This window comes from Kineococcus sp. NPDC059986 (assembly GCF_040702905.1).
GTDB lineage: Bacteria > Actinomycetota > Actinomycetes > Actinomycetales > Kineococcaceae > Kineococcus.
Window position 1 is genome coordinate 1 of the sequence record NZ_JBFBND010000023.1, and the last position, 85,440, is coordinate 85,440.

Sequence of the window (85,440 nt, forward strand, 5' to 3'; positions counted from 1 at the left end):
ACGTCCCCGGCGGACAGGTAGGCCTGGGAGTAGGAGACGGCCATGCGCCCCTGGTGGACCAACTGCACGGAGAACCCCTCACGATGACGCTCGGTGACGACAGCCCGCGCCGCCTGTGGAGTCGACGTCGAACCGGACCGTGCGGATGCTCCACGACGGCGTGGGTGACGCGGTAGCGGACCGCCGGGCATCCCCCCGAAGGGAGCAGCGAGCTGGTGCCGTGTGTGCCGAGCGGTGGTCGCAGCGTGATCGGCGCAGGCACTTGTTGCCCGCTCTTCGTCAGGAGCGCGACGTCGCCGGTAGCCCGCGACAGCGCGCACAACGCGGGATGACCGTGCGTTCCTCGCTGGCCTGCGTGAGCTGGCGCCGCGTACGACCCGCGGTCACGCCTCCTGGCAGGCCCCCACGTCGGGCACGGCGCGGGCCTGGGGACAGTCGAGGTGCGTCCACCCCTTCTTGCCGTAGCCGTCGCGGCTGTCGACGAAGACCTCCATGCCGCTGTGGTCAGGCACTACGCGGTAGTAGGTGAAGATCGGGTCGCCCTCGTCGGTGTAGTCGGTCACTTTTAATTCGGCGCCGGTGCCGTTGGTCTGCGCCGCCAGGAGGCAGGCGGTGCCGTCGCGGGGTACTTCTCCCGACATGTCGCGGCTGACCTCGCCGCAAGAGGTCAGGTCCTCGCGGGTGAGGAAGGACCAGGGCGGCATCTTGATGACGGCCACGACCGCGGCTATGGCGAGAACGACGAGGATCAGCACCCATCGGGGCGCGCGTTGAGGCGTCGGCCCCATCAGAGGTTCTCGACCTGCGCGGCGGTGGCTGACACGGCGATGTGACGGCTCTCGGCTGAGTGCGGTTCCTGGGACGTCCAGAGATCGCCAAGACCGCGACGTCGCCGGCGCCCGGTACCGCGCACACCGCGGGATGACCGTGCGCTGCGCGCGCACCGCGGGATGACCGAGCGATACGCCGCGTAGCTTCATCAGGCCGTTGCGCTCACGGGTGGGTCACGAAGGAGACAGGGTCATCATCTCCGGGCGTGATCCACTGCGGTTCGTCGCCGTCGTCAATCCGCCAACGCGACACCTGTCCCAGGTCGCCAGACCAGTCGAGGACTTCGACCGCCACGGTTGGTCCGGAGCCCGGCTCAGCTGAGTCGAAGGGAGGCATGGCTGCGAGCAGGCGGCGACCAACGGCAGCCGGACAGATGGTGGACCCGGCCGCTACGAGGGTCACTTCCCACCACTGGGCGTTCTCGAGGCTGGGCTGCACGTTGGAGACGGCGTACGTGTAGATCACCGGTTCATCATGGGTGTGCCGCTCGGTTGCCGAGACGGCTTTCACCCGGAGCGCGGGATGACCCCGCCGTGGCAACGACGCCCAGGGCGAGGAAGAGACAGAGGAGGGCCCGAAGGCCGACCAGTAGGGACCGCAAAGACATGCTCCCTTGTCGTTGGTTGTCCCAGGCCACCTTGCCCCAAGAGAAGGCACGGTGGCATCACTTCTCCGCAAGATCACCCGGTGCGCGAGGAGAAGGTGAGACGGAAACGACGACCGTGCGCTGCGCGCGCACCGCGGGATGACCGTGAAGTCACCGAAACCCGTGGACCTCTCTGAGACGCTGCCCGGATGGAGAGCTCTGGGTGGGTTGCGGTCCGCTGCATCTTCCGTAGCCAGGCCGAGCACCACAGTGCTGAGGTCGTCTACGAGGAGCGTGTGACGTTGTGGCGGGAGGCCGACATGGACCGCGCCATCGAGAGGGCTGAGGCGGAGGCGCAGACCTATGCGAGCGAGACGACCTGGCCGCCGGATCGGGTGACGGAGTACCTGGGGCTCGTCCAGGCCTACGCGCTGTTCGAGGAGCCGGTGGACGGGGCTGAGGTGTTCAGCTTGATGCGGACGAGCGACCTGCCTCCGACGGCTTACCTGGACCGGTTCTTCGACACCGGACAGGAGCGTCAACGAGATGTTGATGAGTCCGCCGAGCCGAACTGAGACCGTCCTGCGCCGTAGGGCAACGTCACGCGCACCGCGGGATGACCGTAACGTCCCTCGTAGGGTGTGGAGCAACAGCCCACGGCGAGCGTGGGCGTCCTGCACCGGGGCACCGCGCCCCGGTTCGAGTCCAACACCGGCGGACTCGAAGCACCGGGTGGGGCACGCCACAGCCAAGGCCAGCGGAAGCACAGCGCCTATGGCGCTGCACTGGCCTACCCGAAGGACACCCCGATGCCCTGGACCCGCCGTCCACGACGTCCCCTCCGAACCCGTACCGACAGCACGCGCAACGACAACAGGCGCAACGACAACAGGCGCAACGACCGCACGCGCACCGCCCGGTCACCGCGCCGCAGCACCCTGAGCGATGGCCTGCCGCGGGCGGTGTGGCTGCTACTGGCTGGGCGCTGCATCAACCAGCTCGGCGCCTTCACTCTGCCGTTCCTGGCGCTGACCCTGACCGCCCGCTTCGGCGCGTCCCTGGCCCTGGTGGCTGCGGTGATGGCCGCCTTCGGCGCGGCGACGCTGATCTCGAGGCTGCTGGGTGCCCGGCTCAGTCGCTGGCTCGGACACCGCACCACGATCACCGTCGGCTTGCTGGCCACCGCGACCGCGCAACTGGCGCTGGCTCTGGCTCCGTCGCTGCCGGTGGCCCTGGTCGCGGTCGTCGCGTTCGGCGTCGCCTTCGAGCTGTACGAGCCGTCCTCCCAGGCCCTCATTGCTGAGGTCACCCCCGCCGCACAGCGCCCGCGGGCGTACGCGCTGCTGTCGGCCGCGCTGGGCGTCGCCGGCGTCGGCGCCGGGCTGCTGGCCACAGCGGCTGCCGCCGTGGACCTTCGGTGGGTCTTCGTCGTTGACGCGGCCACGTGTTTGCTGGCCGCTGCGGTCCTGCACCGCGCGCTGCGCTCGACAAGTGGCGCGGGCGCTGTCACCTCCAGCGACGAGGAGGCGGCCCTCGCGGGCCCAGCGTGGCGGGATCAGCGACTGCTGGCCCTATCGGCGTGCGGGGTGGTGTTTGCTGCGGTCTACCTGCAATTGAGCACGACGCTGTCGCTGACGTTGCAGGCCCGGGGTCTGCCCGCTGAGCGGGTGGGACTCCTGTTCGCGGTCTCGGCCGCGGTGGTCCTGGCCGGGCAGCCCTTGATGAAGCATCGACGTCTGGCGCAGTTGTCGTGGGCGACGGCGATGACGGCCGGCTACCTACTGCTGGGAGTCGGCTTGGGTGCCTTGGGGGTGGCCTCGACGATGGGCCAGTTCGCCGCCGCGATCGTCGTTGCCGCGTTCGCTGACCTCATCCTGCTCGGTCGTGCCTTCACCCTGGTCGCGCAGCTCGCGCCGGCGGGGAGGGAGGCGGACTACTTCGCCGTGTACGGGCTGACGTGGGGTGCTGCTGCCGTCGTGGGTCCTGCTGCTGGAACCGGACTGCTCAGCGCGGGTGGGCCGGTGCTGTTGTGGTCCTGCTGTGCAGCGGCCTGCTTGGTCCTCGCTGTGGTTCAGCAGCCGCTGCAGCGCCTGCTGGCTGCGGGATGACCGCGAAGTCGGTCGACAGAGGAGCTAGGCGATGCCCTGAGCGCCGTAGGCGAAGTCCCCACGACCGTAGCGAGCCAAAATGCACGCAGCCACCTCCTCCGGGGTCCCCTCCGGCTCAATGACCAGGTGCCGGACATCGATGTCCGCTCGCTCGAACTGCTCGTGCATGTACCGCGTACCGGGCTCGTCGTCGCGGTTGCCTTCCCGGGTCGTGACGTTGTGCACGCACCTTTCCACCGGGGGCAGCAGGACGGCGTAGTGCACCACGTCCAGCTCGGTGGCTTCGAGGAAGGTCGGCAAGAACCACGGCCCCATGACCCCGTCGAAGACGGCGTCGAAGCCGCCCCGCGTGTACCGCCCAGCCGCTGCACCGGAGGCTCGGATGACCGTCCGGTTCTGCTCCTCCGCCTCAGGTAGCCACGGCTTCTGTGCCCCCTGATCCAGGAAGCGGAAGAAGGCATCCCCCCGGAGCAGGACGCTTGGCGAGAGACGTGCGGACACCAGGGAGCTGACGGTCGTCTTCCCGGCTCCGGGTGGCCCGGCGATGACGAGCAGCGTGGACATGCGGCCCTGTGTACCTACCTCGGCGGGCGCGATCAAGGAGATTTGAAGGGCATCGACGTCACCGACGGAGGTTCGGACGCCTACCCACCCTGCATCGCACAGACCGCCCGCAGATCGACATGAGCGCGAGGTCGTGGAGAGTGCGACTCGCTGTGACCGCTTCGCGGTGCGCCTCGTGACCAGCGACGCCTCGCGGCCAGCCACGCACGGTCGACGTCCAGGTTCAGCGAGTCGGTCGCGGCGTGCCCGGTCGCTGACGATGATCGGTGCGTGCGGACGCTGCGACCGGGACGCTTGTTCACCACGACGGCCGGGGTCTGGGTGCTGGACGAGACCCAGCCCGTGGCCGCTGTCCTGGACCCGGTCGAGGGGAGGGTGCGCCGGCTGGTGTCCTGGACCGAGCTGCCACCCCCACCGCCCGGTGAGCCGATGACCGCACGGGTCGACGCTGAGGCCCTGTGGGTCCAGAACAGCCCCGGAGGACCGCTCCTGCGGCTGCAGGTCGGCGTCGACGCGGTGGCGGTGTGGACCGACGGGCTGACCCTGGCCGCGGCCGGTCGTTCCAGCGCCTGGTGCACCTCGGCTCCTCCCGTGCAGGAGATCGTCCACGGAGCCGACGCCGCTCCGGTGGGGTGGGGAGGATCGGGCACGGTGCTGCGCGCCGACGCCGACGGGCGGGTTCAGCGGGTGCACACCAACCGCCCGGTCCGGGGGGTGCGCACCACCGCGCAGGCGCTGTGGGTGCAGCTTGACGTCGAACCGTGGTCGTTGCGCAGCCTGGGTGCCGGCACCTACGAGGTCTGCTGGTCCAGCCGCTGGGTGCCGCTGCCCTGGGACGGGGACCTGCCCGAGCAGCTGACTGCGGCCGAGGGGCAGGAGCAGGTCCCGGCCGGTTCCACGCGCGCATCCGCCGGCGACGGCTTGTGGCCCGGCTACGCCTACGACCCGGACAGCAGCGTGGAGTCGGGCCTTGCGGTCCGCTCCGGGGAGTGGACCTGGCGGCTGGGCTGGGACGGGAACGACGGTGGCCGCCGGCTGAGAGCGGTCGCGGCGGCGTTCCCGAGCGCGGCCCCCGCCGGTGCGGGACCTTCCGTCGCGGCGCCGAACCTGATCGACCTGGGCGGTCACGCCGTCGTGGCGGCGACCCCGGCCGCGGCCGCAGGGCGTCTGGCAGTCGTGGTCTCCGCCGATCCGGCACCACCTCGTGTGCTGGTGGTGGACGCGGTCGAGCGGACCGTGCGGTCGTGGCCGTCGGAGGGTGCAGTGGACATCAGCTCCGCGTGCTGGCCCGTGCGTCCTCGCCCGCTGGACGCCGACTCGTACATGCGGCAGGTCCTGGACGACTGGAGCCGACTGGAGAGCTACTGGCAGGGGGCCGGCGGCGACGAGCCGCTGGCTCGGGGGATGAGCGCGGTCGCTGTGCGGTTGGTGGGCCAGTGGCCCGGCACGCAGCTGGAGTGCACGTTCGCCTTCGCCCCCTGCCCGGGGGTGCGGTTGCGGCGCCGTCTGGACCTCTTCGACGAGCTCGGTGCGGTGGCCAAGCCCCAGTACGCCGAGATCCACCTCATGGAGGACCTCGACACCCGTGCCCTGCCGCCCGTGGAGGACGCCGTCGACGGGGTGCTCGACATCTGAGGTCTGCGTCTGGGATGAACCACTACTTCTAGCCATCGGCACGACCGCGACGTCGGCGGCCCGTCGACACCGCGGGATGACCGTGAGGTCGGTGAGCTGGACCGATCGACTGGGTGGAGCTGCCGTCGCTGTGCGGGCTACGGCTTGGGGTGTCGCGCTGCTGCTGCCGCGCTGCTTCGGCGTAGAACGGCATCGGGGGCTGGGCTGGCAGGCCACAGCTGCAGCAGGTACCTGTCCAGCGCCGGCTCGCCGTGCTGACGGGTCCCGTCGTAGGCCGCGTCCATGCCTGAGGCGCACCAGCGTGCCCTGTACCCACCCGGGGTCGGACGCTCCACGTCCTGCCAGCTCTCGAAGGCAGCCAAGCCGAACTCATACAGCGGCTCGCCCGGTGCTGGCTCCTCGGGCTCCAGCCCGGCCCACCGCTCATCTTGCGGTTCGTCGCTGTCCATCACCTCGAAGGGGACCTCGACGACGTCCTCCCAGTCCGCGCCCACGGGTGGGGCGTCGGTGTGCAGTTCGACCCGCACGGGCACGGCTCCGGTGTGCAGGCCGGGGTACATCATGAGCACACCGGGGACGGCGGCACCGCAGATGCCGTTGGACTGCCCCTCGACGCTCTCCGGCCCGGGTAGGTCGTCCTCGTATGGCTTCAAGGCGATGAAGCCGTAGTGCACGTCGATCTCACCGTCGAACAGCACCTGCACCGGTCGTACCCCTCATCTCGAAGCAGGGGCGGATCCCCTGTGCCTACTGTGCCCGGTCGATGACCGCGGCGCGGGGTGCGCGGAGAGCATCGCCTGGTTGGCGGAGTGGAGCGACAGCCTGCTCCCGGCTGTGCACGCTCTTCGACAGGTGCGGACGGTCGACGACATCCTGGCTCGCGGGATGACCGTGAGGTCGGTGGCGCGTCACTCTGAGCTGGCTGGTGCCTCCGGCCTCGACAGGGGGTCCTTGGTCGGTTTCTGGCGACGGGCGTTCCAGGCGTGCACCAGCAGCCAACTGCCGCCAGCGATCGCGGCCCACGCCGCGGCGTGCACGAGTGCCGCGTCGAACACGGGCGGTAGGGCGTCGTCCAGCGCGTCCCGGCCGATGACCAGGACGGCGATGGCGGCCAGCAGCAGCACAGCTCCGCCAGCGCCCGTGATGATGCTGCGCGCGATCGGCACGTGGGTTCCTCCGAGGGGCGACGTGATCAGGCGGTCCGGGCGGCGGCCCGGGCGATGCTCTGGGCGTGCCAGCGCAACTGGCTGCCCGTGGCCCGCACCACCAGCGGCCGCAGCAAGGGACGCGCCAGGGGTTGCAGTAGGCGGTACCCCAGGGGGCGTCCGGTGGCAGGCCCGCGGCGGGCTTCCAGGTGCACCCGGCAGGTGGTGCCCAGCGGCTCCACCCGCAGGCTGAGGTCGACCGAGGCGAAGCGGCCGCCGACGCGGAAGCGGTGCCAACCGATCTCGCGCCCGGGAACGAAGTGGTTGACGACCTGCTCGGCCACGAACTCCCGGCCCCGGGCGCGGTAGGTAAGGCGCTCCACGCCGTCGGGACCGGTCTCGACCCGCACACAGGCGCTGTCCCACTCGGGGCGACGGGTAACGTCGGAGACCAGGTCCCACACCCGCCCGGCGTCGACCGGGACGTCGTGCACGAGGGTGGCGAGGACCGAGGAGTCCTGCGCCACTGCTGGCGCACCGGGGTGGTCGGTGCGGGGGGCTGCATGCTCCGGTGCGGTGGCGGAGCGCAGTGCGTCCACGTCGACGTCGAGGTGGTGCAGGACCCGCTCGACGCGCCGGCCCTCGTCCTGGAGTAGAGCGAGCAGCAGTTCGCGGTCGTCGCCCTCGTAGGAGATGCGCTTCATCACCGCCATCGCGCGGTCGTTGAAGGGGATTGCCTGCGCGGCGCCGAAGGAGGGTTCGGGGCCTTCGGGCACCGCCGGGACCGGCACCTGGAGACCGAGGTGGGCCAGCTCCTGCTGCTTCACCTCGACCACGGCCTGCCGTAGCCGGGGCAGGTTCACCCCGGCGGCGGTCAGCAGGGCGGCGCTGGGACCACCGGTGACCAGCAGCCCCAACAGCAGGTGCTCCAGGTCGAGCTCGGGGTCGCCCGCGCGGGCGGCCTCCTCCAGGGCGGCGGAGGTGATGTAGCGGGACTGGCGCAGCATCGAGCGCCCCTTCCCGCGTCCGTTGCCACGACCAGCTGTTCTCACGAGCGCTCCTCCCGTCCGTCGGCCACGTCGCGCAGCCGCTTGGCGTACTTCTTGTGCACGGCCTGGCGCGTCACACCCAGGTCCGCGGCGATGTCCGACCACGACGCTCCCTGGCGCAAGGCGTGTTCGACCTGGCGCAGTTCCAGCGTCTCCAGCAGTCGGCGCAGCGCGGCCACGGCGCGCAGGCCGCGGGAGGTGTCGCTGGTGTCGACGGCAGTGCCGGCCAGCTGGGTCGCGTCCACGTCGTCAACCTAGGTTGCGCCTGCACGGTGCGTCAACCTCGGTTGCGCGGCTGGATCCGCGGCACGCGCTTCGCTTGCTCATCGACATGAGCGGACGTCTCTGACGATCGTCGAGCGCGCACAACGCGCGATGACCATGTGATGAGGGTGAGTCGTCATCCGGTCTGCTGCACAAAACTGATCGGGCTGTGACCATGTCGGTGTGCCTGTGGATCACGATCACGTCGCGGGCGAACCGTGTTCGTTGTGCGGACACCCGACCTCAGCGACCGACCGCCACGTCCGCTTCTCCTGGCCCGACGCCCTGTTCGACGCCGCCCAGCAGGAGCACGGCATCGATGGTCTGTGGCTGAGCCATGACACCGCGGAGGCCTCGGTGATGATGCAGACCCCCGAAGCGGCCTTCGTACGAGTGCTGCTGCCCATCCGCCTCGATGACCTGAGCACGATCACCTACGGCGTGTGGCTGCAGGTCGACCCTGAGGACATGCACCGCGCCTCCTGTGTGTGGACCGCGCCGGAGTACACCGACCTGCGGTTGCAAGGGCGGCTGGCCAACGACGTCCCTCCCGGCAAGGCGCTCGATGCCGTCGGTGTCGCGGTCGTCCGTGATCCCGACCAGACCCCTTACCTCGACGACAGCAACCACCCGATGCTGAACCGGCTGCTCGCAGAGGTCTGGCCTGCGGCGCTGCACGTGTGAGGCCAAGGGGTCTGAGTCACTGTGAGTTCATCTCGCGCAGATCACTTGCGTCACAGCGTCTGCGCCGACCAGTGAGGAGGTCTGCCCTACGCGTGGGCCGGCCGAGGGCAGCAGAGGCTCGGAGGACCGAGAAGTGTGACGACCGCGCGCTGTCAGTGTCACCAATGTCCTGAGACACGACAGTGCGTTCAGCGATCGACACCACTGCCGTCCAGGAGCGTGGCCCCGGCTCCGCCCTTCTCGGCCAGCTGCCGCTCCAGGGCCTGCGCGATGCGCTCCTGCGCCTCGGCCGAGCGGGTCAACGTCGCCCGCAGCCGCGTCAGGTAGCCGACCACGCACACGAAGAGGACCAGGTTGACGATGCTGGTGATGTCGGTCACCGCGTGATCGTCGCAGCCGGGCAGCGCAACGCGCGACGTCACGCTCACGCCGCCGGCCGAGACGTCCGCACGTGCCGAACAGGGCCGACCAGACCCGGAAGGCCCGGGCATCCCCAGCTGAGCGACCCGACGGCGAGGAGGAAGGTCCGGTGCAGCAGCACCACGACGGGTCCCGGACCACCGGAGTCCAGGTAGGACAAGGTCACGTCTGCGCGGCGGACCTGCACGCGCTGCACGGGGACTCCGACCGGTGGACACCCCAGCGTGGCTGACCGTGGACCAGCACGAGTCGACCCGTGCGTCGACGCCACGGTCACCCGCACTCCGGGCGCGCACGTCGCCACCTCGCGACCAGGACGACAGATCGGTCGACGGGGCCACACTGGAGCGGTGGACACCCTGCTGCTGAGCGGCACCACCGACGAGGGCGAGACGTGGACCCTGCACGCTGAGCACACGCCGAGGGGACCCGGTGTGCAGCTCCAGCTGCACGGCCCCGAGGGTCGCCCTCGCTGGGGCACCGGTGAGCGCAGCACCCCCCTGCCTGCCGGCCGGGTCATCGGCGGCGCCTGGGGCACCGGTGATGCCGACGAACCGGCCACCTGGCTGGTGAAGCTGCACGCCGACGTGCGCGCCGTCGTGGTGCACCTGTCCGACGGCACGCGCGAAGACCTGACCGTGGTCGACGACCCCCACCGGTCCGGGGTGCGCTGGGCGGTGCTCGTGCACCCACGTCGTCTCGACGTGCACCGCGTGGACCTCCACGACGCCCGCGGGAACGAACTGGCGGACACCGTCCTGCCCTGACCGACCAGCGGCCGCCCAGGTCCCCTCACCCGGGAGGGACCAGCCATCCGCAGTCGGACAGGACCGTCTGGAGCGTGCTCTCCAGCGTCGAGTCCGGTCCGATGACCCGTTCTGCCACACCGTGCAGGGGATCTGGACCCCGCCACCACGAGCGCATCTCCCGTTCCCCGAACTCCTGGGCGGTCGCCCCCTTGGTGGCGTGCCGGCGCACGGTCTCCTCGAAGGGCAGTTCGTAGCGGTAGCACCGGCTCACGCCCACGTGGTCGTCGACGAGCCCGCGCAGGACGTCGCCGTAGACCTCCGCGTGGAGGATGCCCTCGACGACCACGTGCAGGCCGTGGTCGAGGGCGAAACGCGCCGACAGGTCGAGGTAGGGCACCGACAGGGCCCCCGGCCCGTCGGGCACGTGGAGGATCTGGCGGCGCAGGACGTCCTGCCCGAGGACGGCCACCCCACGGGGCCGGGCGGCGCGAACGGCAGCGGCCAGAGCGGACTTGCCGCTGCCGGAGTTGCCGCGGACGACCACCAGGCGCGTCTGGGCGTCACCGGTCCGAGTCACGTCCGCACTGTGGTGCACGGCCATCCCCCAGGACCAGCTCGTCGTGGAGGTGGCGGGCGGACGCGTCGCCCCCGGACAGGTCGGGTACTCCGACGCGCTGGTCCCCCTCGTCCCCCGGGACGTGACGGCGACGTCCGAGGCGGCGAGGCGAGGACTGCGCGTGGAGTTCACCGACGGGACGATCGTCCTGTCGCCGGACGCCGACGACCTCGTGGGGCTGGAGATCGCCCTCCTCTCCGGCTTCGAGCACCTCACCTGACTGGCCCCCTGGAGGAGGTCCAGGTCGCCTCCTGGTCCGGGATGCCCAGCCGGGCAGGGCAGACTCCTCCGGGCTGGCCGCTGATGCCTCGTGATCACCGGCCGCTACCCTCCGGGCCGTCGGGCGCGGGCCCGAGAGCACCAGCGCGCGAACGTGAGGACTGAACTTCGTGGGACCCGTCCTGCCGGACACCGACGCCGGTGTCCGAACCCCTCGCCACCCCGTGCTCCGACGGGGGCCCCTGCGCGCCCGGCGAGTTCTGGAGCGCGGGGTGGGAGCGCTCCTCGCGCTGGTGCTGGTCCTGCTCGTCACGGCCCCCGCGGCGGGGGCAGCGGGCCCGGCTGCGACCACCCGGACACCGCTGGTCCTCGTGGGGTTCTCCGGGGTCCGCTGGTCCGACGTGTCCGCGCAGGCGACCCCGGCGCTGGCGTCGATGAGCTCGGGAGCCCTCGGCACGCTCGCCGTCCGCAGCGTCTTCGACGCGGCCTGTCCCGTCGACGGGTGGCTCGGGCTGTCCGCCGGCCGGCGCGCGACCGGCTTCGACGGAACGCCCGGCCAGCACGCGGAGGCGGCGTGCGCCCCCATCGCCGACCCCGTCAACGGGATGCAGCCCGACTTCGCCCGCTACCAGCGGATCGCCCGGGCCGGAACCTTCAGCGCCGCACCGGGAACGCTGGGACAGGCCCTGGCCGACGGCGGGGCGAGCACGCTGTCGATCGGCCCCGGCGCCGGGATCGCCCTGGCCCGCAGGGACGGCACCCTGGGCGACCACATCTCGCTGAGCAGTGGGGAGTACACCGCGCCGACAGTCATCGGTGAGGACGTGCAGCACGCGCTGGAGTCCGGCACCGACGTGGTCGTCGTCGACGCCGGCACCGTCCGCGACCCCGCCGACCTGCCCGCCCGGGAGCCCGCCCCGTCGTCCTCGCGGGCCCAGCAGGTCGCCGCCGTCGACGCGGTGGTGGCCGCGGTCCGACGGGCGGTCGACGCCTCTCCCGCCGCCCGGGACACCACCGTGCTCGCTGTCTCCCTCGCCGACGCCGGCGGGACCGCTCACCTGCAGTTCGCGGCGGCCACCGGCCCACGACCCGCCACCGGTGACGGCGAGGCCGCCGGGGAGTACCGCGGGCTGCTCGGTTCGCGCTCCACCCGGCAGCAGGCCATCGTCCAGACCACCGACCTGACGCCCACCGTCCTGGCCCTGGCCCTGGGCTCCGACCACGGCACCCCCGGTCTGGTGGGGGCACCGGTCACCAGCACGGACGCCGGTCTGTCCACGGCGGACCGGCTGGTGAAGGTCCGGGACCTCGACGAGGCGACGCAGGCCGTCCAGCCGCTCGTGGTGCCGTTCTTCACCCTGTGGGGTGTCTCCCAGGTCGTCCTGTACGCGGTCGCGGCGCTCGCCCTGCGCCGACACCGCGGCGACGCCGCCGGACGGCGGCGGGTCCTCACCGGACTGCGCACCGTGGCCGTCCTCTACGGTGCAGTCTGCGCCTCCACGTTCCTGGCCAACACGATCCCCTGGTGGCGGGCGGGGGACTCCACCGGCGCGCACCTGCTCGCGGTGAGCGGGGCCGTCGCGCTGTACGCCACCTTCATCACCGCGCTGGCGCTGCGGGGACCGTGGCGACGGCAGGCCCTCGGCCCGGTCGGGTTCGTCGGGTTCACCACCGCCGCCGTCCTGGCCGTGGACTGCGCGACCGGGTCCCGGCTCATCACCTCCAGCCTCAACGGCGAGCAACCGGTCGTGGCCGGGCGGTTCTACGGCCTGGGCAACCAGGAGTTCGCCCTCTTCGCCACCGGCACGCTGCTGCTGGCCGTGGCCGTCTCCGACTGGCTGGTCCGGACCGGACGGAGGCGGGCGGCCGTCGTCGCCGTCGTGGTCCTGGGTGTGGCCGCGACCCTCGTCGACGGGATCCTGGGCAGCGACTTCGGCGGTCCCCTGGCGCTGCTGCCGGCCTTCGGCCTCCTCGCCCTGGTCGTCGCCCGGGCGCGGATCACGGTGCGCCGCGTCGCGCTCATCCTCGGCGCGACCGTCCTGGTCCTGACGGCGATCTCGGTGGCGGACTGGTTGCGCCCCGCCGACGAGCACACCCACCTCGGCCGCTTCGTGCAGAGCGTCCTGGACGGCGGGGCGTGGCAGATCGTCGACCGCAAGGCCGCGCAGAACGTCCAGATCCTCGCCGACAGCTGGCTGCTCGCCGTGGTCCTGGGTCCGGTCGTCGTGGCCGTCGCCGTCGCCCTGGCCCGCCCCGCCGTCCTGGGCGTCAGGGGTGCCTCGGTGCTGCAGCGCGCCTACGACCGTCATCCCGTCCTGAAGCCGGGGCTGGCGTGCCTGCTGGTCCTGCTCCTCATCGGCTTCGCGGCCAACGACTCCGGCGCGGCCGTCCCCGCCGTCGGCGCGATGCTCGCCGTCCCCCTGCTCGTCGCGTGCCTGGCGCGGGTCGCGAGCGCCCCGGTGGCCGAGCCCGTCGCTCCCCCGGGTGCCGAGCTGCTGCCGCCTCCCGAACCGCGGCGGGCTCCGCGGTGATGGACGCCGCGCCGTACGCCGTGGAGCACGACGACCTGCCGCGGGACGACGTCGAGGCCCTCGTCCGTTCGGTCCTGGGCTACCTGGCGCCGCGCGCAGCGGTCGTGGAGACCGACCTGCCCGCGCACGAACCCGGCACCTGGGCCCCCGACGTGGAGGCCACCGCCGGCCTGCTGCGCCGGCACAGCCACGTCGACCCCGATCCGCGCCGGTACGAGTACGCGACCGCCGTCGTCGCCGCAGATCCGCGGCTGTGGAACGCCTTCGTCCTCGTGGCCCCGCACGCCTACGACGCCGAGGTGCGCGACGTCGACGGCGGTGAGGTCGCCTCGCTGTCCGACGAGGGCAGCCTCGTGGTGCACCTGAACGCCGAGCAGCACGAGCACCTGGCCGCCGTCACGGGAGCGCACCGCCTGCGTCTGCTGGGGTCGCCCACCCCGCGCCGGCAGCGGAGGTGGTGGCGGCGCCTCGACACGTGAGCTGCCCCGGGCTGCCGACTCGTCGAGGGGAACCCGGCACGACAGGATGCCCGTCGTGGACGATCAAGCGCCCGGTCCGCAGGCCAGGGTGAGTTCGGTACAGGTGCGCATCACGTTCCTCACAGCTCTCGTGGCGGCCATCGCGCTGGGGATCGTCTGCGGGGCGGCGGGACTCAGCACGGCATGGGCACTGCTGGTCATGGCTCTGGCCCTCGTCATGGCCCTTCCGGCACTCGTGACCCTGGCGTTGCTGCTGAGGCGGCGCCAGCCCTCACCTCCGAGGACCTGACGCAGCGGCCGCGCAACAGCGCTGGCCAAGGCGGCGTGACCGGCGTCGTTCGGGTGCAGCGAGTCCTCGCACAGCAAGCTCGGCTCGCCTCCGATGGTGTCGGCCAGTCCCGGCACCAGGGGCAGTCTTCGGACTTCGAGGGCGTCCTGCAGCACGCCCCGGACGGCGCACCAGCCGGGAGGGCGCTCCCCCCGCCCGAGGGGAGTACAGGTCCGTCACCACCAGTCGCTGGTGGCCGAAGCGGTCCAGCAGCAGGTCCAGGTCCCGCCCCACCGCAGCCCGGACGTCGTCGGCGTGCTCGGCGGCGAGGACCGAGTCGTTCACCCCCAGGGCCACCACGCACGCCCGTGCGGGGCTGGACAGCACCTCGGTCAACGCGCCCAGGTGCTGGGCGCTGTGGGTTCGCCGTGGACCGCGCCGGTGCACGAAGCCGACACCGTCGACGGCGAAGTTCAGCTCCTGCCCGCCCACCTCGGCGCACACCAGGGACGACCAGCGCCGCCCCGGAGAGCTGGTGCCGCGCAAGCCGGTGACGATCGAATCGCCGTGGAAGGCCACCTCCAGCACCGCCGCAGGCCAACGGTGCTCTCCGACGCTCCGCCGATCCGCGGACAGGCCCGCGCGACTGCGCGGCGGCGGGCACTCGGGCACGCTGAGGGCGTGGACGACCCACGGGAGACGAGCCGAACCCGTTCGCCAGGCGAGGCGGACGACACCGCACGAGCAGTCGTCGTCGACCACGACCCCCGGTGGGCCCGGGACTTCGACCTGCTGCGGGCACACCTGGAACCGGCGGTCGCCGACCTCGCGACGAGCATCGAGCACGTCGGCTCCACCTCCGTCACCGGCATGGCGGCCAAACCCACGATCGACGTGGACGTCGTCGTCGCCGACGAGCGGGCTTCCCGCGCGGCGGTCCACGCCCTGGCGGGAGCCGGCTGGGTCCTCGAGGGGGACCTCGGTGTCACGGGACGCCTGGCGTTCCGAGCTCGACCGGACCTGCCCCACCACCACCTCTACGTCGTCGTCGCCGGGAGCCGGCCGCACCTCGACCACGTGCTGCTGCGCGAGCACCTGCGCCGCAACCCGGCAGCGGTGGAGCGGTACTCGGCGTTGAAGCGGGAGATCGCACCCCTGCTGCACGACGACCGCGAGGCGTACCTCGACGCCAAGGCGACCCTGGTGCAGTGCCTCATCGCTGCCGAGGGGGGTGCCGGCCCGGCGGACCGGCTCGTCAGCGACGTCATCAGCAGCGCGCTCCTCCCCTACGGCCCCCACGCCGCAGAGGTCGACTGCCGGCGGGTCCCGGACGCCGAGGTGTGGATCACCGACGTGGAGCCACGGAGGGACGGAGCGGCCCGGCTGTCGGTCGGGGTGGTCAGCCCGCCGGAGGCCACGGGGACCGACGTCGCCTTCACGATCACCGTGGCGCACACGTGGCTCGAGGTCGACGGGCTCGTCGAGCCGATGGCCTGGCTGCGGGCGCTGGCAGATGCGGTCTTCGCCGGCGAGGTCCGCGAACGCGGCTTCCCCTCCGCCAGCGCCGTCCACGTCGCGACGGGCGCCTGGGTGGTCACGGGCGGTGCCTGGCAGCCACTGCTGCTGCGTGGGCTCCTGCCGCGACGGCGGTTCCTGCCCTACGGCGAGCTGCCCCCGACGAGGGGGTGCCCGGTGCGCTGACTCCGGGGCGGGGCAGGGAGCAACCCGTCGAGTGGTGCGGTGCGCGTCTCAGCGCCGAGGACGCGTCAGGTCAGAAGGGCCAGGAGATCCGCAGGAACGGGTCGACGGCCACGGCGACGGACAGCAGCGTCAGGTAGGTGATCGACCCGTGGAAGACGCCCATGGGCGAGATCCGGCGCAGCTGCTCGAGCGTGCCCGCGTCGCGACCGCCGGTCTCGCGCTCGAAGCGGGTGGCGCGGCGGTGCAGACCGACCGTCTGCCCGAGGAAGCCCAAGCCGAGGACGAGGGCGGCGACGCCGTAGACGACGCCGGCACCGCCGAGCGGCACGAGCAGCAGCGAGCACAGGACCATCGCCACGGTGTAGATCACGATCTGGCGCGAGACCGTCGTCGGCTTGGCGACGACGGGCAGCATCGGCACGCCCGCGTTCGCGTAGTCCTCGCGGTACCGCACCGACAGGGGCCAGTAGTGCGGCGGCGTCCACAGGAAGATCACGCCGAACAGCACGAACGGGGCCCAGCTCAGCGAACCCGTCACGGCCGTCCAGCCGATGAGCACCTGCATGCAGCCGGCGACCCCGCCCCAGACGATGTTCTGGGAGGTCCGCCGCTTGAGCAGCAGCGTGTAGCCGACGACGTAGAGCAGGATCGCGCCGAGCGCGAGGGCCGCGGACAGGACGTTGACGAACGCGACGAAGAGCGCCGTCGAGGCCAGACCGAGCACGGTCGCGAAGACGAGGGCCTGGTTCGGGCTCACCGCACCCGTGACCAGGGGGCGGTTCTCGGTGCGCTTCATGAGCGCGTCGATGTCCCGGTCGAAGTAGCAGTTGAGCGTGTTCGCGCAGCCGGCGGCCAGTGCGCCGCCGACGAACGTCGTCAGCACCAGCCAGCCCGAGGGCAGCCCGTCCGCTGCGAAGAGCATCACGGGGATCGTCGTGATGAGCAGCAGCTCGACGATGCGCGGCTTGGTCAGCGCGACGTACGCGGCGGCCCGGGGGAAGCGTGGAGGACGCCCACCGCGGCGCCGGCCCAGCAGGCTGGTCCGGGAGTGCGCGGGGGCGTCGGTCAGACGCGGGTCGGCGACGGTCACAGTGTCCTCAGGGCGAGGCGACAACGGGCTCCCCGAGCTTACGCCTCTGCTACGCGCTGTCGTACCCGGGAGGGTCGCGGTGGGCGCGTCGCGGGGCCTCCCGCGGGCAGCGGCGGGCCCCCGACGGCCCCGCGACCCCTGCCCGGCTGCGTCGGAGCCCCCTGCGAGTAGGCTCTCCTCAGGTGACGCGCCCCACACCGTCGCGAGCGACGGCCACGGAGCGTCACCACACCGAACGCCTCGGACGCCGGACCAGAACACCACGGTCCCGGCCGCGACGGAAGACGACAGAGCGGACCAACGGCCGGTCCCCCACCGCCATCCGGGCGCTGGGCGGTCAGCTGGTTCGCACGGGAGGAGACACGTGAGCCAGCCCCTCGAGTGGAGCGAACTCGACACGAAGGCGGTCGACACCGTCCGCGTCCTGGCCATGGACGCCGTGCAGCGCGCCGGCAACGGCCACCCGGGAACCGCGATGAGCCTCGCGCCCGTGGCCTACCTGCTGTTCCAGAAGATGCTGCGGCAGGACCCGGCGGACCCGGACTGGGTCGGTCGCGACCGGTTCGTGCTCTCCTGCGGGCACTCCAGCCTCACGCTCTACATCCAGCTGTACCTCGCCGGCTACGGCCTGGAGCTGGACGACCTCAAGGCGCTGCGCAAGTGGGGTTCGAAGACCCCGGGCCACCCCGAGCACGGTCACACCGCCGGTGTGGAGATGACCACCGGACCGCTCGGCCAGGGCCTGTCCTCGGCCGTCGGGATGGCCATGGCCGCCCGCCGCGAGCGCGGCCTGTTCGACCCGGAGGCCGCCCCCGGCACCAGCCCGTTCGACCACCACGTCTACGTGCTGGCCTCCGACGGCGACATCGAGGAGGGCGTGACCTCCGAGGCCTCGGCCATCGCCGGGGTCCAGGAGCTGGGCAACCTGGTCGTCATCTACGACCAGAACCACATCTCCATCGAGGACGACACCGCGATCGCCCTCGGCGAGGACACCGCGAAGCGCTACGAGTCCTACGGCTGGCACGTCCAGACGATCGACTGGACCAACGGCGGCGAGGGTGAGTACACCGAGGACGTCGCCGGTCTGCACGCCGCCCTCGAGGCCGCGAAGGCCGAGACGTCCAAGCCGTCGATCATCGTGCTGCGCACGATCATCGCCTACCCCGCGCCGAACCTGCAGAACACCGGCAAGTCGCACGGGTCGGCGCTCGGCGACGCCGAGGTCAAGGCCACCAAGGAGCTGCTCGGCTTCGACCCCGAGGCCGACTTCGCGGTCTCCGACGACGTGATCGCGCACACCCGCGGACTGCGCGAGCGCGCCAAGGCCGACCACGCCGCCTGGCAGCAGGAGTTCGACGCCTGGCGCGCCGGTGCCGGTGAGCGCGCCGAGCTGTTCGACCGCATGCGGACCCGCACCCTGCCCGCGGGGTGGGAGCAGGCGCTGCCGGTCTTCGAGGCCGGGACGTCCATCGCCTCCCGCAAGGCGTCCGGTGAGGTCCTCAACGCCCTCGCCTCGACCCTTCCGGAGCTGTGGGGCGGGTCGGCCGACCTGGCCGAGTCGAACCTCACGTCGATGAAGGGCGAGCCGAGCTTCCTGCCGGAGAGCCGCACGACGAAGACGTGGCAGGGCAACCTCTACGGCCGCACGCTGCACTTCGGGATCCGCGAGCACGCCATGGGCTCGATCCTCAACGGGATCGCGCTGCACGGCGGTACCCGCCCCTACGGCGGCACGTTCCTCGTCTTCAGCGACTACATGCGCCCCGCGGTCCGCCTCGCGGCGATCATGAAGCTGCCGGTGACGTACGTGTGGACGCACGACTCCATCGGCCTGGGCGAGGACGGCCCGACGCACCAGCCGGTCGAGCACCTCGCCGCGCTGCGCGCCATCCCGGGCCTGGACGTCGTCCGCCCCGGCGACGCCAACGAGACGGCGTGGGCGTGGCGCACGATCCTCGGGAACACCGACCGCCCGGCGGGCCTGGCGCTGTCGCGTCAGAACCTGCCGACGTTCGACCGCTCGCAGGACGGCTGGGGCGACGCCTCGGGCGTGGCCAAGGGTGCGTACACCCTCGTCGAGAGCTCGGCCGCCACCCCGCAGGTCATCCTCATCGGGACCGGCTCCGAGGTCCAGATCGCCGTCGCGGCGCGCGAGAAGCTCGAGGCGGAGGGCATCCCCACCCGCGTCGTGTCGATGCCGTGCCGCGAGTGGTTCTTCGAGCAGGACCAGGCCTACCGCGACACCGTCCTGATGCCGCAGGTCAAGGCGCGCGTCTCGGTCGAGGCCGCCCTGAGCTTCGGCTGGGAGGGCATCGTCGGCGACGCCGGTCGTTCCGTCGCGATCGACCACTACGGCGCCTCGGCGGACTACCAGGACCTGTACCGCGAGTTCGGCCTGACCGACACCGCGGTCGTGACCGCCGCGAAGGAATCCCTCGCCGGTCTGCAGTGAGCACCACCCGGGGGCCCGCACCGCGGGCCCCCGGGACCTCGTGCGGGCGCCGTCCCGGCGCCCACCACCCCGTGGACGAAGGAACGGAGCACTACCCGTGAGCAATCCCACCAGCACCAGCAGCAACCTCTCGGCCCTGCGCGAGCACGGCGTCTCGGTCTGGCTCGACGACCTGTCGCGCGAGCTGACCGACGGCGGTGAACTCCAGCGCCTCGTCGACCTCGGCGTGCTCGGCGTGACGTCGAACCCGACGATCTTCGCGACCGCGCTGTCCAAGGGCGACCGCTACACCGAGCAGGTCTCCGAGCTCGTCGCCGGCGGCGCCGACACCGAGAAGGCCGTCTTCGAGATCACCACCGAGGACGTCCGCCGCGCCTGCGACGTGCTCAAGCCGGTCTTCGACCGCACCGACGGCCTCGACGGCCGCGTCTCCCTCGAGGTCGACCCGCGCCAGGCGCGCGACACCGCCGCCACCGAGGTGTCCGCACGCGCGCTGTGGAAAGCCGTCGGCCGCGAGAACCTCTACATCAAGATCCCCGCGACGGTCGAGGGTCTGGGCGCCATCACCACCGCGCTGTCCGAGGGCATCAGCGTCAACGTCACGCTGATCTTCTCCCTCGACCGCTACCGCGCCGTCATGCAGGCCTTCCTGACCGGTCTCGAGCAGGCCAAGGTCAACGGCCACGACCTCTCCACGATCGAGTCCGTCGCCTCCTTCTTCGTCTCCCGCGTCGACACCGAGATCGACCGCCGGCTCGAGGAGATCGGGACCGACGAGGCGAAGGCGCTGCGCTCCAAGGCGGGTCTGGCCAACGCGCGCCTGGCCTACCAGGCCTACGAGGAGGTCTTCTCGACCCCGCGCTGGCAGGTGCTCAAGGAGGCCGGTGCCCGTCCGCAGCGTCCGCTCTGGGCCTCCACCGGGGTCAAGAACCCCGACCTGCCCGACACGCTCTACGTCACCGGCCTCGTCGCGCCGAACACGGTCAACACCATGCCGGGCAAGACGCTGGACGCCACGGTCGACCACGCCGAGGTCACCGGTGACACCGTCCGCGGTTCCTACGGCGAGTCCCAGCAGGTCCTCGACGACCTCGAGCGCCTCGGCGTCTCGTACACCGACGTCGTGGAGTTCCTCGAGACCGACGGCCTCGACAAGTTCGAGAAGAGCTGGACCGAGCTGCTGCAGACCGTCACGGACGAGCTGGAGCGCGTGAAGACGCAGGCAGACGCCCAGTGAGTCCCGCGCGGGTGACGCCGGCGGAGAACCCGCTGCGTGATCCGCGGGACCGCAGGCTCCCGCGGATCGCCGGTCCGTGCGGCATGGTGATGTTCGGCGTGACCGGGGACCTGGCGCGCAAGAAGCTCATGCCGGCGATCTACGACCTGTCGAACCGTGGGCTGCTGCCCCCGGGGTTCGCCCTCACCGGGTTCGCCCGGCGCGACTGGGTGGACCAGGACTTCGGCAAGATCGTGTACGACTCGGTGCGCCAGCACGCCCGGACCCCGTTCCGGGAGTCCGTGTGGGCCCAGCTCGCCGAGGGTTTCCGCTTCGTGCCCGGGGAGTTCGACGACGACGAGGCGTTCGACCAGCTCGCCTCGACCGTCGCCGACCTCGACCGGGTGCGGGGCACCGGCGGGAACCACGCGTTCTACATGTCGATCCCCCCGCGCTTCTTCCCCGTCGTCGCCAAGCAGTTGGCGCGCAGCGGGTTGAGCGCCCAGCACGGTGACCAGTGGCGCCGCGTCGTCATCGAGAAGCCGTTCGGGCACGACCTGAAGTCGGCGCGCGAGCTGAACGCCGTCGTCGAGGACGTCTTCCCGCCGGACTCGGTGTTCCGCATCGACCACTATCTCGGCAAGGAGACGGTCCAGAACATCCTGGCGCTGCGCTTCGCGAACCAGATGTTCGAGCCGCTGTGGAACGCCAACCACGTGGACCACGTGCAGATCACCATGGCCGAGGACATCGGCATCGGCGGTCGCGCGGGGTACTACGACGGGATCGGCGCGGCACGCGACGTCATCCAGAACCACCTCCTGCAGCTGCTGGCCCTCACGGCCATGGAGGAGCCGGTGTCCTTCGAGGCCGCCGACCTGCGCGCCGAGAAGGCCAAGGTCCTCTCGGCCGTGCGGCCGCTGAAGGACCTGGGCCGTTCCACCGCACGCGGCCAGTACGCGTCGGGCTGGCAGGGGTCGGAGTTCGTCAAGGGCTACCTCGACGAGGACGGCATCGACCCGAACTCCCGGACCGAGACGTTCGCCGCCATCGAGCTGGAGATCGACACCCGCCGCTGGGCGGGCGTGCCGTTCTACCTGCGGGCCGGCAAGCGCCTGGGCCGGCGGGTGACGGAGATCGCCGTCGTCTTCAAGCGGGCCCCGCACCTGCCCTTCGAGCGCACCGCGACCGAGGAGCTCGGGCAGAACGCGCTCGTCGTGCGCGTGCAGCCGGACGAGGGCATCACCATGCGGTTCGGGTCGAAGGTCCCGGGCACCGCCATGGAGGTGCGCGACGTCACGATGGACTTCGGGTACGGCCACGCCTTCACCGAGTCCAGCCCCGAGGCGTACGAGCGGCTCATCCTCGACGTCCTGCTCGGCGACCCGCCGCTGTTCCCCCGGCACGAGGAGGTCGAGCTGTCGTGGAAGATCCTCGACCCGATCACCTCGTACTGGGCCAAGAACGGCCAGCCGGAGCCGTACCCGTCGGGCACGTGGGGGCCGTCGTCGGCGGACGCCATGCTCGAGCGGACCGGCCGGCAGTGGCGACGACCGTGACGCGCACCAGAGAGGTCTCGCGATGATCATCGACCTGCCCAGCACGTCGACGAGCGCCATCAACAAGGCGCTCATCGACCTGCGCGACTCCGGCGGGGCCGTGGCCCTGGGCCGGGTCCTCACGCTCGTCGTCATCACCGACGACGCGCACGCCGAGGACGCCATCTCGGCGGCCAACGAGGCGAGCCGCGAGCACCCGTGCCGGGTGCTCGTCCTGGCCCGCGGCATCAAGCGCGGCGCGGCACGCCTCGACGCGCAGATCCGTGTCGGCGGTGACGCCGGCGCCAGCGAGGTCATCGTGCTGCGCGCCTACGGCCCGCTCGTCGAGCACGGGGAGACGACCATCGTCTCCCTGCTGCTGCCCGACGCGCCGATCGTGGCCTACTGGCCCGGCCCGGCCCCGGACGACCTGCGCACCGACCCGATCGGTCGCATCGCGCAGCGCCGGATCACCGACTCCGCGGAGTCGCGCGACCCGGCCAAGGCCCTCGAGGCCCGCCGCGCGACGTACCGGGAGGGCGACACCGACCTCGCCTGGACGCGCCTGACGAACTGGCGCGCCCTGCTCGCGGCCGCGCTCGACCAGCCGCCCTACGAGCCGGTCACGTCGATCACGGTCGCGGGGGCACCGGACAGCCCGAGCACCGAGCTGCTCGCAGCCTGGCTCGCGGCCAAGCTCAAGGCTCCCGTGGTGCGCGCCCGCACGCGCCGCGGCACCGGCGTCCAGAGCGTCCGCCTCGAGCGCCCCTCCGGCGCCGTCGAGCTCATCCGGCCCGACGCCACGGTCGCGACGCTGACCCAGCCGGGCCAGCCCGACCGCCGGCTCTCCCTGGCCCGCCGCCAGGTCAAGGACTGCCTGACGGAGGAACTGCGACGCCTGGACCCCGACGAGGTCTACGGCGAGGTGCTGCGCGAGGGGCTGCCCCAGGTCGGCAAGAAGGTCATGTCGGCCCGGGACGCCGAGCACGCGGGCAAGCTGTCGGGCAGCCGGGGCGCGGCCGCACGGCAGGCGGCCGCCGAGGCCGCGTCCGCGGTCGTGTCGGAGCAGATGAAGGGCACCCCGCCCGAGCGGGAACGGTCCGACGGCAGCTCCCCCGTCGCCGGCGAGGCCCCGGAGGACGCAGCTCCAGCACGTCCGGCCCGCAAGCGCGCGCCCGCGAAGAAGGCGACCGCGACCAAGGCCGCTGCGACGAAGACTGCTGCGACGAAGGCCACCGCCAAGAAGACGGCTCCCGCACGGGCGCCGCGCAAGGCGGTGCAGCGGTGACCCGCGAGGGTGCTCTCGTCCTGCGCCACCCCACACCCGACGCGCTCGCCGCGGCGACGGCGGACCGGCTCCTGGCCGCGCTCGTCGACGCCCAGGCCGCGCGGGGGGTCGCCCACCTGTCCCTGACGGGAGGCACGATCGGCGGCAAGACCCTCGCCGCCGTCGCCGCCGCCCCGGGGCGGGACACCGTGGACTGGCACCGCGTGCACTTCTGGTGGTCCGACGAGCGGTTCCTGCCGACGGGTGACCCGGAGCGGAACGCGACGCAGGCCCAGGACGCGCTGCTCGGCGCCTTGGACCTCGACGTGTCGACCGTCCACTACCCGCCGGCCACGGACGGCCCCGACGGGGACGACCTCGACGCCGCCGCGGCGCGGTACGCCGCCGAGCTGCTGCAGCACGGTGACGGTGCGGAGGTCCCGGCCTTCGACGTGCTGCTGCTGGGGATGGGGCCGGACGGCCACGTCGCCTCGCTCTTCCCGCACCACCCCGGCCTCGCGCGCGACGACTCCAGCGTCGTCGGGGTGCGGGAGTCGCCGAAGCCCCCGCCGCTGCGGGTGTCCTTCACGTTCGGCGCCATCGCCCGGGCGCGGCAGGTGTGGCTCGTCGCCGCGGGGGCGGAGAAGGCCGCCGCGGTCGCGCGCGGTGTCGCCGCGGGCGACGTGTCCGAGACGCCCGCGGCCGGCGTGTTCGGCACCGAGCGGACCCTGTGGCTCGTGGACGAGGCGGCCGCGGCCGACCTCTGACCCGGCCCCTCGCACGACGAAGGCCCCCGCACCTCACGGTGCGGGGGCCTTCCTCGTGCGTCGCTGTGCAGGTCAGCGGATGAGACCGCGGGCCCGCAGCGAGTCGAGCGCCTCGTTGAGGATCGCCTCGCCGTCGGCGTCGGAGCGACGCTCCTTCACGTACGCGAGGTGCGTCTTGTAGGGCTCGTTCTTCGGCGGGGCCGGCGGGTTGCTCCGGTCCGTGCCGGCGGGGAAGCCGCAGCGCGGGCAGTCCCACGTCTCGGGCGGTTCGACCCCGGACTCCTCGGCGAAGCTGGGCTTCGTCTCGTGTCCGTTCGCGCACCAGTAGGAGATGCGGATGCGGGGAGCGGTGTCGCCGCGTTCCGCCTCGCCCATGGGACCGGCGCCGACCCTGCTGCCCCGGATGGCGTTGCCACCTGCCACGTCGGTCGTCTCCTCAGAACTCGTTGGTGAAGCGCTCGACCAGGCCGAGCAGCACGACGGTCGCGAACCAGACGCACCCGATCGTGATCGTGAAGCGGTTGAGGTTCCGTTCGGCCATGCTGGAGCCGGACAGGCTCGTGGTGACGCCGCCGCCGAACATGTCCGACAGGCCACCCCCCTTGCCCTTGTGCAACAGGATGAGCAGGGTCAGGAAGAGGCTGGAGATCGCGAGGATCACCTGCAGCACGATGCGGAGGACGCTCACGCCGTCAGCCTAGGCCATCACGGGCCGTCCTCAGGCCGGATGATCGCGGAAGCGCACGATCGCGGCGAAGTCGCCGGCGTCCGTGCTGGCCCCGCCGACGAGCGCACCGTCGACGTCGGGCTGCTTCATGATCGAGGCGATGTTGGCGGGCTTCACGCTGCCGCCGTAGAGGATCCGCGTCGCGTCGGCCGTCGCCTGGTCGAACTGCCCGGCGACGGCGGAGCGCAGCGCCGAGCAGACCTCCTGGGCGTCCTCGGGCGTGGCGACCTCACCGGTGCCGATGGCCCAGACCGGTTCGTAGGCCAGCACGAGGCCCGCGACCTGCTCGGCCGTGAGGCCGGTGAGGGCCTTCGTGACCTGCCCGACGGTGTGCTCGACGTGCTGCGCGGCCTTGCGGACCTCCAGCGGTTCGCCCACGCAGACGATGGGGACCAGACCGCCGGCCAGGGCCTTGGCGGTCTTGGCGCGCACGACCTCGTCGGTCTCCCCGTGGTACTGACGGCGCTCGGAGTGCCCGACGGCGACGTAGACGACCCCGAGCTTGGCCAGCTGGGCCGCCGACACCTCGCCGGTGTAGGCGCCGGAGTCGTGCTCGGAGACGTCCTGCGCCCCCAACCGGACGGAGAGCTTGTCGCCCTCGATGAGCGTCTGCACGGTGCGCAGGCTCGTGTGCGAGGGCAGGACGGCGACCTCGACGGCCGAGTAGTCGTGCTTGGCGTCCTTGAGGGTCCAGTCCAGCTTCTGCACGAGCAGGGTGCCCTGCTGGTGGTCCAGGACCATCTTCCAGTTGCCGGCGATGAGCGGGGTGCGGGGCATCGGTGCGCCTTCCTGCGGGTCGTCGAGGTCGGTGGGGTGTCGGAGGGGGGTCAGTCGAGGACGTCGAGGCCGGGCAGCCGCTTGCCCTCGAGGTACTCCAGGCTCGCGCCACCACCGGTGGAGATGTGCCCGAACTGCTCGTCGGCGAAGCCGAGGGTGCGCACGGCCGCGGCGGAGTCGCCGCCGCCGACGACGCTGAACGCCCCGGAGGCGACCTTCGCGTCGACGAGGGCCTGCGCGACGGCGCGGGTCCCGCCCGCGTAGGGCTCCATCTCGAAGACGCCCATGGGCCCGTTCCAGAAGACGGTGCGGGCGTCGGCCAGGGCGGCGGCGAAGGCCGTGGCGGAGTCGGGGCCGATGTCCAGGCCGAGGCGGTCGGCCGGGATGGCGTCGACGGAGACGACCTGCGGGTCGGCGTCGGCCGCGAAGGCCGTGGCGGCGACGACGTCGGTGGGCAGGACGAGCTCGACGCCCTTGTCCTGCGCGGACTGGACGTAGCCGCGGACGCGGTCCAGCTGGTCGGCCTCGAGCAGGCTCTTGCCGACCTCGCGGCCCGTGGCGGCGAGGAAGGTGAAGACCATGCCGCCGCCGACGAGCAGGCGGTCGCCCGACGTCAGCAGCGAGCCCAGGAGGTTGTCGATGACGCCGAGCTTGTCGGAGACCTTCGACCCGCCGAGGACCACCGCGTAGGGACGCTCCGGGTCGGTCGTGAGCCGGCGCAGGACCTCGACCTCGGTGGCCACGAGACCGCCCGCGGCGTGCGGCAGCCGCCGGGCGACGTCGTAGACGCTGGCGTGCTTGCGGTGCACGGCACCGAAGCCGTCCGAGACGTAGGCGTCGGCGAGGGCCGCGAGCTCGTCGGCGAAGGCCCCGCGCTCCCCCTCGTCCTTGCTCGTCTCCCCCGCGTTGAAGCGGATGTTCTCCAGCAGCAGCAGCTGGCCGTCGTGCAGGGCCTGCACGGCCGCGGTGGCCTCCGGGCCGACGGTGACGGGGCAGAAGCCGACGTCGACACCGTCCAGCAGCTCGGCGAGGCGGGCGTGCACGGGGGCCAGGGAGTACTTGGCCTCCGGCGCGCCCTTCGGCCGGCCGAGGTGCGCCGTCACGACGACGCGGGCCCCGGCGTCCAGGAGGCGGCGCAGCGTCGGCACCGAGGCGCGGATGCGGCCGTCGTCGGTGATGACGGGCTGCTCACCGGCGTGGTCCAGCGGGACGTTGAGGTCGCTGCGGACGAGGACACGCTTGCCGGCGAGGCCGCCGAGCTGGGCCTCGAGGTCGTCGATGGTCTTCACGGACGTTCCCTTCTGCTGCTGTCCCGGCTGGCGCTGTCCGGGATCCGGACGGACGACGGCCCGGGCACTCGGCGTGCGCGCGAGTGTCCGGGCCGGAGTGTGTCAGAGGCTCAGAGGGAGGAACCCACGAGCGTGACGAGGTCCACGAGGCGGTTGGAGTAACCCCACTCGTTGTCGTACCAGCCGACGACCTTGACCTGGTTGCCGTTGACCTTCGTCAGGCCGGAGTCGTAGATGCACGACGCCGGGTCGGTGACGATGTCGGAGGAGACCAGCGGCTCGTCCGAGTACACGAGGTAGCCCTTGAGCGGGCCCTCGGCCGCCGCCTTGTACGCCGCGTCGACCTCCTCGGCGGTGACCTCGCGGCCCAGCGTGACCGTCAGGTCGGTCGCCGAGCCGGTCGGGACCGGCACGCGGAGCGCGTACCCGTCGAGCTTGCCCTTGAGCTGCGGCAGGACCAGGCCGATGGCCTTGGCGGCCCCCGTCGAGGTCGGGACGATGTTGAGGGCGGCGGCGCGGGCGCGACGCAGGTCCTTGTGCGGGCCGTCCTGCAGGTTCTGGTCCGCGGTGTAGGCGTGCACCGTGGTCATGAGCCCGCGCTCGATGCCGAAGGCGTCGTCGAGGACCTTGGCCAGCGGGGCCAGGCAGTTGGTGGTGCACGACGCGTTCGAGATGAGCGAGTGCTTCGAGGCGTCGTAGTCGGAGTCGTTGACACCCATGACGACGGTGACGTCGTTGTTGGTGGCGGGCGCGGAGATGACGACCTTCTTCGCGCCGGCGGCGAGGTGGGCCTTGGCCTTCTCACCGTCGGTGAAGAAGCCGGTCGACTCCACGACGACGTCCACGCCCAGGTCGCCCCAGCCGAGGTTCGCGGGGTCGCGGTCGGCGAGGACCTTGACGGTCCTCGACCCCACGACGATGGTGTCGCCCTCGACGCGCACGTCCTCGGCCAGCTTGCCGAGGATCGAGTCGTGCTTCAGCAGGTGCGCCAGCGCCTTGGCGTCGGTGAGGTCGTTGACCGCCACGATCTCGACGTCCGCGTCCTGCGCGAGTGCGGCGCGGAAGAAGTTGCGGCCGATGCGGCCGAATCCGTTGATGCCGACCCGAGTGGTCATGCGCTCTCCATCCTTGACGCACCCATCGACCGGGCGGGCCGGGTGCGTCTCGTGCGTCCGGTACGTGATCAGTACTGGTGCGGTCTCCCCCGCAGAGGACCGGGGAACACCCGCCGCGGGCCCCGCGGCGTCGGCACGACCCTATGGCCTGCGTCACGTCGCGCGGGACCCGGGGTCCGTCCGGGCGCGGCGAGCGGGGTCTAGGCGTCGAGCATGTCCGCGGTCAGACCCGATTCGGTGCCCGGCACCCCCAGCTCGATGGCCTTCTTGTCGGCCATCCCCAGCAGCCGGCGGATGCGGCCCGCGATGGCGTCCTTGGTCATGGGCGGGTCGGCGAGCTGGCCCAGCTCCTCCAGGCTCGCCTGCTTGTGCTCCAGCCGCAGCCGGCCCGCCTGCAGCAGGTGGTCGGGGATGTCGTCGCCCAGCAGCTCCAGGGCCCGCTCGACGCGGGCACCGGCCGCGACGGCCGCCCGCGCGGACCGGCGCAGGTTGGCGTCGTCGAAGTTGGCGAGGCGGTTGGCGGTGGCGCGCACCTCGCGGCGCATGCGCCGCTCCTCCCACGTCATCATCGCGTCGTGCGCACCGAGGCGCGTGAGCAGCGCCGAGATGGCGTCCCCGTCGCGCAGCACGACGCGGTCCACCCCCCGGACCTCCCGGGCCTTGGCGGACAGCTCCAGCCGGCGGGCGGCCCCGACGAGCGCGAGCGCCGCCTCGGGTCCGGGGCACGTGACCTCGAGGGCGGCCGAGCGGCCGGGTTCGGTGAGGGACCCCCGCGCCAGGAACGCCCCGCGCCAGGCGGCCTCGGCGATCTGGGTGGAGCTGGAGACGATGTGCGAGGGCAGCCCGCGCACGGGCCGGCCGCGGCTGTCGAGCAGGCCCGTCTGGCGGGCCAGGGACTCCCCGTCGCGGGCCACGCGCAGGACGTACCGCGTCGCCCGGCGCAGCCCGCCGGCCTGCACGACGAGCAGGTCGCTGGGGTGGCCGAAGACGTCGGCGATGTCCCGGCGCAGCCGCCGGGCGATGGAGGCGGAGTCCAGCTCGGCCTCGATGACGATCCGCCCGGACACGATGTGCAGGCCGCCGGCGAAGCGCAGCATCACCGACACCTCGGCCTTGCGGGCCGCCGTCGTCGTCACCGGCAACCGGCTCAGCTCGTCCTTGACCGCCGCCGTCATCGCCATGGTGCGTCCTCCCCAGGGACCCTCGTCCGCTGTGCGTGTGCTCGTCCGTCTGCTCGCGCTGCCCCGCGCGCTGCCCCCCGCCTGGTCACGGTCCCGCCGCGAAGACGTCACGGTAGGCCGCCGCGAGCCGCAGCGCGTCGTGGCGGGGGGTTCCGTCCCCCACGGACACCGTGCGCAGCAACAGGTCGGCCCCCATCGCCTCGGCCACCGAGCGCAGGGCGCCGACGTCGGTCACGGCGACGGGGTCGGCCAGGACGGCGTCCACCCGCAGGTCCGGCGCGTGCGCGGCCAGGACCTCCAGGTGGGCCTCGGCGCTGAACCCGTCGGTCTCCCCCGGCTGGACCGCGAGGTTGAGCGTGACGCAGGTGCGCGCCGCAGTGGTCGTCAGGGCCTGCGCGAGCCCGGGGACCATGAGGTGGGGCAGGACGCTGGTGAACCAGGAACCGGGTCCCAGGACGACCCAGTCCGCCGTCGTGATGGCCTCCACGACCTCGGGCCGCACGGGCGGGTCCGGCGGCAGCAGCCGCACGTTGGCGACGCGACCGGTGGTGGAGGCGACGGCGACCTGACCGCGGACCTCGGTGAGGACGTCGGGCGCGCCGGGGACGAGCCCCAGCACGTCGGCGACGATGTCGAGCGGGACCGCGGCCATGGGCAGGACCCGGCCGCGCGCGCCCAGCAGGCGCCCGACCCAGTCCAGGCCGGCGACCTCGTCGCCGAGCAGCTCCCACAGCGTCGCGATGAGCAGGTTGCCGGTGGCGTGCTGGTGCAGCGAGCCCTCGCTCGTGAACCGGTGCTGCAGCACGTCGCGCCACGTGCGGCCCCACTCGGAGTCGTCGCAGAGGGCGGACAGGGCCATCCGCAGGTCCCCCGGCGGCAGCCCGCCGAGCTCGCGGCGCAGCCGTCCCGAGGAGCCGCCGTCGTCGGCGACCGTGACGACCGCGGTGAGCCGGTCGGTGAGGTGGCGCAGGGCCGACAGGGACGCGGACAGCCCGTGCCCCCCGCCGAGCGCGACGACGGCCGGGGCGGCGGACGGAGCGGCGACGGGCGCGGCACCGACGGTCGGGATGAGGCCGGTGGGGAAGCTCAGCGCCGAGGGGTGGGCGGCGGGGTGGGTCGGCTCGGGCAGCGGGCTCACTCCCGACCCAGGTCGCGGTGCAGGACGCGCACGGGGATCCCGTCGCGGCGCAGGCGCGCCCCGAGCTCCTCGGCCATCGCCACCGACCGGTGCTTGCCGCCCGTGCAGCCGATCGCGACCGTCGCGTAGCGCTTGTTCTCGCGCCGGTACCCCTCGAAGACGGGTGAGAGCGCGGACTCGTAGCGGTCCAGGAACGGCGTGGCGCCCTCGGCCGCGAGGACGAAGCGGGACACCGGCGCGTCCTGACCGGTGAGGGGGCGCAGCTCGGGCTCCCAGTGCGGGTTGGGGATGAACCGGACGTCGGCGACGTGCTCGGCGTCGGCGGGGGTGCCGTACTTGAAGCCGAAGCTCATGACGGTCACCCGCAGGTCGTCGACGCGGTCGGCCTCGAAGAGGGACGCGACGAGCGAGCCGAGCTGGTGGACGTTGAAGGAGCTGGAGTCGACGACGACGTCGGCCTGGGCCCGCAGCTCGCCGGTGAGGGCGCGTTCGCGCGCGATGCCGTCCACGATGCGGTCGTCGCCCTGCAGCGGGTGCGGGCGGCGGACCGACTCGAAGCGCCGGACGAGGACCTCGTCCGTCGCGTCGAGGAACAGCACCCGCGGGGAGACGTGGCGGGTGTCGAGCGCGGCGAGGGCGCCGGTCAGCTCGGCGAAGAAGCTGCGGCCGCGGACGTCGACCACGACGGCCAGGCGCGGGATGGCCTGCCCGGCGCGGGCCGCGAGCTCGGCCAACGGTTCGAGCATCTGCGGCGGGAGGTTGTCGACGACGTACCAGCCGAGGTCCTCGAGGGCCTTGCCCGTCGTGGACCGCCCGGCCCCCGACATCCCGGTGATGATGAGCAGTTCGGGCCGCCGCGGGCGCTCCGGCTCCGCACCCGTGACCTCCGCCGTCTCCTGCACGCGCTCATCCTGTCATCCCGGGCGTGTCGACCGCGACGAGGTCGGAACTCGCCGCGGTCGGCCGATCACCAGCCGTGGCCGCCGTGCTGCGGCCCGCCCCGTGGTCAGTCGAGGAGCTCCCCCGTCGCGGTGTTGACGGCGGGTTCGGCCGAGCTCGGAGCGCCCGCGAGCGCCTCGACGACGGCCCGGGCGGTCTTGGTCCCCATGCCGGGCACGGCGGCGACCTCCTCCTCGCTGGCGGCGCGCAGCTTCTTGACGGAGCCGAAGTGCCGCAGCAGCGCCGTCTTGCGGGCCTGCCCGAGGCCGGGCACACCGTCGAGGGCCGACGTCGTCATGGCCTTGGACCGCTTGGAGCGGTGGTAGGTGATGGCGAAGCGGTGGGCCTCGTCGCGCACGCGCTGCAGGAGGAACAGGCCCTGGCTGGTCCGGGGCAGGACGACCGGGTGCTCCTCCCCCGGCAGCCAGACCTCCTCGAGCCGCTTGGCGAGCCCGCAGAGGGCCACGTCGACGACACCGACGTCGGCCAGGGCCCGGGCGGCGGCCTCGACCTGGGGCCGGCCGCCGTCGACGACGACGAGGTTGGGGGCGTAGGCGAACCGGCGGGGGCGACCCGTGTCGGGATCGATGCCGGCGAGGACCTCGCCGCCGACGGGGCGGGACGTCTCGACCTCCACGCCGTCGTCGGTCTCGGTGATCGACCCGTCCGGGGAGCTCTGCCCCGACCCGCCGTCCTGCTCCGAACGCATCCGCCGGAACCGCCGGGACAGGACCTCGCGCATGGCGCGGGTGTCGTCGACGCCGCCCTCCTCGCCGCGCACGGCGAAGCGCCGGTAGTCGGCCTTCTTGGGCAGGCCGTCCTCGAAGACGACCATCGAAGCGACGACGTTCGTCTCCTGGGTGTGGGAGACGTCGTAGCACTCGATGCGCAGGGGCGCCTCCTCCAGCCCGAGGGCCTCCTGCAGCTCCTGCAGGGCGAGGCTGCGGGTCGTCAGGTCCCCGCCGCGGCGGGTCTTGTGCAGGGCGAGGGCCTGGGTCGCGTTGCGGTGCACCGTCTCCATCAGCGCGCGCTTGTCCCCGCGCTGGGGGACGCGCAGGTCGACGCGCGACCCGCGCAGCTCGCTGAGCCAGTCCTCCACGTCCGCCTCGACGGTCGCGGGGAGCTCGGGGACGAGCACCTCGCGCGGGACGCCGTCGCCGGACTCCCCGCCGTAGACCTGCAGGAGGAGCTGCTCGACGAGTTCGGGGGTGCCGACGTCCTCGACCTTCTCGGAGATCCAGCCGCGCTGGCCGCGGACGCGGCCGCCGCGGACGTGGAACACCTGCACGGCGGCCTCGAGCTCGTCGTCGGCGATGGCGAAGACGTCCGCGTCGGTGGCGTCGGGCAGGACGACGGCGGACTTCTCGAGGGCCTTGGTCAGCGCCCCGAGGTCGTCGCGCAGCCGGGCCGCGCGCTCGTAGTCCAGCTCGGCCGCGGCGGCCTTCATCTCCCGCTCGGCGCGGCGGACGAACTTGGCGGTGTTGCCGGCCATGAAGTCGCAGAAGTCCTGCGCGAGGTCGTGGTGGTCCTGCGCGGAGATCTTCCCGACGCACGGCGCGGAGCACTTGTCGATGTAGCCGAGCAGGCAGGGGCGGCCGACCTGCCCGGCCCGCTTGTAGACGCCGGCCGAGCAGGTGCGCACGGGGAAGACGCGCAGCAGGAGGTCGACGGTCTCGCGGATCGCCCAGGCGTGGGTGTACGGGCCGAAGTAGCGGGTGCCCTTGCGCTTGGAGCCGCGCATGACCTGCACCCGCGGGACCTCCTCGCCCATCGTGACGGCGAGGTACGGGTAGGACTTGTCGTCGCGGTACTTGACGTTGAACCGGGGGTCGAACTCCTTGATCCAGGAGTACTCCAGCTGCAGGGCCTCGACCTCGGTGGCCACGACGGTCCACTCGACGCTGGCGGCGGTGGTGACCATGGCCATGGTGCGCGGGTGCAGCGCGGAGAGGTCCTGGAAGTAGTTCGACAGGCGCGCCCGCAGGCTCTTGGCCTTGCCGACGTAGATCACCCGGCCGTGCGGGTCGCGGAAGCGGTACACCCCGGGTTCGACCGGGATCTCCCCCGGTTTCGGGCGGTAGGTGGCGGGGTCGGGCACGGCACCGAGAGTAGGTCGCGGGTCCGACACGGGCCCGTCGCCCCCGGCCCGCGACGCTGCGCCGACGCTTCGTCACGGTCCGCCAGAGCGTGTGCGGGGGGCGGGTGAACCCGGCCCCCGGACGGCCCACGGCCGGCCGCGTCACCCCGGCGCCGCGCCGCCCGCTGTCCTAGCGTCCGCGCGTGGTCTCCCCGACGCTCACCCCCTCCGCGCCGGCCCCGGGGAACGTCCCGCGCGTGCTGCGCCGCCCCCTCGGCTTCCCCGTCGGCGAGGGTGCGCCCGGACCCGTGGCGGTCGTCGTGGGCGACCGTCTCGACGTGGTGCGGACGGCGGAGGTGGTGCACCGGCTCGGCGCGGCGGGGCTGCTCGTGCGCACGGGCGCGGCAGCTCAGGACCCGGCCGACGGCATCCGCCCCGGCACCGACGGCGCGACCGTCGACGTGCCCGTCCACGCCGCGAGCCGCGCACCGGGGACCGGTGCCCCCGAGAGCGGTACCCCGGGGACCTCCCGGGGCCAGGAGCTCGGCGCCCTCGTCGGCGCGCTCGACGAGACGTTCGCGCGGCACCGGCCCTCGGCGGTGCTCGTGCACGGCGGCGGCACGGCGGCCCTCGCGGCGGCGCTGGCCGCCAACGCCGCCGGGCTGCACCTCGTGCACCTCGGCGCGGGCCTGCGCGCCCACGACCGCCGGTCCCCGGAGGAGCACCACCGGCGGGTCGTGGACGGCCTGGCGGACCTGTGCTGCGCCCCCACGGCGACCGCCGTGGCCGCGCTGCGCGCGGAGGGGGTCGCCGACGAGCGGATCCTGCTGACCGGCGACCCCGTCGTGGAGGCGCTGCACCGTCTCCTGCCCGACGACGCCACCCAGGACGCCGTCGCCGAAGGCCTCGGCCTGCCCGCCCGGTACGTCCTGCTGGCGGTGGACCGTCCCGAGCACACGGGGCAGCCGGCGCTGCTGACGCAGCTGCTCGGGGAGGTGGCCGCGCTCCTCGAGGCCGGGGTGGCGGTGGTCGTCCCGGCCGTCCCCGCGACGGCGGCGCGGTGGCGCGAGCTCGGCGGTGGGGCCCTCCTCGACCGGTGCACCGTGCTGCCCCCGCTGGACGCCGTCCAGGCCGCCGTCGTGCAGCACCGGGCTGCCGTCCTCGTCTCGGACGCGGACGGGGCGGCGGAGGAGGCCTCCGTCCTCAAGCGGCCCCTGCTGCTCGTGCGCCGGTCGACCGAACGCCCCGAGGTGCTCGGCACCTTCGGCGCGCTCGTCCCCGGGGGGCTGCGCCTGGCCGGCGCCGTCCACCGTGCGCTGGCGGCCGACCCGGCCCGGCTGCGGGCCGTGCCGTGCCCCTACGGGGACGGCTCGGCCAGCCGGGTCGTGGTGGAGTCGGTCGTCAAGCTCGTCGCCCCGTTCTGACCCCCGGGTCAGCCGCCCCGGGTCAGCTCGCCCGGGCGCGGCGGCGGCGCGTGCCCGCCGACGCGGTCGTCGTCTTGAGGATCTCGGCGAGGAACTGGCCGGTGTAGCTGGCCGGATCGGCCGCCACCTCCTCCGGGGTCCCGGTGCAGACGACGGTGCCACCGCCGTTGCCGCCCTCGGGGCCCATGTCCACGAGCCAGTCGGCGGACTTGATGACGTCGAGGTTGTGCTCGATGACCAGGACGCTGTTGCCCTTGTCGACCAGGCCCTGCAGGACGCCGAGCAGCTTGCGGATGTCCTCGAAGTGCAGCCCCGTCGTCGGCTCGTCGAGGACGTAGACCGTGCGGCCGTTGGACCGGCGCTGCAGTTCCGACGCCAGCTTCACGCGCTGGGCCTCGCCGCCGGACAGGGTCGTGGCGGGCTGCCCGAGCCGGACGTAGCCGAGCCCGACCTCCGTGAGCGTCGTCATGAACCGCGAGATGGCCGGGACGGCGGCGAAGAAGTCGGCGGCCTCCTCGATGGGCATGTCGAGGACCTCGGCGATCGTCTTGCCCTTGAAGTGCACCTCGAGCGTCTCCCGGTTGTACCGGGCCCCGTGGCAGACCTCGCAGGGGACGTAGACGTCCGGCAGGAAGTTCATCTCGATCTTCAGCGTGCCGTCGCCCGCGCACGCCTCGCAGCGACCGCCCTTGATGTTGAAGGAGAAGCGGCCCGGCTGGTAGCCGCGCAGCTTCGACTCCGGGGCGGAGGCGAAGAGCTTGCGGATGTGGTCGAAGACGCCCGTGTACGTCGCCGGGTTGGACCGCGGGGTGCGGCCGATGGGGCTCTGGTCGACGTGCACGACCTTGTCGAGGTGCTCGAGGCCCTCGACCGACTTGTGCCGGCCCGGCACCCGGCGGGCACCGTTGAGCTTGTTCGCCAGCACCGTGTAGAGGATGTCGTTGACGAGCGTCGACTTCCCCGAGCCCGACACCCCCGTCACGGCGACGAGCTGCCCGAGCGGGAACTCGACGGTGACGTCCTTGAGGTTGTTCTGCCGGGCGCCGGTGACGACGAGCGTGCGACCGTCCGAGGGGCGGCGTTCGGTGGGGACCTCGATGGCCCGGGCCCCGGACAGGTACTGGCCCGTCAGCGACTTCGGGTTCGCCAGCAGGCCCTCGAGGTCGCCGGAGTGGACGACCTCGCCGCCGCGCTCCCCCGCCCCCGGGCCGAAGTCGACGATCCAGTCGGCGACCCGCACGGTGTCCTCGTCGTGCTCGACGACGATGAGCGTGTTCCCGAGGTCGCGCAGCCGCGTGAGGGTGTCGATGAGGCGCCGGTTGTCGCGCTGGTGCAGCCCGATGGAGGGTTCGTCCAAGACGTACAGCACCCCGACGAGCCCCGAACCGATCTGGGTCGCGAGCCGGATCCGCTGGGCCTCCCCGCCCGACAGCGTGCCCGAGGGCCGGGACAGCGACAGGTAGTCCAGGCCGACGTCGAGCAGGAAGCCCAGGCGCGCCTGGATCTCCTTCAGGACCTGCCCGGCGATCTTCTTGGCCCGCGGGGACAGCTGCATGGTGTCGAGGAAGCGGGAGCACTCGTCGATCGGCATCGCGCAGATGTCCGAGATCGAGTGCCCGGCGATCTTCACCGCGAGCGAGGTCGGCTTGAGGCGGGCGCCCTGGCAGACGGGGCACGGCGTCTCGCGCATGTACCCCTCGTAGCGCTCCTTCGAGGAGTCCGAGTCGGTCTCGGCGTGACGGCGCTTGACGAACTCCACGACGCCCTCGAAGCCCGTGGAGTACGAGCGCTCGCGGCCCCAGCGGTTCTTGTAGCGGACGTGGACCTGGTGGTCCTTGCCGTACAGCAGGGCGTCCTTGGCGCGCTTGGGCAGCGCGCGCCACGGCGTCGTCACCGAGAACGACAGGTCGTCGGCGAGCGCCGTGACGAGGCGTTCGAAGTAGTCGGCCGACCCGGCCGTCCAGGGCGCGATGGCGCCCTCCTGGAGCGAGAGGTCCTCGTTCGGCACGACGAGCTCGGGGTCCACCTCCATCTGCGTCCCGATGCCGGTGCACTCCGGGCACGCCCCGAACGGGGAGTTGAAGGAGAAGGACCGGGGTTCGACCTCGTCCAGCTCGAGCGGGTGCTCGTTCGGGCAGGCCATCTTCTCGGAGAAGCGGCGCTCCCCCTCCGGACCCTCGGCGTCGACGAGGTCGGCCACGAGCAGCCCGGAGGACAGCTGCAGGGCCGTCTCGACCGAGTCCGTGAGGCGCCGCTTGACGCCGTCCTTGACGACGAGGCGGTCCACGACGACCTCGATGGTGTGCTTGAGCCGCTTCTGCAGCGTCGGCGGGTTGTCGAGCGGGACGACCTCGCCGTCGACCCGGGCGCGGGCGAACCCCTTGGCCTGCAGCTCGCGGAAGAGCTCGGCGTACTCGCCCTTGCGTTCGCGCACGACGGGCGCCAGCACCTGGAAGCGCGTCCCGTCGGGCATCTCCAGCAGCTGGTCGACGATCTGCTGGGGCGTCTGCCGGCCCACCGCTTCACCGCAGACGGGGCAGTGCGGCGTCCCGGCCCGGGCGAAGAGGAGGCGGAGGTAGTCGTAAACCTCGGTGATGGTGCCGACCGTCGAGCGCGGGTTGCGCGAGGTCGACTTCTGGTCGATCGAGACGGCCGGCGACAGGCCCTCGATGAAGTCGACGTCCGGCTTGTCCATCTGGCCGAGGAACTGGCGCGCGTACGCCGACAGCGACTCGACGTAGCGGCGCTGCCCCTCGGCGAAGATCGTGTCGAAGGCCAGCGAGCTCTTGCCGGACCCGGACAGGCCCGTGAAGACGACGAGGCTGTCCCGGGGCAGGTCGACCGAGACGTTCTTGAGGTTGTGCTCGCGGGCACCGCGGACGACGAGACGGTCGCCCGCCGCCCGGGCGCTCGTCACCGACCGCGCCGCGGCGCTGGCGGCCGTCCTGCCCCGGCGGGTGCCACCGCCCTGGGCGGGCACGGGCTGCTCGGGGGTGCGCCCGGTCGAGGGGTTGGCGGTCTTCGAGGTGCTTGCAGTCTTCGAGGGGGTCCGGGATGCCACGGGGCAACCCTAGGCGTCACCTCCGACACGAGCCTCCGGGCGAGCTGCGGGGCCCCGGACCGGGACCGCCCGTGAGGACTGCACGGGGCGGCGTCCACCGTTCGGCGGACAGAGGTAGTTGAGCGTGGTGCTTACCCTCGGTACATGGCTCCACCCGCATCCGCCCTGCAGGACACGCACTCCGCTGCGCCCGACGCGACACCCGCCCGGATCGAGCTGGTCGGCTCGGACCCGTCGGGGGCCGGCGACGACACCGAGAGGGCCGAGGGGGCGCAGGCGCGCTGGCTCGACGACGACGAGCAGGTGACCTGGCGGACGTTCCTGTCGGCCACGCAACTGCTGCTCGACCGGTTCGACCGACAGCTCCAGCGGGACTCCGGGATCCTCCTGACGTACTACGAGATGCTCGTCCGCCTCTCCGAGGCGCCCGGGCGGTCGCTGCGCATGAGCGAGCTCGCCGAGTCCTCGCTCTCCTCGCGCAGCCGGGTGTCCCACGCCGTGGCCCGCATGGAGGAACGCGGCTGGATCCGCCGGGAGGCCTGCCCGACGGACGGGCGCGGGTACCTGGCCGTGCTCACCGACGAGGGCGTGGCCGCGCTCGCGGCGGCGGCCCCCGGGCACGTGGAGACGGTGCGGAGCACGCTCTTCGACCGCCTCAGCGTCGAGCAGCAGCAGCAGCTGCGGGAGATCAGCACCGTGCTGCTGACCCACTTGCAGGACACGGGCAGCGTCTCCCCCGTCCCGCCCGCCCCCGCGTCGCCCGCCCCCGGGCGGCCCTGACGGGTCCGAACGCGCCCCAGGGGGTGCCGGAGGTGGCGTCGTCGGGTGCCGGCTGGTCTGGAGGGGACGGCCGGCCCCCGTTCGTCCTGCACGACCACCGGCTCCCCCGCCCCCACCACGACCTGCGGCTGGCCGAGGACGGCGTCCTGCGGTCCTGGGCGCTGCCCAAGGGCCTGCCGACGACGACGTCCCGCAACCGGCTGGCCGTCGCCGTCCCGGACCACGACCTGGACCACCTGACCTACGAGGACGCCACCAAGACGGTGGCCGACACCGGCTGGTGGGAGCTGGAGGACCGGGACGAGCGGCGCACCGTCTTCGTCCTGCACGGACGCACGGGCCCCCACCGGTACGCCCTCGTCACGACCCGCGCGACGGGCAGGCGCGCCGGCGGACTGCTGCTGCACCTCACGGTGCAGCAGCCGACCCCCGACCAGCCCCCGCCTGGACCCCCGACCTAAGCACCCTGCCTAGGCCCCCTGCGCCGCCCGCATCCCGCGCAGCTCCTTCTTCAGGTCGCCCACCTCGTCACGCAGCCGCGCCGCCAGCTCGAACTGCAGCTCGGCCGCGGCGGAGTGCATCTGGTCGGTGAGCTCCTGGATGAGGTCCGCCAGGTCGGCCTGCGGCATCCCGGCCTTCGCCTCCGGCCCGACCTCCCGGCCGACGTTCTTGCCCTTCGCGCCCTTGCCGGGTGTGGGGGCCTTGCCGCGCGACTGCGACCGGCCGCTGCCCCCCTGTCCCCCGCCCTTGGCCGCAGCCAGCAGTTCGGCGGTGTCGGCGTCCTCGCGGGCGATGAGGTCGGTGATGTCGGCGATCTTCTTGCGCAGCGGCATGGGGTCGACACCGCGTTCGGTGTTGTAGGCGATCTGCTTCTCGCGACGCCGGTTCGTCTCCTCGATCGCCTCGGCCATCGAGGGGGTGATGCGGTCGGCGTACATGTGGACCTGGCCGGAGACGTTGCGGGCCGCGCGGCCGATCGTCTGGATGAGCGACTTCGCGGACCGGAGGAACCCCTCCTTGTCGGCGTCGAGGATCGCGACGAGGGAGACCTCGGGGAGGTCCAGGCCCTCGCGCAGCAGGTTGATGCCGACGAGGACGTCGTACTCGCCCTGGCGCAGCTCGCGCAGCAGTTCGACGCGGCGCAGGGTGTCGACCTCGGAGTGCAGGTACCGCACCCGGACCCCCTGCTCCAGGAAGTAGTCCGTGAGGTCCTCGGCCATCTTCTTCGTCAGCGTGGTGACGAGGATGCGCTCGTCCTTGGCCGTCCGCAGCGAGATCTCGTGCAGCAGGTCGTCGATCTGGCCCTTGGTCGGTTTGACGACGACCTCGGGGTCGATGAGGCCCGTCGGGCGGATGATCTGCTCGACGACGCCCTTGCCGCGGGACAGCTCGTAGTCACCCGGAGTGGCCGACAGGTAGACCGTCTGCCCGGTGCGCTCGAGGAACTCCTCCCAGCGCAGCGGACGGTTGTCCATGGCGCTCGGCAGCCGGAACCCGAAGTCGACGAGGGTCCGCTTGCGGGACATGTCGCCCTCGTACATCGCGCCGATCTGCGGGACGGTCACGTGCGACTCGTCGATGACGAGGAGGAAGTCCTCGGGGAAGTAGTCCAGCAGCGTGTTCGACGCCGACCCGGGCCCGCGTCCGTCGAGGTGGCGGGAGTAGTTCTCCACCCCCGAGCACGACCCGACCTGGCGGAGCATCTCGATGTCGTACGTCGTGCGCATCCGCAGCCGCTGCGCCTCCAGCAGCTTGCCCTGCTGCTCCAGCTCGGCCAGCCGCTCGGTCAGCTCGGCCTCGATGGTGCCGATGGCGCGTTCGAGGCGCTCGGGGCCGGCGACGTAGTGCGAGGCGGGGAAGACGTAGACGAGCTCCTCCTCGCGCAGCACCTCCCCCGTCAGCGGGTTGAGCGTGTAGAGCTTGTCGATCTCGTCGCCGAAGAACTCGATCCGCAGCGCGTGCTCCTCGTACTGCGGGATGATCTCGACGGTGTCACCGCGGACGCGGAAGGTGCCGCGGGTGAAGGCCAGGTCGTTGCGGGTGTACTGCTCCACGATGAACTTGCGCAGCAGTTCGTCGCGCTCGATGGTGTCGCCGACCTTCAGCGTCACCATGCGGTCGACGTACTCCTGCGGGGTCCCGAGACCGTAGATGCACGAGACCGTGGCGACCACGATGACGTCCCGGCGGGTCAGCAGCGAGTTCGTCGCGGAGTGCCGCAGCCGCTCGACCTCGTCGTTGACCGAGGAGTCCTTCTCGATGTACGTGTCCGACTGCGGCACGTACGCCTCGGGCTGGTAGTAGTCGTAGTACGAGACGAAGTACTCGACGGCGTTGTTGGGCAGCAGCTCGCGGAACTCGTTGGCCAGCTGCGCCGCGAGCGTCTTGTTGGGGGCCATGACGAGGGTGGGTCGCTGCACCTGCTCGATGAGCCAGGCCGTCGTCGCCGACTTCCCCGTGCCCGTCGCCCCGAGCAGCACGACGTCCTGCTCGCCCGCGTTCACCCGCCGCGCGAGCTCGGCGATGGCGGTGGGCTGGTCCCCCGAGGGGGTGTACTCGGAGACCACCTCGAAGGGGGCCACCCGGCGCTGGAGGTCTGTCGTCGGCCGCATGGGGGAAGACTAGGTCGGACCTAGGACACCAGCCGCCCCGAACATCCCCGGGGTCACGAGGGCCCGCACCGCGCACCCCGGGTCGGCGCTCGCCCACACCCCCTGACCTGCGCGGACGTACCCCACGGCCGCCAGCCCGTCCTCGCGGGACACGAAGACCCCCAGCGGCCAACGCTCCTCCGCGATCACCGCAGCGGGACCGCCCGCCCGTGCGAGGCGGTGCAGCACACGCTCCCGGTCGGCCGCCGTGGGCGACCCCGCCGGCACCGGGCCGGGCCGACCCGTGCGCAAGCCCTCCTCGAAGGGCACGAGCCGCGCGCGCCACAACCGCTCGACGCGCCCGGGCAGCGGGTCCGGGGCGCCCGCCTCCTGGCGAGGGTTCGGCAGCAGCACGTCGGCCGCGGCCCGGCGCTCCTCGTCCCCGGCCTGGGCGGCGATGCGCGCCCGCGCCTGCTCGACGTCCATCCCGCGGTCGGTGACGAGCCGGCGCTCCCGTTCGGCGGCGTCGGCGTCGACGACCACGACGAGCGGGTACGTCGGGGCGGCCCCGGTCTCCACGAGCAGGGGCACGTCCTCCACGACCACGGCGTCGTCGGGTGCGGCAGCGGCCAGCTCCGCCCGCCGGACCGCGACGAGGGGGTGGACGATCGCGTTCAGCGCGGCCCGGCGGTCGTCGTCGCCGAAGACCACCCGCCCCAGGGCCGGTCGGTCCAGCGACCCGTCGGGGGCGAGGACACCGGGGCCGAACTCCGCGGCGACGGCTTCCAGTCCCGGGGTCCCGGGCGCGACGACCTCCCGCGCGAGGACGTCCGCGTCGACGAGCACGGCCCCGAGACCCACCAGCAGCCGCGACACCGTCGACTTGCCCGCCCCGATCCCGCCGGTCAGCCCCACGCGCAGCACGCGGACGACCTTAGTGCCGGACGCACGCAGGGCCCGCCCGGTGAACCGGACGGGCCCTGCGGGTGGTGCAGTGCGTCAGCGGACGCCGCTGCGACGCTTGTTGAAGACGTCGAAGGCGACCGCGAGGAGCAGGACGAGGCCCTTGATGACCTGCTGGAGCGACTGGTCGACACCGAGCAGCTGCATCCCGTTGGAGATGACGCCGACGAGCAGACCACCGATCATCGCGCCCTGGATCTTGCCGACACCACCGGTGACGGCCGCACCACCAATGAAGGCGGCGGCGATGGCGTCGAGCTCGAAGCTCGTGCCGGCGCTGGGCTGGGCCCCGTTGGAGCGGGAGGAGAAGATGACCCCCGCGACGGCGGCGAGGAAGCCCATGTTGACGAAGATCCAGAAGTTCACCAGGCGGACGTTCACGCCGGAGAGCTGGGCCGCGGCGAGGTTGCCGCCGATCGCGTAGACCTGGCGCCCGAAGACGGAGGACTTCATGACCGTGGAGTAGGCCAGGATGAGCACGGCCAGGATGATGAGGACGATCGGCAGACCGCGGCTGTGGGCCAGCTGCCACGCGAAGGCCATGACGACCACGCCGACGCCGACGATCTTCAGGACGAACAGCGGCAGCGCGTCGACGACCTGCTGGTAGCGCACCTTGGCGACGCGGGTGCGGACCTGGGCCACGGCGAAGGCGACGACGGCCAGGGCCGCGACGAGCAGCGTGAACGCGTCGTACCCGTTGCCGCCCATGAGGCCGTTGCTGAACCCGGTCGCGACCTTCGTGTACTGCTCCGGGAACGGCGACAGCGAGACGTTGTTCAGGACGAAGAACGTCAGACCGCGGAACAGCAGCATGCCGGCGAGGGTCACGATGAACGCCGGGATGCCGACGACGGCGACCCAGAAGCCCTGCCACACACCGATCACGACGCCGACGCCGAGGGCGGCGAGGAGGCCGACCCACCACGGCTGGTTCGAACCGATGACGAGCTGCGCGGACACGGCCCCCGTCAGGGCGACGACGGACCCGACCGACAGGTCGATGTGGCCGGCCACGATGACGATGAGCATGCCGATGGCGAGCACCAGCACGTAGGAGTACTGCAGGACGATGTTCGTGATGTTGCCCGGGCTGAGGGACAGCCCGTCGGTGAAGATCGCGAAGAACACCACCACCACGACGAACGCGATGTAGATGCCGCTCTCGCGCAGGTTCTGGGTGATCGCGACGAAGGGGTTCGCGCTGCCGGTCTTCGGCGTCGGCACGGGTTTGCTGTCCTTGGTCAGCGTGCTGCCGCTCATGCGGTGCGCTCCTGCGGGGTGAGTTCGTCGGTCGGGTGGGGGTCGGGCGCGACGGTGACGCTGCCCGCCTTGGTCATGAGGACCATGAGGCTCTCCTGGCTCGCCTCGGCGATCGGCAACTGGCCGGTGATGCGCCCGGCCGACAGCGTGTAGATGCGGTCGCAGATCCCGAGCAGCTCGGGGAGTTCGGAGGAGATGACGATGACGGCCTTCCCGGCCGCCACCAGTCGGTTGATGATCGTGTAGATCTCGTACTTCGCACCGACGTCGATGCCGCGCGTCGGCTCGTCGAGGATGAGGACCTCGGGGTCGGAGAAGATCCACTTCGACAGGACGACCTTCTGCTGGTTCCCGCCGGACAGCTTCCCGGTCAGCGCGCTGACGGTCGGAGCCTTGATGTTCATGCTCCGCTTGCTGTCCTCGGCGACCTTGATCTCCTCGTTCGCGTCGACGAAACCGCCGGAGGCGAGCTTGTCGAGCGCGGCCGCGGAGACGTTGCGCTTGATGTCGTCGATGAGGTTCAGGCCGAACTTCTTGCGGTCCTCGGTCGCGTAGGCGAGACCGTTCTTGATGGCCTCGCGCACGGACCGGGCCTGGACCTGCTTGCCGTGCAGGTACAGCTTCCCGCCGAGGTAGCGGCCGTAGCTGCGGCCGAACACGCTCATGGCCAGTTCGGTGCGCCCGGCGCCCATGAGGCCGGCGATGCCGACGACCTCGCCCGCGCGGACGCTCAGCGACGCGCCGTCGACGACGAGGCGGTCCTGGGTCGCGTGACCCACGGTCCAGTCCTCGATGCGCAGGATCTCCTCGCCCGGGTTCGACTCGCGCTCGGGGTAGCGGCTGTCGAGGTCGCGACCGACCATGCCGCGGATGATGCGGTCCTCGGTGACGGCGTCGGCGCGCATGTCGAGGGTTTCGATGGTGCGACCGTCGCGGATGATGGTCACCGAGTCGGAGATGGCCTCGATCTCGTTGAGCTTGTGCGAGATCATGATGCTCGTCATGCCCTCGTCGCGCAGCTGGCGGAGCAGGTCGAGCAGGTGCGCCGAGTCGTTGTCGTTCAGCGCGGCCGTGGGCTCGTCGAGGATGAGGAGCTTGACGTCCTTGCTGAGCGCCTTGGCGATCTCGACGAGCTGCTGCTTGCCGACACCGAGGGTGCCGATGGGCGTGGTCGGGTTCTCCGCCAGCCCCACGCGCTGCAGGAGCTTGGAGGCCTCGCCGTTGGTGCGGTTCCAGTCGATGAGACCGCCGCGACCCTTGATCTCGTTGCCCAGGAAGAGGTTCTCGGCCACCGACAGGTACGGGACGAGCGCCAGCTCCTGGTGGATGATGGCGATCCCGGCCTTCTCGCTGTCCGTGATGCCGGAGAACGTCGAGAGCTTGCCGTCGAAGTGGATCTCGCCCTCGTAGGTCCCGTGCGGGTACACCCCGGACAGGACCTTCATGAGGGTCGACTTCCCGGCGCCGTTCTCCCCGCAGATCGCGTGGACCTCACCACGACGGACCGACAGGGAGACCTCGGACAGGGCCTTGACCCCCGGGAACGTCTTGGTGATGGAGCGCATCTCGAGGATGTTCTCGGAGCGCGTGGTACGGGTGTTCTCGGTCATCGGTGAACCGTCGTCCCTCGTCGTGTTCGGGAGTTTCTCGCTGGACCGCACGAACCCCGCCCCGGGTCCGTGAGGACCCGGGGCGGGGACGGGGAAGAGGTCAGCTGGCCTTGCCGGCGTCGACCTCGGCCTGCGTGTAGTAGCCGGTGTCGACGAGGGCGCTCTTGACGTTGTCCTTCGTGACGACCTGCGACTCCAGGAGGTACGACGGCACGACCTTCACGCCGTTGTTGTACGTCTTGGTGTCGTTGGCCTCGGGCTCCTTGCCCTCGACCAGCGCGGTCGCCGCGACGACGGCCTGGTCGGCGAGCTTGCGGGTGTCCTTGAAGATCGTCGAGTACTGCACGCCGTCGTTGATGAGCTTGACGGAGGCGATCTCGGCGTCCTGACCGGTGATGACCGGCATCTTGGTGCCCGAACCGCCGTACCCGGCGTTCTGCAGCGCGGTGATGATGCCGCGGGAGATGCCGTCGTAGGGCGACAGGACGCCGTCGACCTTGCTGCCGTCGTTGTACGCGGAGGTGAGCAGGTCCTCCATGCGCTTCTGCGCGGTCTCCTGCTGCCAGCGCAGGATGGCGGCCTGGTCGATCTTCGTCTGGCCGGACTTGACCTTGAGCTTGCCGGAGTCGATGTACGGCTTGAGCGTGTCGTACGCGCCGTTCCAGAAGAACTGGGCGTTGTTGTCGTCCAACGAACCGGCGAACAGCTCGACGTTGAACGGACCGGTGGCGGTGCCCTCGGAACCGTCGGCGTTCTTCAGGCCGAGACCGGTCAGCAGCGAGGTGCCCTGCTGCACACCGACCTTGTAGTTGTCGAACGAGACGTAGAAGTCGACGTCCTTCGAACCGCGGATGAGGCGGTCGTAGGAGATGACCTTGATGCCGGCCGAGGCCGCGGAGGACAGCTGGCTCGAGAGCGCGGTGCCGTCGATCGCCGCGACGATGAGGACCTTGTCGCCCTTGGTGATCATCTGGTCGATCTGCTGCGACTGGGTCGGGATGTCGTCGTTGGCGTACTGGAGGTCGACCTTGTAGCCGGCCTTCTCCAGACCCTCCTTGACGTTCTTGCCGTCCGCGATCCAGCGCTCGGACGTCTGGGTCGGCATCGCGACACCGACGGTGATGTCACCCTTGTCGGCGGGAGCGCTGCTGCTGGCCCCGTCGGCACCGGTTCCGGCGCCGCCACCGCCGCAGGCGGCGAGGGTCAGGGCCAGGCCGGCACCGAAGACGGCAAGGGCACTGCGGCGTTTCATCACGGCGGGACTCCTCTGTACCTCGTGAACCCGCGCGGCGTCCGGCCGCGTCGGGATGGGGATGTGCGCCGTGGTGGCGCGGTTCCTGGCAGGTGGGAGTCGAGCTTCCTCGTCTCGTCGGCCACCAGCAGGTCGATCGGATGTCCCCATTGTTAGCGTTGCCAATCGGGGCCGTCAAGCGGATCACCCGGTTGCACCCAGGTTGCGCGCAGGCGGCTGTGCCCTCGGGTTCCTGGGTTACTCTGCTGGCGCGAGGACGGTGCGACGCTCCCTCGCCACCCGTCCACCGCCCGTCCTCGCCGCCGAGGGCAGGCCTGCAGGAAGTGGGACTCCCATGTCCGCCGACCGCGACGAGCGGGGCAGCAGCCCCGACGCGGAAGCGCGCGTCCCGGTCCTGGCCGACGTCGCGCAACTGGCCGGCGTGTCCCAGCAGACCGTGTCCCGCGTGGTGCGCGGCAGCCCGTCGGTGGCGCGGCGCACCCGCGAACGCGTCGAGGCGGCGATCGCCGAGGTCGGGTACCGCCCGAACGTCGCCGCCCGCACGCTCGTCACGAAGCGTTCGCACCGCATCGGCGTCGTCGCCGCCAACCCCGCCCTCTACGGGGCGGCCATGACCCTGCAGGGGATCCAGGAGGCGGCCCGGGCCACGGGGTACTCCGTCTCCCTCGTCATGCTCCCCGAGCTCACGACGTCCAGCGTCCAGGAGGCCCTCGAGGACCTGCGCGCGCAGTTCGTCGACGGGGCGATCGCCGTCGTGCCCGAGGACGAGGCCCAGGACGCGGTGAGCGCGGTCGACGCGGCCTTCCCGTGCGTGCTGGCCCCCGGCCTCGACGGGGCCGGAGTCGCCGACGCCTACTGGGCCGAGGTCGCCGCGGCGCGTGCCGCGACCGAGCACCTGCTCGACCTCGGGCACCGGACCGTCCACCACCTCGGCGGTCCGACCGACTGGGCCGAGTCCCGTGCCCGGTCCACCGGCTGGCGCACGGCTCTCGTGGAGCGGATGCGCGTCGTGCCCCGCCCCGTGCGCGGCGACTGGAGCGCCGCCTCGGGCCACGCGGCTCTCCTGCAGTTGCCGCTGGAGGAGGTCACCGCCCTCTTCGCGGCCAACGACGCCATGGCCGTCGGCGCCCTGAGCGCATTGGCGGGCAAGGGGTTGCGCGTCCCGGACGACGTGTCCGTCGTCGGCTTCGACGACGTGCCCGAGGCCGCCTACTACGCGCCTCCCCTGACGACGGTGCACCAGGACTTCGCCGAGATCGGCCGGCGGTGCGTGCGCGTGCTGCTGGGGCGGCTGCGGGACCGCGTCGTCGAAGCGGGCAGCGTCAGCCCCCAGCTCGTCGTGCGGTCCAGCACCGCTCCCCCACCCGTCCTGCGCTGAGCGACCCACCACCCCCTGCGGTGGACCGCACCGCGCAGTGGACGCACGAAGGCCCCGACCGGGGAACCGGTCGGGGCCTTCGCGTCAGCTCAGCGGAGCTCTGGGGCGGTCAGCCTCAGTTGCCGCCGGTCAGCTTCTCGCGCAGAGCGGCGAGAGCCTCGTCGGACGCGAGCGTACCCGCGGCCTCGGGGGCCTCCGAGGTGTAGGACGACGGAGCCGACGAGCTGCTGCTGCTGCTCGAGGACGAGCTGCTGCTGCTGCTCGAGGTCGTCGTGGTGACACCCTCGGCTTCGGCCTTCGCCTCGGCCTCGGCGGCCTCGGCGACCTGCTTCTTGTGCTGCTCCCAGCGCTCGTGGGCGAGGGCGTACTGCCCTTCCCACTCCTCGCGCTGGGACTCGTAGCCCTCGAGCCACTCGTTCGTCTCGGGGTCGAAGCCCTCGGGGTACTTGTAGTTCCCCTGCTCGTCGTAGTCCGCGGCCATGCCGTAGAGCGACGGGTCGAACTCTTCGCCGGCGGCGGCGAGGGACTCGGTGGCCTGCTTCAGCGACAGCGAGATCCGACGACGCTCGAGGTCGATGTCGATGACCTTGACGAAGATGTCGCTGTTGACCTGGACGACCTGCTCCGGCACCTCGACGTGGCGCTCGGCCAGCTCGGAGATGTGGACCAGGCCCTCGATGCCGTCGTCGACGCGCACGAACGCACCGAACGGGACGAGCTTGGTGACCTTGCCCGGCACGACCTGACCGATCGCGTGGGTCCGGGCGAACTGCTGCCACGGGTCTTCCTGGGTCGCCTTGAGCGACAGGGACACGCGCTCGCGGTCCATGTCGACGTCCAGGACCTCGACCGTGACCTCCTGGCCGACCTCGACGACCTCGGAGGGGTGGTCGATGTGCTTCCAGGACAGTTCGGAGACGTGCACCAGGCCGTCGACGCCGCCGAGGTCCACGAACGCACCGAAGTTGACGATCGAGGAGACGACGCCGGAACGGACCTGACCCTTCTGCAGGGTCGTGAGGAAGTTCTGGCGGACCGCGGACTGGGTCTGCTCGAGCCAGGCACGGCGGGACAGGACCACGTTGTTGCGGTTCTTGTCCAGCTCGATGATCTTGGCTTCGATCTTCTGGCCCACGTACGGCTGCAGGTCGCGGACGCGACGCATCTCGACCAGCGACGCGGGCAGGAAGCCACGGAGGCCGATGTCGAGGATGAGCCCACCCTTGACGACCTCGATGACGGTGCCCTCGACGACCTCGTCGGCTTCCTTCTTGGCCTCGATCGTGCCCCAGGCGCGCTCGTACTGAGCGCGCTTCTTGGACAGGATCAGGCGGCCTTCCTTGTCCTCCTTCTGGAGGACCAGGGCCTCGACCTCGTCGCCGACGCCCACGACCTCGTTGGGGTCGACGTCGTGCTTGATCGAGAGCTCGCGCGAGGGGATGACGCCCTCGGTCTTGTAACCGATGTCGAGGAGGACCTCGTCACGGTCGACCTTCACGATGGTGCCGGAGACGATGTCACCGTCGTTGAAGTACTTGATGGTCGCGTCGACCGCGGCAAGGAAGTCCTCAGCCGATCCGATGTCGTTGATCGCGATCTGAGGAGTGGTGCCCGCCGGCGCGGTCGTGGTGGTCGTCATGGAGGTAGGGGCTCCGTCAGGGACAGTCGTAGGTGCACGTCCGGGGGTTCCCGGCCGTCACGCGCGGCCTCGGGACCTTCGAGCTCCGGGAGGAACACCGGTGGGACCACTGGACGCGCGCTGTCCAAGACTACCGGGGAGGCCCGGGACGGGCAAAGCACCCCCGGCCCCGGCCCGGCGCGACTGACAGGATCACCGCGTGGACCCGGACCAGACCCCCCAGCCGAGCGTCGGCCGCCGCGCCGTCGGAGCCGTGGAGACCGTTGCGGCGCAACGGTCCTGGTGGGACGCCGAGGCCCCGGAGTACCACCGGGAGCACGGCGCCTTCCTGGGCGACGCCCGTCCGGGCTCGGACCTGGTGTGGGGACCGGACGGCCTGCGGGAGGCCGAGGCCCGGCTGCTGGGCGACCTGGCCGGCCGTGACGTCCTGGAGGTCGGGGCCGGGGCCGCGCAGTGCGCGCGCTGGGTGGCCGCCCACGGCGCCCGCGTCGTGGCGACCGACCTGTCGCTCGGGATGCTGCGCGAGGGCGCCGGACCGGCCCGCGCGGCGGGGGTGCCGCTCGTCCAGTGCGACGCCCGGGTGCTGCCGTTCCCGGACGCCGCCTTCGACGTCGTGTTCACGTCCTACGGGGCGCTGCCGTTCGTCGCCGACGCGGGACGCGTCCTGGCCGAGGCCGCCCGCGTCCTGCGCCCGGGCGGCCGGTTCGCGGCGAGCGTGCCGCACCCCGTCCGGTGGGCGCTGCCGGACGTGCCCGGTCCGGAGGGGCTGACGGTCACGCACTCCTACTTCGACCGCAACGCCTACGTCGAGGCCGACGAGCACGGGACCGTCACCTACGCCGAGCACCACCGCACCGTCGGGGACTGGGTGCGCCTGCTGGTCGGCGCGGGTCTCGTCGTGCGCGACCTCGTCGAACCGGAGTGGCAGTCCGGCGACGCCGTGTGGGGCGGCTGGAGCCGGCTGCGCGGGGAACTGGTCCCCGGCACGCTCGTGCTCGTCGCCGACCGCGCCTGACGGCGGTCCGGTCCCCTCAGCCGTCGTCCTCGGCCCGCGTCGCGGCGACGAGGGCGTTCGCGTGGCCGTGACCGAGGCCGTGCTCGGTCTTCAGCCACGCCACCTGCTCGGAGTGCCGCACGCCCGGGTGCCGGACGCGGTGCTCCCGCAGGAGGGCCTGCCACTCCGCCACCGGCCGGCCGTAGGTCCGCTCGATCGAGGGGAAGTAGGAGGCCGGTCCCCTGACCGACCCGCCCTCGGGGGCGCCCATCAGTGGCCCGCCTCGTGCCAGGACCGCCCGACCCCGACGGAGACGTCGAGCGGCACGGCGAGGTCGGCCGCCCCGGCCATCGTCGAGCGCACCAGCTGCTCCAGCGGTTCGCGCTCGCCGTCGGCCACCTCGAGCACGAGCTCGTCGTGGACCTGCAGCAGCAGGCGCGAGCGCAGGCCGGACTCGCGCAGGCCGCGGTCGAGGTCGAGCATCGCGACCTTGATGATGTCGGCGGCACTGCCCTGGATGGGGGCGTTGAGCGCCATCCGCTCGGCCATCTCGCGGCGCTGCCGGTTGTCGCTGGCGAGGTCGGGCAGGTAGCGGCGCCGGCCGAGGATCGTCTCGGTCCAGCCCGTCCGCCGGGCCTCGTCGACGACACCGCGCAGGTAGTCGCGCACGCCGCCGAACCGCTCGAAGTACTCGTCCATGAGGCCCTTGGCCTCCTCGGTCGAGATCTTCAGCTGGTTCGACAACCCGAACGCCGACAGGCCGTACGCGAGGCCGTAGGACATCGCCTTGATCTTGGCCCGCATCTCGGACGTCACGTCCGCGGGGGCCACGCCGAAGACGCGACTGCCGACGAACCGGTGCAGGTCCTCACCGGAGTGGAAGGCCGCGATGAGGCCCTCGTCCCCCGACAGGTGCGCCATGATCCGCATCTCGATCTGGGAGTAGTCGGCCGTCAGGAGGCACTCGTAGCCCCCGTCGGCGCTGCCCGGGCCGACGACGAAGGCCTCGCGGATGCGGCGGCCCTCCTCAGTGCGGATCGGGATGTTCTGCAGGTTCGGGTCGGTCGAGCTGAGCCGGCCCGTCGCCGCGATCATCTGCTGGTAGGTCGTGTGGATGCGGCCGTCGTCGGCCACGGACTTCTGCAGCCCCTCGACCGTCTGGCGCAGCCGCGAGGCGTCGCGGTGCTCCAGGAGGTGGGCCAGGAACGGGTGCTCGGTCTTGACGAAGAGCGCGGCGAGGGCGTCGGCGTCGGTCGTGTAGCCCGTCTTGGTGCGCTTGGTCTTCGGCATCTCCAGCTGCTCGAACAGGACGGTCTGCAGCTGCTTGGGCGATCCGAGGTTGATCTCGGTGCCGATGACCTCGTACGCCTGGGCCTGCGCCTGCGCGACCCGGTCGGCGAAGTGCTGCTCGAGGTCGCCGAGCAGACCGGTGTCGACGGCCACGCCGACGCGTTCCTGCCGCGCCAGGACGCCGACCAGCGGCAATTCGACCTCGGCCAGCAGCCGGGTACCGCCTCGCTCCTCCAGCTCGGTGGCGAGGACGCCGGCGAGCTCGGTGGTGGCCAGGGCCCGGACCATGCCCTCCTCGGCGCGCGCCTGCTGGTCACCGCCGACCGGGCCGTCGCCGCCGTCGAGGGTCAGCTGCTCGTCCGCCGGCTCCTCCGGTTGGACCGGACCGGAACCCTCCGCGCGCAGTTCGCGCTTGAGGTGCCGGACCGCGAGGTCGGCCAGGTCGTAGCTGCGCTGGTCGGGCCGGCACAGGTAGGCCGCCAGGGCGGTGTCGAAGACGACCCCCGCGAGGTCCCAGCCGCGGGCGCGCAGCGCGTGCGAGGGACCCTTGACGTCGTGCGCGACCTTGGGGCGGTCGGCGTCGGCCAGCCACGCCGCCAGCGCCTGCTCGTCGGCCGGTTCGAGCGTCACGGGGTCGATCCAGGCCGCGACGCCGTCGGCGCCGGCCAGCGCGAGGCCGGTCACCTCACCCGTCCCCCGACCCCACTCGCCCTGGACGTGCAGCCCGGTGCGACCCCCCGCGTGCTCGGTCAGCCACGGTCCGACCTCCCCGGCGAGCAGGACGGCACCGTCGACGCCGAACCCCTCCTCGGCCTCCGGTTCGGCGGACTCGAGGGTCGCGAAGAGCCGGTCGCGCAGGACGCGGAACTCCAGGCCGTCGAAGACGGTGTGCACCTCCTCGCGGTCCCAGGCACGACGCACGAGGTCCGGCACGTCCACGTCCAGCGCGAGGTCGCCGACGAGCGCGTTGAGGCGACGGTTGCGGATGACGCCGTCGAGGTGGGCGCGCAGGTTCTCCCCCGCCTTGCCCTTGACCAGGTCGGCGTTGGCGATGACCCCGTCGAGGCCGTCGTAGGCGGTGATCCACTTCGCGGCCGTCTTGGCACCCACCCCCGGGATGCCCGGGAGGTTGTCCGACGTCTCACCGACGAGGGCGGCCAGTTCGGGGTAGCGCTCCGGCGGGACGCCGTACTTCTCCTCGACGGCCTCGGGCGTCATGCGCGTCAGCTCGGAGACCCCGCGGACCGGGTACAGCACCGTGACCTCGGGCCGCACGAGCTGGAAGGCGTCCCGGTCCCCCGACGAGATGAGCACCTCGAACCCCTGCGCCACAGCGCGTTCGGTGAGGGTCGCGATGACGTCGTCGGCCTCGTACCCCTCGACCTCCACCACGGGGACGCGCAGCGCGGCCAGGACCTCCTTGACGAGGTCGACCTGCCCGCGGAACTCGTCCGGGCTCTTGGCCCGGGTGCCCTTGTACTCGGCGTAGACCTCGGTGCGGAAGGAGGCGCGGGAGACGTCGAAGGTGACGGCGAAGTGCGTCGGCTCCTCGTCCCGCAGGAGGTTGATGAGCATCGACGTGAACCCGTACACCGCGTTCGTCGGCTGGCCCGTCGTGGTGGAGAAGTTCTGCACCGGCAGGGCGTAGAAGGCCCGGTAGGCCATCGAGTGCCCGTCGATGAGCAGCAGCCGCGGCTTCGTCGGCGCGGCCTTCGCCGGGGACTTCGCGGCGGTCCTCTTGGCGGTGGGGCGGGCCGGGCTGGTCGTGCGGGATGCGGCGGGGGTCACGTCGGTCAGGGTAGTCAGCCCCTCCGACACGACCCCACGCCAGCGGTCCGTCAGCTGGCGGTCGGCACCTTCAGGCCCTCCGCCGAGCGGGCGAGCCGGGCCCGCAGCGACCGCCGCCGGGCGACGACGTCGGTCGTGTGGACGGCGGCGGCCGGACCGTCGGAGAGCCGGCGGCGCAGGACCGACAGGGAGACCGCGCGGCGGACCACGACGGGTGCGAAGCCGAGGCGGGCCAGGTAGCGCGTGTAGTCGCGGTCGCCGGGGAGCACCGTGCAGGCGATCTGGTCGGCGCCCTCGCTCTCGGCGACGTGCACGGCGCGACGCAGCAAGGCCCGGCCGACGCCGCGACGGCGCAGGCTCGGGACGACGTGCAGGTGCTCGATGCTCGGCCCGGCGCAGTTGCCCAGCGGCAGCAGCGGGGACGTCGTCAGGAGGGCGTACCCGGCCGGCTCGGCCCCGCAGAAGGCGAGGAGCACCCGCACCTCCCCGCTGGCCAGGGAGCGGACGAGGCGGGCGCGGACGCTCTCGACGGAGGCGCGCAGCTGGGCCTGGTCGAAGCGGGCGGAGGCGTACAGCTCCATGAGGACGTCGACGTCAGCGGTACCGGCGTCGCGCACTTCGACTGCAGGACGAGCCACGGGTGGATCCCCTTCCGCGCGGCGCACCTCACGGTGCGCTCGACGAAGCAGACCGGGCCCCCGCTCCGGTGGTCCCCTCGTAGGAGAGGGCGACTGCGCCGGACACTAGGGCACCGTGGCCCCCGGCGGAAGATCCCACCGCGATCGGATCGTGACCTTCACTCGGTGTGGCGAACGCTCCACAGCCTGCCACCTCTCGCCCCCACGCCAGAGGGGTCGCTGACGCATCGCACCGGACCTACCGGCGCTGCGCGTCAACGACCCCCCAGCGGGCTGTCGAGGGAGCCGCTAGACGTCGCCGCCGAGGTAGGCGGCGCGGATGGAGTCGTCCGCGGCGAGCTCGGCGCCGGTCCCGGAGCGCACCACGGTGCCGGTCTCCAGCACGTAGGCGACGTCGGAGATGCGCAGGGCCTGCGCGGCGTTCTGCTCCACCAGCAGGACGGTGGTCCCCTGCTGGTTGATCTCCACGATGATCGAGAAGATCTGCTGGATGAGCTTGGGCGCGAGACCCATGGACGGCTCGTCCAGCAGCAGCACCCGGGGCCGGCTCATGAGGGCCCGGCCGATGGCGAGCATCTGCTGCTCGCCGCCCGACATCGTCCCGGCGAACTGCGTCCGTCGCTCCAGGAGGCGCGGGAACAGCGTGAAGACCCGGTCCAGGTCCTGCTTGTACGCCGCCGTGCGGCGGTCCTTGCGGGTGTAGGCGCCCATGTCGAGGTTCTCCTCGACCGTCATCCCCACGAAGGTCCCGCGGCCCTCGGGGGCCTGGCACAGCCCGCGCGTGACGAGCTTGTGCGAGGGGACCTTGGTGATGTCCTCCCCCTCGAACACGATCGAGCCGGTCCGGACCGTGCGCAGCCCGGACACCGTCTTGAGCGTCGTCGTCTTGCCCGCGCCGTTGGCCCCGATCAGCGTCGCGATCGCGCCCTGGGGCACCGAGAACGAGACGTTGCGGATGGCCTCGATCCGGCCGTAGTTGACGCTCAGGTCGGTGACAACCAGCTGCTCGGCCGCCTGTGCCGGTGCGCTCACAGTTCCTCGTCCTCTGCGGAGAGCTGGTCGTCGTCGACGCCGAGGTAGGCGGCGATGACGGCCGGGTCGTTGCGGATGTCGGCGGGCAGGCCCTCGGCGATCTTCTTGCCGAACTCCAGCACCACGATGCGGTCGGTGACGCCCATGACCAGGCGCATGTCGTGCTCGATGAGCAGGACGGTGTTGCCGAGGTCGCGGACCCGGCGGATCAGGTCCATGAGCCGCTGCTTCTCCACGGGGTTGAACCCCGCGGCGGGTTCGTCCAGGCACAGCAGCTTGGGCTTGGTGGCCAGTGCCCGGGCGATCTCGAGCCGGCGCTGCTCGCCGTAGGACAGGTTGCGCGCCAGGTCGTCCCCGCGGTGCCCCAGCTCCATCATCTCGAGCAGTTCCTCGGCCAGCGCGTGCCCCTCACGGGTCTCGCGCCGGTGCCGCGGCAGCCGGAACAGCGAGTTCACGACCCCGGACCGGTGGTGCGAGTCCGCTCCGACGAGCACGTTCTCGCGCGCCGTCATGTTGCCGAACAACCGGATGTTCTGGAACGTGCGGGCGATGCCGAGCCGGTTGATCTGGTAGCGCTTCCGCCGCCCCAGCGGCTGGCCGTCGAAGACGACCCGCCCCTCGGTGGGCTGGTAGACGCCGGTGAGGGCGTTGAAGCACGTCGTCTTCCCGGCCCCGTTGGGACCGATCAACCCCAGGATCTCGCCCTGGCGGATGTCGAAGGAGACGTCGTTGAGCGCGACGACCCCACCGAACCGCAGGGTGACGTTCTCCATGGTCAGCAGGGGCGGGCCGAACTCGCGGGGAGCGGCGGCCGCGGTGCCCTCGGTCAGTTCAGGCACGAGCGGCCTCCTCGGTCCCTTCGAGTCGCTTGGTCACGGCGTCGGCGCGCTTGGCGCGCCGGGCACGGCGCGGGGGCAGCAGCCCTTGCGGGCGGAAGTTGGCCAGCAGCAGCAGGAGCAGCCCGAAGACCACGATGCGGAAGTCCGCGAAGTCTCGGAACCGCTCCGGCAGGTAGGCCACGACGACACCGCCGGCGATGGCACCCCAGCGGTTGCCCTGCCCGCCGATGACGACGGCGGCGAGGAACATCATCGACAGTTGGATCATGAACGAGTCGGGGTTGATCGCCCCGATGCGACTGGCGTACAGCGCACCGGACAACCCGCCGACGAACGCCCCCATGGCGAACGCGAGCAGCTTGAAGCGGAAGGTGGGGACGCCGTTGAGCTCGGCGGCCTCCTCGTCTTCGCGCGTCGCCTCCCAGGCCCGGCCGACGCGGCTGGCCTGCAGCAGCTTGTCCGCGAAGATCACGATGATGATGACGATGAGCGAGAGCCAGTAGTAGGGCACCGCGTCGAGCAGTCCGAACTTCAGGAACACCGAGCGCGCGCCCTCGCCGAGGTCGACCTTGGCCGTCGCGCCGTCCCACAGGAGACTGGGTAGGCCGAACAGCTCGGCGGACGGCGGGCGCGGAATGCCGGTGATGCCACGCGCCTGGTTCAGCCACTCCGAGTTCAGCGCGGTGATGCGGATGATTTCGCCGAACCCGAGCGTGACGATGGCGAGGTAGTCGCCACGGACACGCAGCGTGGGCGCCCCCAGCAGCAGACCGCTGGCCGTGGAGATCGTGACGGCCATGATGATGAGGACGAACCAGTTCACCTGGCCGTGCAGGGAGCCGAACACGCCGACCGTGTAGGCCCCGATCGCGTAGAACCCCACGTACCCGAGGTCCAGCAGGCCGGCGTACCCCAGCACGATGTTCAGGCCCAGGGCCACGAGGGCGTAGTTGGCGACGGTGGCGAGCACCGCCCCGAACTCGGCGTCCGGGGTCGAGACGATCGGCAGGTTCAGCAGCGGCAGGACGAAGAAGAAGACGGCGATCGCGACCCAGACGAGGATCTGGACCGGCCGGGGCAGCTCGACCCAACGGTCGGCGAAGGACCGGCGGGCCGGGGCCTTCGTGGTGGCGGTGTGGGTGCTCATGCGCGGGCCTTCCCGAGGGACTCACCGAGGATGCCGGTGGGGCGGAACAGCAGGACCACGACGAGCAGCAGGAACGACACGACGTCCTTCCAGGAGGACTCCAGCCCGAACAACGTGGCGTAGTTCTCCACGAGCCCCAGGACGAGACCGCCGACGAGCGCGCCGCGAATGTTCCCGATGCCGCCGAGGACCGCCGCCGTGAACGCCTTGATCCCGAGGATGAAGCCGACGTTGTACCGGGTCACCGGGATGTGGATGAGGTACAGGACCGCCGCCGCACCGGCCATGAGACCGCCGATGAAGAACGTCAGCTGGACGACCTGCTTCTGGTTGACCCCCATGAGCGCTGCCGCCTCGGGGTCCTGGGACACCGCGCGGACCCCGCGCCCCAGCCGCGACCGGGACACGAACTGGTCCAGCGCGATCATCATGAGGACGGCGCCGACGAGGACGATGAGCTGGTTGCTGCGGATCTCGAACCCGCCGGCCGACAGCACCGTCACGTTCGGCAACGGGTTGACGAAGGCGGTGTTCTCACGAGCCTGCCGGAGGTACGGGGCCAGCACACCGTCGAGCCCCACCCATCCGGCGACTCGATCACGCAGCCCCATGAGCTCGGACAACATGAACGAGGCGCCGATCGCGGAGATGAGGGCCACCAGGGGCGGCGCCTTCTTCTCCCGCAGGCGGCGGTAGGCGACGCGCTCCACGACGAGCGCTACACCACCGCTGACGGCCATGGCCACGACCAGGGCGACGAGGAGGAGGCCGACGGCCGCCGGCCAGGCCATGTTCGGCCGGGACCCGAGGAACGTCATGGCCCAGACGGCACCGAAGCTGCCCCACATGAAGACTTCGGAGTGGGCGAAGTTGATGAGCCGTAGGACGCCGTAGACAAGCGTGTAGCCGAGCGCGAACAGGGCGTAGATCGCGCCGATCACCAGACCCGTGAAGGTCAGGTCGAGGAACGTGGACAGGGGAACCACCCGGTGTGAGGTGAACTGACGGGGAGGGGACGTGGGACGGCCCCACCCGCCGGGGGCGGATGGGGCCGTCAGAGGGTCAGGAGTTGATCTCCTGGTCGGCCACGATCTTGCCGCCGTCGACCTTGTAGGCCCAGACGCTGACCGAGCTCGGCTCGCCCTTGTCGTCGAACTTCAGCTGCTTCGTCACGCCCGGCTTGTCGTAGGTCTTGACGTAGGACAGCAGGTCCTCGCGGGTGACCTTGCCCTCGGAGATCCCGTCGAGCAGGATCTTCGCGGCGTCGTAGCCCTCGGCCGAGTACGTCGCCGGCGCCGTGTTGTACGCCTTGGTGTAGTCCTCGACGAAGGAACCCTCGGCCTTGTCCGGCGGCAGGCACGGGCAGGTCAGGTACGCGCCGTTGGCGGCGTCCGTGCCGGCGGCCGTGACGAGGCCGTCGTCCTTGGCGCCGTCGTCGCTGATGAAGGCGACCTGGTCGTTGGACAGGCCCGCGTCGCGCATCTGCTTGACCAGCAGACCGGCCTCGGCGTAGTACCCGCCGAAGAACACCGCGTCCGCCCCCGAGGCGCGGATGTCGGCCACGACGGCGGAGAAGTCCGTCTGGCCCTTCTGGACGGTGTTGTCCTTGACGTCGGCCGCACCGAGGTCCTTGCGGACGATGTCCGCCAGACCCTTGCCGTACTCGGAGGAGTCGTCGACGACGTAGACCTTCTGCTTCTTCAGCGTGCCGGTGATGAACTTCGCGGCGGCCGGGCCCTGCGTGGCGTCGTTGCCCAGGACACGGAAGAACGTCTTCCACCCGTTCTCGGCCAGCGACGGGTTCGTGGCGGAGGGGGTGATGTGCACCAGGTTCACCTCGGGGTCTGCGAAGACCTTGTCGGCGACCTTGGACTCGCCGGAGAACGCGGGGCCGACGATGCCGACCAGCTTCGTGTTGCTCGCGGCCTTCTGCGCCAGACCCTGCGCCTGGTTCTGGTCGCCCTGCGAGTCATAGGGCTCGAGCTTGACCTGGCACGCGCCGGACTTCTGGTTGTGCTGGTCGACGGCGAGCTTCACGCCGTTGTCGATGTTCACACCGAGGTTGGCGTCCGGGCCGGTGAGGGCACCGAAGAAACCGATGCTGATGCCGTCCGGGCAGCTGCCGCCGGACGAACCGGCGCTCGACCCCGACGACGTGTCGTCCCCACCGGTGGTGCCGCACGCGGCGAGCAGGAGGGCGGCCGCCGCGGCGGGGGCCGCGAGTTTGACGATGGAGCGCACTGGGCTTGTCCTCCTGGAGGAGAGGGCACGAGACCACGCGCCACGGCGCGCGTTCCCGTCAGCGCCACCCGGGAGCGGTGGAGCCGTGGTGAACACTAGGGGGCGTCCGGCGCGTTCGGGTGGATTCGGTGCGCGACTTCATCGGGTCGTTACACAGATCGGCCACTGGAGAACCTCTGAACTGCGCAGATGGACCGCCTCAGCACGCTCCGGAAGCGCACCGGGACGACGACGGCCCCGCACCGACGTGGGTGCGGGGCCGTCGCGGAGCGGTGGGGCCGGGTCAGCCGCGGTCGTCGCCCGCACTGATGACGGTGTTGGCGACCTCGCGCATGGTGAGGCGCTTGTCCATCGACGTCTTCTGGATCCAGCGGAACGCCTCGGGTTCGGTCATGCCGAACTGGGTCTGCAGCTTGGACTTCGCGCGGTCGACGAGCTTGCGCGTCTCGAAGCGGTCGGCGAGGTCGGCCACCTCGTCCTCGAGCGCCATGATCTGCTGGTAGCGGCTCACCGCGATCTCCACGGCGGGCAGCAGGTCGGCCGACGTGAACGGCTTCACGACGTAGGCCATCGCCCCGGCGTCGCGGGCGCGCTCGACGAGTTCGGCCTGCGAGAACGCGGTGAGGAGCACGACGGGGGCGATGCGCGCCTTGGCGATGCGCTCCGCCGCGGAGATGCCGTCCAGGACGGGCATCTTGATGTCCATGACCACGAGGTCGGGCTTGTGCTCCTCGGCGAGGGCGACGGCCTGCTCGCCGTCCCCGGCCTGACCCACGACGTCGTAGCCGGCCTCGGTGAGCATCTCGACGATGTCGAGACGGATGATGGCCTCGTCCTCCGCGACGACCACCCGACGAGTGGTCGTGGCGGAAGCGGCGGTGGTGTCGGCAGTGTTCGTCACGCGGGCATCCTAGTCGGTGGCCGTCCTGGCGCACACCGCCCTACTACTCCTCGTCGTCCCAGGGGCGGCACCGACGACTGCCCCGGTCCTTGTAGGGTGATCCGCACGCGCCCTGGTAGCCCAACCGGCAGAGGCAATCGACTCAAACTCGATCCAGTGTGGGTTCGAATCCCACCCAGGGCACCGAGCACGACGACGAAGAGCCCCGGAGCACCAGCTCCGGGGCTCTTCGCGTGTCCAGGGGTCAGGCGTAGGCGCTGGAGACCCCGGCGGTCGCGTCGCCGATGCGGTGCACGCGCACGGCGTTCGTCGACCCGACGATCCCGGGCGGGGCGCCGGCGACGATGACGACGAGGTCGCCGACGGCGCACGCGCCCATCTCCTGCAGGCGGCGGTCGACCTCCTTGACCATCTCGTCGGTCGTGGAGATGAACGCGGCGTACTGCGAGTTCACGCCCCACGACAGTGCCAGGCGGCGGCGCGTCGTCTCCTCGGCCGTGAAGGCCACGAGGGGGATCTCCGCGCGCAGGCGCGAGAGGCGGCGCGCGGAGTCGCCGGACTGGGTGAAGGTGACGAGCAGCTTCGCGTCGAGCTGCTTGCCGATCTCCGAGGCCGCCAGCGTGATGGCGCCGCCCTTGGTGTGCGGGACGGTGCCCAGGGCCGCGATGCGGTCCGCGCCGTGGGTCTCGGTGTTCTCGATGATGCGGGCCATCGTCCGCACCGCCTCGAACGCGAAGGCACCGACGCTCGTCTCACCCGAGAGCATGAGCGCGTCGGCGCCGTCGAGGACGGCGTTGGCGCAGTCGGAGGCCTCGGCGCGCGTCGGGCGCGGCGCGGTGATCATCGACTCGAGCATCTGGGTCGCGACGATGACCGGCTTGGCCTGGCGGCGGGCCAGCTCGATGGCGCGCTTCTGGACGAGCGGCACCTCCTCGAGCGGCAGCTCCACACCGAGGTCGCCACGGGCGACCATGATCCCGTCGAAGGCCGCGACGACCTCGCGGAGGTTCTCCACGGCCTGCGGCTTCTCGACCTTGGCGATGACGGGGACGGTGATGCCCTCCTCGTCCATGATCGCGTGCACGTCGTCCGCGTCGGCCGCCGAGCGGACGAAGGACAGGGCGATCATGTCGACCCCGAGGCGGAGGGCGAAGCGGAGGTCCTCGACGTCCTTCTCCGACAGCGCGGGCACGCTGACGGCCACGCCGGGCAGGTTGATGCCCTTGTTGTTGCTGACGGGCCCAGGGACCGTGACCTTCGTGACGACGCGGGGGCCGTCGAGGGCGGTGACCTCGAGGCCGACCTTGCCGTCGTCGATGAGGATCCGGTCCCCCACCCCGACGTCACCCGTCAGGCCCTTGTAGGTCGTGGAGCACACGTCCTTGGTGCCGACGACGTCCTCGGTGGTGATCGTGAAGACGTCACCGACGGCGAGGGCGTGCGGGCCGTCGGCGAACTTCCCCAGGCGGATCTTCGGACCCTGCAGGTCCGCGAGGATGGCGACGGACCGCCCGGTGGCCTCGGCGGCGGCGCGCACCCCCTCGAAGTTCGCCCGGTGGTCGTCGTGCGAGCCGTGGCTCAAGTTCAACCGGGCGACGTCCATCCCGGCGTCCACCAGTGACCGCAACCCTTCGGGACCGGCCACAGCGGGCCCGAGGGTGCAGACGATCTTCGCTCTGCGCATGCCCCGACCCTATTGCGCCCGGGCCCGCTCCCGGTGCGCGGGGCACGCCGAACCTCCGACGGTCACCGGATCGTCACCCGCGAGCCGCCCACCGGAGGGGGTGGCCCGACGTGCGCGGCCCTGCCGCCCCCACCACCATGACGGCGTGAGCACGCACGAACCGCAGCACGACGACAGCCGGCCGCCGGCGCAGGACCTCGACTTCGAGCACGAGGTCGACGACATGACCCAGGAGTCCCTCGACCACGAGTACGCCGTCTACGTGCGGTTGCACGACGTGGGCGACTGGCCGCAGGACGCCCTCGCCGGGCTGCTCGCGGACCTGCACGCGGCGCACCCCCGCCTCGAGCGGGCCCTCGCGGACGCCCCGGAGCACGACCCGCGCCGCGACGTCGTCATCAGCGTCGACGGAGACGGCCTGGACGCGGAGGGGGCCGCCCAGCACGCCCTGGGGCGTGTCACCGCCGCCGCGTCGGCCCGCGGGCTCACCGGGCACGGCGCCGAGGTCACGGTGCTGTCGGACGAGGCCGTGTGGACCTACGACCGCGACGAGGTCGCCCGCTGGTAGGCGCCCCAGCACCGGACGCAGGAGGGGGTGGGCACCGGCCGGTGCCCACCCCCTCCTGCGTCGGTCCGCTCAGGCGGTCAACGGCACCGCGTCGGCACGGATGGGCGACGGCAGTGCCGTGTCGCCCATGAGGAACTCGTCGACGGCCGCGGCGCACGCCCGGCCTTCGGCGATGGCCCAGACGATGAGCGACTGCCCGCGCCCGGCGTCGCCGGCGACGAAGACGCCCGGCGTCCCCGTCGCGTAGCCCGGCGTGCGGGTGAAGCGCGTCCGCGCGTCCGCCTCCAGGCCCAGCTGCCCGACGAGGCCGCCGTGCTCGGGGCCCGCGAAGCCGATCGCCAGCAGCACGAGCTGGGCCGGGATGTCGTGCTCGGTCCCCTCGACGGGCGTCCAGACGCCGTCGACCTTCGTCACCTCGACGAGGCGCAGGCCGCTGACGCGGCCGTCCTCGCCGACGAAGGCCCGCGTGGAGGCCGAGAACTTCCGCTGCCCGCCCTCCTCGTGGGAGGAGGACACCGAGAAGACCTTCGGCATGGTCGGCCACGGTTCGTGCTCGGGCCGGTCCTCGGGCGCCATCGGGTAGATGTCGAGCTGCGTGACGGACTTCGCGCCCTGGCGCAGCGCCGTGCCGTAGCAGTCCGACCCGGTGTCGCCGCCGCCGATGACGACGACGTCGAGCCCTTGAGCATCGATGTACTCCGCCGGGGGCTCCTGGCCCACGGCCACCCGGTTCGTGGGGGGCAGGTACTCCATGGCCTGGTGGATGCCGACCAGGTCGCGACCGGGCAGCTCCACCTCGCGCCACTGGGTGGCGCCCGTGGCGACGACGACCGCGTCGAAGCGCTCGCGCAGCTGCTCGCCCGTGATGTCCGCGCCGATGTCCACGCCGGCGCGGAACCGGGTGCCCTCGGCCTCCATCTGCGCGAGGCGGCGGTCGAGGACGGCGCGCTCCATCTTGAACTCGGGGATGCCGTAGCGCATGAGCCCGCCGATCGCGTCGTCCCGCTCGTAGACGACGACGGTGTGCCCGGACCGCGTGAGCTGCTGGGCGGCGGCGAGACCGGCCGGGCCGGAACCCACGACCGCGACCGTCTTGCCCGTGAGGCGCTCGGGCACCTGCGGGGTGATCCAGCCCGCCTCGGCGGCGTTCTCGGCGATCATCACCTCGACCTGCTTGATGGTGACCGGCGGCTGGTTGATGCCGAGGACGCACGCCGACTCGCACGGAGCCGGGCACAGCTTCCCGGTGAACTCCGGGAAGTTGTTGGTGGCGTGCAGTCGCTCGATGGCCTCGCGCATGTCACCGCGGCTGACCAGGTCGTTCCACTCGGGGATGAGGTTCCCCAGCGGACACGCGCTGTGGCAGAACGGGATGCCGCAGTCCATGCAGCGACCGGCCTGGCGCTGCAACTGCTGCTGGTCCTGCTTCTCGTACACCTCGCGCCAGTCCATCAGGCGCAGCGGGACGGGACGGCGGGGCGGCAGTTCCCGCTCGCGGACCTTCAGGAACCCCCGGGGGTCAACCATGCGAAGCCTCCATGATGCGGGTGAGCACGGCGTCGGAGTCCGGTTCCAGACCGTCGGAGACGGCCTGGGCGCGGACCTCGAGCACACGGGCGTAGTCCCGCGGGACGATCGTCGAGAAGCGCTGCCGCGCAGCCCCCCAGTCGGAGAGGAGCTTCGCGGCGACGGTGGAGTCGGTGTTGTCGCGGTGCTCGACCAGCAGGCGGTGGACCCGCGCGGCGGCCTCGTCGTCCAGCGGGACGACGTCGACCATGTCGCGGTTGACGCGGGACTCCTTGAGGTCGAGCACGTGGGCGAAACCGCCCGACATGCCCGCGGCGACGTTGCGGCCGACGCGGCCGAGGACGACGACCTCGCCACCGGTCATGTACTCCAGGGCGTGGTCGCCCACCCCCTCGACCACGGCGGTGGCGCCGGAGTTGCGGACGCAGAACCTTTCGCCCACCTCACCACGCAGGAAGAGCTTGCCGCTGGTGGCGCCGTAGGCGATGACGTTGCCCGCCACGATGTCGCGGTCGCGCGAGGCCGTCGAGGGGTCGGGCCGCACGACGACCGTGCCCCCGGACAGGCCCTTGCCGACGTAGTCGTTGGCGTCGCCGAGCAGCCGCAGCGTGATGCCGCGAGGCAGGAAGGCGCCGAAGGACTGCCCGGCCGACCCCGTGAGGGTGACGTCGACCGTGCCGTCGGGCAGGCCCTCCTCGCCCCACTTCTTCGTCAGCTCGTGCCCGAGCAGCGTCCCGACGGTGCGGTTGACGTTGCGGACGGGCAGCTCGATGCGCACCGGGGTGCCGCTGACGAGGGCGTCGGCCGCGCGCTCGATGAGGACGTGGTCCAGCGCCTTCTCCAGACCGTGGTCCTGCGTCTGGGAGCGGTACAGCGTCGAACCCTCGGGGCCCTTGGGGGCGTGCAGCACCGGCGACAGGTCGAGCCCGGACGCCTTCCAGTGCGCGACGGCCCGGCGGGTGTCGAGGACCTGGACCTGGCCGACGGCCTCCTCGATCGAGCGGAAGCCGAGCGAGGCGAGCAGTTCGCGCACCTCCTGGGCCACGAACTCGAAGAAGTTCACGACGTACTCGGCCTTGCCGGTGAAGCGTGCGCGCAGCTCGGGGTTCTGCGTCGCGACGCCGACCGGGCAGGTGTCCAGCTGGCAGACGCGCATCATGATGCAGCCCGAGACGACGAGCGGAGCGGTGGCGAAGCCGAACTCCTCCGCGCCGAGCAGCGCGGCGATGACGACGTCGCGGCCCGTCTTGAACTGCCCGTCGACCTGCACGGTGATGCGGTCGCGCAACCCGTTGACGACGAGGGTCTGCTGGGTCTCGGCCAGGCCGAGCTCCCAGGGACCGCCGGCGTGCTTGAGGCTCGTCAGCGGGGCGGCACCGGTCCCGCCGTCGGCCCCGGAGATGAGGACGACGTCGGCCTTGGCCTTCGACACACCCGTCGCGACCGTGCCGACCCCGACCTCCGAGACCAGCTTCACGTGGACCCGGGCGGCCGGGTTCGCGTTCTTCAGGTCGTGGATGAGCTGGGCGATGTCCTCGATCGAGTAGATGTCGTGGTGCGGCGGCGGCGAGATGAGGCCGACACCGGGCGTGGAGTGCCGCGTCTTGGCGATGTTCGGGTACACCTTGTGGCCCGGCAGCTGCCCGCCCTCACCGGGCTTGGCGCCCTGGGCGACCTTGATCTGCAGGTCGGTGGCCGAGCTGAGGTAGTTGCTCGTGACGCCGAAGCGGCCCGAGGCGATCTGCTTGACCTTCGAGGTGCGCTCGGGGTCGTAGAGGCGCTCGACGTCCTCGCCGCCCTCCCCCGAGTTCGACCGGCCGCCGAGGCGGTTCATCGCGACCGCGAGGACCTCGTGCGCCTCCTGGGAGATGGAGCCGTAGCTCATCGCGCCCGTGGAGAAGCGCTTGACGATCTCGCTGACGGGTTCGACCTCGTCGAGCGGAACCGGTTCGCGGGTGCCCTTCTTCAGCTGCAGCAGACCGCGCAGCGTCATGAGGCGCTCGGACTGCTCGTCGACGCGGGAGGTGTACTTGCGGAACAGGGCCTCGTTGCGCTGCCGGGTGGAGTGCTGCAGCTGGAAGACCGTCTCGGGGTCGAACAGGTGCGGTTCGCCCTCGCGGCGCCACTGGTACTCCCCGCCCGTCTCCAGGCGGCGGTGCGCGCGTTCCTGCCCCTCGACGGGGTAGGCCAGGCGGTGGCGCTGCGCGACCTCCTCGGCGAGCACGTCGAGGCCGACGCCGCCGAGGCGGGACGTGGTGGCCGTGAAGTACTCGTCGACGAGGGTCTGGGACAGGCCGATGGCCTCGAAGACCTGCGCACCGCGGTACGAGGCGACCGTGGAGATGCCCATCTTGGACATGACCTTCAGGACGCCCTTGCCGAGCGCCTTGATGAGGTTCCTCACCGCGGTCTGCGCGTCGACCGTCGTGATGACCTGGTGGCGGACGAGGTCCTCGACCGTCTCCATGGCCAGGTACGGGTTGATGACGGCCGCGCCGTAGCCGATGAGCAGCGCGACGTGGTGCACCTCGCGGACGTCACCGGCCTCGACGACCAGACCGACCTGCGTGCGCAGCTTCTGGCGCACGAGGTGGTGGTGCACGGCCGCGGTGAGCAGCAGCGACGGGATCGGCGCGTACTCGGCGTTGGAGTCGCGGTCGGAGAGCACGACGAAGACGGCGCCGTCGGCGATGGCGCGCGAGACCTCCGCGCGGATCTCCTCGATGCGGCGGGCCAGCTCGGCTCCCCCGCCCGCGACGCGGTACAGGCCCTTGACCACGAGGGTCGTGCGGCCCGGGTTCCGCCGGTCGCGGTCGATGTGGACGATCTTGGCGAGCTCGTCGTTGTCGATGACCGGGAACGGCAGCACGAGCTGGTGGCAGTGCGCCGCCGACTCCGACAGCGCGTTCTGCTGCGGGCCCGTCGTCGTGATGAGCGAGGTGACGAGCTCCTCGCGGATGGCGTCCAGCGGCGGGTTCGTCACCTGCGCGAAGAGCTGGGTGAAGTAGTCGAAGAGCATCCGCGGACGCGTGGACAGCACGGCGAGCGGGGTGTCCGAGCCCATGGAGCCGATCGGCTCGGCGCCGGCGCGGGCCATCGGCGCGAGGATGAGCCGCAGCTCCTCCTCGGTGTATCCGAAGGTCTGCTGGCGACGGGTCACCGAGGCGTGGCTGTGCACGATGTGCTCGCGCGGGGGCAGCTCGTTGAGGTGGACGACGTTCTTCAGCCACTCGCCGTAGGGCTGCGCGGCGGCCAGCTCGGCCTTGATCTCCTCGTCGTCGACGATGCGGCCCTTGGCCGTGTCGACGAGGAACATCTTGCCGGGGGCGACGCGGCCGCGGGCCACGACCGAGGCCGGGTCCAGCTCGAGCACGCCGGCCTCGGAGGCCAGCACGACGAGGCCGTCGTCGGTGACCCAGTACCGCGAGGGGCGCAGCCCGTTGCGGTCCAGGACACCGCCGATGACGGTGCCGTCGGTGAAGGTGAGGTTGGCCGGGCCGTCCCACGGCTCGGAGAACATCGAGTGGAACTCGTAGAAGGCCCGGCGGGCCGGGTCCATCTCGGCGTTGTTCTCCCAGGCCTCCGGGATCATCATCAGCACCGCGTGCGGCAGCGACCGGCCCGCGAGGTGCAGCAGCTCGAGGACCTCGTCGAAGGAGGCCGAGTCGGAGCCCTCGGTGGCGCAGATGGGCCCGAGGCGCTGCACGTCGCCGGGGATGAGCGGGGTGCTCATCGTCGACTCGCGCGCCGCGGTCCAGTTGCGGTTGCCCTTGACCGTGTTGATCTCGCCGTTGTGGGCGATCGTCCGGAAGGGGTGCGCCAGCGGCCAGCTCGGGAACGTGTTCGTCGAGAAGCGCGAGTGGACCAGACCCAGCTCGGACGTGAAGCGCCGGTCGGACAGGTCGGGGAAGAACGGCTCGAGCTGACCGGTCGTGAGCATGCCCTTGTAGACCATGGTCCGGGCCGACAGCGACGGGAAGTACACGCCGAGGTCGCGCTCGGCGAGCTTGCGCAGGACGTAGACGCGGCGGTCGAGGTCGACGCCCCTCTCCAGCGGGCGCAGCCCGTCGGTGCGGGTCGCGACGAAGAGCTGCGCGAAGAACGGCATGCACGCACGGGCCTGGGCCCCCACGAGGTCGGCCGTCACGGGCACGTCGCGCCAGCCGAGGACGTCGAGGCCCTCGGCCTCGGCGATCTCCTCGATGCGGGCGACGGCCTCGGCGCGCTCGGCCTCGTCGACCGGCAGGAAGGCGTTCCCGACGGCGTAGGCGCCCTTGGCGGGCAGCTCGACACCCTGCTCGGCCATCACGGAGCGCAGGAACTCGTCGGGGACCTGGGTGAGGATGCCCGCACCGTCGCCGGTGTTGGCCTCGGCGCCGACGGCTCCGCGGTGGTCGAGGTTGCGCAGGGCCGTGAGGGCGTGCTCGACGATGTCGTGGCCGGCCTCACCGCGCATGGTGGCGACGAAGGCGACGCCGCAGGCGTCCTTCTCGTTCGCGCGGTCGTACAGTCCGGCGTTGTCCGGGAAGCTCGTGAAGGGCAGCGGGCGGACCTGCTGGCCGGGGCGCGACGCAGCGTGGAGGGACGTGTGAGGCGACATGCAGTGCACCGTCCTGAAGAGAGAGGTCCAGGACCTCGGTGGACAGGGGGTCTCTCGACGGGTCTCCTCGAGGGGCGCCCGGGCGGGCGGATCTCGGTGAGCCGGGTCAGTCTCTTCGAGATGAGGCTCGCGCCTGGGGGGCGCGCACCACGAACGGGAGGCGGCGCTGGCCCACGTTCACCTCACTGTAACGCGCGTGGTGCCGTGCTCACGTGCACTGGACCATCACACCGGGGTCGAGGTTCGGTCACGACTCCCGCACGTCCGGCCGCGTGTCGCGGTCCGGTGAGGGGCGATCAGCACGGGCGGTGACGGTCGGTCCGCCGGGCTGGCTCGCAGCGTCACCGTCCGGGCTGGTGGCCGTCGGCGACTGCAGGGAATCTACCCGCTCCAGCACGTCGTCCCGACCAGCATTGACCCTGCGTGACCGGAGGAAAGCTGCGAGTGCGATGAGGAAGATGATCCCCGCGACCCACTGGTTCACCCGCAGGCCCAGGATGTGGTTCGCGTCGTCGATGCGCAGGGCCTCGAAGACCGAACGCCCCACGCAGTAGAGGGCGACGTAGGCGAAGAACGACTGCCCGTGCCGCAGCGACCAGCGCCGGTCGGCCAGGACGATGACGGCCGCGACGAGCAGGCACCACAGCGACTCGTAGAGGAACGTCGGGTGGAACGTGCCGAGCACCTCGGGGTTGCCCTGCGCGTCGAGGACCGCCCGGCCCGTCGACTCGTCCCAGCGGTGGACCGTCAGGGCCCAGGGCACGTCGGTGGCCCGGCCGTACAGCTCGTTGTTGAACCAGTTCCCCCACCGGCCGGCCGCCTGCGCGACGAGCAGGCCCGGCGCCATGGCGTCGGCCAGCGGGAGGAAGCGGTACCCCGCACGGCGGCAGGCGATCCAGGCGCCGAGCGCCCCACCGGCGATGGCACCCCAGATGCCGAGGCCGCCCTCCCACACGTAGAGCGCGCGGACCGGGTCCCCGCCCTCGCCGAAGTAGGCCTGCGGGGAGGTCACCACGTGGTAGAGCCGGGCGCCGACGACGCCCAGCGGCACGGCCCAGACGGCGACGTCGAGGACGAAGTCCTCGCGCCCGCCCTTGGCCCGCCAGCGGCGCTCGGCGATGAGGACGCCGAGGACGATGCCGAGGACGATGCACAGCGCGTACGCCCGGACCGGGACGGGTCCCAGGTGCCAGACGGCGACCGTCGGGCTGGGGATGGCGGTGGCGAAGGCCCCCACGGCGGCGGCGGTCACGACGTCTTGGTCGCTGCGGCGACGGCCTGCGCCACGGCGGTGACCGGGTCCGAGCCGAGCAGGTCCTGCGTCGGGATCTCCTGCTTCTGGCCGCCCTCGGGGGTGACCGTCACCGTCGGGGTGCCCGAGACGCCGTTCTCCTTCATCGAGTCCTCGATGGAGTCGACGTAGTCGCGGTAGGCGTGGCCCTCGTAGGCGCTCTGCCACTTCGCCAGGTCCGCCACCCCGGCCTGCTGGGCGAAGTCGCGCAGCTGGGCGTCGGTGTAGCCGGCGCCCTCCTGGGCGGGCTGGTTGGCGAAGACGACCTTGCTGAACTGTGCGAACCGGCCCTGCGCGTCGGCGGCCGCGGCAGCCTCGGCGGCGCGCTGGGAGCTGTCGTTGCCGAGGTTGCCGTCGAGGAAGGTCAGCGTGTGGACGACGACCTTGGCCTTGCCGTCCGCGGCCAGCGCGACGACGGAGTCGCCCGCAGCCGTCTCGAACTCCTTGCAGTACGGGCACTGGTAGTCGATCCAGACGTCCAGCGTCGGCACCCCCGCGGCGGGGGTGCCGGGCAGCACGTACCCGGCGCCCTTGGCCCCCGCGCTCGGCGGGACGACCTGGGCCGCCAGCGGGACGTCGTCCTTGCGCGAGCGGTCGATGACGACCACCACGACCGCCACGATGGCGAGCACCACGACGACGGCGATGCTGATGAGCAGCACGCGCCGGCTGCGTTCACGGGCGAGCTCGCGCTGGCGCAGTGCGGCGGCCTTGGCCCGCCGCGCCTCGCGCGCGTCCTCCGCCTGACCGGCTCGCGCCGGGTGGCCGCCGGGCTTCTTGGTGCTCAACGCTCGTTCTCCTCCGCGGGGGTGCTCGTCAGGACCGGGCTCGGACGCCGGCGGCCAGCTGTTCGGCCAGCTCCCCGACGGCCTTGGCCCCGGCGGCGGCCGAGTCCGCGTCCAGCAGGCGCTGGACGAACGCGGACCCGACGATGACGCCGTCGGCGTACCCGGCGACCTCGGTGGCCTGCGCCGGGGTGGACACGCCCAGCCCCACGCAGACCCGCTCGGCACCGGCGGCCCGGGTGCGCCGGACGAGTTCGGCGGCACCCACGCCCACCGTCGCACGCGTCCCTGTGACCCCCATCAACGACGCCGCGTAGACGAACCCGCGGCTCGCGCGCACGGTCTTCTCCAGGCGGACGTCGGTGGAGCTGGGCGCGACGAGGAAGACGCGCTCGAGGTCGTGGTCCTCGCTCGCCTGCAGCCAGCCCGCGGCCTCGTCGGGGATGAGGTCGGGGGTGATGAGCCCGGCGCCCCCGGCGTTGGCCAGGTCGGTGGCCCACCGGTCGACGCCGTAGCGGTCGACGGGCGGCCAGTACGTCATCACGAGGACGGCGGCCCCGGTCGAGGCGACCTCCTCGACGGCGCGCAGGACGTCCGCGGGCCGGGTGCGGTTGGCCAGGCAGACCTCGGCGGCCCGCTGGATCGTCGCGCCGTCCATCGTCGGGTCGGAGTAGGGGAACCCCAGCTCGACGACGTCGGCTCCGCCGGCGACGGCCGCCTTGGCCGCCGCGATGGACCCGTCGACGTCGGGGTAGCCCACGGGCAGGTACGCCACGAGGGCGGCGCGGCCCTCGGCCGTCGCCGCGTCGACGGCGGCCGCCGCGGTCCGCGTCCCGGTGGGTGCGGGGCTCTGCAGTTCGGTGCTCACCAGCCGGAACCTTCCGTGTCCTCGGGCGCGTCCGCGACCCGTTCGACCTCCGAGGCGACGAGGTCGGCGTCGCTGACGAGCCCGAACCACCGGGCCGCCGTGTCCACGTCCTTGTCCCCGCGCCCGGACAGGCTGACGAGGATCGTCGCGTCCGGACCGAGCTCCTTGCCGAGGTCGAGGGCACCCGCGAGGGCGTGCGCGCTCTCGATGGCCGGGATGATCCCCTCGGTGCGGCACAGCAGCCGGAACGCGTCCATGGCCTGCGTGTCCGTCACCGGGTGGTACTGCGCCCGGCCGCTGGCGGCCAGCCACGAGTGCTCGGGACCGACGCCCGGGTAGTCCAGGCCCGCCGAGATGGAGTGCGACTCGACCGTCTGGCCGTCCTCGTCCTGCATGACGAACTGCCGCGCGCCCTGGAAGACACCCGCCGCACCGGCGGAGATGGGGGCCGCGTGCCGGCCCGTCTCCACCCCGTCGCCACCGGCCTCGTAGCCGTGCAGCGCGACGTCGGGGTCGTCGAGGAAGGCGTGGAAGATGCCGATGGCGTTGGAGCCGCCGCCGACGCAGGCCGCGACCGCGTCGGGCAGCCGGCCGGTCAGGTCGAGGACCTGCTGACGCGCCTCGATCCCGACGATGCGCTGGAAGTCGCGCACGAGGACGGGGAACGGGTGCGGCCCCGCGACCGTGCCAAACGCGTAGTGCGTGCTGTCCACCGAGGAGACCCAGTCGCGGAACGCCTCGTTGACGGCGTCCTTGAGCGTGCGGCTGCCGGCCGTGACGGGGACGACGGTCGCGCCGAGCAGACGCATCCGGGCGACGTTGAGGGCCTGCCGCCGGGTGTCCTCCTCGCCCATGTAGACGACGCACTCCAGCCCCATGAGGGCCGCGGCGGTGGCCGTCGCGACGCCGTGCTGGCCGGCACCCGTCTCGGCGATGATCCGGTGCTTGCCCATGCGCTTGGTGAGCAGCGCCTGGCCCAGCACGTTGTTGATCTTGTGCGATCCGGTGTGGTTGAGGTCCTCGCGCTTGAGGATGACCCGCGCGCCACCGGCGTGGGCGGCGAAGCGCGGGACCTCGGTGAGGATGCTCGGCCGTCCGGAGTACGTGCGGTGCAGCTCCGCGAGCTCGGCGAGGAAGCCGGGGTCGCTCATCGCGGCGGTGTGCGCGGCGTCGATCTCGTCGAGCGCGGCCACGAGGGCCTCGGGGACGAACCGTCCGCCGAAGGCGCCGAAGTACGGCCCGCGCTCGCCGCTGAAGGAGCGGCCGGAGGTGGTGAGGGGCGTCTCGGAGGTGGTCACGGGCGCACCGCCTGCACGGCCGGGTGCGCACCCGCGGCCACGAGGTCGGCCACCGCACGGCGCGGGTCGTCGCCCTTGACGAGCGTCTCCCCCACCAGGACGGCGTCGGCGCCCGCACGGGCGAACTCGACGACGTCGCGCGGTCCGGAGACGCCCGACTCGGCCACCTTGACCTTGTGGTCGGGGATGAGCGGGGCGAGGTCGGCGAACGTGCCGTTGTCGACCTCGAGGGTCTTGAGGTTGCGGTTGTTCACCCCGACGACGCGGGCGTCGGCGTCGAGGGCGCGCGCGACCTCCTCGGCGGTGTGGACCTCCACGAGGGCGGTCATGCCCAGGGAGTGGGTGCGTTCGATGAGTGACACGAGGGCCTCCTGCTCGAGAGCGGCGACGATGAGGAGCACGACGTCGGCCCCCCAGGCGCGGGCTTCCCACAGCTGGTACGACTCGACGACGAAGTCCTTGCGCAGCACCGGGACGTCGACGGCGCAGCGGACGGCCCGCAGGTCGTCCAGGCTGCCACCGAAGCGGCGCTGCTCGGTGAGGACGCTGATGACGCTGGCCCCGCCGGCCTCGTACTGCGTCGCGAGCTCGGCCGGGTCCGGGATGGTCGCCAACGCGCCCTTGGAGGGGCTCTTGCGCTTGACCTCCGCGATGACCTTGACCCCGCGCTGCTCGGCGTCGCGGGGTTTGAGCAGGGCGTGGGCGTCCTTGGCGGGCACCTGGCGGTGCGCGCGCTCCTTCAGCTCGTCCAGCGAGGTGAGCGCCTTGCGCGCCGCCAGGTCCTCGCGGACGCCGGCCAGGATGTCGTCGAGGACTGTCACGCCACGAGGGTATCGCCGCGCACCGACAGCCCGGTGCGAGCGGGGGGGGTCAGCGCTTGGCGCGACCCAGGCCGACGGGCTTGCCGTCCTGGCCCTTGACCCCGTACCCGGCCTTGGCGAGGCCACCGGCCACGACGAGCGAGGCCAGGATGACGACGCCGCCGATGATCCCCCAGGTCAGGCTGGGGAAGACGACCGCCAGGGAGAGGATGAGGAACCCGACGAGGCAGACCGCGACACCGGCCCACGCGGCGACGCTGTGACCGTGCCCGTGCTCGTCGACGATCTCCGTGGCCGGGGCGGCGGCGCTGGTGCTCTGGTGCCCGTGGGACTGGTGGGTGTTCTCGGTGCTCACGGGGACTCCTCGGGGCGGGTCGTCGGCGCGCGACGAGCGCGCTCGGGTACTACGCACACCGTACCGACTCGCACCGTCCCACGCCGGAACGGGTGGGTCAGCGGGTGGGGTCGTCGCCGTGGGACAGGGCGTCCCAGGCCGCGGCGGGGTCCTGGTCCGCGGGGGCTCCCGCGCCGGGAGCGGAGCGGGCGTCCCGGGCGTAGCGGCCGGCGGTGCGCGGGGTGTCGCGACGACGGGCGGTGACGACGAGCCCGGCGCCGGCGAGGGCGACGACTCCCCCGGCGACGGCCGAGACGAGCGGCCACGGCGCGACGGCGGGTCCGGGGTCGACCCTGGCCTGCGTCGTCCCGCTCGCCGATCGCGCCGGGGCGGCGAGGGCCGCCGCCGGGTCGCCGAGCGGGCCCGTGCTGGCGGCCAGGACCCCGGCCCCGCCGGCGACGAGGACGAGCGCCGCCACGAACCGCGCGGCACGGCGACCCAGGGTGGAGGCGACGACGGCCGCCAGGCTGACGAGGGCGAGGGCCGTCGCGACGGGGGCGGCGTCCCGGCCGGAGGCGAGGACGGCGGTCGTCCCCGTGGCCGTGGCGGCGCGGCCGCTGACCCACGTCGGAGCGCCGGCGCCGAGGGCCACGACGGACCCGACGGCGGCCGCGAGCAGCAGCGGTCCGCGCAGGGACCGGCGGGCGGGCCGGGCGTCGGGCCGGGCGTCGGGCTGGGGGGCGGGCGCGCTCACGCGGTCGGGACGGCGAGCGGGAGGGTGGTGGCGTCGAAGCACGTGCGGTCACCGGTGTGGCAGGCGGCGCCGACCTGCTCCACCTCGAGCAGCAGGGCGTCCCCGTCGCAGTCGAGGGAGACCTTGCGCACGTGCTGGACGTGGCCGGAGGTGTCCCCCTTCCGCCACAGCTGCCCGCGGCTGCGCGACCAGTAGGTGGCGCGACCGGTCGCGAGGGTCTGGGCCAGGGCCTCGTCGTTCATCCAGGCGACCATGAGCACCTCCCGGGTGTCGTGCTGCTGGACGACGGCGCAGACGAGCCCGGCGGCGTCCCGCTTCAGGCGTGCGGCGGTGCGGGGATCGAGCTCGGGCGACGACACGCGGGCCATCGTCTCACCGGCCGCGCAGCGGTCCGGACGCCGCGGGTGGCACGATCGGCGCCATGGCCCTCCCCCCCAGGCACACCCACGACGCCCGCCGAGAACGGGACGGGTTGTGCGACACGGCGTTGCGCGTCGGGCCGGACGCACCGACGCTCTGCGCGGGCTGGGACGTGCGGGACCTGCTCGTGCACCTGGCGGTGCGCGACAACCGCCCCGACGTCGCCCTCGGCGAGGCGCTGCCCCCGCTGCGCCCGCACCGGGACAAGGTCGTCGCCGAACTGGCGGCGCAGCCCTTCGACGCGCTCGTGGACCGGGTGCGCAACGGCCCGCACGGTCCGCTGAAGGTCGCCGCGCTCGACGGCCTGGTGAACAGCGCCGAGTACTTCGTCCACCACGAGGACGTCCTGCGCGCGCAGCCGGGCTGGGACCAGCGGGACCTGCCCCAGGCCCAGCAGGACGCGCTGTGGCGCACCACGCGCGTCCTGGGCCGGGTGGCGTACCGGCGCTCCCCCGTGGGCGTGGTCCTGGTGACCCCGCAGGGGCCCCGCACGGTGGTGCGGCCGGGAGCGGAGTCGGTGGCCCTCACCGGGCCGGTGGCCGAGCTGCTGCTGCACGCGTTCGGCCGCCGCACGCGGGCCCTCGTGCACGTCGAGGGCACCCCGGCGGCCGTGGCGCGGTTCCAGGAGACCTTCCCCGGCGCCGTCGGCGAGGAGTAGTCGAGCGGTCAGGTCGTCAGCGGACGGGGGCGCCTGCCGCGCGCAGCGCGTCCTTGACGTCCCCGACGCTCAGCTGGCCGAAGTGGAAGACGCTGGCGGCCAGGACGGCGTCGGCCCCGGCTGCGACGGCAGGCGGGAAGTGCTCCACCGCACCGGCTCCGCCGCTGGCGATGAGCGGGACGGTGACGCGGGACCGGACCTGCCCGAGCATCTCGAGGTCGAAGCCCTCCTTGGTGCCGTCGGCGTCCATGGAGTTCAGCAGGATCTCCCCCGCGCCGAGCTCGGCGGCGCGGGCGGCCCACCCGACCGCGTCCAGGCCGGTGCCGCGGCGGCCGCCGTGCGTGGTGACCTCGAAACCGGACGCCGTCGTCGGCTCGCCCGGCAGGGTGCGGCGCGCGTCGACGGACAGCACGAGGACCTGCGCGCCGAAGCGTTCGGCGATCTCGGTGATGAGCTCGGGGCGGGCGATGGCCGCCGTGTTGACCCCGACCTTGTCGGCACCGGCGCGCAGCAGCTTCTCCACGTCGGCGACTGAGCGGACGCCACCCCCGACGGTGAGCGGGATGAAGACCTGCTCGGCCGTGCGGCGCACGACGTCGTAGGTCGTCTCGCGCGACCCCGAGGAGGCCGTCACGTCGAGGAACGTCAGCTCGTCGGCACCCTGCTCGTCGTAGCGCCGGGCCAGCTCGACCGGGTCGCCCGCGTCGCGCAGGTCGGCGAAGTTGACACCCTTGACGACGCGGCCCGCGTCGACGTCGAGGCACGGGATGACACGGACGGCGACGCTCACGGGGGAACGGTACCGTCGCAGCCGTGGCAGACACGGCCGACGACCTCCGCGTGGCACCGGTGGACCCAGCGGACCGCGAGGCCCTGCGGGCCTGGTTGGCGCCGTCCCGGACGGCGTTCCTGGAGGCCGCGCCGAGCGAGGAGTCCCTCGACGAGCGGCAGCGCGAGGTCCGCGACCACCGGCTGACCGCGGTGCACGCCACGGTGGCGGGCGAGGACCGCGTCGTGGCGACCCTGCGCTCCTTCGACTCCGAACTCACGGTGCCGGGTGCCGGCCCCGTGAGCGTCGACGCCGTCTCGACCGCGACCGTGCTGCCGACGCACCGGCGCCGCGGGTTGCTGTCCCGGATGCTGACGGCCGACCTCGAGCGGGCCCGCGGGGCGGGGCACGCCCTCGCCGTGCTCATCGCCGCGGAGGCCCCCATCTACGGCCGCTTCGGGTTCGGCGCCGCCACGCGCGCGACGAGCCTCGTCGTCGATCACGCCCGCGTCGCCTTCCGCCCCGACGCCCCCGCGGCCACCGGGTCGCTGGAGTTCGTCCCGGCCGGCGTGACCGCGGAGCTCGCCGCCGTCCACGACGCCGCCCGCCGGCAGCGGCCGGGCGGTCTGCTGCGCGACGACGCCTGGTGGGAGGCCGCCGGGCGGCGCGGGGAGGGTCGCTGGCTCGGGCCCCGCGGGCACGTGGTGCTGCACCGGGACGCCGACGGGACACCCGACGGCTACGCCGCGTACGACGTCACCGACGACTCCGTGGGCCGGGTCGCGAACGGGACGGTGCACCTGCGCGACCTCACCGCGACGACCCCGTCGGCCTACCGCGCGCTGTGGGAGTTCCTCGCCTCGATCGACCTCGTCCGGGTCACCCGCGCCACGGACCGGCCCGTCGACGAACTGCTGCCGCACCTGCTCGTGGACCCCCGCGCCGTGCAGACCGGTCCGGCCGACGACTTCGTGTGGCTGCGCGTGCTCGACGTGCCCGGGGCGCTGGCCGCCCGCCGCTACCTGGGCTGCGGCACGCTCGTCCTGCGCGTGGAGGACCCCCTGGGCCTGGCCGGGGCGACCGTGCGGCTGCACGTGGCCGCCCAGCGCTGCGGGGCCGACGGCTGGGTGTGCCCGGAGGTGACGACGACCGACGCCACGCCGGACGTGGTCCTGCCGGTCGCCGAGCTGGGGTCGCTGCTGCTCGGCGGGACGTCGGCGGTCGCCCTGCAGCGGGCGGGCCGGATCGACGCCACCCCCGCGGCGGCGTACGCGCTGGCGACGCTCATGGGCACGCCGGAGCAGCCGTGGTGCGCCACCTGGTTCTGACCGCGTGACCGCCACCCCCACCGTTCCCCGTGCGCTGCAGGCGGTCGCGGACCAGGTCCTGACCCGCCTCGCCCTCGTCCCCGCTCCGCCCGCCGGTCCGCTCGTCGTCGCGGTGGACGGCCGGTCGGGCGCGGGCAAGACCGACGTGGCCGCGGTCCTGGCACGGCGCACGGGCGCTGCCGTCATGCACATGGACGACCTCTACCCCGGCTGGGACGGCCTCGCCGCGGCGGTCGACCTGCTGGGCGGGCTGCTGGGCCGGCTGCGCCGGGGCCACGCGGTGGAGCAGCCGGTGTGGGACTGGGCGCAGGGCGGCTACGCGCACACGGTGGCGCTGCCCACGTCGGGTCTGCTGCTCGTGGAGGGTGTCGGCGCGGGCTGCGCGGGCCCCGTCGACCTGCTCGTCGAGCTCACGGCCGCCGCGGGGACCCGGCGCGAGCGCGCGCTGGCCCGCGACGGGGAGACGTACCTGCCGCACTGGGAGCGGTGGGCGGCGCAGGAGGCGGAACTGTTCGCACGGCGGCCGCTGGTCCCCGACCTGCGGCTCACGACCGACGCGTCCTAGGCGCGGGGCGCGCGGTCCTCGACGAGCCGGGCCAGCCGGAGCGCCTCGCTCTTGGCGAACTCCCCGTCGGCGCGCTGGACGCCCATGACGGCGAGGTTCTCGCCGTCGTCGAGGTCGAGGGTCAGCCACGGGTCAGCACCGCCGAAGCGGACGGCGACGACCTCCCCCCACTCCACCTCGCGGGTGAAGACGACGTTGCGCACGACGAGGGCGCGCTCGGTGACGCGGGCGTTGACCGTGACGAGACGGACGAGCCCGGCGGACAGCAGCGCGCCGAAGACCAGGGCCGAGACGGTGTCCGTCCCCGTCCAGCCCGATTCCGGCGACAGGGACAGCCCGATCGACATCGCCACCATCACCACGAGGATGCCGACGGCGAAGGCCAGGCCGACGACACGGGCGCGCCGCGGCCGGAACGGTCCGTCCGACAGCGGTCCAGGGCTCACAGGCGGCACGCGTGGATGCTCGTGACGAGGATCGCCCGCGCCCCGAGCTCGTAGAGCTCGTCCATGACGCGGTGGGTCTCCGAGCTCTTCACCATGGCCCGCACCGCGACCCAGTCGGGGGTGGCCAACGGCGAGACCGTCGGGGACTCCAGCCCGGGCGTGATCGCGCAGGCCTGCTCGACGATCGACTTGGGGCAGTCGTAGTCGACCATCACGTACTGGCGGGCCACGAGGACGCCCTGCAGCCGCCGGACGAGGACGTCGACGGCCGGGTCGGCCGGAGCCCCCGCGCGGCGCACGAGGGTCGCCTCCGAGCGCATGATCGGCTCGCCGAAGATGTCCAGGCCCGCCGCGCGCAGCGTGGTGCCCGTCTCCACGACGTCGGCGATCACGTCGGCGATGCCGAGGGCCACGGCGGTCTCGACGGCCCCGTCGAGGTGGACGATGTCCGCCGTCACGCCGTGGTCGGCGAGGTGCTTGGCGAGCAGCCCCGAGTAGCTGGTGGCGATGCGGCGGCCCTCGAGGTCGCGGACCCCGGTGGCCACCCCCGGCCGGCCGGCGAAGCGGAAGGTGCTGCGCGCGAAGCCGAGCGGCAGGACCTCGTCGGCCGGGGCGCGGGAGTCCAGCAGCAGGTCGCGGCCCGTGACGCCGACGTCCAGCGTCCCGGAGCCGACGTACAGCGCGATGTCGCGCGGGCGCAGGAAGACGAACTGGGCGGAGTTGTCCGGGTCGTCGAGGATGAGTTCCTTGGCCTCGCGCCGCTGGTTGTAGCCGGCCTCGCGCAGCATGGCGGAGGCGGCCTCGGACAGGGACCCCTTGTTGGGGACGGCGATGCGCAACATCGGGGAGCTCCTAGAGGTGGGCGTACACGTCGTCGAGGGTCAGGCCGCGGGCGATCATCAGCACCTGCAGGTGGTACAGCAGCTGCGAGATCTCCTCGGCCGTGCGCTCCCCGCTCTCGTGCTCCGCGGCCATCCACACCTCGGCCGCCTCCTCGACGACCTTCTTGCCGATGGCGTGGACGCCCCCGTCCAGTTCCCGCACCGTCCCCGAGCCCTCGGGCCGGGTCAGCGCCTTGCCGCTCAGTTCGGCGAACAGGGCGTCGAAGCTCTTCACGGGCCCAGAGTCTAGGTGGTCGGGTGCTCGCACCCGACCACCCGGCTCCCCCTCAGACCGCGGACAGCGGGGCGACCTCGCGCAGCGCGAGGACGGTCTCCAGGGCCGCGAGCACGGCCTCGGCGCCCTTGTCCTCCCGCGATCCCCTCAGCCCCGCGCGGTGCAGGGCCTGCGCCTCGTTGTCGACCGTCAGCACGCCGAAGCCGATCGGCACGCCCGTCGTCACCGCGACCTGGGTGAGCCCCTGGGTCGCGGCGTCGCACACGTACTCGAAGTGCGGGGTGCCGCCGCGGATGACGACGCCGAGCGTCACGACGGCGTCGAACCCCTGCCGCGCGAGGCGCGCCGCGGCCACCGGCAGCTCGAAGGCCCCCGGGACGCGCACCTCCACGACGTCGCTCACGCCGGACTCCGCGAGCGCCCGGCGGGCTCCCTCGAGCAACCCCTCCATGACCTCGTGGTGCCAGCGTGCCGCCACCACCGCGACGCGCAGCCCGCTGCCGTCGACGCTGATCTCCGGGCTTCCGTCCCCGCTCATGCCGTTGTCCCTCCGTCTACCTGTGCACCGCCGGACAGGTGTGCCCGCAGCTCCGCGATCGTCAGCACCGGCAGCTCGAAACGTTCACCGAGAGCGACGATCTGGTCCCAGCGTGACATCGACCCGTCGTCCTCCACGAGCTCGGCGATGATCCCGACCGGGGTGAGGCCCGCGAGGCGGCAGAGGTCGACCGCCGCCTCGGTGTGACCGGGCCGTTCCAGGACGCCTCCCGGCCGGGCCCGGAGGGGGAAGACGTGCCCGGGCCGGACGAGGTCCCCGACCGTCGCCGCGGGGTCGGCCAGGACCCGCGCCGTGCGGGCACGGTCGGCGGCGGAGATTCCCGTCGTCACGCCCACGGCCGCGTCGCAGCTGACGGTGTAGTCGGTGCGCAGGGAGTCCTCGTTGCGCTCGACCATCGGCGGCAGGGCGAGGGCGGCGGCCCGCTCGGCGGTCATCGGGGCGCAGAGCATCCCCGAGGTGTGCCGCACGGTCCAGCCGATCCACTCGGCCGTGGCCAGCTCGGCCGCGAGGACCGCGTCGCCCTCGTTCTCGCGGTCGGCGTCGTCGGTGACGAGCACGGGGCGCCCGGCGCGCAGGGCGTCCAGGGCCCGCGCGATGCTCACGTCCGTCGTCACGGTCACGCCTGCGCTCCGGCCGGCTGGGCGGTGGGCTCGAAGGCCCGCAGCCGCTCGACGTACTTGGCCAGCACGTCCACCTCGAGGTTGACGGTGGACCCGACGGGCTTGGTGCCCAGGACGGTCAGCTCGAGGGTCGCGGGGATGAGCGAGACCTCGAACCAGTGCTCCTGCGCGCGGGGCTCGCTGACGGCGGACACGGTGAGCGACGTGCCGTCGACCGTGATCGACCCCTTCTCCACGACGTACCGGGCCAGGTCGGCAGGGACGGCCACGCGCACGACCTCCCAGGCCTCCCCCGGCGTCCGGGCGGCGATCGTCCCCGTGCCGTCGACGTGCCCCTGGACGATGTGACCGCCCAGTCGTCCGTGCGCGGCCATCGCACGTTCGAGGTTGACCCGACGACCGGGGGCCACGTCGTGCAACGAGCTGCGCTGCAACGACTCCTGCATGACGTCCACGGTGAAGGCGCCCGGTTCGGGCTGGTCGACGACGGTCAGGCAGACCCCATCGACGGCGATGGACGCCCCGTGCACGGCGTCGGACACCACGACGGGCCCCCGCACGGTCAGACGCGCGGACTCCACCCCGAACTCCACGGCGACGACCTCGCCGATCTCCTCCACGATCCCGGTGAACACGACCCTGCCTCCTCGAACTGTCCTGTGGTCCTGCGGTCTGCGTGCGGTCTGCTCCTCAGCGCTGAGGTGGCGAGAGGGGACCGGCGCGATCGCTCGGCCGGACGTCGGCGTGCAGGGTGCCCGCGCAGGGGCAGGCGGCGGTCCGGTCGGTCACGGTCCACCTCCTCCTGGGACGTCCGGTCGGACTCCGGGCAGGGTGAGGGGAGGTGACGACCCGGCGGCACCGGTCGGTGCGCGCAGGGACCGTTGACGGGGCGACGACGACACACGAGGACGCACCCCTGGTCGGGGGCGCGAACGCGCACGGCGACGACGCCGCGCGCTGCCTCCCATCCGGACTTTCACCGTCGGCCCCGGAATTCCACCGGATCAACCACCCACCGAGGTGGGGGCTCGCGGACTGTCACCGCCGGTTCGGATTTCCACCGACCCCGGAGCACGCGTGTCGTGCGGTCTTGCTCGTGGCGGTCAGTGTGCCACGCACGGGCCCGTCCCACGCCCGGGACGGGGCCCTGAACGGCTCAGTGGGTGCAGGCCCGGGCCGCGAGGTCGCGCAGCTCCGTGATGGCGGCGGCCGCGTCCTGCGCCCCGTAGACGGCGGAACCGGCGACGAAGACGTCCGCCCCTGCGGCCGCCGCGCGTTCGACGGTGTCCACCGAGACCCCGCCGTCCACCTGCAGGCGCACGTCGAGGTCGCCGATCGCGGCGCGGGCGCGGGCGATCTTCGGCAGCGTCACGTCGAGGAAGCTCTGACCGCCGAAGCCGGGCTCGACGGTCATGACGAGCAGCATGTCGAACTCCGGCAGCAGGTCCAGGAAGGGTTCGACGGGGGTCGCCGGTCGCAACGCGAGCCCGGCGCGGCCGCCGGCGGCGCGGATGTCGCGGGCGAGCTTGACGGGGGCGCGCGCGGCCTCGGCGTGGAAGGTGACCCCGGCGGCGCCGGCCTCGGCGTACCCGGGCGCCCAGCGGTCCGGGTCCTCGATCATGAGGTGGCAGTCCAGCGGCACGGGGCTGACGCGCTGCAGCGCCTCGACGACGGGCAGGCCGAGCGTGAGGTTGGGGACGAAGTGGCCGTCCATGACGTCCACGTGGGCCGCGTCCGCGGTAGCGATGCGGGCCAGCTCGGCCTGCAGGTTCGCGAAGTCGGCGGACAGGATGCTGGGGTTGACCTGGGGTCCTCGGGCGTTCGGCACGCCCCCGACCGTAACGGTCGACCCCGACACCGCTCCGTCGCGCCGTGACGTCACGGTGCACCACTGGTGTACCGTGACGTCATGTCGACGACCTCCGCCTTCACCCTGCGGCTCGACGGCGCGCACCGCGCGATGCTGGAGCGCCTGCAGTCGCGGCACCCGGGGGTCTCCCGCCAGCGCCTGTTCGAGCGGCTGCTGGAGCAGGCCGACGACGCCGACCGCGCCGACGTCCAGGACATCGCCCGCGCCATCTACGCCGAGAACCGCGAGCTCTTCGACGCCCTCGCGGGCGAGCTGGACGAACGCGCCGACGGGGAACGCCTCGTCAGTGCGCCGCGGACGTGATCCTTCCCGTCCGCTACCTCACCGTGGGCGACGTCGTCCGCTTCACCCAGTACTTCCCCGACGGGCCGTTCGACGTCCGCGACGCAGGCCTGCTCGCGCTCGCCGTGCAGCGGCCGCAGCTGCAGGTGCTCGGCAAGGACGCCTACCCGGACCTGTCCCGCAAGGCCGCCGCCCTGCTGCACTCCCTGGTGCGAACCCGCCCCCTCGTCGACGGCAACGAGCGCACCGGGATCCTCTCGGCGCTCGCCATGCTCCACCTCAACGGCACAGGGGTCGGGGCGACGCCCGTGCGGGCCGGGCTGGCCCTCACCCGCGACGTCGCCGACGGGAGCCTCGACGACGTCGGGGAGATCGCCGCGCGGCTGGACTCCCTCGTCCACCGCCTGGGCGACTAGGGCCGGTCCCCGCGGGTCGGGCCTGCGCACCACGCGGCTCGGGCGGGCCGCGGTCGCGAGCACCGGTGTCACCGCGCGTAGCGGCGTCCGCTCCTGACCATCGTGCGCCAGTTGGACGACTCCTCGAGGACGACGGGGAATGGCACACGCAAACGCGACGTCACACCTCCCATGAGCCGGGCGCACGACGTCACGCCACCACTGCTGGCGGTCCTGGCTCTGCTGCTGACGTCCAGCGGATGCAGCGGCGCACCCGAACCCAGGACCCCGCCGGCCACCTGCGACAGCCAGACCCCCACCGCGCCGGCGTCGTGGGCCCCCTGGCAGGTCAGCGCCACCCTCACCCCGGACGGCACCGCCTCACCAGAGGCGCTGCCCACGGTCCAAGCCATGGCCTCCGTGCCTTACCCGTACCATTCCGGAGACGACCCCGCCGCGCCACGGGTGTGGCGCTGCGCCGGCTACACGATGCTCCACCTGTTGCTGACCCAGCCCGACCAACCGCCCGGTACCCCCGTCAGCGCGGCGCTGCCCCGGACCCCCTGCACCGGCGACCGCGTCACCTCGGAAGACGGCAAGGGCGCTCTGCGCCTCGTCGAGCGCACCAGCTGGTGCGCAAGAGACCTCGGCGGCGGCCAGGAGGCCGGCTTCGACGGGTGGTGGGTCGACGTCACGGCCGCTGAGACCGGGACGTACACGTGGACCCGCGACATCACCTGGACCCGCTACCCCCCACAGGCCACGAACTCCACGACCGCCCCTCCTGGGATCCAGCGTTCTGGAGAGGTCACCGTGACCGCGACCCTCGCCCCCTGAACAGGACAGCGGGCAATCGAGGACGTCACGGTCGTCCCGGCGCAACGGGCGGTCCCGCACGCCTGGCCGACGTCGTGGTCCTGCCGAGGTTCGAGCGACCAGCTGACGCCAGATCGGTGGCCTACGGCAGGACGGCGGAGCGGATGTCGGGCCGTCGCAGTACCGCAGCGCACCACTGGAAGTGCCCATCGGCGACGCTGCTGTAGGCGTTGGCGCCGATGAGGGCGTACACGGCCTTGAACCGCAGGACGTCCACGCGCTCGACGCCGAACGCCTCGGCGAACAGGTCGGTGAGCCGTCGATCTGTGCGCAGGCCATGCGGTCCGTACATGTCGAAGAAGCTCGACGTCAGAGCCATCTCCAGGACCGGATCGGCCACCATGGTGAGGAAGCCCCAGTCCAGGACCGCACTGAGCCGGCAGTCGTCGTCCACCAGCACGTTCTCCGGGCAGAGGTCCCCGTGCTGCAGCGTGACCGCGACGTCGCGGTGGCTGGCCAGGAAGGCGCCGCAGGCTTCCACCAGGTCGTCCAGGCGATCGACGTGCGCCCGCAGCAGACCTCCGAAGCGGCGGGTGCGATCGTCGAGCAACCGCCGCAAGGTCACCGTCCACGGCTGATGCGTAGTCATCATCGAGTCGCCCAGGAGCGACAGATCGGGCATCTCGATCCGCTGCGGCTCCGGGATGGTGTGCATTGAGCCTTTGTCAGTAGCGGTTCTCCATCTGGCTGAGGACGAGGGCCGTGGCGATGATCGCGGTGATGCGCCACGGGCAGAGGCTGACGTGGCGT

81 protein-coding genes, 1 tRNA gene, 1 pseudogene and 1 riboswitch are annotated in these 85,440 nt (G+C 72.4%); of the genes and pseudogenes, 28 read left to right on the top strand and 55 right to left on the bottom strand.

The genetic code is table 11. The annotated features are described in order from the left end of the window. Nucleotides 1-383: 383 nt before the first annotated feature. Together AB0637_RS16655 and AB0637_RS16660 are read right to left on the bottom strand one after the other, a co-directional pair. Nucleotides 384-755, bottom strand: a complete 372-nt coding sequence (locus tag AB0637_RS16655) for a hypothetical protein (protein WP_366173608.1) — start codon at nucleotides 753-755, stop codon at nucleotides 384-386. A 238-nt stretch (nucleotides 756-993) separates the two neighbouring features. After that, a complete protein-coding gene (locus AB0637_RS16660; protein WP_366173609.1) occupies nucleotides 994-1,296 on the bottom strand; it encodes a hypothetical protein in 303 nt (100 codons plus the stop codon). Between the two features lie 330 nt (nucleotides 1,297-1,626). On the opposite strand from AB0637_RS16660, the gene AB0637_RS16665 reads away from it, so the two are divergent. Together AB0637_RS16665 and AB0637_RS16670 are read left to right on the top strand one after the other, a co-directional pair. After that, entirely contained in the window at nucleotides 1,627-1,992 is a 366-nt protein-coding gene (locus AB0637_RS16665; protein ID WP_366173610.1) for a hypothetical protein, read from the top strand. A gap of 66 nt (nucleotides 1,993-2,058) precedes the next feature. Continuing rightward, nucleotides 2,059-3,525, top strand: a complete 1,467-nt coding sequence (locus tag AB0637_RS16670) for an MFS transporter (RefSeq protein ID WP_366173612.1) — start codon at nucleotides 2,059-2,061, stop codon at nucleotides 3,523-3,525. Between the two features lie 24 nt (nucleotides 3,526-3,549). On the opposite strand, the gene AB0637_RS16675 is transcribed toward AB0637_RS16670, so the two are convergent. After that, entirely contained in the window at nucleotides 3,550-4,089 is a 540-nt protein-coding gene (locus AB0637_RS16675) for an AAA family ATPase (RefSeq protein WP_366173613.1), read from the bottom strand. Between the two features lie 270 nt (nucleotides 4,090-4,359). Here AB0637_RS16675 and AB0637_RS16680 point away from each other — a divergent pair, with 270 nt between their 5' ends. Then, nucleotides 4,360-5,724 carry a hypothetical protein gene (locus AB0637_RS16680; protein WP_366173615.1) on the top strand — a complete coding sequence of 455 codons (1,365 nt, stop codon included), beginning with the start codon at nucleotides 4,360-4,362 and terminating at the stop codon, nucleotides 5,722-5,724. Nucleotides 5,725-5,861: 137 nt separating this feature from the next. On the opposite strand, the gene AB0637_RS16685 is transcribed toward AB0637_RS16680, so the two are convergent. The 4 genes from AB0637_RS16685 to AB0637_RS16700 form a co-directional block, all read right to left on the bottom strand. Beyond that, nucleotides 5,862-6,428, bottom strand: coding sequence for a hypothetical protein (locus tag AB0637_RS16685; RefSeq protein WP_366173617.1), 567 nt, complete (start codon nucleotides 6,426-6,428; stop codon nucleotides 5,862-5,864). 204 nt (nucleotides 6,429-6,632) lie between these two features. Beyond that, on the bottom strand, nucleotides 6,633-6,890 hold the full coding sequence (locus AB0637_RS16690) for a hypothetical protein (RefSeq protein ID WP_366173619.1): 258 nt from the start codon (nucleotides 6,888-6,890) through the stop codon (nucleotides 6,633-6,635). 26 nt (nucleotides 6,891-6,916) lie between these two features. Beyond that, complete coding sequence (locus tag AB0637_RS16695; protein WP_366173621.1) at nucleotides 6,917-7,876, bottom strand: SRPBCC family protein; 960 nt, start codon at nucleotides 7,874-7,876, stop codon at nucleotides 6,917-6,919. Nucleotides 7,877-7,917: 41 nt separating this feature from the next. Continuing rightward, nucleotides 7,918-8,163, bottom strand: coding sequence for a hypothetical protein (locus AB0637_RS16700; protein WP_366173623.1), 246 nt, complete (start codon nucleotides 8,161-8,163; stop codon nucleotides 7,918-7,920). A 202-nt stretch (nucleotides 8,164-8,365) separates the two neighbouring features. Here AB0637_RS16700 and AB0637_RS16705 point away from each other — a divergent pair, with 202 nt between their 5' ends. Further along, nucleotides 8,366-8,866 carry a DUF2199 domain-containing protein gene (locus AB0637_RS16705; protein WP_366173625.1) on the top strand — a complete coding sequence of 167 codons (501 nt, stop codon included), beginning with the start codon at nucleotides 8,366-8,368 and terminating at the stop codon, nucleotides 8,864-8,866. 188 nt (nucleotides 8,867-9,054) lie between these two features. Here the strand turns inward: AB0637_RS16705 and AB0637_RS16710 are convergent, their stop codons facing one another. Next, complete coding sequence (locus AB0637_RS16710) at nucleotides 9,055-9,246, bottom strand: hypothetical protein (protein ID WP_366173627.1); 192 nt, start codon at nucleotides 9,244-9,246, stop codon at nucleotides 9,055-9,057. A 390-nt stretch (nucleotides 9,247-9,636) separates the two neighbouring features. Between AB0637_RS16710 and AB0637_RS16715 the strand changes: the two genes are divergently transcribed. Further along, entirely contained in the window at nucleotides 9,637-10,053 is a 417-nt protein-coding gene (locus AB0637_RS16715) for a hypothetical protein (RefSeq protein WP_366173629.1), read from the top strand. A 25-nt stretch (nucleotides 10,054-10,078) separates the two neighbouring features. Here AB0637_RS16715 and AB0637_RS16720 read toward each other — a convergent pair whose 3' ends face one another. Next, nucleotides 10,079-10,612, bottom strand: a complete 534-nt coding sequence (locus AB0637_RS16720; RefSeq protein WP_366173631.1) for a kinase — start codon at nucleotides 10,610-10,612, stop codon at nucleotides 10,079-10,081. A gap of 43 nt (nucleotides 10,613-10,655) precedes the next feature. On the opposite strand from AB0637_RS16720, the gene AB0637_RS16725 reads away from it, so the two are divergent. From AB0637_RS16725 to AB0637_RS16745, 5 genes are all read left to right on the top strand, one after another. Beyond that, nucleotides 10,656-10,871 carry a hypothetical protein gene (locus AB0637_RS16725; protein ID WP_366173633.1) on the top strand — a complete coding sequence of 72 codons (216 nt, stop codon included), beginning with the start codon at nucleotides 10,656-10,658 and terminating at the stop codon, nucleotides 10,869-10,871. Nucleotides 10,872-11,142: 271 nt separating this feature from the next. Further along, entirely contained in the window at nucleotides 11,143-13,401 is a 2,259-nt protein-coding gene (locus AB0637_RS16730; protein ID WP_366173635.1) for a hypothetical protein, read from the top strand. Further along, complete coding sequence (locus AB0637_RS16735) at nucleotides 13,401-13,880, top strand: hypothetical protein (protein ID WP_366173636.1); 480 nt, start codon at nucleotides 13,401-13,403, stop codon at nucleotides 13,878-13,880. The genes AB0637_RS16730 and AB0637_RS16735 overlap by 1 nt, the downstream gene beginning before the upstream one ends. A 55-nt stretch (nucleotides 13,881-13,935) precedes the next feature. Then, the gene (locus tag AB0637_RS16740) at nucleotides 13,936-14,169 is read left to right on the top strand and encodes a hypothetical protein (RefSeq protein WP_366173638.1); all 234 of its coding nucleotides are present in this window, start codon (nucleotides 13,936-13,938) and stop codon (nucleotides 14,167-14,169) included. 660 nt (nucleotides 14,170-14,829) lie between these two features. After that, on the top strand, nucleotides 14,830-15,849 hold the full coding sequence (locus tag AB0637_RS16745) for a GrpB family protein (protein ID WP_366173640.1): 1,020 nt from the start codon (nucleotides 14,830-14,832) through the stop codon (nucleotides 15,847-15,849). 70 nt (nucleotides 15,850-15,919) lie between these two features. On the opposite strand, the gene AB0637_RS16750 is transcribed toward AB0637_RS16745, so the two are convergent. Continuing rightward, on the bottom strand, nucleotides 15,920-16,885 hold the full coding sequence (locus AB0637_RS16750; protein WP_366173706.1) for a heme o synthase: 966 nt from the start codon (nucleotides 16,883-16,885) through the stop codon (nucleotides 15,920-15,922). Nucleotides 16,886-17,303: 418 nt separating this feature from the next. On the opposite strand from AB0637_RS16750, the gene tkt reads away from it, so the two are divergent. From tkt to pgl, 5 genes are all read left to right on the top strand, one after another. Further along, entirely contained in the window at nucleotides 17,304-19,394 is a 2,091-nt protein-coding gene (tkt, locus tag AB0637_RS16755) for a transketolase (RefSeq protein WP_366173641.1), read from the top strand. A gap of 97 nt (nucleotides 19,395-19,491) precedes the next feature. After that, nucleotides 19,492-20,631: a transaldolase gene (gene tal / locus AB0637_RS16760; RefSeq protein WP_366173642.1), complete on the top strand. Its 1,140-nt coding sequence runs from the start codon at nucleotides 19,492-19,494 to the stop codon at nucleotides 20,629-20,631. Further along, nucleotides 20,628-22,169, top strand: coding sequence for a glucose-6-phosphate dehydrogenase (gene zwf, locus AB0637_RS16765; RefSeq protein ID WP_366173643.1), 1,542 nt, complete (start codon nucleotides 20,628-20,630; stop codon nucleotides 22,167-22,169). The genes tal and zwf overlap by 4 nt, the downstream gene beginning before the upstream one ends. Nucleotides 22,170-22,191: 22 nt before the next feature. Continuing rightward, nucleotides 22,192-23,436 (top strand): glucose-6-phosphate dehydrogenase assembly protein OpcA, encoded by a 1,245-nt coding sequence (locus AB0637_RS16770; protein WP_366173644.1) that lies wholly within the window; start codon nucleotides 22,192-22,194, stop codon nucleotides 23,434-23,436. Then, complete coding sequence (pgl, locus tag AB0637_RS16775; RefSeq protein ID WP_366173645.1) at nucleotides 23,433-24,182, top strand: 6-phosphogluconolactonase; 750 nt, start codon at nucleotides 23,433-23,435, stop codon at nucleotides 24,180-24,182. The genes AB0637_RS16770 and pgl overlap by 4 nt, the downstream gene beginning before the upstream one ends. Nucleotides 24,183-24,254: 72 nt before the next feature. On the opposite strand, the gene AB0637_RS16780 is transcribed toward pgl, so the two are convergent. The 9 genes from AB0637_RS16780 to uvrC form a co-directional block, all read right to left on the bottom strand. After that, nucleotides 24,255-24,605: an RNA polymerase-binding protein RbpA gene (locus AB0637_RS16780; RefSeq protein WP_366173646.1), complete on the bottom strand. Its 351-nt coding sequence runs from the start codon at nucleotides 24,603-24,605 to the stop codon at nucleotides 24,255-24,257. A 13-nt stretch (nucleotides 24,606-24,618) separates the two neighbouring features. After that, entirely contained in the window at nucleotides 24,619-24,870 is a 252-nt protein-coding gene (gene secG, locus AB0637_RS16785; protein WP_106206194.1) for a preprotein translocase subunit SecG, read from the bottom strand. 30 nt (nucleotides 24,871-24,900) lie between these two features. Beyond that, the gene (tpiA, locus tag AB0637_RS16790; protein ID WP_366173648.1) at nucleotides 24,901-25,686 is read right to left on the bottom strand and encodes a triose-phosphate isomerase; all 786 of its coding nucleotides are present in this window, start codon (nucleotides 25,684-25,686) and stop codon (nucleotides 24,901-24,903) included. Between the two features lie 50 nt (nucleotides 25,687-25,736). Further along, nucleotides 25,737-26,975, bottom strand: a complete 1,239-nt coding sequence (locus AB0637_RS16795; protein ID WP_366173649.1) for a phosphoglycerate kinase — start codon at nucleotides 26,973-26,975, stop codon at nucleotides 25,737-25,739. 110 nt (nucleotides 26,976-27,085) lie between these two features. After that, entirely contained in the window at nucleotides 27,086-28,090 is a 1,005-nt protein-coding gene (gap, locus tag AB0637_RS16800) for a type I glyceraldehyde-3-phosphate dehydrogenase (RefSeq protein WP_366173651.1), read from the bottom strand. A gap of 200 nt (nucleotides 28,091-28,290) precedes the next feature. After that, nucleotides 28,291-29,271 (bottom strand): DNA-binding protein WhiA, encoded by a 981-nt coding sequence (gene whiA / locus AB0637_RS16805; protein ID WP_366173652.1) that lies wholly within the window; start codon nucleotides 29,269-29,271, stop codon nucleotides 28,291-28,293. An 85-nt stretch (nucleotides 29,272-29,356) separates the two neighbouring features. Next, entirely contained in the window at nucleotides 29,357-30,340 is a 984-nt protein-coding gene (gene yvcK, locus AB0637_RS16810; protein WP_366173707.1) for a uridine diphosphate-N-acetylglucosamine-binding protein YvcK, read from the bottom strand. 65 nt (nucleotides 30,341-30,405) lie between these two features. After that, a complete protein-coding gene (gene rapZ / locus AB0637_RS16815; RefSeq protein ID WP_366173653.1) occupies nucleotides 30,406-31,311 on the bottom strand; it encodes an RNase adapter RapZ in 906 nt (301 codons plus the stop codon). Between the two features lie 104 nt (nucleotides 31,312-31,415). Beyond that, entirely contained in the window at nucleotides 31,416-33,446 is a 2,031-nt protein-coding gene (gene uvrC / locus AB0637_RS16820) for an excinuclease ABC subunit UvrC (RefSeq protein WP_366173654.1), read from the bottom strand. Nucleotides 33,447-33,628: 182 nt separating this feature from the next. Between uvrC and AB0637_RS16825 the strand changes: the two genes are divergently transcribed. Further along, nucleotides 33,629-34,849, top strand: a complete 1,221-nt coding sequence (locus AB0637_RS16825; RefSeq protein ID WP_366173655.1) for a UDP-N-acetylglucosamine 2-epimerase — start codon at nucleotides 33,629-33,631, stop codon at nucleotides 34,847-34,849. Between the two features lie 22 nt (nucleotides 34,850-34,871). Here the strand turns inward: AB0637_RS16825 and uvrA are convergent, their stop codons facing one another. Continuing rightward, complete coding sequence (uvrA, locus tag AB0637_RS16830) at nucleotides 34,872-37,766, bottom strand: excinuclease ABC subunit UvrA (RefSeq protein WP_366173709.1); 2,895 nt, start codon at nucleotides 37,764-37,766, stop codon at nucleotides 34,872-34,874. Nucleotides 37,767-38,213: 447 nt separating this feature from the next. Between uvrA and AB0637_RS16835 the strand changes: the two genes are divergently transcribed. Further along, nucleotides 38,214-38,690, top strand: coding sequence for a MarR family transcriptional regulator (locus AB0637_RS16835; RefSeq protein ID WP_366173710.1), 477 nt, complete (start codon nucleotides 38,214-38,216; stop codon nucleotides 38,688-38,690). Nucleotides 38,691-38,722: 32 nt separating this feature from the next. Next, on the top strand, nucleotides 38,723-39,151 hold the full coding sequence (locus tag AB0637_RS16840; protein WP_366173656.1) for a DNA polymerase ligase N-terminal domain-containing protein: 429 nt from the start codon (nucleotides 38,723-38,725) through the stop codon (nucleotides 39,149-39,151). Between the two features lie 9 nt (nucleotides 39,152-39,160). Here the strand turns inward: AB0637_RS16840 and uvrB are convergent, their stop codons facing one another. The 5 genes from uvrB to chvE all read right to left on the bottom strand — a co-directional run bounded on the left by uvrB (nucleotide 39,161) and on the right by chvE (nucleotide 46,369). Continuing rightward, nucleotides 39,161-41,302, bottom strand: coding sequence for an excinuclease ABC subunit UvrB (gene uvrB, locus AB0637_RS16845; RefSeq protein WP_366173657.1), 2,142 nt, complete (start codon nucleotides 41,300-41,302; stop codon nucleotides 39,161-39,163). Between the two features lie 9 nt (nucleotides 41,303-41,311). Beyond that, nucleotides 41,312-42,205: a dephospho-CoA kinase gene (coaE, locus tag AB0637_RS16850; protein ID WP_366173658.1), complete on the bottom strand. Its 894-nt coding sequence runs from the start codon at nucleotides 42,203-42,205 to the stop codon at nucleotides 41,312-41,314. 75 nt (nucleotides 42,206-42,280) lie between these two features. Next, nucleotides 42,281-43,507: a multiple monosaccharide ABC transporter permease gene (mmsB, locus tag AB0637_RS16855; RefSeq protein ID WP_366173659.1), complete on the bottom strand. Its 1,227-nt coding sequence runs from the start codon at nucleotides 43,505-43,507 to the stop codon at nucleotides 42,281-42,283. Further along, complete coding sequence (gene mmsA, locus AB0637_RS16860; protein WP_366173660.1) at nucleotides 43,504-45,117, bottom strand: multiple monosaccharide ABC transporter ATP-binding protein; 1,614 nt, start codon at nucleotides 45,115-45,117, stop codon at nucleotides 43,504-43,506. The genes mmsB and mmsA overlap by 4 nt, the downstream gene beginning before the upstream one ends. Before the next feature lie 100 nt (nucleotides 45,118-45,217). Next, the gene (gene chvE / locus AB0637_RS16865) at nucleotides 45,218-46,369 is read right to left on the bottom strand and encodes a multiple monosaccharide ABC transporter substrate-binding protein (RefSeq protein ID WP_366173661.1); all 1,152 of its coding nucleotides are present in this window, start codon (nucleotides 46,367-46,369) and stop codon (nucleotides 45,218-45,220) included. A 334-nt stretch (nucleotides 46,370-46,703) separates the two neighbouring features. Here chvE and AB0637_RS16870 point away from each other — a divergent pair, with 334 nt between their 5' ends. Then, complete coding sequence (locus AB0637_RS16870) at nucleotides 46,704-47,747, top strand: LacI family DNA-binding transcriptional regulator (RefSeq protein WP_366173662.1); 1,044 nt, start codon at nucleotides 46,704-46,706, stop codon at nucleotides 47,745-47,747. A gap of 115 nt (nucleotides 47,748-47,862) precedes the next feature. Here the strand turns inward: AB0637_RS16870 and rpsA are convergent, their stop codons facing one another. Next, a complete protein-coding gene (rpsA, locus tag AB0637_RS16875) occupies nucleotides 47,863-49,386 on the bottom strand; it encodes a 30S ribosomal protein S1 (RefSeq protein ID WP_366173663.1) in 1,524 nt (507 codons plus the stop codon). Between the two features lie 199 nt (nucleotides 49,387-49,585). On the opposite strand from rpsA, the gene AB0637_RS16880 reads away from it, so the two are divergent. Continuing rightward, nucleotides 49,586-50,401, top strand: a complete 816-nt coding sequence (locus AB0637_RS16880; protein WP_366173665.1) for a class I SAM-dependent methyltransferase — start codon at nucleotides 49,586-49,588, stop codon at nucleotides 50,399-50,401. Nucleotides 50,402-50,417: 16 nt separating this feature from the next. On the opposite strand, the gene AB0637_RS16885 is transcribed toward AB0637_RS16880, so the two are convergent. From AB0637_RS16885 to AB0637_RS16925, 9 genes are all read right to left on the bottom strand, one after another. Then, entirely contained in the window at nucleotides 50,418-50,651 is a 234-nt protein-coding gene (locus AB0637_RS16885; RefSeq protein ID WP_366173666.1) for a DUF4287 domain-containing protein, read from the bottom strand. Beyond that, the gene (polA, locus tag AB0637_RS16890; protein WP_366173667.1) at nucleotides 50,651-53,458 is read right to left on the bottom strand and encodes a DNA polymerase I; all 2,808 of its coding nucleotides are present in this window, start codon (nucleotides 53,456-53,458) and stop codon (nucleotides 50,651-50,653) included. Before polA ends, AB0637_RS16885 begins: the two co-directional genes overlap by 1 nt. Nucleotides 53,459-53,508: 50 nt before the next feature. Further along, on the bottom strand, nucleotides 53,509-54,096 hold the full coding sequence (locus AB0637_RS16895; protein WP_366173668.1) for a GNAT family N-acetyltransferase: 588 nt from the start codon (nucleotides 54,094-54,096) through the stop codon (nucleotides 53,509-53,511). Nucleotides 54,097-54,384: 288 nt separating this feature from the next. Next, nucleotides 54,385-55,128, bottom strand: coding sequence for an ABC transporter ATP-binding protein (locus tag AB0637_RS16900; protein ID WP_366173670.1), 744 nt, complete (start codon nucleotides 55,126-55,128; stop codon nucleotides 54,385-54,387). Then, nucleotides 55,125-55,967 (bottom strand): ABC transporter ATP-binding protein, encoded by an 843-nt coding sequence (locus AB0637_RS16905; RefSeq protein WP_366173671.1) that lies wholly within the window; start codon nucleotides 55,965-55,967, stop codon nucleotides 55,125-55,127. Before AB0637_RS16905 ends, AB0637_RS16900 begins: the two co-directional genes overlap by 4 nt. Further along, entirely contained in the window at nucleotides 55,960-57,114 is a 1,155-nt protein-coding gene (locus tag AB0637_RS16910; protein ID WP_366173672.1) for a branched-chain amino acid ABC transporter permease, read from the bottom strand. Before AB0637_RS16910 ends, AB0637_RS16905 begins: the two co-directional genes overlap by 8 nt. After that, nucleotides 57,111-58,100 carry a branched-chain amino acid ABC transporter permease gene (locus AB0637_RS16915; RefSeq protein ID WP_366173673.1) on the bottom strand — a complete coding sequence of 330 codons (990 nt, stop codon included), beginning with the start codon at nucleotides 58,098-58,100 and terminating at the stop codon, nucleotides 57,111-57,113. The genes AB0637_RS16910 and AB0637_RS16915 overlap by 4 nt, the downstream gene beginning before the upstream one ends. A 76-nt stretch (nucleotides 58,101-58,176) precedes the next feature. Continuing rightward, nucleotides 58,177-59,355, bottom strand: a complete 1,179-nt coding sequence (locus tag AB0637_RS16920; protein WP_366173674.1) for a branched-chain amino acid ABC transporter substrate-binding protein — start codon at nucleotides 59,353-59,355, stop codon at nucleotides 58,177-58,179. A 283-nt stretch (nucleotides 59,356-59,638) separates the two neighbouring features. Further along, nucleotides 59,639-60,256, bottom strand: a complete 618-nt coding sequence (locus AB0637_RS16925) for a response regulator (protein WP_366173675.1) — start codon at nucleotides 60,254-60,256, stop codon at nucleotides 59,639-59,641. A gap of 109 nt (nucleotides 60,257-60,365) precedes the next feature. Between AB0637_RS16925 and AB0637_RS16930 the strand changes: the two genes are divergently transcribed. Then, nucleotides 60,366-60,439 (top strand) — tRNA-Leu (locus AB0637_RS16930). A gap of 61 nt (nucleotides 60,440-60,500) precedes the next feature. On the opposite strand, the gene pyk is transcribed toward AB0637_RS16930, so the two are convergent. Continuing rightward, nucleotides 60,501-61,940 (bottom strand): pyruvate kinase, encoded by a 1,440-nt coding sequence (gene pyk / locus AB0637_RS16935; RefSeq protein ID WP_366173676.1) that lies wholly within the window; start codon nucleotides 61,938-61,940, stop codon nucleotides 60,501-60,503. Between the two features lie 145 nt (nucleotides 61,941-62,085). Here pyk and AB0637_RS16940 point away from each other — a divergent pair, with 145 nt between their 5' ends. Further along, nucleotides 62,086-62,508, top strand: a complete 423-nt coding sequence (locus AB0637_RS16940; RefSeq protein WP_366173678.1) for a hypothetical protein — start codon at nucleotides 62,086-62,088, stop codon at nucleotides 62,506-62,508. A 69-nt stretch (nucleotides 62,509-62,577) separates the two neighbouring features. Here the strand turns inward: AB0637_RS16940 and AB0637_RS16945 are convergent, their stop codons facing one another. The 10 genes from AB0637_RS16945 to hisI form a co-directional block, all read right to left on the bottom strand. Continuing rightward, entirely contained in the window at nucleotides 62,578-64,035 is a 1,458-nt protein-coding gene (locus tag AB0637_RS16945) for a glutamate synthase subunit beta (protein WP_366173679.1), read from the bottom strand. Beyond that, entirely contained in the window at nucleotides 64,028-68,635 is a 4,608-nt protein-coding gene (gene gltB / locus AB0637_RS16950; RefSeq protein WP_366173680.1) for a glutamate synthase large subunit, read from the bottom strand. The genes AB0637_RS16945 and gltB overlap by 8 nt, the downstream gene beginning before the upstream one ends. 247 nt (nucleotides 68,636-68,882) lie before the next feature. Further along, complete coding sequence (lgt, locus tag AB0637_RS16955) at nucleotides 68,883-69,887, bottom strand: prolipoprotein diacylglyceryl transferase (RefSeq protein ID WP_366173681.1); 1,005 nt, start codon at nucleotides 69,885-69,887, stop codon at nucleotides 68,883-68,885. After that, on the bottom strand, nucleotides 69,884-70,714 hold the full coding sequence (locus tag AB0637_RS16960) for a thioredoxin domain-containing protein (RefSeq protein ID WP_366173682.1): 831 nt from the start codon (nucleotides 70,712-70,714) through the stop codon (nucleotides 69,884-69,886). The genes lgt and AB0637_RS16960 overlap by 4 nt, the downstream gene beginning before the upstream one ends. A 28-nt stretch (nucleotides 70,715-70,742) precedes the next feature. Then, on the bottom strand, nucleotides 70,743-71,567 hold the full coding sequence (gene trpA, locus AB0637_RS16965) for a tryptophan synthase subunit alpha (protein ID WP_366173711.1): 825 nt from the start codon (nucleotides 71,565-71,567) through the stop codon (nucleotides 70,743-70,745). A gap of 8 nt (nucleotides 71,568-71,575) precedes the next feature. After that, entirely contained in the window at nucleotides 71,576-72,877 is a 1,302-nt protein-coding gene (trpB, locus tag AB0637_RS16970) for a tryptophan synthase subunit beta (protein WP_366173683.1), read from the bottom strand. Continuing rightward, nucleotides 72,874-73,698, bottom strand: coding sequence for an indole-3-glycerol phosphate synthase TrpC (gene trpC, locus AB0637_RS16975; protein ID WP_366173685.1), 825 nt, complete (start codon nucleotides 73,696-73,698; stop codon nucleotides 72,874-72,876). Before trpC ends, trpB begins: the two co-directional genes overlap by 4 nt. A gap of 49 nt (nucleotides 73,699-73,747) precedes the next feature. Continuing rightward, complete coding sequence (locus AB0637_RS16980; RefSeq protein WP_366173686.1) at nucleotides 73,748-74,053, bottom strand: HGxxPAAW family protein; 306 nt, start codon at nucleotides 74,051-74,053, stop codon at nucleotides 73,748-73,750. 97 nt (nucleotides 74,054-74,150) lie between these two features. Beyond that, a complete protein-coding gene (locus AB0637_RS16985; RefSeq protein ID WP_366173687.1) occupies nucleotides 74,151-74,786 on the bottom strand; it encodes a Trp biosynthesis-associated membrane protein in 636 nt (211 codons plus the stop codon). Further along, the gene (gene hisI / locus AB0637_RS16990) at nucleotides 74,783-75,154 is read right to left on the bottom strand and encodes a phosphoribosyl-AMP cyclohydrolase (protein WP_366173688.1); all 372 of its coding nucleotides are present in this window, start codon (nucleotides 75,152-75,154) and stop codon (nucleotides 74,783-74,785) included. Before hisI ends, AB0637_RS16985 begins: the two co-directional genes overlap by 4 nt. A gap of 53 nt (nucleotides 75,155-75,207) precedes the next feature. On the opposite strand from hisI, the gene AB0637_RS16995 reads away from it, so the two are divergent. Beyond that, a complete protein-coding gene (locus AB0637_RS16995) occupies nucleotides 75,208-75,864 on the top strand; it encodes a TIGR03085 family metal-binding protein (RefSeq protein ID WP_366173689.1) in 657 nt (218 codons plus the stop codon). Between the two features lie 16 nt (nucleotides 75,865-75,880). On the opposite strand, the gene hisF is transcribed toward AB0637_RS16995, so the two are convergent. After that, nucleotides 75,881-76,654, bottom strand: coding sequence for an imidazole glycerol phosphate synthase subunit HisF (gene hisF / locus AB0637_RS17000; RefSeq protein WP_366173690.1), 774 nt, complete (start codon nucleotides 76,652-76,654; stop codon nucleotides 75,881-75,883). Nucleotides 76,655-76,677: 23 nt separating this feature from the next. Between hisF and AB0637_RS17005 the strand changes: the two genes are divergently transcribed. Then, a complete protein-coding gene (locus AB0637_RS17005; RefSeq protein WP_366173691.1) occupies nucleotides 76,678-77,961 on the top strand; it encodes a GNAT family N-acetyltransferase in 1,284 nt (427 codons plus the stop codon). A gap of 4 nt (nucleotides 77,962-77,965) precedes the next feature. After that, a complete protein-coding gene (locus tag AB0637_RS17010; protein ID WP_366173692.1) occupies nucleotides 77,966-78,526 on the top strand; it encodes a dephospho-CoA kinase in 561 nt (186 codons plus the stop codon). On the opposite strand, the gene AB0637_RS17015 is transcribed toward AB0637_RS17010, so the two are convergent. The 7 genes and pseudogenes from AB0637_RS17015 to rpe form a co-directional block, all read right to left on the bottom strand. After that, nucleotides 78,523-78,972: a PH domain-containing protein gene (locus tag AB0637_RS17015; protein WP_366173694.1), complete on the bottom strand. Its 450-nt coding sequence runs from the start codon at nucleotides 78,970-78,972 to the stop codon at nucleotides 78,523-78,525. The genes AB0637_RS17010 and AB0637_RS17015 overlap by 4 nt on opposite strands. Beyond that, nucleotides 78,969-79,814 (bottom strand): ATP phosphoribosyltransferase, encoded by an 846-nt coding sequence (gene hisG / locus AB0637_RS17020; protein WP_366173695.1) that lies wholly within the window; start codon nucleotides 79,812-79,814, stop codon nucleotides 78,969-78,971. Before hisG ends, AB0637_RS17015 begins: the two co-directional genes overlap by 4 nt. A 10-nt stretch (nucleotides 79,815-79,824) precedes the next feature. Continuing rightward, a complete protein-coding gene (locus AB0637_RS17025) occupies nucleotides 79,825-80,088 on the bottom strand; it encodes a phosphoribosyl-ATP diphosphatase (RefSeq protein WP_366173696.1) in 264 nt (87 codons plus the stop codon). 52 nt (nucleotides 80,089-80,140) lie between these two features. Beyond that, a complete protein-coding gene (gene ribH, locus AB0637_RS17030; RefSeq protein WP_366173697.1) occupies nucleotides 80,141-80,626 on the bottom strand; it encodes a 6,7-dimethyl-8-ribityllumazine synthase in 486 nt (161 codons plus the stop codon). A gap of 47 nt (nucleotides 80,627-80,673) precedes the next feature. Continuing rightward, nucleotides 80,674-81,243: pseudogene (ribB, locus tag AB0637_RS17035) on the bottom strand (3,4-dihydroxy-2-butanone-4-phosphate synthase); the annotation flags it as partial. Nucleotides 81,244-81,263: 20 nt separating this feature from the next. After that, nucleotides 81,264-81,902: a riboflavin synthase gene (locus AB0637_RS17040; protein ID WP_366173698.1), complete on the bottom strand. Its 639-nt coding sequence runs from the start codon at nucleotides 81,900-81,902 to the stop codon at nucleotides 81,264-81,266. A gap of 315 nt (nucleotides 81,903-82,217) precedes the next feature. Continuing rightward, a riboswitch (FMN riboswitch) is annotated at nucleotides 82,218-82,346 on the bottom strand. Between the two features lie 77 nt (nucleotides 82,347-82,423). Further along, complete coding sequence (gene rpe / locus AB0637_RS17045; protein WP_366173699.1) at nucleotides 82,424-83,095, bottom strand: ribulose-phosphate 3-epimerase; 672 nt, start codon at nucleotides 83,093-83,095, stop codon at nucleotides 82,424-82,426. An 81-nt stretch (nucleotides 83,096-83,176) separates the two neighbouring features. Between rpe and AB0637_RS17050 the strand changes: the two genes are divergently transcribed. The 3 genes from AB0637_RS17050 (at nucleotide 83,177) to AB0637_RS17060 (ending at nucleotide 84,651) form a co-directional block, all read left to right on the top strand. Then, on the top strand, nucleotides 83,177-83,440 hold the full coding sequence (locus AB0637_RS17050; protein WP_366173701.1) for a hypothetical protein: 264 nt from the start codon (nucleotides 83,177-83,179) through the stop codon (nucleotides 83,438-83,440). After that, nucleotides 83,437-83,835 carry a Fic family protein gene (locus AB0637_RS17055; RefSeq protein WP_366173702.1) on the top strand — a complete coding sequence of 133 codons (399 nt, stop codon included), beginning with the start codon at nucleotides 83,437-83,439 and terminating at the stop codon, nucleotides 83,833-83,835. Before AB0637_RS17050 ends, AB0637_RS17055 begins: the two co-directional genes overlap by 4 nt. Nucleotides 83,836-84,225: 390 nt before the next feature. Further along, complete coding sequence (locus AB0637_RS17060; RefSeq protein WP_366173703.1) at nucleotides 84,226-84,651, top strand: hypothetical protein; 426 nt, start codon at nucleotides 84,226-84,228, stop codon at nucleotides 84,649-84,651. Between the two features lie 121 nt (nucleotides 84,652-84,772). Here the strand turns inward: AB0637_RS17060 and AB0637_RS17065 are convergent, their stop codons facing one another. Further along, nucleotides 84,773-85,345, bottom strand: coding sequence for a phosphotransferase (locus tag AB0637_RS17065; protein ID WP_366173704.1), 573 nt, complete (start codon nucleotides 85,343-85,345; stop codon nucleotides 84,773-84,775). Nucleotides 85,346-85,440 lie beyond the last annotated feature (95 nt).

Bases quoted from the DNA above. Each gene is read 5' to 3' on its own strand.
- AB0637_RS16665 (WP_366173610.1), top strand. From the start codon at position 1,627: ATGGAGAGCTCTGGGTGGGTTGCGGTCCGCTGCATCTTCCGTAGCCAG.
- AB0637_RS16675 (WP_366173613.1), bottom strand. From the start codon at position 4,089: ATGTCCACGCTGCTCGTCATCGCCGGGCCACCCGGAGCCGGGAAGACG.
- AB0637_RS16695 (WP_366173621.1), bottom strand. From the start codon at position 7,876: ATGCTGCGCCAGTCCCGCTACATCACCTCCGCCGCCCTGGAGGAGGCC.
- AB0637_RS16735 (WP_366173636.1), top strand. From the start codon at position 13,401: ATGGACGCCGCGCCGTACGCCGTGGAGCACGACGACCTGCCGCGGGAC.
- AB0637_RS16770 (WP_366173644.1), top strand. From the start codon at position 22,192: ATGATCATCGACCTGCCCAGCACGTCGACGAGCGCCATCAACAAGGCG.
- tpiA (WP_366173648.1), bottom strand. From the start codon at position 25,686: ATGCCCCGCACCCCGCTCATCGCCGGCAACTGGAAGATGGTCCTGGAC.
- gap (WP_366173651.1), bottom strand. From the start codon at position 28,090: ATGACCACTCGGGTCGGCATCAACGGATTCGGCCGCATCGGCCGCAAC.
- whiA (WP_366173652.1), bottom strand. From the start codon at position 29,271: ATGGCGATGACGGCGGCGGTCAAGGACGAGCTGAGCCGGTTGCCGGTG.
- uvrB (WP_366173657.1), bottom strand. From the start codon at position 41,302: ATGCGGCCGACGACAGACCTCCAGCGCCGGGTGGCCCCCTTCGAGGTG.
- mmsB (WP_366173659.1), bottom strand. From the start codon at position 43,507: ATGAGCGGCAGCACGCTGACCAAGGACAGCAAACCCGTGCCGACGCCG.
- mmsA (WP_366173660.1), bottom strand. From the start codon at position 45,117: ATGACCGAGAACACCCGTACCACGCGCTCCGAGAACATCCTCGAGATG.
- chvE (WP_366173661.1), bottom strand. From the start codon at position 46,369: ATGAAACGCCGCAGTGCCCTTGCCGTCTTCGGTGCCGGCCTGGCCCTG.
- AB0637_RS16870 (WP_366173662.1), top strand. From the start codon at position 46,704: ATGTCCGCCGACCGCGACGAGCGGGGCAGCAGCCCCGACGCGGAAGCG.
- rpsA (WP_366173663.1), bottom strand. From the start codon at position 49,386: ATGACGACCACCACGACCGCGCCGGCGGGCACCACTCCTCAGATCGCG.
- AB0637_RS16885 (WP_366173666.1), bottom strand. From the start codon at position 50,651: ATGGGCGCCCCCGAGGGCGGGTCGGTCAGGGGACCGGCCTCCTACTTC.
- AB0637_RS16910 (WP_366173672.1), bottom strand. From the start codon at position 57,114: ATGAGCACCCACACCGCCACCACGAAGGCCCCGGCCCGCCGGTCCTTC.
- pyk (WP_366173676.1), bottom strand. From the start codon at position 61,940: ATGCGCAGAGCGAAGATCGTCTGCACCCTCGGGCCCGCTGTGGCCGGT.
- AB0637_RS16945 (WP_366173679.1), bottom strand. From the start codon at position 64,035: ATGGTTGACCCCCGGGGGTTCCTGAAGGTCCGCGAGCGGGAACTGCCG.
- gltB (WP_366173680.1), bottom strand. From the start codon at position 68,635: ATGTCGCCTCACACGTCCCTCCACGCTGCGTCGCGCCCCGGCCAGCAG.
- hisI (WP_366173688.1), bottom strand. From the start codon at position 75,154: ATGGCCCGCGTGTCGTCGCCCGAGCTCGATCCCCGCACCGCCGCACGC.
- AB0637_RS16995 (WP_366173689.1), top strand. From the start codon at position 75,208: ATGGCCCTCCCCCCCAGGCACACCCACGACGCCCGCCGAGAACGGGAC.
- hisG (WP_366173695.1), bottom strand. From the start codon at position 79,814: ATGTTGCGCATCGCCGTCCCCAACAAGGGGTCCCTGTCCGAGGCCGCC.
- ribH (WP_366173697.1), bottom strand. From the start codon at position 80,626: ATGAGCGGGGACGGAAGCCCGGAGATCAGCGTCGACGGCAGCGGGCTG.
- AB0637_RS17050 (WP_366173701.1), top strand. From the start codon at position 83,177: ATGTCGACGACCTCCGCCTTCACCCTGCGGCTCGACGGCGCGCACCGC.
- AB0637_RS17060 (WP_366173703.1), top strand. From the start codon at position 84,226: ATGGCCTCCGTGCCTTACCCGTACCATTCCGGAGACGACCCCGCCGCG.
- AB0637_RS17065 (WP_366173704.1), bottom strand. From the start codon at position 85,345: ATGCACACCATCCCGGAGCCGCAGCGGATCGAGATGCCCGATCTGTCG.